The following is a 104,867-nucleotide window of genomic DNA, read 5'->3' as shown; positions in this document are numbered from 1 at the left end:
CACACAGATTACTTGATAAATTGTTAAAGAGCGTTAGCACATCTCGGTAGTTCCAAGTGGCTAGGGCTGCGTATTCTACGCAATCCTTGGTTCGCGTCAAGCAGTTTTTGAAAACTTTTCGATGCGGCACTTTTCAGTGCCTGACCACCCTGTAAGCTAGGTGTTTAACCAGGTTACTTAGTGCTTTACGACTCATCTCTGCGAGCTTCGCCGTGTCAGTGGTTGCGCATTATAGGGAGTTATCTTGGGGGCGCAAGGGCTTTTTAAGCGATCGGCGATCGCTCGACGATCTTTTCGCCGTTATGGTGCTTTTTGTATCACTTTGTGTGGTTTTACACCGATGGGGCAAACGACTCAGTTATATTAATCGTTAATTAAGTTCGTTTTTTCGTCAATATACTAGTGTAATTGCCAATAATTCATTACCATATACGAGCTGTTAACAGTTAATTATCAATTCTTCAGAGAACAAATATATGCAAAAGCCATTTCTTATTGTTTTGATCGTCGCCCTTGTTGGCGCATTGGCAATATCTCAGTTCGCGCCAGACTTCTATTCTGCAATCGCGTTTTTCACTGGTGCTATTATCGCAAGCGTTATTTTTACCCTTCAATCACCTAAGTCAGATACCGATACTGATGAACAGTATAAAGGCCCAACGATGACACTGTATGTTGGCAACTTGCCATATCGTGTCCATGAAGGCGAAGTAAAGGTGTTATTTGGTAAATACGGCCCAGTAAACTCAGTACGTTTAGTTCGCGATCGTAAAACGGGACGCCGTAAAGGTTTTGGATTTATCGAAATGTCAGAAGCGGGTGCTAAGAAAGCCATGGTTAAGTTAAACGAGTTTGATTTTCAGGAGCGTACACTTAAAGTGCGTGAAGCAAAGTCACAAGATGCTGACAAGCCAGAATCTACTCAGGAAGCTAACTAGAACTAGTAAGTACTCTTCTTATACCTATACATGTAAAAAGCATACTTATTATAGTATGAGCAAATAACATTAGTGGTCTTATGTCAGATTCTATGGCCTTAACTGACCAATAGATGAGAAGCCATATTCCACTAGTGTTGTTTTTAATCCTTTAGATATCTCTTGTGTCGTAAAGAAAGCATGGCTTTCTCCTCTTTTTCCTTCTGTAGTATCACCATTGAGTAAGGTTTTAACTCTGGCAGCTATCGCTTTGGCAGAATCTAATAACCGAACCCCTTCACCAAGGTAATGTTGTAACTCCGCTTTTAAGATAGGAAAGTGCGTGCAGCCTAAGACCAATGTATCTATGCCTGATTGCTTTATAGGTGATAATACTTGGGTGAGCAGCGCATGATCGATAGGCTCTTGCGCCATCTTAGCTTCGGCTAAGAGTACCAGTTCTGATGATCCGAAACATGTCACTTCGCAATCAGCGGCAAACTTTTGGATCAACGTGCGTGTATAAGTGCGGTTAACGGTTCCAGGTGTGGCGAGTAATCCGATGCGTTTATTAAGACTCGTGGTAGCAGCAGGTTTAATCGCAGGTACCACCCCCACAACCGGAATAGCCAACCGAGCGCGCAATACTGGTAATATTAAGGTGCTGGCAGTATTGCAAGCCACAACAACAATATCGGCTGTGACTCTACCTACCGCTTGAGTAATAAGCTGCACAGCGCCATCAATTAATACATCCTCTTCTAGCTCGCCATAAGGCAATCTGGCGTTATCGAATAAGTAGTAATAGTTTTCATTAGGCAATGTCTGCTTAATTTCGGTGAGTATAGAAAGCCCACCCACACCTGAATCGAATACTAAAATATTTGCCGACAAACTCAATTCCCCATGGGTAAACTCAAAATGAGATAAACATAGTATTTTCCCATAGCGAGGGATAAATCAAAAGCCAGATATTGGACATCAAGGCTGGGTAGTATACTATTTGCGCCCCAATGATAGTAACGGTGTTTTAAAATGAATTTAGAAGCAATGGATCCTAACCAATACGATAAGCAACTCGATGCTAAACGTGAAAAATTAGCGCAACTTTTTGCTGACTTTGACACCCCATCATTGCAAATATTCGCGTCGACACCCGAACACTATCGCATGCGTGCCGAATTTCGCGTCTGGCATGAGGGTGAAGATCTCTACTACTATATGTTTGACAAGGTACTTAACCAAAAAGTGCGCTGTGAGCAGTTCTTACCCGCCAGCGTGCTGATCAATCAGATGATGCCAGCGTTAATGGCCGAGCTTCGCCCTAACCCAGTATTACGCCATAAGCTATTTCAGGTCGACTTTTTGTCTACCCTAAGCGGTGAAATTTTAGTCTCATTGCTGTACCACAAACAACTTGACCAACAATGGCAAGATGAAGCACAAGCCCTCAAGCAACGTCTAGGTAAGCAATTTAATGTCAATATTATTGGTCGTGCCCGCAAACAAAAGCTGACGCTAGATCGAGATTATGTAATTGAGTCATTACCCGTTAATGGGCAGACTTTGATTTATAAGCAGGTGGAAAATAGCTTTACTCAACCTAACGGACAAGTGTCTATCAAGATGCTGGAGTGGGCTATCGATAGCACCAAAGAGAGCAGTGGCGATCTTTTAGAGCTCTATTGTGGTAACGGTAACTTCTCTATTGCGTTGGCACAGAACTTCAATCGCGTGCTCGCTACCGAATTAGCTAAACCTTCGGTCGACTCTGCGCAATATAATATTGAAGCCAATAATATCGAGAATGTGCAGATCATTCGCATGTCGGCCGAAGACTTCACCGACGCATTAGCCAAGAAACGCAGTTATAGACGTCTCGAAGGGGTAGATTTAGATAGCTATCACTGTAACACCATATTTGTTGACCCACCTCGGGCCGGTCTCGATGACAATACTTTAACCATGGTGCAAGGTTATCAGCGGATCATCTATATTTCATGTAATCCAAATACGCTTATAGATAACCTCAAGGTGCTAAATAGCACCCACAAAATCACCCGCTTTGCACTATTTGATCAGTTCCCATATACAGATCACATGGAGTCTGGCGTGTTATTAGAAAAGCGCTAGACACCAAATTGTTCAGCTCACACTAAAATATTAAGAACTAAGTATTAAGATCCCAAAAGGGCCATTAGGCCCTTTTGCGTATCGAGCCTCGCTAAAATCTTATGCAGAATCAGCGATTTTCCATTTTTTGCTGTAAACACTCCGCCCCTTTCGCCACCATCCGCAACTGGATAACCAACCTGTCGGCTAATATCTTACGATCGACGCGTTTCATATCTAACGCGGCAGCTCCTGCATTAAACACCAAGGTGACCAATGCCTCTGCTTGGGCACGCGCTAATTCGGGCGAACGCCTTGCTGTGGCTTCGGTATAATGCGCCAACTCTGAGATAAAATGTTCAATCTCACGTGCAACTGCGGCACGAAACGGTGCCGATGTGCCAGAACGTTCATGCAATAAAATACGGAACACGTTTGGGTTAGACTCGAGTACCTCCATAAAGGTCTCGACCGAGATACGGATCACGCTACCTCCGGCTTCTGCGCGTTGACGCCCCTTACGCATCATCTGACGCAATGTTAGGCCGCCTTCGTCGACCATGGTCAAACCCAGTTCATTCATATCTTTAAAATGACGATAAAATGAGGTTGGTGCAATATTGGCTTCGCGGGCCACCTCTCGCAAACTCAGGCTAGAAAAACTACGTTCTGCGCTTAACTGATTAAATGCAGCATCAACTAACGCCCGACGCGTTTTTTCTTTCTGCTGTGCCCTGATCCCCATCATGATGAATCCACTAGATAAATAGAATCAGCTAATAATACATTCTTTAACATAAAAACGCAGCCTATCTTGACCTCACCTATCAAGCACGCTAAATTGGCGCACAGATGTACGCTCAATTTAGCTGTTGGATATTATAATGAAAAAACCTCCCCTGATATGGACTAACATACTGCTGTTTGCCATTACCTTTTTAGGTGCTGCTATACTCGTCCCCTGGTACGGTATCACTTACGGTTACGGCATTGCTGAATGGGTGGCCTTTGTCGCCCTTGCCTTTGCAAGCGGATTGTCAATTACCGCCGGTTATCATAGACTTTGGTCTCATAGAACCTATAAATCACACTGGTCAATGCGCCTGCTATTTGCATTAGGCGGCGCACTCGCATTACAAAACAGTGCATTGCATTGGTCATCAGATCATCGCATTCATCACAAGCATGTCGATGATAACGATAAAGATCCCTATTCGGCGAACATGGGTTTCTGGTATAGCCATATTGGGTGGATGTTGCGCGAGTATCAAGCTCAGCGTTACCACGATTATAAAAACGTGCGAGATCTGCAAAATGATAAAATTGTGATGTGGCAGCACAAACACTATTTATCACTGATGCTAATCATGAACATTGGCTTGCCAGCGTTACTGGGTTGGCTCAATGGTGATATATGGGCCATGTTACTCATGGCAGGGTTACTGAGGTTAGTAGTGGTGCATCACTGCACCTTTTTCATCAACTCGCTGGCACATATCTGGGGCAAACAGCCATACACAGATAAGAATACCGCGCGAGACAATGGCATTTTGGCTGTGTTTACCTATGGTGAGGGATACCATAACTTCCACCATATTTTTGAAAACGACTATCGCAATGGCATACATTGGTGGCAATACGATCCCACTAAGTGGCTTATCAATATGATGGCATGGACAGGTTTGGCCACCCAATTGCGAGTCACCCCACAAGAGCGGATCGAGAGGGCTAAATTACAGATGCAGTTAACACGCACCCGCAATAAGGTTGAACATCTGGCTAATGGTGAAGAGATACTCGAGAAACTGCATGATGAATATGAATTGCTTAAAACCCACATTAGCGACTATTACCAAGCGCACAAAGAGTTACTCGACGCCAAACGGCAAAAACTGACCCACAACCAGTTAATGCTCAGAGTCGAACAACTTAAACAAGACCTATTGATGCGCAAACGTAATTGGAAATTACTCACCGCAAATTACGCCTAAATTAGCCGCTCACCCCACCGGACCACTCATCGCAGTGGTCCGTTTTATTTAGATTTCTACTTAAATTCACCTCCCTTAACGTGCATCACGCACATCTGTATCACCACCGATTGAAGTGCAAAATAGATGAGACTATGATGGGCGGCTAACCCATTCATTTAGAGAGAGTTCGAGCTTATGTCAGACACTAAAATCAAACTTACCGAATACAGTCATGGCGCGGGTTGTGGCTGTAAAATCTCACCCAAAGTCTTAGGGACAATTCTGGCATCGCAATTACCTCACTTCGATGACCCTAATATTCTCGTTGGTAACAGCACCCGCGATGATGCCGCCGTCTATAAACTCAATGATGAAACGGGCATTATCAGCACCACAGACTTTTTTATGCCAATCGTGGATGACCCTTTTACCTTCGGTCGCATTGCCGCCACCAACGCGATTAGCGATATTTATGCTATGGGGGGTACACCGATGATGGCTATCGCTATATTGGGCTGGCCAGTGAATACTTTACCCGCAGAGATCGCCCAACAAGTTGTCGATGGTGGGCGCCAAGCGTGCGCGGATGCAGGTATCATGCTGGCAGGTGGCCACAGTATCGATGCGCCAGAACCTATCTTTGGTCTAGCCGTTACAGGGCAAATTCCGTTAACCGAACTCAAACAGAACAATACCGCTAAGGTCGGTGATAAACTGTATCTCACTAAACCACTGGGAATAGGTATTTTGACCACGGCTCAGAAGCAAAAAAAGCTAGCCGATGAGGATAGCAATATCGCTCCAGACGCCATGTGCCAACTCAATAAAATCGGCCCAGCTATCGCAAAAATTGCCGGCGTGAGTGCCATGACAGATGTGACAGGTTTCGGCTTAGCGGGCCACCTCATTGAGATGTGCTTAGGTGCTGATGTGGCAGCTAAGATTGATATCGACGCCCTGCCCTTGTTACCCAAAGCAAAAGACTACCTGCAAATGGGCTGCATTCCCGGTGGTACCCACAGAAACTACGACAGCTATGGCGAACATTTACCCCTGGTCAATGAAGAACAAAAAGCACTATTGTGCGATCCACAAACCAGTGGCGGATTATTGATTGCCGTTTCAGCAAGCCATGAAGCGGCTTTAATTAGCCTACTAAAAGCTAATGATATTGCGCCAATAAGCATTGGTCATTTGGTGACTAAGCCTGCAACGAAGCAACTCGTGGAACTGTGCTAATGCCACCACTTATGGTTTCTAAAAACCAATATGCCCAGCTGTTTATTAACGACCACCCCATAATGGATGTTCGCGCGCCCATCGAGTTCGATAAAGGGGCGTTTCCGGCCAGTACTAACTTGCCATTAATGCAAAATGATGAGCGCAAACAGGTGGGCACATGTTATAAGCAACACGGCCAAGCCGCCGCGATCGCCTTAGGTCACACACTCGTTAATGATGACATCAAACAGCAAAGGATCGATGCATGGCACGAATATTTTGCGCGTCACTCTAATGCTTACCTATATTGTTTCCGCGGTGGACTGCGTTCACAACTGACGCAACAATGGCTTAAGGAGGCTGGGCTATCTGTCCCCTATATCGAAGGTGGGTATAAGGCGATGCGTCAGTTTTTGATAGACACCATAGATCAAGCCCCTAGGGTAAAACCCATGCTGATCCTCAGCGGCATCACCGGCAGTGGTAAAACAGACTTCTTATTACAGCGCCCAGAAGGCGTCGATTTAGAAGGCATTGCCCATCATCGCGGCTCAAGCTTTGGCCGCTACCACGAGCCGCAACCATCACAGATCAACTTCGAAAATAACCTCGCCGTGGCACTGCTAAAACACCAAGCCAGCGATGCCAAATTCTTACTGCTCGAAGATGAGAGCTACCTCATTGGTCGCTCGGCGCTACCACAAGCCTTTTATAAAGGCATGCAAGTAGCAAAATTGGTGGTATTAGAAGAAAGCCAAACTGCCAGATTAAACCGATTGCTCGACGAATATGTCCATAAAATGCACCAAGGTTATCTTGATCGCCTCGGCGAAGAGGCCGGCTTTATCGCTTTTGCCAATTATTTGTCGCAAAGCATCAGTGGCATAAAAAAACGCCTTGGCGGTAAACAACATGATGAACTGCAGGCGATGGTGACTCATGCCTTACATGCACAACAAAATCAGGGCACAACAGCAGCTCATCTCGAGTGGATAAACGTGCTGCTGAGTAAATACTACGATCCTATGTACCAATATCAGATTGATAAAAAAGCCGATCGGGTTATTTTTAAAGGTGATCATCAAGCAGTGCATCAGTGGCTCGCTCAATACACGCCCCAATAACATCACTTAATGACATGACCGCCATTAAGTGTGACTGAATCACTCACCTGAATTCGAGTAAAACGATGGAATAATCCGAGATAGCTTAGCTATTTAAGGTTATTTCATCTCAAAGCTAAACTCCAAAATGCAGATAACTCAGTGTTCAGTTTTAAGCCCGAGTCTTGATTTTATAATGGGTCTGTCATCAAGCGGGTGATGTGCTGTTGCAGTGATGCGGCGCTCACCTGAGGAACCGCCATCGCATCACCGACAATCAGCGACCCCCTTGGCCAAAGCCCCCGCGGTTGGAACGTGTTTGCTTGACTCTTACTCGGCTCTGTTAATCCTTTCATTGCAAGTGGGATAATCTTCACTGAATGTTGCGTCACAACACTTGCGATCAAGGCGTTAAATTGAGCCCGATAACTCTCAGGCATGGTATCACTCGCGGTTAAATAATCGCTTAATAAGCACAATAACTCGCCATTGGCTAACGCCTGCTCAATCATGGTTAATGCTTCATTATTGCTTGCGCCGTTTATCTCACCCATAGCCAAAGGGATCACTCCTGCCGGCTTAACTGAGTTCGCTATGATAGAGGGTGGCATAACAAAGCGCACCAGACGACTCGATACCCCCATCACGCACAAAGCATCGAACTGACTAGTATGGGGACACACCAGTAACACCGCCCCCTGCTTGGGCAGTTTTTCACGCCCTTCAACACTGATGCGGTAACGCACATGACGAAATAAATAACTGACAAGGCGCCAACGAAACTCAGGCGCTTGTCCATAAATATAGGCAGCGACTACCAAATTAAGTACCGCTAGCAAGGTAAATAACTCAGGGATACTCCAGCCTAAGCCCGCCAGTAGTAACATGGCCAATAACGCCGAGCACACCATAAACAGCGCATTAACAATATTATTTGCGGCAATCGCCTGTGCACATTTACCCGGTGCAGCACGCGACTGGATAAAAGCGTACAACGGGACGATAAACAAGCCCCCACTGACCCCGACCATCAACAAGTCAAACATCAGTCGATAATGCGCCGTTGTGGCGATAAAGTCTCCCACACTATAAACCCACAAGGGATCTAACGGTGCAGGTGGAATAGCCCAGACCAAATCGAGGCCAAACAGGGTCAACCCCGCCATGCCTAAAGCCACGACACCTAATTCAACATGACCATAGGATAAGCGTTCACATAAAAAGGAGCCCACCGCGATACCCACCGAAAATAGTGCTAATAGAAGCGACACTACGCTGGTATCAGAGGACAAATGTAACTTAGCAAAATAAGCAAATTGCGTTAGATAAGTTGCGCCGAGAAACCAAAACCAGCTAATGGCGATGATCGCCATCCAGATGCTTGGCGTCTTTCTCACCTGGGTAATGGCGCGCCACGTGCCAGATAAAGGGGCAAAACGGATCTGGGTCACGTCATGCTGTAAAGGTAAAGCCGGAATGGCACAACTGGCCAGATATCCACACAGGGAAAGTACAAAGACAATCAAGGCACTGGCGACAATTCCATGCGTACTCGCCATCAACAGCCCGGCGCTCAATGTGCCACTTAAAATAGCTAAAAATGTGCCTATTTCGACCCAAGCATTGCCCTTAACTAATTCTTCATCGGTCAACACTTGCGGTAGCAGTGAATATTTTACTGGCCCGAAATAGGCCGACTGACAGCCGGTTAAAAATAACAGCAGTAACATCACCATGTAGCTTTGAGACAAAATAGCCATCGCAGCGCACGACATGATAACCACTTCGAGTTGTTTCAGCCTGCGGATAAGCTTCGCCTTGTCCATATTATCGGCGATCATCCCAGCATGAGCAGAAAAAAGAAAGAAGGGGAAAATAAACAGGCCCGCGGCCAAATTGACAAATAAATTAATGCTGATTGGCAACTCATTGATCTGACTATAAGCCACCATCAAGAGTAAAACGTTTTTATAAATATTATCGTTTAATGCGCCTAAACATTGGGTGACAAAATAGGGCAAAAAACGTTTTGTTAACAGCATATGTGCTCCAGCTTGCCTCAAGCTTAGTTAGCCTAACCATCTAGATGACAATGAATAGATGACAATGAAGGTTTCATATAAGTCATTGCCACTCTTTAGCCGTGCTAAATAGATAAGGCTTAGCGCATCAGACACATCACCACCCGCGATGTATCCGGACCAAAATAGTCAGCTTCCGTTTGTAGCTCAACAAACCCCAATGCGAGGTATAAATGGCGCGCTGGATTAGCTGGATCAACAGTGAGCATCACCTGAGTGACTGACGGCGCCAAGTGATTAAGCGCATCGTTTATCAAACGTTTGCCGATACCTCGGCCTTGAGCGAGTGTATCCACGGCGACAGATAATATCCATCCTATATGCGGCTGCTCACTTTGCACCATTAGAATATAGCCAAGAAGATGATTATTTTGATCTATTGCAACACGCAAACCATTTGGCCAACAATCGAAACTCTGACGAAAAAAGAAGTCCGGATAACAATGCGCGCCAAACACACGCTGTTCAAGCCGATAAACGCCGGCCAGCTCGCCCTTTTGCGCCGCACGCAGGGTAATATCAACCGAATTATTCACTGACTAACAACTCATCCCAAGGTAAATGGGTCGAACCGACAACGATAAAATTAGGATTTTCGAGCGATTCACGTTCATTATAACTTAGCGGTTGCAGTTCAAGATCCATGATCTGCCCGCCCGCCTCTTCGACAATAATTTGTGCCGCGCCGGTATCCCACTCGCCAGTAGGGCCAATGCGTACATAACAATCGGCACGCCCTTCTGCGACCAAGCAACTTTTAAGCGCTGCCCCGCCGAGCACCACTAACTCACAATGCTTAGGCTGGTTTAGTAGCTTTAATACCGATTGCGGATCTTGGCGACGACTGACCGCCAAGCGCAATGAGTGCGAATCATCGAGTGTCAATTGACGACTGGCAATACGCTGTTCGCCTTTATTTGAGCGCTTATAAGCCCCTAGTCCTGCGATGGCATAATAAATCACCTCTGTCATGGGCACATAAACAATCCCCATAATAGGGCGATTATGCTCAACTAGCGCAATGATCACCGAAAAGTCGCCACTGCCGGCAATAAACTCTCCGGTACCATCTAACGGATCGACCAACCAATACCTGGGCCAATCGACGCGTTCGGATAACGGGATGTCGGCATCTTCTTCAGATAGCACAGGAATATCGGGAGTCAGCTGAGTCAGCGCTGCAGTGATAATTTGGTGCGCAGCAAGATCGGCAGACGTCACAGGGGTATTATCCGCCTTAATTTCTTTATCAAAGCTACCTTCAAGATAAATATCTTTGATGGCCATGCCCGCTTCAACGGCGATGGCGATCACCTGTTCCACACACTCTTCTGGCTTCATCACAACTCCAACAACCTAGACAGGTAATGCATATATCCGAATTAAATAACTATTTTAGTTTTAAATGCTTCTGAGCTAAAAACAAGGCACTAACACTTCTCGATTCTGAAAAATCTTCCAATGCCAATAGCCCTGACCACTGTGCAAGCGGCCAAGAAACGACCTCTATTGGCTCAGGTTCATCGCCTTCAAGGCGACTTTCATACAGATCTTCTGCAATATAGATCTGCATCTTGCTGACAAAATAGCTGGGCGCCAGACTTAACTCCATCAAATGGGTTAATTTTTTAGCCCCAAAGCCTATCTCCTCTTGCAGTTCACGATTAGCGGCCTGCTCAGGAGTCTCCCCCAGATCAACTAACCCTTTGGGAAAGCCCAGTTCATAGCTGTGGGTTCCTGCAGCGTACTCTCTGCCCAGCAGTAGTTGCTCCCCCAATACAGGAACCACCATTACGGCGCCACGATTACTGCCTTTCATACGCTCATACTGGCGCTCGACCTGATTAGAAAATTTCAGGTGCACTTGCTCAATTTGAAATAACCGACTCTGAGCAACAACTTGTGTATGTAATATCTGTGGCTTTTGGTCCGACATGAATGTCCCTGATAAAATGAGGTTTGCATCACAGTTCAATCTTACTATGATGGGTTTAATCCACAACTCTCACGATAGAATTTTTTTACTGACCTTATGTTTCCTTGGGATAAAATTGATACCGTACTGCTTGATATGGATGGCACGCTACTAGACTTGCACTTCGATAGCCATTTTTGGCTCAAACTAGTGCCGCAAACCTTAAGTCACAACAGAAACATCTCTCTAAATGAAGCCAATGTCTTAGTGGAACAGGCCTACGACCAAGTGGTTGGCACCTTGGATTGGTATTGCCTCGACTACTGGCAGCAACAACTGCAACTGGATATTGTAATGTTGCAACGCACATTGGCCGACAGGATACAGTTACGCCAAGACAGCATGCCATTTCTGCATACATTGGCTAAAAAGCATAAAACCAGAATATTAGTGACCAATGCCCACCCTCATAGCCTAGCACTCAAACTAGAACACACAGAGCTCGCGCAAGGGTTAGACCATATGCTCTCCAGCCATGAAACGGGTTTTGCAAAAGAGCATCCTCAATTTTGGTCCAGCTTATTTAAGCAATATCAATTACAACCCAGTCGGTGTTTATTTATCGATGATAGCGAAGCTATCTTGCATGCCGCCAAACAAGCAGGAGTTGGGTATTTACTTGGCATAAGCAATCCCGATAGCAAAAAGCCCCATAAAATATTTACCCACTTTCCCGCAATCCATGATTACCACCACCTGTTAGATGACCTTATCGCCAGCAAGCCATAATAGCCCTACGCTTAACGATATAAGATAACGGTAACTGCAGGCACATAGTGCAACTGAATCCTATTACCTGCTAACGTTGTTTCGCCGCCCTAACTTGACACAGAAATCATCTCAACAGATAAGAGACAATCGCATCACTCAATAAATTTATTCCGTAAAATCCATCTCATAACATTGATTTAAATAAAAATATCAGGTTTCAATGAAAATAAACCTGCGATTTTGCTTTCAGTTTCAAACAAATTCCACCACATTGCCGACAAAAATATGCTTAATCCTTGCGCTACTTTAAATACTGTATATACTGACAGTTACTGTATGGAAAGACAGGATCTGCAATGAGACCATTAACCCCTAGACAAGCCGAAATATTAGAATTAATTAAACGCAATATTGCCGATACAGGCATGCCGCCTACCCGGGCTGAAATTGCTCGTCGCCTAGGCTTTAAAAGCGCCAATGCGGCCGAAGAGCATTTAAAAGCCTTAGCCAAAAAAGGCTGCATCGAAATAATGCCAGGGACCTCTAGAGGCATAAAGCTAACTCAAGAAGATGACAGCGAAGATCTTGGTTTACCACTGATTGGACAAGTCGCTGCCGGTGAACCCATTTTGGCCCAAGAACATGTTGAGCAACACTATAAAGTTGATCCAGCGATGTTTCGCCCAAGCGCCGATTTTCTCTTAAGAGTCCGCGGCGATAGCATGAAAAATATAGGTATTCTCGAAGGTGATCTGCTCGCGGTACATAAAGTAGAGCAAGCTAGTAATGGCCAGATCGTCGTGGCTAGGGTCGAAGATGATGTCACAGTAAAGCGTTTTGAAAAGAAAGGTAATACTGTATATCTTCACGCCGAGAATGAAGAATATTCACCGATAGTGGTCGACCTATCCAGCCAAAGCCTTAGCATCGAAGGGCTTGCCGTAGGTGTTATCCGTAACGGAGATTGGCAATGAATAATCTAATGGGTAATGCCCCACGACATCCCGGCCTTTGGGTCGATATAAACACGCAACATAAGCCTACTCAGCACAGCACCATCGCGACATTATCGAGTCGCACCCAAGGTAAGCATGAGTTGCAAGCACTTACGCCGCAATTAGCAAGATTAAGCCAACAAGGCCAGTGGGTAGTTCTGATTAGCCCACCAAATATTGGTTATAAGCAGATGCTCGCCGATGCCGGTGTTCGTATGGATAGAATCTTATTAGTGCACACCAAAGATGAAGTAGAAGCACTATGGGCGATGGAAAAAGCGCTTACAAGTGGTACATCCAGTGCGGTGATCAGTTGGACCCAAGCACTCGATGCACGTGATTGTCGCCGCTTACAATTGGTCGCCAAAAGCACTCAGGCTTTAGGCGTTGTGATTGAAGAAGCTAATCGTCACCTACCAGTAACAATCCTAGCAGAGCAAGATCAAGGCTGCCGCCAAACATCATTATTTGGCTCACTGCACTAGCATTACAGCTCAAACTTTCCATACTTAAGCCCCGCGAGGGGCTTTTTTGTCGCTGTTTTTTTTTAACAAAATAAAAAAAAGTGATCTTGATCAATATTTAAACAGCGATTAAGTTAGTAATAGATATCAACGATTATTTGTTATATCCGAACAATTTAGTAGTCGGCTTCATTGGCCTGCGAGTGAACATCTCTAGCAAAGTCCAATTAAGTTGAAATTCGCCTGATATAGTCAGCCGTAAGTGCAAGTGTGGTGACCACCAGCAATAACAACATCAATACCACCAGCGCACTATGAAGTCATCGTTGCTTTTTTGGGAACTGAAAAGTTTGCATGGAGCCGAGACATACTGTGTGACTTTTCTTTGTAGTTGCCTTCGCAATTGACAGAGGAGAAGTCTAGTGAAGCATCTGTGGTATAGCTTGCTGGGGTTATTACTAGCCCCGCCCATATTCGCAGCCGATATGCCCCTTAATATGACACCAGGGGTAACAGAGATCAGTGGCAAAGTTTTTGGCCTCCATATGACCATTCTCTATATCTGTTGCGCCATCGGCATCATAGTGTTTGGAGCAATGATCTACTCCATCATTAACCATCGTCGCTCAAAAGGCGCGGTGGCAGCCAATTTCCATGAAAGCACTAAAGTCGAAATAGCTTGGACTATCGTGCCTTTTGTTATCTTGATTCTGATGGCTATCCCTGCCACGAAAACCCTTATCGCCATGGAAGATCCTAGCGATGCAGATATCACCATCAAGGTAACGGGTTCACAGTGGAAATGGCATTACAGTTACTTTGATCACGATATCGAATACTACAGCTTGCTTGCTACCCCTAGAGCACAAATTGAAGGCAGTGAAACGAAGGGCGAAAACTATCTATTAGAAGTCGACAAACCCCTAGTGCTTCCCATTAATAAAAAAGTGCGTTTCTTGATGACCTCAGATGATGTGATCCATTCTTGGTGGGTGCCGGCCTTTGCGGTAAAAAAAGATGCTAACCCCGGTTTCATCAATGAAGCCTGGACCCGCGTGGATAAACCCGGCACGTACCGCGGCCAATGTGCAGAACTGTGCGGTAAGGATCACGGCTTTATGCCCATAGTGGTTGAAGTGTTGTCTGAAGCCGATTTTGATATCTGGATCGAAGAGCAAAAAAACCAAGCCACAATCGCCGCCGCCGCAACCGAAGCCTCGTTATCGCAAACCTTATCGATGGATGAACTGATGACCCAAGGTGAGCAGATATACATGGCACGCTGCGCCGCCTGCCACCAGCCAAATGGCATGGGACTTCCTGGGGTGTTCCCCGGATTAAAAGCCAGCGCCATTGCCACCGGCCCAGTCACTGCACATATCGATATTGTGGTTAATGGAAAGGCGGGCACTGCAATGCAAGCCTTCGCTGGACAGCTAACACCACAGGAGATAGCGGCTGTGGTGACATATGAGCGTAACGCTTGGGGCAATGATGTCGGTGATACCGTCCAAGCCGCTGACGTTAGTCAACATGGTCAATAGGGAGGCATGATGAATACAACAACCCGCGAAGCCAATATGGATGCCGCTCATATTGAAGAGTCTAACGAACACCACGAAGCTCACCCAACCGGCATAAAACGTTGGCTATTTACCACTAATCATAAAGATATCGGCACCTTATACCTGTGGTTCAGCTTTATTATGTTTCTTACTGGCGGTGCCATGGCCATGGTGATCCGGGCCGAGTTGTTTCAACCGGGTCTGCAATTAGTCGAGCCCAACTTTTTTAATCAAATGACCACTGTACATGGCTTGATCATGGTGTTTGGTGCCGTCATGCCCGCCTTTACAGGGCTTGCAAACTGGCTAATACCCATGATGATTGGCGCACCTGATATGGCGCTACCACGGATGAATAACTGGAGCTTTTGGATTTTACCCTTCGCCTTTACCATATTATTAAGCTCACTCTTTATGGAAGGTGGTGGCCCCAACTTTGGTTGGACATTCTATGCTCCGTTATCCACCACTTATAGCCCTGATAGCACGGCACTGTTTGTATTTTCTATCCATATTATGGGGATCAGCTCCATCATGGGAGCCATCAACGTGGTGGTGACGATTGTGAATATGCGCGCCCCCGGCATGAGTTGGATGAAATTACCGCTATTTGTGTGGACCTGGTTAATCACCGCTTTCTTGTTGATCGCCGTCATGCCTGTACTTGCAGGGGTGGTCACTATGGTGCTGACGGATAAATATTTTGGCACCAGCTTCTTTGATGCAGCAGGTGGCGGCGATCCTGTGATGTTTCAGCATATTTTCTGGTTCTTCGGCCACCCCGAGGTCTACATTATGATCTTACCTTCATTTGGGATCATATCGGCTATTGTGCCCGCCTTTAGTCGCAAACGTCTCTTTGGTTACTCCTCTATGGTTTATGCCACTGCCAGTATTGCGATTTTGTCCTTCTTGGTTTGGGCACACCATATGTTTACCACAGGTATGCCAGTATTTGCTGAACTGTTTTTTATGTATTGTACTATGCTCATCGCGGTACCAACTGGGGTTAAGGTCTTTAATTGGGTCGCCACCATGTGGCGCGGATCACTCAGTTTTGAAACGCCTATGTTGTTTGCCATCGCCTTTATCATACTGTTCACCATAGGCGGATTTTCGGGGTTGATGCTGGCCATTACTCCGGTGGATTTCCAGTATCACGATACCTATTTCGTGGTGGCTCACTTCCATTATGTATTGGTCACAGGGGCCATCTTCTCCATTATGGCGGCCGCCTATTATTGGCTACCTAAATGGACCGGGCATATGTATGACGAGAAGTTGGGTAAACTGCATTTTTGGTGTTCGGTTATCTCAGTTAACGTGTTGTTTTTCCCTATGCACTTTTTAGGACTCGCGGGAATGCCGCGTCGAATTCCTGATTATGCAATTCAATTTGCTGATGTTAACCAAATTGTCTCTATTGGCGGCTTCGCTTTCGGGCTATCGCAGTTTATCTTTCTCGCCTTGGTGATTAAGTGCATCAAGGGCGGTGAAAAAGCACCAGCTAAACCTTGGGATGGTGCCGAGGGGCTGGAATGGACTCTGCCAAGCCCGGCTCCTTATCACTCATTCTCGACTCCACCTGAGGTGAAATAATATGTCCCGGCCCTCGGCAACATCGAACCGCAAGCTGATCATCTGGCTAATGACTGGTGCCATAGGCATGTTTGGCTTTGGATTTGCCTTGGTGCCGTTATACGACGTGCTGTGTGAACAATTGGGGATTAACGGTAAAACACAATCGACAGCGTCGACTTACAAGCCAATGACCATAGATACGTCGCGAGTGATAACCGTCGAATTTATGGCTAACATACAACAGGATATGCCATGGGAATTTACGCCCGAAGTCAAACGTATGCAGGTTCACCCTGGTGAGCTTGTACGCACCAACTTTAACGCTAAGAGCCTAGCGCTCGCGACCACCGTAGGCCAAGCCATTCCCTCGGTTTCACCTGGGCAGGGGGCAGCCTACTTTAATAAAACCGAGTGTTTCTGCTTTAATCAGCAGCTGTTAGCGGCGCAAAGTAGTGCTGCATTACCGCTAATTTTCTATGTCGATCCCGATCTACCAGACACGATATCGACGCTGACACTTTCCTATACTCTCTACAACATTACCGACAAGGGTTATGTCGGCGCTGTTGAGCAAGGAGCGGCAAAATGACCACTAAACACGAACACTATTATGTGCCAGCGCAAAGTGCCTGGCCCATAATAGGCGCCATCGGGCTATTTTTAATCGCCTTTGGAGCAGGCACTTATATACAGCAGCTCAATAGCGAGCAATCGAGCGGCGGTTATATTCTGACTGCCGGGATTGCAGTGATTGTGTATATGATTTTTGGCTGGTTCAGAACCGTGATTGACGAATCGATGGCTGGACTCTATTCGAAACAGATGGACAGATCGTTTCGTCAAGGGATGAGCTGGTTTATTTTTTCGGAGGTGATGTTTTTTGCCGCTTTTTTTGGCGCGCTACTCTATGCCCGTATGATAGCCGTGCCATGGCTAGGCGGAGCCTCCAATAACGCCATGACACACGAAGTGTTGTGGCCTACCTTTGAAGCGATGTGGCCCTTGGTCACCACGCCAGATGGCACCAAAACCCAAGCAATGGGCTGGACGGGCTTACCACTGTACAACACCATCATATTACTCACATCATCGGTCACCTTACACTTTGCCCATGTTAGTCTCGAAAAGGGGAAACGCACCGCCCTCACCCTGTGGTTGGGGCTGACCATCTTACTCGGGTTGGCCTTCTTACTGTTACAGGTTGAAGAATATGCTCATGCTTATCAGGAGATGGGGTTGACCCTCTCCTCTGGCGTTTATGGCAACACCTTTTTCTTGCTCACCGGTTTCCACGGCATGCACGTGACCTTAGGCACCATCTTCTTATTGGTGTTGTTTTGTAGAGTGTTAAAAGGTCACTTCACCCCAGATAAACACTTTGCTTTTCAGGCGGGCAGTTGGTATTGGCATTTTGTCGATGTGGTCTGGCTATGCTTATTTATTTTTGTGTATGTGCTGTAGCTAATAAGGCCTAGGGTTGGGAGTAATTAGCCCCAACCCTAGTGCTAGTAGCAGCAGTAGGATCACCAATAGCGAAAACAATACCCGGCGGCCTAAATATTGGCTCATGGGGATCTTACTTTCCCCTTTCACTAAGATAAACAACGCACGCCCAAGATTAAAAATGATGAAAAAAAGCAGTAATACTAATGCCACTTTAAATAGCAATATTGCACTCATGCAGGCTCCTAAACGTGGGTTGTCATGGACAACGGCCTTGGTTGTTTGTATTACTGTGCTGGTGTTTAGCATCTTGGTCAAGCTCGGGTTTTGGCAACTCAGCCGTGCCGATGAAAAAGCCGCATGGCAGCAGCAATTAACCGCTCGCCAAGCATCGGCGCCGCTGTCATATCCTCAACTGCTGGCTATGACAACAGACACGGCCTTAACCGGTTACCGTTTACAGGTCGACGTCAGCCCAACCGCTTCCCCCATTATTATGCTCGACAACCAAGTCTATAACGGCACTGTGGGGTATTTGGTGCTGCAAGTGATGCAAGTCGCTCCTCATGAAACGGCATTACTGGTTGAGTTAGGTTTTGTCCCTGGCGGCATAGATCGGCGCGCCTTACCTCAAGTGCAGCCAATCACGAGCTCAGTTTCCTTAAGCGGTAGGCTATATCAAAAATCTCTCAACCCGATGAGCGAGCAACTATTTGCTGAGTCTGGTGATCCTATGCGAATTCAAAACCTCAATATTACCGCACTGCAGCAGCAGTTACAGCGCCGCTTGGCCCCTGTGGTCTTGCAGCCCACCTCTAGGCTACCAACTGAACTGGCACACCCTTGGCAGCCCATCCCCTTGAGTGCTCACAAGCATCACGGCTATGCATTACAGTGGTTTGCAATGGCGGCCGCCTTCGCCTTACTCATGGGGTATGTATGGATAAGAAAAATAAAAACAATAAGTTAGCGTAAAAATAAATAACGAAACCAGGTGATATTGAGCAGTTGCTTAACATCACAAGACCTTGTAGGTTAGAACATAAATACAGCGATTATCGATACCGTACCCTGTAATCACTTCCTAGCCGTCTCGGGAAGTTGGCCTTTTTCTGCGCTGAGTCCATGTCAGCCACAAAGTGATCAACAAGAGGAGCTAAGATGAACTCCCCCAAACGTAAAAGCACTAAACCATTATTGATACTGCTACTGGTATTTGTGCTACCTGTGGTGGCGGCTAAGTTGGTGCTCAGCATGAACCTGTATCACGGTGGAGCGACCAACAAGGGCGAACTGCTGATGCCTGATACCACATATAGCCAGCTCGACATGAGTAACCCTCATCCCAAATCATGGCAGATGATCTACTTGTTACCGGCACACTGTGATAGCCCTTGCCTCAACCGTCTGTATATTTTACACCAAAGTCATATTGCCCTAGGGCGTGACCAATTAAGAGTCACCCCCATTATTTTGCTGCAAGAAAATAGCGATCGCTCCGCTCTTGAGGGGTTTGACTTTGCTACCGCCAAGGCCAGTCGTGACGTTAGCGCACTACTGGCGCAGCAACAGCTGATCATTGTCGACCCCCTTGGGGCTATGGTGATGCGTTATCAGCAGGTGGACACTAAAGATCAGCAAGTATTACTGGGTAAGGCCATGGTGGCAGATTTACGCAAGATGCTTAAATTATCGAGGATAGGCTAATGCAGATGACGCCACTGCTAAAACTCACATTAGTATTTACCTTATGTGTCATCTTAATGGGCGCCTATACCCGCTTGTCTGATGCTGGGCTTGGTTGCCCAGACTGGCCCGGTTGCTACGGCATGCTAAAAGTGCCCACACAAAGCCATGAACTAAGCCAAGTGCAGCAAGCCTTCCCCGAGCATACGGTCGATACCCAAAAAGCCTGGCTAGAGATGATACACCGCTATATTGCTGGTGCCCTTGGGCTGCTGGTGCTGTATATCTTGTATATCAGTTTTAAAATTCAAGATGCCCCTAAAAAACTGCCCAGCGTTATCGCACTACTGATCCTATTTCAGGCGGCACTAGGCATGTGGACTGTCACCATGCAGCTGATGCCTATAGTGGTGATGTCACACCTCATTGGCGGCTTTAGCTTACTGTCGCTGTTATGGATCTTGTATTTACGCACCACACCGTTGCGCATTGTAGGGGGAGATCCTCAAGTGAGAAAGCTCGCGCCCTTCGCGCTACTCTGCCTTGTCGTGTTAGTGCTGCAAATCATGCTTGGCGGCTGGACCTCATCTAATTACGCCGCCCTCGCCTGTACTGCGTTACCCATCTGCGAGGGCGACTGGCTCAATAATCTACAACCCCTGCAAGCGTTCAACTTGTTCTACCAAACAGAAGGCAGCTACGAATTTGGGGTGCTCGATTACGCATCACGCATGACCATACATGTCACGCACCGGATGGGCGCGATTATCACCGCCACACTGCTTCTCTGGCTCGCCTATCGGCTATTGATACAGGCACGTTCGGCCATGATTACGCGCAGCGCTTGGGTGCTTATCACCTTGTTGATAATACAAGTGGGGCTGGGAATCGCCAATGTCGTGCTGCATCTGCCGCTCGGCATTGCCGTGGCTCACAACGCGGGGGCAGCTTTATTGCTGCTGACCATGATCTTTATTAATTACACCCTGTGGCGTAAAGCATAAGCGAGGCAGCGATGACAAAACCGATAACCCTCAGCAACCCAGCAGCCAGCCATATTCAATGGCGCGCCTATTTAGAGATGACCAAGCCTAAAGTGGTGGCGTTAATGTTACTTACGGTATTGGTGGGTATGTGCTTAGCCGTGCCAGGGGCTGTCCCTCTGCAACCTTTGGTTGCTGGCCTTGTGGGTATCGGCATGATGGCTGGGGCGGCTGCGGCCTATAATCATCTTATTGATCGCCGTATAGATGGTCTCATGGCGCGCACCTACAATCGCCCACTGCCTAAAGGCCGTATCTCTATCGTTAAAGCGATGATATTTGCTACCACTATGGCCTTGCTGGGCTTTATCCTTTTGTATGCCTTGGTGAATCCACTCACCGCTTGGTTAACATTTGCCAGTCTCGTTGGCTACGCGGTGATCTACACCGCCTACCTAAAGCGCGCTACACCACAAAATATTGTCGTAGGCGGGCTCGCAGGCGCCATGCCACCACTATTAGGTTGGACCGCCATCACCGGCGAATTTCATGCTAATGCCCTGTTATTGGTGATCATCATTTTTGCCTGGACCCCGCCCCACTTTTGGGCATTAGCTATCCACCGTAAAACCGAATATGCCAAGGTGGATGTGCCCATGCTGCCGGTGACTCACGGCGTTGAGTTTACTAAAACCTGTATCTTGCTCTATACCATATTATTGGCGCTTGCCTGCCTTTATCCTGTGCTGGTTGGTATGTGCGGCCCGCTCTACTTAATCGGTTCGACACTGCTTAGCTGTGGCTTTATCTACAAGGCGTGGCAGCTCAAATATCGCGATAAGCCGGAATTAGCAATGCAAGTGTTTCGATTTTCCATTTACCATCTCATGGCCTTATTTTTAATTTTGTTAGTCGACCACTATTTATGGAGTTAACGCCTGTGAAAAAAATTGTGCTGCTGGGCATACTACTGGTGTGTGCAACATTGGGGGCGATAACCGCTTATACACTTAACCAAACAGCGACGCCGCCATTAAGCTTAACCACCAGCTATTTATATCCCACTAAACGGCCTTTATCACAGTTCAACTTAGTTGACCAACATGGGCAAGCATTTACCAACCAACACTTATTACATAAATGGAGCCTGGTGTTTGTCGGCTATACCTCATGCCCCGATGTGTGCCCTACTACGATGGCAAAACTGGCCGCCGCAGTGCAGAGCTTACCGCCTGAGCTGGATTTACAAGTGATCTTTTTATCTGTAGACCCGAGCCGTGATACACCAGATAAGTTATTAGATTATGTGAATTTTTTTAATTCTGATTTTATAGCGGTCACCGCGCCACACGCGCAGCTACTGCCGCTGACTCGCGAGCTTGGATTTGTTTATGCCATGGTTGGCGAGGGGGAGAATTATCAGGTAGATCATAGCGCCTCGATGACACTCATCTCACCACAAGGTGAACGCTACGCGACGGTTAAACCTAAGCTGACACAACTCAGCAGCCTGCCGCAGATCTCAACCCAAAACTTGGTCGCCGATCTGCAGCAACTCACCGCCAATGACACGCTGTAAACAGCAAGCTGCATCGCCCGCATGGATAACGCTTTAAGCTAACGCCCGCTACTCTTTAACCCAAGTACCGTCGTTTTTAGGTCGCACCCAAGCTTGGGAGAACCAATAGTAACGCCCACTTTGCTTACTGGGCGCAGTGCAGTTGTAGCGTGATCGACCTGGCGGCAGGTCGAGTCCTGCGCGCACAACAAACTCATCTTCACTTACCCACAGTGGCTTAGCGGCTCCCTGTCCTTGTATAAAGCACATCAACTGATGAGGGTAGATATCACTCATGTCTAACTTAACCTTCATCTCTGGACGCCAATCACCTAGCGCTAGCTCGGTATTCGCCGGAGACAATGCCAATACCGGCATGTTTAAACTGTACAACTTCACTTTTAAGCTAGACAGATCCGCATAGGCGCCCGCCACCGGGAAGCGAGGCAACGCCGTTAAGCTAGAATAATGGCCTGCGGCCCCCGATTGTTGCCCAAATCCGACAAAGCCTAGCTTGCTAAGCAATGCTTCTATCGCCGCGTTATATTCGCCATAAGGGTAAGCCAACATCTTCAAACTCTGACCCGTTTTCGCCACTATTTGCGCTTCGGTTGCCAACAGATTAGTTTCAATCCGCGTCAACCAATCGGATTCGGTTTCACCGTCGAGACGACGGATCAGATGCTCATGCCCCCAACTGTGGTTCGCCAACTCGACGCCATCAGCGGCTAACTGCTTCAAGGTCATCCAATTCATCACATCGCGATATTGCTGCTCTATTGGCTCGACAGCGATAAAGATGGTGTAAGGAAAACCATATTCTTTTAAAATTGGATGGGCATTATCGGCAATGTTTTGATAGCCATCATCGAAAGTGATCGCCACCGTTTTATCGGCAAAGGCTTTATCGGCTTTGAGTCCATCGACCACCTCTGACAGAGGGATAACGGTAAAGCCATTATCACTCAGGTAGGCCATCTGTTGACGAAACTCTAATGGCGTCACACTGGTGACTCTAGGTGTATCTTCTGACACATGATGATACTGTAAAATCACCACTGCCTGAGCCGAAAAGCTCAAGCAGCATATCAGCGTAACTAAAACGCGCTTTAACATATTAAGTAACCTCTGAGAATCTATGTCCCTAGTTAATTTACTGTTAGATAAACAGAAAAACAGGCATTTGCTTGCACTTGCGTTGCCCATGATTCTGTCAAACATTACCGTGCCCTTACTAGGCTTAGTCGATACGGCCGTGGTGGGACATCTGAGTAACGCTTATTATTTAGGGGGTGTTGCTGTTGGCTCAACCCTTATTACTTTGCTCTTATGGGTATTGGGATTTCTGCGCATGTCGACCACAGGTTTGGTAGCGCAGGCCTTCGGAGCTGGCGACACGCAAGCGCAATATCGACTGTTGTTGCAATCGGCCAGTTTAGCCCTATTACTCGGGACTGCGGCCATCTTATTTCAGTCGCCGATTATGACCTTGGCACTATCACTATCTGATGCCAGCGCCGAGGTACTCTATTACAGCCAGGCTTACTTTCACATACGGATCTGGTCGACTCCCTTTGCGCTGATGAACTTAGCCATGCTGGGGTGGCTCCTCGGAAGGCAGCAACCCAAAGCCGCCATGTGGCAACTGATCGCGGCCAATTGTACCAATATTTTATTGGATCTGTTATTTGTTATCGCATTCGATTGGGGCGTACAGGGTGCGGCATGGGCATCGGTATTTGCCGATATCACGGGCTTTGCGGTAGCGGCGACCATGGTATCCCGAGTGATTGCCAAACAGGGTGGCTTTCACCTACTCACTTTATGTCGCCAATTATCACTTCGCAGCTACCACAAACTTTTGGGACTCAATCGCGATATCTTTATTCGTAGCCTCTGCTTACAACTCACATTCGCCTTTATGACCTTCGAAGGCGCCAGCTTAGGCGATAATACCGTCGCTGCCAATGCGGTACTGCTCAACCTATTATTGCTAATTTCCTATGCCTTAGATGGTATCGCCTACTACGCCGAGGCTGAAGTGGGGCGGGCCTTTGGCGAACACAATCCACAGCGAATGTCAGATTCAGTGACATTAGCCACCCTTTGGTCAACCATCGCTGCCCTGTTATTTGTATTATGCTTTGCCACATTAGGCGGACAATTTATTACCCTCCTCACCAGTATTGATGCGGTGCAGCAAGTGGCGCAAGAGTACCTGATCTGGGTGATATTCATGCCGCTTTTGGCGTTCGGCTCTTACCTGTTTGATGGTGTTTATATTGGCGCAGCCGAAGGTGCCACCATGCGTAATAGCATGATATTGTCGACCTTTGGCGTGTTTTTTCCCACATGGTGGCTACTGCAAGCCAGTGGTAATCATGCCTTATGGGCCGCGATGAGTGTGTTTATGCTTGCTAGAAGTGTCACTCTCGCATGGCATTATCACTACCGTTTAAAAACCAGATTGATGCAGGCCTAATACAAGCCACCACATACGATGCACCATTGGCGACAAAATAAAACGGGATGACCTAAGTCATCCCGTAATAAACGTCATCCTGCAGTAAGCAGAACTCACCCAATCAAGGTTACTGGTATGAATGGTCGCCATGCTGATGTTCTGTCACATCTCGTACACCAGTCAATTCGCCAGGGAACATATCAAGCAGTTGCTTCTCGATACCATCCTTCAGGGTCACATCAACCATAGAACAACCGTTACATCCACCACCAAATTGGAGTACTGCAACGCCTGCGGCATCGATTTCGACCAGCATGATATTACCACCATGGCTGGCCAGCTGTGGATTGATTTCAGATTGAATCACGTACTCGATACGCTCTTTCAATGGCGCATCATTATCGACTTTACGCATCTTGGCATTAGGCGCTTTGAGCGTCAGTTGCGAACCGAGTTGGTCGGTGACGAAATCAATTGAGGCATCTTCCAGAAAAGGAGCGCTCTTTTCATCAACCATGGCATGAAAACCATTAAACTCTAGCTCGATATCATCGGCTTCAACGGCATCGGGTGGGCAATAAGACACGCCGCACTCTGCCGATGGAGTACCAGGGCTGATAACAAATACGCGAATATGAGTTCCTTCAGGCTGATCAGCGAGTAGCTTTACAAAATGTGCCTGAGCTGCATCGGAAATGGTGATCATTAAGACATGCTCCGTCAGGTTAAACCCGAGTGTTTTAGTAAGAATTACCACTATGATACTCCGACTCCTAACAGCTTTGTAGCCCCTATGGCGATTAGACAGTAATTTTTTGTCTAAAAAGTGTCGTATAAAGTGACGACTGGCTATGGTAACGATTTCATCGAGCTGTTAATTTAACCTTTATATACAATAATAAAGACTCTAATGATGCTGCGACTCTGCCTACTGCTGCTGTTTTTTACGCCACTCATTGCTCAAGCAGCATCGATTAATCAAAATGTGACTACCGCCACATCGGCTATAGCAACAACCTCGGCCATCGAATCACCGAGCCAGTTTTTAGGGTATCCACTAGGCAGCTGGCATCTACGACACGACCAAATAAACTTCTACCTCAAACAGTTGGCACGTCAAAGCCCTCGAGTAAGCCTAGAATCGACTGGCAGCAGCCATGAAGCTCGCTCACAACTCACGGCGGTGATTACCTCAGCCGCAAATCAAGCCAATCTTAAACAGATCATGGCTCAACGCGCGCAAGTTAAAAGCGGCCAGCCACAAACGGGCCCCTTGGTCATCTGGTTGGCCTATAGTATTCATGGTGATGAAGCCAGTGGTGCGCATGCCGCATTAACAGTGAGCCATCAACTCAGTAGCAGCCAAGAACCTTGGGTTATCGACTTGCTCGATAACGCTGTGGTACTCATCACCCCAACCCAAAACCCTGACGGTTTAGACCGCTTTTCTACTTGGGCCAATAACTACACAGGTAAAGTAAATAACAGTGATGGCAACCATAATGAACATCAACAAAATTGGCCTAGTGGGCGTTCAAATCATTATTTTGCCGACCTTAATCGTGACTGGCTGTTCTTGCGCCATCCGGAAACGCGCGCACGCATCGCCCTGTTTCATCGCTGGCACCCTCACTATGTTGGCGACTTTCATGAAATGGGCCACAACCAAAGTTACTTCTTTCAACCTGGAGTGCCTAAACGCACTCATCCGCTGACCCCAGAAGAAAACCAACGACTGACCCATCAACTAGCCGCCTACCATGCTAAGGCGCTCGATACACGGCAGCAACCCTATTTTAGCCAACAAATGTTTGATGACTTTTACTATGGTAAAGGTTCAACCTACCCTGATATCAATGGCTCTGTCGGGATGCTGTTTGAGCAGGCCAGTGTACGTGGGCAGCAACAGGAATCTGACAATGGTATGCTGGTTTTTGAGCAGGCAATTGCAAACCAAGTGGCGACGTCGTTTTCCAGTCTTAAAGGGGCGTTAGCACTTAAACAAGAGTTACAGCTGTTTCAAACACGCTTTTATCAACGCAAGGATAAGCATCAGCCTTCGGGGCGCGAAAGCGGCTTATTGATCAGTACGAGTCAAGATCCGGGCCGACGCGATGACTTAGCCCAGGTGTTACAGCAGCATCAGATCCTATTTTTTTACCTGCGAGAAGGTCTGCGCCAAGGACGCCATTATTACGCGCCGCGCGATAGCCTATTTATCCCAATTAATCAGCCTCAAAAAAGCTTACTACTGGCACTATTTGATCAACGTACCGAATTCGACGATGCCACCTTTTATGATGTCTCCAGTTGGAACTTCACCTACGCCTATAATTTACAACTGGCCCGTGATGTCAGCCTAGATGTGGATACACTCAGCAGCCAACGCCCGCTTGACGCGCCACTAAGCATTGCTGCTGACAGCGTAGCCGTGCTCATTGATTGGCGACAACATCATGCGGCGACCGTACTACAGCAGCTCCTTAGTCATGGGGTTAAAGTAAAATTTGCCGCCAAACCATTCAGCATCATGACCTCAGCAGGTGCGAGCGATTTTACCGCTGGCACATTGCAAATCCCCTTAGGTCGTCAAACCATGGCTAGCGCACCATTAAGAGAACTGCTTATTTCGCTCGCCACTCACCATCGTCTCACCATGGCCACAGTTACCAGTAGCCGCGCGTTATCAGGTATCGATTTAGGCAGTCCCGATTTTCACCCTATTGCGCCAATCAAAGCAGTGGTGATCACAGGTTATGGTACCTCGGCGTCAGAAGTGGGTGAGCTAGGGTATTTTATGGATCAACATTTGGCGGCGCCGCTCACTCAAGTGGATGTGTCTCGCTTGCCTAGTCTGCCTCTTAACCGATACACCCATCTGTTTCTTGCCGATGGCAGCTATCAAAATGTCGCTGAAAAGCTCGCCCGTAAACTGGGACAGTTTGTTAATAATGGCGGAGTGATCGTGGCGCAAAAGGGCGCCTTAAGCTGGCTAAGCAAAGGCAACTTATTAAAGAGTGATGTGAGAAATCCACGGGCATTTGAACAGTTATTTGCCACTGACGGCATGCGCTTTGACGAGCAAGCGACACTAAGGGCACGCAAGGCGATTGGCGGAGCCATATTGGCACTGGATCTCGATACCTCTCACCCGATCAATTTCGGCCTACAAGGCAACATTCTGCCGATACTCAAAAATAAGCCACTGGGATTACTCGCCGGTTCAAGCTCTTTTACCACCGCCGCAAGTTATGCTGATGAACCGCTATTGGATGGCTATCTGGCAACAGAATATCAGCGCAGCTTCAGCCAAACCCCTGCCATCCGAGTTGAACGCCATGGTCAGGGAGCCATAGTGGCGCTAACCGATAACCTACTGTTTAGAAATAGCTGGCTCGACGCGCAAAAGGTCTACAGTAACAGCCTCTACTTCATTCCGGCGCTGCACTGAAGCCACCTACTTACTGCTTAACGACAAACGGCACTTACTTGAGTAAGTGCCGTTTGTCGTTAAGTCGTTTAAGCAAAGCGAGCAACATGGCGCGCCATGCTAATGTTTACATGATAAAGCTCAAATAGCCTTTTAAAATCACTACATTGACGATATCGATAAAGAAAGCACCAACAATGGGCACCACCATAAAGGCTTGTGGCGAAGGCCCTGTTCTCGAGACTAATGCCCCCATATTCATCACTGCGGTTGGCGTCGCCCCCATACCAAAACCACAGTGACCACCCGCCATTACTGCGGCATCATAATTACTGCCCATCAGTTTAAAGGTAACAAAGTAGGCAAATAGCGCTAACACTACCGTTTGAATCAGTAAAATAATCAATAGCGGCACCGCGAGGTCAAAAATTTCCCACAGCTTTAAGTTCATCAATGCCATCGCCAAAAACAGCGATAAAGACACGGTACCAATCACATCTACGCTTTCGCTATTAATTTTATAGCCACGCGATAACTCAGTGATATTGGTGATCATCACGCCAAAAAACAATGCATAAACAAAGTCAGGCATTCGTAACCAGTTGAGTTCGAACATACTCACCAACGAGCTAAACCATTTTGCTCCGCCCACACATAGCAGCAAAATAAACAGCACCTCAAGAATACTCTTAGCGGTAACTCGGTCTTCTTCTAACTGATCATAGGTCACTAAATCTGGGTGATCTTTATGATGGTTGCCACCCACACCATAAGAGGATACTAGGCCATGCTTATTGATGAGTCGCTGTGCAACAGGGCCACCAATAATACCGCCCATTACGAGGCCAAACGTGGCTGCCGCCATCGCAAACTCAAGGGTATTGATGCCGTAGTTTTCAGAGAACGTTTGCGCCCAAGCGGCACCCGTACCGTGGCCACCCGACAGAGTTATTGACCCTGCAATCAACCCCATTAGAGGTTCTAGCCCTAACGCGGTAGCCATACCAACCCCCACCGCATTTTGAATCACGATATATAAAGAGGCGATACCTAAAAAGAGAAAAACCTTAGTGCCGCCTTTCATCAATAACTTATAACTTGCCGCTAATCCTACTGTGGCAAAAAACATCATCATCAAGGTGTTCTGCATCGACAGCGTAAACTCTAACGAGATCTGATTAAAATGCAGTATGGCGATAACCGCTGCGATGATTAAACCACCCACAATCGGTTCTGGGATATTATATTTTTTAAATACAGATACATGACGATTAACTGAGTGACCGAGAAAGAGGACTAAAATAGCCACCAAAAAAGACTCGAGCTCTCCAACAGAATAAACAGTATTCATAACACTCCTATTTCGGCAAAACCGTCCGCAACGACCGATACTACAGCGTCTATCGCGGCCTCACCTTGTGCGCTAAACTCATAACAAAATAAGTCCGCGGTTAAAACAATCCCATTTGGTGAGTTAACGATTGATTAAGCATAATCGGTAACCGCCACGCGCTATACAAATACGCCAACAGAGTAACTCTGCAACGCATCCGAGCGATTTCTATAAATGGATGATTATCTCAGTGACTGGAAAATGAAATTGGGTAAATTTATGCGCTTAGTGCTAAGACGCATTTTCGGATGAATGTTCAATCTCAACCGCTAAACGCTCACGTTCAGCCTTCGAAATATACTTAGGCTTCCCCGTGTGGTGCAGCTTAGCATTGGCTTTCTTGGCCTTAGCTTTCAGGGTTTGATTGATTTTTTTCTTTCTATTCATGACGGCGAGTATACCCCAAAAAAGCTCATTTGTGAGCTCGCACCGCTGCGTCAGTACATTTTTGCGCCAAATTTTACCCCATAAAATTATGTGATCTAACTCAAAATCGCAAGTCACCTTCAAGGTTAAGTAATTTAAAATCAGGCAGTAACGAAAAAAACTATCCTGAAAATCACCCACAAAAAAGCACAGCCTTAACTGTGCTTTTGTTTTCATCATCTGCTTATCATTTAGTCACTACCCAGAGTGCATGCAGCATTCCGGGGATAAAAAATAGCAAACATAGGATCACATTGATCAACAGATCTTGGCCAACGCCACTTTTTAAAAATACGGCAACTGGGGGCAATAAGATGGCAATAATCACCAGTAATAATTTATTTGTATCCATTTTAGCCTCTTCCTTTTGTCATCATTTTTGCTTTGGCCAAGCTAACAACTCAGGCTCAGCCCATGTGTGTAACTGACGCTTAATGGCCTCATGGCCAAACCATTCACCCGATGTCGGCGCTACTAAGTAAGAATACATGTTTCCTGACCACTCAAAATGTAAACCATAGGCGTGTAAGTAACCCCGATCCGCGGTCGCGCCACCATAAAGCTCATCCCCTAAAATAGGCACACCGATACTGGCCAACGCTACGCGTAACTGGTGCGTCTTACCACTTAATGGTTTCAGCAAATAGAGCCGCAGACCTTCGTCAACCGACTGCGAAAAAAACTGCGTCACCGCCGGATTTTCAATGCTACGTAGTAATTTATACATGCTACGGCGCGACTTTGCCATATCGCCAACAATACTGCCCTGCTTCTTCTTAGGTTTCCCCTTCGCCAGCGCGAGGTAATATTTCTGAATTTGGTGCGCGGTAAACATCGCCGTAAAACGGGCCGCAGCTTGGCTACTTTTAGCAAACAACAATAGCCCTGAGGTCATGGTGTCGAGCCGATGCACAGAATAGAGCTTAATCGCTAAATCTAGCTCAATCTGCGCCATCACGCCGGCGCTACCATCTTGACTGTGAAAATGCACCTTGGGCGACTTGTCGATCACTAAAAAATCGACTTCATCGGCAATGATTTGATACATATTGACCTATGTAGATTAGGAGAATTCAATGGTGACAATCAACCCAGGTTGATTGTCGCTAAGAGTAATACGCGCATTATGACGCTGCAGAATGGCTTTCACTAGCGATAACCCTAACCCGGTGCCTTTATGGTGACGACTTGGATCAAGCCGTACTAAGCGATCAAACACCTTTTCGGTCGCCTCTGGCGGAATACCTGGGCCATTATCGATAATTTGAACTTGATTGCCACGCTGTACTATCTGCACGCTGGCGCCTTGGCCTGCATACTTAATCGCATTATCGACCAGATTAAATAAAGCTTGGAACAACAGGTATTTATCACCCATCACCGTATAATCGTCAGCGGTCTGCAGCGACAATGTTTGCTCGTTAAGCTCCGCCATTGCATCCGCCATCTCATATAAATCACTACACATGGCTTGTAGACTTAGAGGCTGTAACTCGAGAATTTGCTGCCCTTCTTCGATACGAGTTAACGACAACATAGCATCAAAGGTAGCTAAACAATCGTCCAGCTCTTCAGTTAAAATTGCGCAGGCTTCGCCGAGCTCATCGGCCGACTTATTCGGCAGTTGTTCTATCCCCATGCGCAGATGCGACAAAGGAGTGCGTAAATCGTGCGCGATATTATCGGTAGCCCCTCGCACCGCGTTAAGGTTGTTTTCTAGCGTGTCGAGCACGCCATTAAACTTACCCGCCAGCATGTCGAATTCATCTTGGCGCCAACTCACGGGTAACCGTGTCGAATACTCCCCTTTTTCAATGCGCCGGCTTAAGCGATTGTACTGCACTAAGCGGCGGAGAATCGCCTTAGAAAACAAGTAACCTAGGGCTAAGGTTAATACAATGGTCAACATCAGAGCGGTGATCGCCGCGTTCACAAATCGCTCGATGAGGGTCGCTAGCTGGTCGGTTCGCGTGGCAATTAACACTGGGCCATAACGGGTGATAACTAAGCCACCGGTTAAAATATGCAGCTTGTCTGCGCCACCCGCCAAAATAGGAAACTCTCGGGTTTCAGGCAAAATAGGCATATCGTCAGGCATAAGGCTCAAGGCCCCGACAAGATCGAGCGAGCTACGCCACACCACTAAGGCGGTTTTAGGATCGGCGGTACGGATTTGAGTCGCAAAACTGCGTCTATCGAGCGTCAGCGCCATCTGTTGATAGCGCTGTTTTTCTGCCGCTAAATGCTGATTGGTTTGCAGATCTTGCTCGTTAATCAGCTGGCGATACATACCAAATAGCAAGGTGCCGATGATCAGGGTCACTAAACCTGAAAAGATGATAGTGATCCGCCAGGCACTACTCTGGTAAGGCTTAATGCCCTTGACGTAGGCGATAACCAGCCCCTCGAACGGTTTCGATTAATTCACCAAAACCAAGCTCTTCAAACTTGCGACGCAGCTTAGCAATATGCACATCAATCACATTGGTGCGCGGATCGAAGTGATAGTCCCATACTGCTTCAAACAGTAAGGTACGACTGATCACCTGATTAGGATGTTCCATCAAGTACTTAAGTAGTTGGAATTCTTTTGGTTGCAACAGGATCTCATGGCCAGCTAAGGTCACTTTACGCGTTAGTAGTTCCATCACCAAATTGCCGACGGCTAATTCGGTGTGCGCAGGGGTAGAGTTACCTCGCTGCATCAGTTTTTCTGCACGCACTAACAGCTCAGAAAAGGCAAAGGGCTTAGTCATGTAATCATCGCCGCCGGCTCTAAGCCCCTTAACTCGCTCATCCACGTGGCTAAGGGCCGATAAGATAAGCACTGGGGTTTGATTACCCGTTGCTCGTAGCGCGGCTAATACCTTGAGTCCGTCAAGCTGGGGCAACATACGGTCTAAGATAATCAGATCGTATTGCATACTCGTGGCAAGCAGCAGACCTTGATGGCCATCGCTTGCGGTTTCAATATTGTGCCCCTGTTCGGTAAAGCCTTTCACCACATAATCAATTGTGGTGGCATCATCTTCTACGAGCAATATTTTCATTCAATTAATCCCACTTTAGTAGGGGCAAAGGCCGCTGGTTTTCAATATCAAACGCCAAGCGACGTTTGCCATGTTGATCAATTAATTTGAGCTCAAGGTAACTGATCCCCAAGTCATGATCGAGTTGCGCTTCGACAATATGCGCCGTGCTATCGCCCATGGCTGTTTTAAGCAACTGTGAAAAACCCAGATCCATCTCTTGCATCATGCGCACTGCTTTCAGTTCGTCACGATCGTCGGCCTCTAAGGTTGCCACTTTCTGCCTAATAAGCTTGCCATCTTTAGCCCAAAATTCAAATTCTGTGACGGTATCGGCTTGGGTGTCGATCATACTCACTTCATAGATCAGCTCACCATTAATCACATCGATATCAAATTCTGAAATCACGCCAGGGTAACTTTTTTCCGCTTGCGCAATCAGCTGCTGCGGCGTCAGACTCTGGCTATCTGATAGTAACTCCAGTACTGTCGAGTTCGCGTTGGCAACCCCAGCAACACTGACACTAGATAACAGCACTAAACTGATTAACCAACGAGCCATAACTCCTCCATAAAATGTTTAATATCGGTATCTTAACCCCAGCAACAAGCTGCGGGCTAGTGTTAATCTGCTAGGAGATCGATTGCATCAATTTCAATCTCAACCCCTTGCCATTCATCATCCACCTCACCTTTTAGGGTGACTGTGGTGTTAGTCAACACCTCAATATCACGCCATAAGGCATTGTCGATTTCGACTTCGACCTCACCGCTGTGGTCTTTAAACAGGTATTTTTCCTCCCCTAGGCTCTTTACCAAGTGTCCAGTGAGCGCAACGGGAGTATCGGGCTTAGCCTTAGCCGCTTCTGCTGCCGTCTGCGCCACAGATGAGCTGGCATAGCTATAAGCCACCACGCTAGGTAAAGTCAGTACACAAGCTAATATTAATGAACCCGTCAGTTTTTTAGCCATCTTTTATGCTCCTCTACCGCACCGATCATAATAAGCGCTATTGTAGAGTCACTATGATGGAAAAGAGATGGAAAAGAGATTAATCATTGATCATACAATCTACGGAGTTCATCTAGTCTGCAACGCTGGTTTCTAAGATATGGATAAGCTCTGATTTCAGTGCCACCTCAGTCTCAACCCCAGGGGCTAGGGCCAGCTTTTGCGCCAAATGTAACGGCACCTCGGCATTGAGGCTATGTTTTACCCCCTTGATACTGGCAACGATGCGCATGGTTTCACCCATTGCCAAGGTCGACTCCACTGTGATAATCAACTTGTTAAAGCTCCGACACAGACGCCCCTTAGCAATGGAGTTAAACCGAATGCCTTGATTGGGGATCACCCAGCGCACCGTGGAGCCAATATCTAGGCTGTCAAAATAACTGCTGGCGATGAGGTGCTCACCAAACTTCAACCAAGTGATCTGCCGCGCTTCTTCTTGCGCCACCACCTCAGCATCAAACACATTGCGCAGTCCCATCTGCTTTGCCACCGCTTCATTACGTGGCCGGGTGAGTACGTCTCTGGGAGCGCCTTGTTGTAACAACACGCCTTGGCTGATTAAAATCATGCTATCGGCGAGCAACAGGGCTTCATTGAGATCATGAGTGACCATAATCACCGGAATCGATAACTGCTCTTTAAGCCTCGCTAACTCAAGATACAGGCGCTCGCGGGTTTCACGATCGACCGCAGAAAAAGGCTCATCAAGCAGCAATACCGAAGGCTGACGCGCCAACGCTCGCGCTAAAGCAACCCGTTGACGTTGACCGCCCGACAAATTAGCCGGGAGTCGGTCCGGTAGACCGTGTAAATTGACTCGCTCTAACCAATCTTTGGCCCGCTCAACTCGCTCGGCCTTGGGGATATGATCGAGCGCAGCCACCACATTTTCGAGCGCCGTCATATTGGGAAACAAGCCAAAGTGTTGCGGCACATAGCCTAAATGACGCTGCTGTGGGGTAAGGTAATCGCCCTGCTGGCTATTAAACCACTGACGCTCACCGTAGCGGATCTCACCCGCTTGAGGCTTGGCTAATCCGGCGATCATCCGCAGTAGCGTCGACTTACCGCCTCCCGATGGCCCCACTACCGCCAACACTTCTCCAGCACGGCAGGTAAACTCGGCATCGAGCACTATCTCTTGGGTTTGATTAACCCTGCAATACAGATCAGCGACGTCTTGAGACACTTAAGCCTCCTAAGCGGCGTGACAGACTGGTGGTCAGCGCCAGCGCCGTAACCGCAAACAGCAGTAATACCAACGACATCTGCCCTGCACTGGCAAAATCGAAGGCTTGTACGCTGTCATAAATCGAGATGGCGATGGTCTTAGTTTCACCGGCAATGTTGCCGCCCATCATCAATACCACCCCAAATTCACCCAATACATGCGAAAAACAGAGTACTAAGGCGGTCAGCACACCAGGCCATACGAGGGGCAGCTCAATTTTGGTTAACGCTTTAAACGGACTCATACCACAACACGCTGCAGCGTCACGCACCTCTTCGGGTACTGCCTCAAAGGCACGTTGAATGGGCTGAATAGCAAACGGAATATTGACTAACACCGAGGCGACCACCAGCCCTGAAAAGTGGAATACTAACTGCTGCCCAAGCACATTTTGTAGCAACTGGCCTAACCAAGACTGACTGCCAAGTCCCACCAACAGGTAATAGCCGATAACGGTAGGCGGTAACACCAAAGGCACCATGATCAAGGCTTCGACCCAAGATTTGCCGCGAAATTGATGATAGGCTAACAAGCGCCCCACCCAGATAGCGAAAGGGATCAGAATCAACACAGTGACAGAGCTTAATTTGATCGATAAACCTAACGCCTGCCAATCCATCTATTACGCTCCCGGAGATGTGAGTTCAGGCAAACCAAAACCAAACTCGGTAAATACAGCACGCGACTTTGCCTGCTGCAGGTAATCATAAAAGAGTTTGGCGGTATCGCCCGCTTTCTCAGTCAATACCATGCGTTGATTGAGCGGCGTATGCCAATCACTGGGCAGCGCCACATAATGGCCAACCGCTTGAAATTGGGGCGCCATCGCCAAAGATAACGCCACAATGCCGCCATCGGTGGAGCCACTCAAGGCAAATTGAGCCGCTTGGGAGACATTTTCACCAAATATAAGGTGAGATTGGATGTGCTGCCACATGCCAAGATGCTCAAGGTATTCCCGGGCTCGCTCACCATAGGGCGCATGATCGGGATTGGCAATGGCAAACCGTTGCAGCTGACCTTGTTGCAGCATGGTTTTTAACCCCTCTAGCTGAGGATCTAATGCTAACGCAGAGGTTTTAGGTGCTGCTAAGGCTAAACGCCCAATGGCATATAGCTCGCCATCGCTAGTGGTGACGCCAAGCTTATGCAACTGATAAATATATTTATCATCGGCAGATAAAAACAGTTCAAATGGCGCACCATGGCGGATCTGCGCCACTAAATTACCCGAAGAACCATAAGAGATACGCACCCGCTGCCCCGTATCTTGGGTAAAATTAGCGGCAATTTTATCGAGTGCAAACTTAATGTTAGCCGCTGCCGCAATGGCGGGGGCATCACTTGCCCAGCTTGGCGATGCGCCGACACACATGATGAATATCGCCACTGCGCGAATAAAGCTCTTCACACCTCTCTCCCCAAGGCTAGCAAAACGCCAATTTAGAATACGCCCTAAATCTGGGCTATTTTTGTTGCCACATCTGCGCCGCTTGTTCATCGGCATCTTTGGCTTCGACCCAGTTTTTCCCCTGATCGCCCGCCTCTAGTTTCCAAAATGGCGCCTTGGTCTTTAAAAAGTCGATTAAGAACTCGCAGGCGGCAAACGCGGCTTTGCGGTGCGCACTGGTGACACCAATAAACACTATCTGCTCGCCAAGCGCCATGGTTCCCACACGGTGAATAATGGTCACCTTGTTGAGCGGCCAGCGCTCACGTGCCTGTGCCGTGATTTGTTGCAGTACGGCCTCTGTCATGCCGGGATAATGCTCTAAGGTGAGATCGGTAACGACACTGCCGTCATTGAAATCACGCACTTTACCCACAAACGTCACCACAGCGCCGTCGCTGTTATCATCGGCAATACGGGCATACTCCTGTGGCACGCTAAAATCGTCAGTCTGCACCAGTACCCGATCGAACATCGCTGTCATATTAGCCTCCCGTCACAGGAGGAAAGAAGGCCACTTCATCGCCATCTTCAACTGGGGTATCCCAGCTGCTAATGGTTTGATTGACGGCCACCAATAATTTATCTGACGCCATCACTTTAGCCCATTTGTCATCTTTAGCCGCCAGCTGCGCCCGTAATCCTTCGGCGGTACACGTTGCATCGGATGCCTCAACCTTTATCGAACCTTCACCCAATAGCTCACGAACTTGAGCAAAAAAAAGTACATTTATCATTTATCGATACCTTAAACGCTTGTAGCCGTTATACCTTGAAGTGACCCGATTTGCCGCCACGCTTCTCTAAGAGACGTGTCTGCGAAATCAGCATATCTTTTTGCACCGCTTTACACATATCGTAAATCGTTAACGCCGCCACCGAAGCCGCGGTAAGGGCTTCCATCTCAACGCCTGTCTTGCCCGATAATTTACAAAGGCTAGTAATACGCACACGATTAAATTCGGGCTGTGCCTCCAGCTCAACCTCGACCTTAGTCAGCATCAATGGGTGACACAGGGGAATTAAGTCAGAGGTTTTCTTTGCCGCTTGAATACCGGCAATGCGGGCTGTGGCAAATACGTCACCTTTATGGTGACTGCCACTCATGATCATCTCGAGGGTCGCGGGCGCCATCTCGATAAAGGCTTCGGCGCGGGCTTCGCGCTCGGTAACCGCCTTTTCAGTCACATCGACCATATGGGCGTTACCGTCGGCATTAATATGGGTGAATTGATTACTCATCTGTCGCTACCTTTTTGAGATGCATTACAAAGTTACAAGGCCTATGTGTGGCGTCAAGTTGCTGTTTAATAATCTGATTCCAGCCAGTGCGGCAGGCCCCAGTTGAGCCGGGTAAACAAAAAATTGCCGTCTTATTAGCAAAACCACCTAAGGCACGCGACTGCACCGTCGACGTACCCAGCTCGTTATAAGTGATGTGGCGAAATAACTCACCAAAACCATCAATATCACGGTCAAACAGTGGGCGTACCGCTTCGGGGGTATTGTCGCGTTCGGTAAAGCCAGTGCCTCCTGTGGTGATGATAACTTGTATATCATCGGCCGCTATCCATTGCGATAGCTGCGCCCGGATCTGGTATTTATCATCTTTACACAACTGACGATCCAACAAGCGATGACCGGCATCGACAACCGCGTCGGCTAAAAACTGGCCCGACGTATCGCGGCTCAAATCGCGAGTATCAGACAGGGTTAAGATCGCAATATTTAATGGTATGAATTTCGAAGTAGTACAATGGCCCATAACGCCCCTTCACTCAATAATGGATTCGATAACCAGCCTTACCCAAAGCATCTGACTGGCAGCCGAGTATACCTATGCCCTAACACCATGTTATTGCGTTAGGTCATAGAAGCCAATTAACCGCCAATGGATGCTAAATGTTGGGTAACGCCAGTGATGCCATCATGAAGAAAATGAGTTTGCTTTTTGGTCTGCAGTTGACCATGCAGCCGCTCAATAAGCTCGCTGCGCTGCTCACGTTGTTGTAGCAAGTCTCTAAGGTCGACGCCGTGTTCGGTAAATAGGCATAAGTGCAACTTACCTTTAGCCGATACCCGCAGACGATTACAGTTAGCACAGAAGTTTTTCTCATAAGGCATGATCAAACCAATACGGCCTTTAAAATCGTCATGGCTGAAGTTTTGTGCTGGCCCATCATCGACTGCCGAACGATCTAAATGCCAGCCGTCTTGTATTAGCTGGGTTTTGATGTCGGCACCGGCAAGGTGATGTGCCTGAAAATAGTCACGTCCTAACCCAGTTTCCATCAATTCGATAAACCGCAGGTCGATAGGCGTATTTTTAATCCAGTGCAAAAAGCGCGGTAAATCTTTGTCGTTCAGCCCTTTAAGCAGAACTGCATTAATTTTTACTCGCTCGAAGCCGGCCGATAATGCTGCATCGACGCCACGCATCACCTCATCGAACTTGTTTTCGCCGGTGATCTGATAAAACATGCGCGGGTCTAAGCTGTCGATAGAGACGTTGATGCGTCTTAATCCTGCATCAAACCACTCCTTAGCGTGCTTTTCTAAGCGATAACCATTGGTCGTCGTGGCAATAGTAGAGATATTGTCGTTATCGGCCACAATACGAATAATGTCGCTAAAGTCTTTACGCAGTGTGGGCTCGCCACCCGTAATACGAATTTTTTGCGTACCCACTTCGCCGAAAGCGCCGACTAGATTTTCAATCTCATTAAGATCTAAAAACTTAGGCTTACCATCGGGACGGTAGCCATCAGGAAGGCAGTAAGTGCATTTGAAATTACAAACGTCAGTGACTGACATCCGTAAATAGTGAAATCTTCGACCAAAATTGTCTTGTAGCTGAGACATGATCACCTTTCCAAGTAAGGGGAGGTGAGTCAATTTCTCTTCTCACCCCGGTGGCACTATTGCCACGGCTCACTATCCGTATCATAGACGTAGGACAGAAAGCTCGGAGAACCGTCGTTTACTAATTATAGGCCGAATTGCTTACCAGTTAACACCTTTCACGCCACATTTTTGCTTAGCCCCCAAGTCACCGTTAACATTCTGTGACAGCGCTCACGTAGAGAATCGCTATCAATTAGTCTATCTTGACCGCTTAAACTCTGTGCCATCTAACAAATTTAAGGTAAGGTGTGGCAAAGAATAAAACACCCGTTTCAATCGGGGGATAAGCAACAAAAGAGGTGAAGTGATGGAACGCGAATCGATGGAGTTTGATGTTGTGATTGTTGGGGCCGGGCCTGCAGGCCTTGCTACAGCGTGCCGACTGATGCAGATATCTCAAGACAGTGGCCAAGAACTATCTGTCTGCGTGGTAGAAAAAGGCTCGGAAGTCGGCGCACATATTTTATCTGGCGCCGTATTTGAACCTAAGGTGCTGGGTGAGTTATTTAGCGATTGGAAAACAACTGGCGCCCCCCTTCATACTGCCGTCACTCACGATGAACTCTTTATGTTGGGTTCTGAGTCCGCTTCACGTGCCATGCCCAACGCCTTAATCCCCAAGACGATGCACAATGAGGGTAACTACATCATCAGCGTCGGCAACCTTGCCCGCTGGTTGGCAGAACGTGCCGAAGCACTTGGTGTTGAGATTTTCCCCGGCTTCCCCGCCAGCGAACTGCTGTTTAATGACGACAACAGCGTCAAAGGCATCATCATTGGCGACATGGGCATTGGTGCCGATGGCCAACCTAAAGACAGCTATGAACCGGGTATGGAACTGCATGCCAAATACACCGTCTTTAGTGAAGGTTGCCGTGGTCATTTAGGTAAACAACTGATAGAAAAATACCACCTAGACAATGGCAAGACGCCACAGCACTATGGCCTCGGGTTTAAAGAGATCTGGAAAGTTCCTGCCGAGCAGCACCAGCAAGGTAAAGTGGTCCATACTGGCGGTTGGCCGCTCAATGATGGGGCATCGGGTGGCGGTTTCCTATATCACTTAGAAGATAATCAAGTGGCGGTGGGGTTAATTATCGACCTTAACTATCAAAATCCACATCTCAGTCCCTTTGATGAGTTTCAGCGTTATAAGACCCACCCAGTGATCAGCCAATATCTGCAAAATGGTGAACGTATCAGCTATGGCGCGCGCGCCATCACCAAGGGTGGGCTAAATTCACTGCCCAAAATGAGCTTTCCAGGCGGGCTGATCATCGGCTGTGATGCCGGCACGCTTAACTTTGCCAAGATAAAAGGCACCCACACAGCAATGAAGAGCGGCATGATTGCTGCCGAAACCATCTGTCATGCATTACATGCCGGGGTAGAAGGTGGGAAAGATCTCGACTGTTACCAAGAAAAATTTGAGCAAAGCTGGCTGCAAGAGGAGCTCTACACTTCACGTAATTTTGGCCCTGCAATGCATAAATTTGGCGCTTATCTCGGCGGCGCATTTAACTATATTGACCAAAACTGGTTTGGCGGCAAGTTTCCTATTACGCTGCGCGATGAGCACCCTGATCACGCTCAAATGGCCGAGGTGGGCACCTACAATAAAATTGATTACCCAAAGCCTGACGGTAAGCTCAGCTTCGATAAGCTCTCTTCGGTGTATTTATCAAACACTTATCATGAAGAAGATCAACTCTGTCACCTGCGTTTAACAGACGAAAGTATTCCGCTGCAGGTTAACCTAGTTAAATTTGATGAACCCGCCCAGCGTTACTGCCCAGCCGGGGTGTATGAAATCGTCGAAGAAGCGGGCGAAAAGAAATTTATGATCAATGCCCAAAACTGCATCCATTGTAAAACCTGCGACATTAAAGATCCTAGCCAAAACATCACCTGGGTTACGCCAGAAGGCGGCGGAGGCCCCAACTACCCTAATATGTAACCAGCTCAGTTTTAACTAGAAACACGCCCATATGGGCGTGTTTTTTTTGCTTGCGCTTGTGCTCATATACAACCATAATTGCTCACTATACCGACAAGCGTTACTTAAAGCGCATATTTGACACCATCCTACCCCACAGGCTATCTGAACTTGAACATGCTTAATGGCTCATGTTCTGTCTTAGATTGTCTCACCAAATTGGCTAACCGCTATTTAACAATTGTAGATGTGAGTGACTGCTATGAAGCTTAATATGCTAACCATTAAACAAAAAATCTTACTGACTGTCGCCTTGGCTGTGTTGTTATCGACCGCCCTCGTCGGTGTGCTCAGTCAACGCAGTGCCAAAGATGTGGTCGAGCAGCGCATGCTGACCTCTGAACTGCCTAATACCCTGTTTGCGATCCGCAATAAAATCGAAATGGATATCGCCATCTTAATGGAGGCCGCCGAACAACTCGCCAGTAGCAAAATGTTGAAACAGTGGCTGGTCGCCGGACGTCCTGCTGAAAGCGAAGCAATTGTCATCGAGCAGCTCAAGAGTATGCAGCAGCAGTACCACCTGGCTCAGACCTCTTATGCTGACCGCGAAACCGGAGCCTATTATACCCAAGACGGTTTTTTACGTGTCCTAAGCCCAGAACAAGATGGCTGGTTCTTCGACTATAGAGACAGTCGTCAAGAGCGCATGCTCAATGTGTTTACCGAGGCCAATGGCGAGGTAAAACTGTTTATCAACTACCAGCAACCCAACGACAGAGGTTTAGTGGGGCTGGGGAAATCCCTTGACGATATGGTGCGCCTACTCGGCTCATTCACCATAGAGCAGAGCGGATTTGTCTACCTTGTTGATGCTAAAGGTCAGGTACAGTTGCACCAAGATACCAGCCATATTGGCAGTGCTAATATCGCCTCGCTCTATCCGCAAAGTGATACTCAATCCTTATTGTCAAAAAGTGAATTTAAGCTGATCAGAACCGAATTTGACGGTGAGTCAGTACTCGTTGCCAGCAGTTATTTAGCCTCGATGGATTGGTATGTCATAGCTCAAGTGCCCGAAAGTGAAGTGTTTGCCTTATTAGAAGAGTCCGCCTACCAAATTTTAATCTGGACCGTACTGATCGCCGCCGCCTTCATTGGTTTGGCCGTAGTTGTCGCAGCCTCTGTCAGCCAACCTATCGCCAAAGTCGCTAACATGCTCCAAGATATTGGCCAAGGCGAAGGCGATTTACGCCAACGTCTGCCCGTCGATGGCAATGATGAACTGGCCCAACTAGCGCAAGGCTTTAATAGCTTTATCGAAAAAATTCAACGCTCTATTATCGAAGTTACCGACACCAGCGTACAGCTGAGCCACGCGGCGAAAGAGGTGGCCGAACAAGCCCAGCAAACTTTAGATGACAGCCTGCTGCAGAAAGATCAAACCATGATGGTGGTTGCCGCCATTAATGAAATGGGCGCTACAGTACATGAAATTGCTGGCAATGCGGCACAAGCGGCAGACAGCGCAAAAGAGGCCGATCGAGAGTCTAAATCGGGCCAAGATGTTGTCGGCCATGCACGCGATACCATCAACGCCCTGTCGCAAGATGTTGAACAAGTGGGCGATGTTATCGAATCACTTGCCACTCATACTACGTCTATCGGCAGCATTTTAGATGTGATCCGCGCCGTGTCTGACCAAACCAATTTATTGGCATTAAACGCGGCTATTGAAGCGGCGCGGGCCGGTGAAGCGGGCCGCGGCTTTGCCGTGGTTGCTGAAGAGGTACGTAATCTCGCCTCTCGCACCGCAGTATCGACCGATGAAGTACAAAAAATGATTGATAACTTGCAAGCCGAAGCAGCCCGAGCTGTCGCTGCGATGCAGCAAAGCAAAAGTCGCAGCGAGCAAGGGGTACAGGCCGTTGATAAGGCGCGCCATTCATTAGTCGAGATAAGCCAACAGATTGGTGCCATCAGCGACATGAATATCCAAGTGGCTGCAGCAACTGAAGAGCAATCGACCGTGGTAGAGGACATTAATCGCAATGTCACCGAGATCAGCGAGATCACCCAGCGTACAACCGAAACGTCCAATGCCGTGGCACAAGCCAGCCAATCGCTTAATCAGCTGGCCTTACGTTTAGACGCTTTAGTCGCGGGTTTTAAGGTGTAAAACCTTGGGTTAGAAAACGCACAAGCCCGCATTCAGCGGGCTTTTTTATACGATCTAGATGTAGGTCAACAACAAGTATAACTGCTGATAAAACACCTACGACTTAAAAAAGGAGATCGCCATCGGATAGCGATAGCAGATCCCTTCACTGGCCTTCATCGCCGCAATGATGGTAACCACAATATCGAAAATCGCCAGTATGCCAAACAAGAAAAAGCCGATACCGATAAACATCAATATCATGCAGATCAGCGCATAGACCACGATGCTGATCTTAAAATTTAAACAGTTACGGCCACATTGGTCGACAAACGCAATCTCGTCGCGCTTCATCAGCCACACAATCAGCGGGCCTAATATCGACCCCAACGGAATGAGATAACCTGAGAAGCTGGCAAGGTGCACCGCTACCGCCATATTTTTATCATCTCTAGACAATTCCTCATATTCTGTCACGACTCTCTCCTTGGTAATACATCATTTATTGTAGATATAAATCTTAATTATTAAGCACTTAAATCTGAATGCGTTGCATCTGGGCCAAACAGACGCATCTGCCAAGGCTCAATCTTTTGGCTCGCTAAACGACGCTGTAAATTGACCACCCATGCCTGTGCTAATCCCGGACAATGGGCAAGGCGCTCGTAAGCAGTCGCATCAAATTGATTAGCAAAATAGATCGCCATAGACTCACGTACACTGATATTGCTGCAACGTTCAATCAAGCGGATCCCATCGCTTAAATACAAGGTTCCTGGGGTTAAAATGCGGTAAAACCAACCGCACAAACCGCTGGTTTGCATCGCTAAGGCAAATTCAGGATGACCAAATTGATGATTGAGTTTAAAACAAGGTGAACGCCCCTGAGTCACCTGCACTCTTACCTCACCAATGGCAAAGATATCACCAATATTGACCTGTGTTTCGTCGAGGCCGACCGTACTGATATTTTCGCCCATTGCCGGTGCATCTTTGAAACCAGTCATCATATCCCAGCGCCGGTATTGGCTATAATGTTCGCGCGGAAAGTGATGTAGCACGCGATCTAATCCGCCATGATGCTTAAGATCGGCCTGACTATCCCCCTCGACCGCTAAGGTGCCCACCAGCAACTGCTGGCATGGCTGCTTTGCATCGATCATGCTGTTAACCGCTGCAACTAAGCCCGCCTTATCGCCAGCATACAAGCCTGATATTTTTTCAATCATGCGTTACCCCAAAAGAAGTGAAGCCCCAGCTCGGCTGGTCATGGTGCGATTCATATATGGATTTTATGTTATCAATAGCATTTTTAACTCGAGATAAGTTAACACAAAATGGCTTGATTGCTAGCAGCACCCATAGAGATTTTTATGTCATCAACTGATTGACATCGTAACAAGATCAAAATGTTACAACTTTTAAATCATGCTGTTGCCACAAAACAGTTCGTCAATAGGGATAAATAACAGACAAAAAAAATGCCCTAGGATAAGGGCAAGAGAACAGAAACACGCTACTCAATAGAAGTCATACTTTTTGATCAGCGCTACGCTATGACCATGAAGCCACTATAAGCGGCAATGATGACACTAAGATGACAGTGTTAAATAAATATCGGCGGATTGATTCAAAGTCAAACGAGACGGCCTACAAGCTAAAACCATGTGCCAACCTCAAAGTTTATCGCCCACCGATGCCTCTAAATATTGCTGTAGCTGCGGCCCTGGAATAGAACTGTGAGTCGACACCGCAAATGCCGCCCAGCGCGCGGCCTCCTCCATGGCAACTAACACTGGGTAACCCAGCACTAAGCCATGAATTAATCCAGCAGCATAAGCATCGCCAGCCCCAGTAGTATCAACCACCTCGGCAGGCTGCGCCGCCACCTGCTGCTCACTATCGGCTTGATATACCATTGCCCCCGACTCACCATCGGTCACCACAAAGGCTTGTAAGCTGGCACCCGCTATGGTCAAACCGTATTGCCAAGGCGACAATGCACTTCGCCCTTGCATGTCGGCCTTAGAGGCAATTAACACATGACAAGGCCGAGGGCGATTATCTTTAGCCAGCTGCGCTATCACCCAGCAGTGATTTAATGCAGTCTTAGCCCAACTCACCGCACCTTCGGCCGACGAATTAATATAAAGCGCATCCCAGTTAGACCACTTAGGTGGAGCCGCTAACTCGAACAACGGCCGCTGCGGACGAATAATGGTGCGCTCACCATCGGGAGTCATCACTAAGAGCATTTCAGGAGTATTACCATCATGACGCTGCATCAGCCGGCAGTCGATCCCTAAGGTGCTTACCTGCGCTAATAGCCAATCACCCACTTTATCACGGCCAACTTGGCTCACCAGCGCGACATTGTGACCCGCCCAGACTAGGCCAATACCGGTATTCGCACCGCCACCACCGAGACGTTCACCACCATCTTGATAGTGGAAGCGCCCCCCCATCTTTAGCGGCTTATTGAGCTTTAAGATACGGTCACAATTTAAGTTGGCAACCAGCAAGATATTGGCCATGGGGACTCCGGCAAAATGGACGATGGTGTGATAATACAATGATCACACCCCCTAAAATTAACGCTGCGAACACGCACTAGGCACAAGCTATGAACCATGCGCCTTGCGGCAACTTCTCTTTATACCAAGCGGGCTAAAATAGCTCAACTTTGTCATAATCTAGCTTGGTACTGGACAATGAGAAACTAAGAGAACGTGCTACAGCTGAGGCTCTATTTCGCCAGCAAGCTGCTGTAAAAAAGCCCGCATAACCTCGCTACGTTTGTGCGCTTCTAGGCGACCCCCTGCTGTACACATGGTGTCACTTAAACCCAATAGCTTTTGATAGCAATGATCTAGGGTAAATTGCGTATCATCTGGGAGACGCTGTTGGCAAAATGGATCATCGAGACTATATAAGGTGCGCTGTAAACTGTTGCCAACCTGAATACAGCGAACGATACCTATCGCACCAAGCGCATCTAGCCTGTCGGCATCTTGTACAATTTGCGCCTCTATAGTGTGAGGCGTCACTTTGGCACTAAAGCTGTGGGCGACAATAGCATGGTGAATCGCACTAAAATGCCTTGGCGGATAACTTATCTGAGCTAAAAACTCGATAGCTTTGTCGGCCGCCAAACGTGAGGCTTGGTCACGCTGTGGGTGATCTTTCGCCAGCGACACACAATCATGCAACCAAGCCGCAGGCACGACAACATCGGCGATGGCCGCTTCATCTCGGCACAATTGCTTAGCCGATTTAACCACCCGCAATACATGCTGTAGATCATGCGCCGCATCGCTAGCATGCTGTAATTGAATAAACTGTGAAAATTGCTGCTCAAACTCGCGCAACGCTGGCTCCTAAAGACAAAAAAGGCTGAACCTAGTTCAACCTTTTTTAGTTATCATTTCAAGAGGATTAACCCATTACATGTCGCAGGCCTTAAGCGGCTTACGCAACTGAGCACGGACGTTATCCATGCCAGAGTAGAACTCTTTCATCATTAACAAGCCCATCATCTTGCCGTTATCTGTGACGATCAAGTTATCAGGATCGGTTGGATCATTCTTAATCGCGCCAATGGCCTTCATCGAAGCCATCTCTTTAAACAGCGCCCAATCCAAATTGACCCCGAATGTCTCACGGAAATACTTACGCGATAAGCGCCCAGAGAACATGCCCAATAAGAAACGATACTGCATCACATCTTTCTTGCTGTAGTTCTTCTGCTGCTCAACGCCCATACGTCCGGCGGCGATATCCTCTTGATACTTACGTAACGAGAAGGTATTTACATAGAGGGTATCGTTTAGGAAACTGAACGAACCCGATCCCACCCCCAAATACTCATCATAATCGATAACGTATTCATCAAAACCTTCATCATTAGCCTTACCAAATGCCCATGCCGATAACTGGTTGTATTGGCCATTGAGGCTATTGAGGATTTGACGATATTGACGGGCCATGTCTCCCTGAGGAGCCGCTAGTTTACCTTTAACGCTCTTACGCGTTTGGTGGGTGATCATCAAAGGATAGGTGGTAATTTGACGCGGATCGAGGCGCGAGGCCATATCCAAGTCGTGTTGGATCACCTCATCGGTTTGACCACGAAAACCAAAGATCAAATCGACATTGATAATAGGGAACAACTCTTTGGCTGCCATGATCTTGTCAAAGGTCTCTTGGCCCGAGCCGAACTTATCTAAGCGATCTGTCATCGCTAAGATATCATCATTAAAGCTCTGCACCCCAATCGACATACGATCGACTAAGCCTTTTAACTGTTTAAAGCCAGGACTGTCTAAATGCTGTGGATCAGACTCGCACGACACCTCTTTAATACTAGGAAACAGCGTCTTAGCATGCTCAATCGTACGCGCTAACTCATCCTCTAATACCGTGGTCGTGCCACCACCGATATACATAGATTCAAAGTCATAACCCAATGCTTTTACCATATCCATCTCTTTGCGTAACGAGACAAAATAGGCGCGCGCCTTATCCTCTTTAAATAAAAATCGGTGAAAAGTGCAGTAAGAACACAAGGTATGGCAGAAAGGAATATGCGCATACAACATGTACTTTTTGCCCTCGATAGGCGCAGGCATCATAGACGCTGACTGGGTATCGAGTCGCAAATTTTTATCAACATAGTACTGCATCACTCGTTCCATAGAGCTGAGCATCCAGTTGGGCACAGTAATATTCGCTTGATACGGCTTACTCATATCACCTGACACCGCTTGAACAATTGAAGACATAAACATTCCTAACTGAAACAGACCTTGGATTGCAAAGCCAATGAATAAATAGAGACTTAAAAAGAGATACCCGTTTTTGCGGAACACAAAAGTATCAGTTTCGCTATATATAAAACGTGAACTGGCTATAAGTTACAACACCTAGCACGAGATTAACTGCATAATTGTTAAGCATGTCATACTTTAGCAACAAATGATCTATCACACGACAAGCCATGGTTAAAGCGGTGACGAAAATGAAGCCTTACAACACCGCCTTGCCACTCGCTCCTGGGCTTTGATTAAAATAACGCTTGAATTCGCGGCTAAACTGCGCCGGACTTTCATACCCTACCGCCTGCGCGACCTCTTTCACCTTAAGCTGTTGTAACTGCAATAATTCACGCGCCTTATTGAGGCGAATTTTTTTTAAATACTGGATAGGCGATGAGGCTGTCACCTCTTTAAAACAGCGATGAAACGCCGAAGGACTCATATTCACCAAGCTGGCTAACTGCTCTACCTCAACGCTATCACTATAATGACGATGCAAAAAACTCAGCGCCTTATCGATACGCGACAAACGGGTATGGCTCAGCGCCAAGGCATACAAAGGCGCGGCATTATCTAGCGCCAGCAACCGATAAAGTAGTTCTTGCACTATAGGACGCCCTAATACTTGCGCCTCTAAGGGAGACTGCATCGCCTGTAATAGCCGCTCGATACAGCAGGTCATATCATCGCTGTTAGCGGCAACAAAGTAGCCGGGTTGGCGAGTCTCATTGAGATCGCCTGGCACCTGATGATACTCGTCCATCAGACGAACCAGTTGGGTCAATTGTGGCAAATCAATATCTACAATTAACACTAATACCGGCTCAGCAACCGACGCAAAAGTTTCACACTCTAGCGGCATAGGCACAGTCATCACCAAGGAGTTGTGCGGATCATAATCGAAGACCTGATTGTCCAAATACACCCGCTTCTTACCTTGGCCTACAATTAAGATACCTTGGGAATAGCACATAGGGCCGCGCGAACCATAGGCGGAACTTCGAAACACCTTAATCCCAGCGATCGCGGTGTCGTTAAAGCCCTCCTGCGGTGCTAATGCCATCATCAAACTTGCAATATTTGTCATCATTCGCCTCTATTGTTATTGGCGATGATTTTATCATCAAGATAGGAAAAAGCATCAAATTGACCCAATTAAGATCAATACCCATTAAATTAGATAGGAATAGGCACAAATTGACTAGCAATGGGTATTTATGTTTACACCAAGAAGCCTAACATTACCCCTAGACGTTACAGCTTGATGAAAAGGTATTTAACCATGCTCAATTTTGATTATCGCAATCCGACCCACATTGTTTTTGGTAAAGACAGAATCGCCGAACTGGATAAATTAATCCCAGCTGACGCCCGTGTATTAGTCACTTATGGCGGCGGCAGCGTGAAACGTTTTGGCACCCTAGACAAGGTAATGGCGGCACTCGGGTCGCGCACCGTGTTTGAATTTGGTGGTATTGAAGCCAACCCCAAATTTGAAACGTTAGTCAAGGCGGCTGAATTGGCGCGTAAAGAATCGATCGATTTCCTGCTCGCTGTTGGTGGCGGTTCGGTAATGGATGGCACTAAATTTATTGCTCTGGCGACTAAGTTTGAAGGTGATAGCAGCAGCTTACTGTTCCACGGCTTTAGCCCTGTTCCTGTCGATGCTAAAGATGTGTTACCACTGGCAACCATCGCCACCTTGCCAGCCACAGGCTCAGAGATGAATGCTTTTGGCGTTGTCAGCTATCAAGGTGGTAAGTTTCCAGTTAACCATCCGAGCATCTACCCGACCTTCTCAATGCTGGACCCCACACTCACCTTTAGCTTGCCAAAAATTCAGGTCGCTAATGGCGTGGTTGACGCCTTTGTACACGTGATTGAACAATATGCCACCTACCCGGTAGATGCCCGCGTGCAAGATCGCATGGCCGAAGGCATTATGCGCACCCTGATTGAAATAGGCCCTATCACAGTTGCTGAGCCTGAGAACTATCAAGCACGTGCCAACCTGATGTGGAGCGCCACCTCTGCCCTTAACGGCATGATTGGAGTCGGGGTACCGTTTGACTGGACCACACACATGATTGGCCATGAATTAACGGCACTGTTTAATATCGATCACGCCCAAACATTGGCCGTGATCCTACCGTCAGTATGGCGTATCCGTAAAACCCAAAAGCACGCGAAACTGCTGCAATATGCCGAGCGCGTTTGGGATATCACTGAGGGTGATGACGATAGCCGTATCGAACAGGCCATAGCGAAAACCGAGGCGTTCTTCCAGCAGGTGGGATTAAAAACCCGCCTGCGCGATCATGATGTTAGCCAAGATCAAATCGAGTTAGTTATCGAGGCACTCAAAGCACATGGTATGACTGCACTGTCTGAATCAGGCGATCTTGATTTAGATATCAGTCGCGAAATTTTGCAGATGGCCTGGTAAGCGATTAAAACTACCCTGCACCATCAAAGCGTGGTAACGGGTTAGATAATAAAAACCGCCTTAATGGCGGTTTTTATTTGTCTATCAATCTAAGTGACGCCAGCTAACCGATTACAACTTAAAGTTGGCGACCACTGCACTTAACTGCTCTTTGGTCGCCGCCAGCGATGTGGCGCTGGCTAAAGTAGCATTGGCACTATGATTAAGCTCATCGACCATTTCACGAATGGTACTTAAATTACGGTTAATCTCTTCCGATACTGCACTTTGCTCCTCGGCCGCTGTGGCAATCTGATTACTAAGACCATTAATATCAAATACATGAGCCACAAGCCCATCGAGATTGTCGGTTACCAGTCCGGTATTATCGGCCGCATCTTGGCAGCTGCGCTTAGTTTGATCCATCGCCGCCACCGCCTGCTCCGCCCCACTACGCAGGCGCTCTAACATGGTATTGATCTCAGAAGTACTCGCTTGAGTACGCGCCGCAAGTGCCCGCACTTCATCAGCGACCACAGCAAAACCGCGCCCCTGTTCGCCAGCCCGCGCCGCCTCAATGGCGGCATTTAATGCCAGCAAATTTGTCTGCTCGGCAATTTCTCCAATCACATTAAGCACTGAGGCAATTTGACGAGTATTTTCATTCATTTCGCCAATAGTCGTTGCCGCCTTATCAACTTCACCAACCAAGGCCACAACTCTGCTGGTAGCTTGCTCTACAGCTTGTTTCGATTTATCCGCCTGAGCATTAGCTTGTTGAGTAAATTGCGCCGCCGAGGCCGCATCGCCTGCCACATTTTGTGCGGTGGCGCTCATCTCCGTCATTGCCGTGACGACCTGATCGGTTTCAATCGCATGAGTTTGTAGTGCCTGACTATTACTGGTCGACTGCTCGTTAAGTTGACCAATTTGCTGTGACATATGATCTGATGCTTGAGAAATATCGGTAATCATATGGCGCAAATTATCTATCACACAGTCCAGATCCCCAGCTAATGAACACAGTTCATTATTCCCTTTGATATTGGTTTTATGGGTTAAGTCACCTTGGGCTAACCGCTCGACCACAGATTTAATCTGATTAATAATGGCAACTAGCTTATTACTCATCACTAAGGCCGTGATTAACGATATGGCAATGGTCAGTAAAATGAGGCTAAGAATGGTGATTTCAGCCTGTTTAATTTCATCATCGGCCAGCTTACCTAAGTCATGATTACGCGCGGTAATAGCCGATACCAAACTGCGAATAATATCACTAATTTCAGGGCCTAACGCACGACGCTCACGGGTAAAAACCGGCTCAGTGCCAGTACGCTCAGCCAGTGCTAGCTCTTCATTATATAAGCGAATATAGCGCTCAACCGCTGACAGAAGTTGCTCCTTCTGCTTGTTCGCTTGGCCTAAAAAAGCCATATCATATTTGCTTAACTCGGCAATTAACTGGCGCGTCTTATTTTGGCTATTAATAACCTCTGCGGCATTCTGAGTCGCGGTGGCAAGACGCAATAGAAAAAAGGCTTCACGCACATTGGTGAAACCTTCTGCAAGTTGAGTATTATTCACTAAACGCCGATTTCCATCTTCTAGATCAAGAAAGGTGCTGTAAGAAAATAGCCCAATAACAATAAGTAATAGGCTGGTTATTGCAGTGGGTAGTGCGGTAAGAATACTGGTTTTGATGTGCTGGATCATAATAAACATAAACCTCTAACGTAATAGGTGGGCAATCAAGGCGATAACCAACAAGAAAACCATCACTTAGCAAACTAAGCCAAGGGGAAATGCCCTCTCATTGCTGCACATTTCACTACCCATGAAGTAAGCATAGCCGCTGTTTCACTATCGATAACAAAGCCTTATCCATTAGATTTAGTTATGAGTTGATACATTGTACTGCACTACCCTTACCGTATTAAATATCGACAATATTCCAGCAAACATAAGGCCTGCAGACATCTGACCAGCACATCTCATTGTATAAACGCTTCAAAAACAAGATTTAACTCCAGAAATAAGACCTATTTTTATTCACCTAAACCACCATTAGTCAGCCGCTTAGGGTTAAGTAAGCGTCTAAGTTCATCACGGCTTAGGTCGGTCTGCTCTACGGCCACCTCAAGGATTTCGCGTTGCTGCTCATAGGCTTGTTTAGCTATCTCGGCCGCTTTAAGGTAGCCAATCACAGGTGTTAACGCTGTTACCAGAATGGGGTTACGCCCTAGTGACCCCGCTATATTGGCCTGATTCACGCTAAAGCTGACAATCGCCTTATCGGCCAGCAAATGGCTCGTGTTGCTAAGCAACTCTATGCTATGTAAAAGGTTAACCGCTATTAGTGGTTGCATCACATTGAGTTCAAAATTACCCGACTGGCCACCAATGGTGATGGCCGCATCATTACCAATCACCTGTGCGGCCACCATACAAGCCGCCTCGGGGATCACCGGATTGACTTTTCCCGGCATGATGGACGACCCAGGCTGCAAGGCTAATAAAGCAATCTCACCAAGACCGGCCAGGGGCCCAGAGTTCATCCAACGCAGATCGTTAGCTATCTTCATCATTGCCACCGCGCACGTCTTCAGTTGCCCCGATAGCGCCACCGCAGTGTCGTGGCTGCCCATGCGACTAAAGAGATTATCGGCTGGGCGAAATCCAACGCCGGTGATCCCACCGAGTTTATCGCAGAAGCTACTCGCAAAATCGCGGTGGGTATTGACCCCAGTGCCGACCGCAGTGCCGCCTTGGGCAAGCGCCAATAATGACGGCTGCAGCGCGATGAGCATCTGCTGGCATTGCTCAATTTGACTGGCCCAGCCATCAAGCACTTGACTAAAACGCACCGGCATAGCGTCCATCAAATGAGTACGGCCAGTTTTAACTTGCTCGGTTAAGGTCAGTGCTTTTTGGCTGATAATCTGTTGCAGATGGCTCAGCGCGGGCAATAGTTGCTGCTCAAGCGCCAGCATGGCACTGATATGAATACTGCTAGGGATAATATCGTTACTGCTTTGGCCTAAATTGATCTCGTCGTTGGCACTCACCTCACGACCTAGGCGCTGACTGGCCAAACTAGCAATAACCTCGTTAGCGTTCATATTGCTACTGGTGCCCGACCCGGTTTGAAACCTATCAACGGGAAAATGTTGCATCAATTGGGGATCGTCCAGCAGCTGTTGTACCGCACTGACAATGGCAGTTACCGTCACGCTATCGAGTAATGCTAGCTGGCCATTGGCCTCTGCTGCCGCGCGCTTGGCCAGTAATAAGGCGCGTATAAAGGCCTCGGGCATAGGGTCGCCACTGATGGGGAAGTTAACCAAGGCTCGCGCCGTTTGCGCGCCATATAAAGCATCAAATGGCACCTTAACCTCCCCCATACTGTCTCGCACCGTTTTATATTTCATCGTATCTCTCTTCTCAACTCACGCTATGTTGAGCTTAGATCAAAACCGATGACTTCACTGTCCGCTAGCCAATCAATTAATTGAGAGAGTTTTTCAGTTAATAATATCTGAGGTATTCACTCTGGCGGCGCCGAGGCTATTTAAGCTCAGCCTTGCTCTTGTTTGGTGCAGACCGTCGAGTACCTTTATATCCGTCACGCCATGTGGGGTAGGCACAGTTCAAACAGGCATAAAAAAACACCTCGTTAGTAACCCAACGAGGTGTTTTATCAAATCGATTATAGCGGCTAATGCCTCAGCACTATCACCTAAGACTACAGCCTATTTTTTATACTTAAGCGTACCGTCGGCTTTGATCTCATCGAACCAAAGGTTGTGGTGCTGAGTCGCCCAGTTTTCATCACAGTAACCCGACACCATACACTCCATACCACCTTCAGACATCACGGTCGCCATAAAGATATGTACGATAGAGAACGCGGTGATAATGATGGCGCTAACTGAGTGCAATATCAAAGCTATCAGGCTTAGGGTACGGCTAGGCTCGAACAAGTTCGGGAATAGCAACAACATACCTGATGCCGAGATCACGAGACCAAATATTGCAAATGCCCAGAACCATAACTTCTCACCGGCGTTAGCAAAGCCCGCATCTGGGTGCTTGCCTTTGAATGGACCGAAGTTGATGTAGCCACCCACGACCAACATCCACTTTAAGTCGTACATTTTAGGTAGCTGATTCTTGGCCCATAATACGGTCATCAAGGCCCAACCTATCATGAACGGAATCGCCATGACGTCATGCACTTGCTTAGCGCCGTAGATCAATGCCGCCCAGAAGCCTTCCCCCAAATAAGGTTGGAAGAAGAAACGTCCAGCCAACAGGGTTAATCCGGTGAGGATTAACAGCAAGCAAGGAATGGCGCCCAGCCAGTGAATCGATACATCGAACTTAGACCAGCGGTACACTAACTTACCAGAGAAGCCGCCATGTAACTTGGAGATACCATTCACCTTAATAAACAGTACAAAGATGATGATCATGCCAAACAGCGCTGCCATTAGTGCTGGTGCTAACCAGTCACTACGTAGCTCGAGGACGCGCAAATCATAGGTATTGATAGGTTGATTATGGAATTGACCATGTGAAGTGGTTTCACCGGTAGCGCCCGCTTGTAACTGCGCCCAGATCTGCCCTTCTGTTGCCTGAGGGTTAGCCACCGCAGCGTCTTGGGCAAACGACAATGCACTAAACATTGTCCCCACGACAAGGGCTAACACTAGGCTAATTTGTTTGAACCAGTTGTTCATATTACATCCTTATCGTCCGCACCGGCTCGACAGCACGGTGCGGAATAATAGTGGCATAATGCAAGCAGAGGGTTAACCCCAAATTGCATTTTTGGAACCACGATATGCAACACGCTCGCGGAAGATGTTTGAGATAACCTCAGCATCACCAGCAAGTAACGACTTAGTCGCACACAACTCTGCACACATAGGCAATTTGCCTTCGGCAATACGGTTTGCACCGTACTTCTGACGTTCTGCATCAGAATGGTTCTCTTCAGGACCACCGGCACAGAAAGTACATTTGTCCATTTTACCGCGGCTACCAAATGCCCCCTGTTTAGGGAACTGAGGTGCGCCAAATGGGCAAGCGTATAGGCAGTAACCACAACCGATACAGGTATCTTTGTTGTGTAGCGTTAGGCCATCTTCAGTCTTGTAGAAACAGTTTGTAGGACAAACTGCTTGGCAAGGCGCATCGGTACAATGCATACATGCCACAGAGATAGACGCTTCGCCTCGAACACCATCATTGATGGTGACGACGCGGCGACGCTGGATACCCCACTCGAGAGCAGAGTCGTTTTCGTTTTTACATGCAGTGACACAGCCGTTACATTCAATGCAGCGCTTGGTATCACATAAAAATTTCATTGTAGCCATATTGGCAATTCTCCCGGTACTTAGGCTTTAGTGATCTGACAAAGCGAAGCTTTCGTCTCTTGCATCTGCGTCACAGGGTCATAACCGTAAGTTAATGCCGTGTTCGCTGACTCACCAATCACATAAGGCACTGTACCTTCTGGATAGTTGTTCTCGAGGCTTTCGCCATGCATCACACCCGCAAAGTGGTAAGGCATCCAAGTCACACCAGGTTTAACCCGTGGGGTTACCATGGCCTGAATCTTAATGCGGCCGCCTTCAGCCCCCTCTAGCCATACTGTGTCACCGTTACGAATACCGCGATCGGCAGCATCGCTTGGGTTAATTTCAACAAACATCTCTTGTTGAAGCTCTGCGAGCCATGGGTTAGAGCGTGACTCTTCACCACCACCTTCGTACTCAACTAGACGACCCGAGGTCAACCCTAGTGGGTACTTGGCTGAACTGTCTTTCTCTTGGATTGACTTGTACAGCGTAGGTAGACGGTGCACTTGCATATCGTCATAAGTTGGGTACTTAGACACAAGATCACGACGTGGCGTATACAGTGGCTCACGATGAACCGGTACTTGATCAGGGAAGGTCCATACAATACAACGCGCTTTAGCATTACCAAACGGAATACAACCGTGTTTCATTGCCACACGCTGGATACCGCCAGAAAGGTCGGTCTTCCAATTTTTACCCTCGGCAGAGGTTTTCTCTTCTGCAGTAAGGTCGTCCCACCAGCCAAGTTGCTTGAGCATATCTGCGCTGAACTCTGGATAACCGTCTTGGATCTCAGCACCTTTAGAGAAGCTGCCTTCGGCCAATAGGTTCTTACCTTGGTATTCAACACCGTAGCGCGCACGGAAGTTACCGCCGCCCTCAAGCACATGTTTGTGTGTGTTATATAGGATTTGAGTACCAGGGTGTTTCTGCTCTGGCGTCCCCCAACATGGCCAAGGTAGACCATAAGTTTCACCTTTCGCTGGACCACCTTCTGCTTCAAGCGTCTTGTTGCTGAAGCTTCCCCAGTTTTGAGTATGTAACTTCAAACGCTCTGGGCTTTGGCCAGACATACCAATGGTCCACATACCGCGGTTAATTTCACGTGTAACGTCTTCAATCACTAGCATGTCGTTAGCATCTTTAGCGATGCGCTTGGTGTACTCTTTGTCGAAACCAAGCTTTTGCGATAGACGATACATAATCTCAAGGTCGGTCTTAGACTCGAATAATGGCTCGATGACCTTTTCACGCCACTGCTGGCTACGACCCGAGTTAGACACTGAACCTTCAGTTTCAAACTGAGTGGCAGCAGGTAACAGATAAACACCATTCTTACGACGGTGCATAACACCCGCCATCGTTGGGAATGGATCGACGACAACCACAGTATCCATCTTATCGAGTGCATCACGTACTTCGCTTTGACGAGTCTCGGTGTTAACCGATTGTCCCCAGAAGAACGCCATACGAACACGATCTTTCTGCGCCAGCTTCTCAGGCGTTTCTAATACGCCATCGTGCCAACGAGAACAAGGAATACCTGGTGTATTCATTGGGATACGACCAAGATATTCATTTTGGTCGAAACGACCTTTAACCCACTCGTAATCCAGTTCCCATACATTTGACCAATGCTTCCAAGAACCAGTCTTAAGACCGTAGTAACCCGGTAGCGTATCGAATAACAGACCTAAGTCAGTCGCACCCTGTACGTTATCGTGACCACGGAAAATGTTAGTACCACCACCAGACACACCCATGTTGCCTAAGGCCAGCTGCAGGATACAGTAAGCACGGGTATTGGCGTTACCGACGTGGTGTTGAGTTCCACCCATACACCAGATGACAGTGCCAGGACGGTTTTCGGCCATTAATTTAGCCGCTTGGTAAACCTCTTCTTCACTGACACCCGTGATGTGAGTCACTTCTTTCGGTGGGAATTTCTTTATCTCTTCACGGATGGTATCCATTTCGAATACACGCTGCTCGATAAAGGTTTTATCTTCCCAACCGTTTTCGAAGATATGCCAAAGCATACCGTAGATAAATGGGATATCGGTACCGGGGCGAAGCGCACAATGTAAGTCAGAATGCGCTGCCGTACGAGAGAAGCGTGGGTCGACAACGATAATTTTAGCGTTGTTTTTCTCTTTAGCGATAAGGATATGCTGCATAGCCACTGGATGTGCTTCAGCGGGGTTAGCACCAATAAAAAAGATCGCGTTAGCGTTCTGAATATCGTTAAACGAGTTAGTTTGCGCACCGTAGCCCCAAGTGTTAGCAACACCCGCTACCGTGGTAGAGTGACAAATACGCGCCGAATGGTCGACATTGTTGGTGCCCCACATCGCCGCGAATTTACGGTACATGTAGCAGCCTTCGTTAGAAAATTTAGCACTACCCATAAAGTAAAGTGAGTCAGGACCCGACTCTTTACGGATATCCAACATCTTATCACCAAGCTCATTAAAGGCCTGATCCCAAGATAATTTTTTCCACTTACCATCAACCAACTTCATTGGGTACTTAAGACGCTTCTCACCGTGACCATGTTCACGCAATGCAGCACCTTTAGCACAGTGCCCCCCGGCGTTAAATGGATGGTCGAATGCTGGCTCTTGCCCTGTCCAAACGCCATTTTGTACTTCAGCATAAAGACCACAACCTACCGCACAGGCACTACATACTGTACGCTTGATTTCGATCGGTGCATCATGCGGAATATCTTTGGCTTCGGCGCGACGCATCATGCCGGTACCAAGAAGAGATGCTGCTGCGATACCGCCGGTAGTGATACCTGCGTGCTTCATAAATTGACGACGACTGATCCCTAGAGTTGGCTTAGCAACGGTAGGCGCCTCATTTGATTTGCGAGTTAACTTCATCGCTTAAATTCTCCTAATTAGCTACGCAAGCTGTTGTAGTAGCTGCGGATATGCGCAGTTTCATGGTAGCTATCGGTGTGTTTTACACTGGGCTTAGTTTCCGCTGCATGGGCAACACTGATACCGCTTGCGGCAATGGCCACCCCGGCCGTACCACCAATGGAGAGTGCTTTCAGCAGTGATCTTCGATTAAGATCGGGCTGTTGCTTTTTCATTTTTGCTCCTAGTATTAGGACGATTCAAATAGTTGGGATGCTTCATTCCAATCAAGCGATAAAACACACGTTAAACAAATGTTGCGCCTAGGTGCTTATTTGGTAAATCTTGTATATTTATTTAAAACATCCGATTAATTGCCCCTGCAATATAGGTGGATTTGATACTGAAAATATTGATCTAAACGGGGTAAGAATCGTGCAAAAATAGAGTAAATAGCTAAAGTGTTAAGCCAATCATATATATTTAAATATTCGTATTAGATGTTCACCACCAAGCAATGATTCACCCATACACACATGTAAACACAATGTTATTCAACATATTAGCTAATTGCTTAAAGCTGCAGATATCGGGTACTTATCGTTCGCATGAATGACACATTAACAAGTTTATTTTTTATACAAAAAACAAAGAGAACTCACTGCCTCAATACATCATCCCTAATACAAGTATCAGGTATTAATATTCATTAGTTTGCACCTAACGATCGCTAAATTAAGCCGCAATGATACGACCCATAATTAAGCGATGATTTAAAATTTTCAGACGGTGAAGAGAAATTTTTTAATAGGAATATTTAGCGAAAGGCTATGCTATTCATTCATGGCAAGAGTGAATTGATATTACAGTGATGAGAATATTTGACCTAAACTCAAACCATAAAAAAACACCCCGCAGGTTACCCTACGAGGTGTTTTATTTAAGTTAAGTTTACGTAATAAACTTACTCTTTATACTGCAAAGTGCCGTTTTCTTTGATCTCATCAAACCAAAGATTATGGTGCTGAATCGCCCAGTTCTCATCACAGTAACCTGACTTCATCGACTCCATACCGCCTTCGCTCAATACCGTCGCCATCCATATATGTATTATGGTGAAAGCGATCAAGATAATGGCACTGATGCCATGAATAAGCAGAGCCGCCATTGACGCTTCACGTGGCAGATCTAAGCCAGGTAAAACCAACATGATACCGGATACACTGATAAATAAACCAAAGAAGGTCAGTGTCCAAAACCACATTTTCTCACCAGCGTTAGCAAAACCACTGTCAGGGTGCTTACCTTTAAATGGACCAAAGTTGATGTAGCCACCAACCACTAAGAACCATTTAAGGTCATACATCTTAAATGTCTGCATTGGCATCCATTTCACGACGCATAGCGCCCAAGCGATGATGAATACAGGCCCCGCATAATCATGGATAGTCTTGCTACCGTAGATTAATGCAGCCCACACATCGGCGCCGACATAAGGTTGCAAGGCATACTTACCCAGCATGATATTTAAACCAGTAAAGATCAGTGTAAGGCAAGGTATCGCCATCGCCCAGTGCAGCCACAAGTCGGCTTTTGTCCAGCGCAATACCATTTTGCCGGAAAAGCCATGGCTTAATTTAGATGCACCATTTACCAAGTAAAACAGTAAAAATGCACCAAAAACACCGACAACCGCGATGGCCATAATCGGCGTAAGGTATTTATTTCTTACCTCTTTACCATCATTACCGGCAACGTTAATCAGCACTCCAGTTTCTACGCCTTTAGCTGTGGTATAACCCGAATCACCGGATTTTACCGCTCGCCATAGGTCCGCATCACTGGTTTTTGCATTAGCCTGTTGCTGACTCGATTGCTGATCAGTCGCGTGAGCAGGCATAGAGAGCATCGTCGCCCCCACACCCAATCCCGTGATGAGCACTAACAGAGCAAACAGACTACGCAGTGATTTGTTTAACAGTTTGTTTAACATTGTCACTCCTTTCTTAAGGGATAGCGCTGATGCGCTAACCCTTGCTCTGCTTAGTTGAACTCAGCTGTTTGAGGGTTGTAACCCCAAATCACATTAGGATTACCTCGCGCAGCCATGCGCTCACGGTAAATGTTCGATACCATTTCAGCATCACCTGCGAGCAGTGCTTTAGTCGAACAAAGCTCCGCACACATAGGCAACTTACCTTCAGCGATACGGTTAGCACCGTACTTCTGACGCTCGGCTTCAGAGAAGGTCTCTTCTGGGCCACCGGCACAGAAAGTACACTTATCCATCTTGCCGCGGCTACCAAAAGCGCCCTGCTTAGGGAACTGTGGCGCGCCGAAAGGACAGGCATAGAAACAGTAACCACAACCGATACAGGTATCTTTGTTATGCAATACAATGCCGTCTTCGGTGCGATAGAAACAATCAGCAGGGCAAACTGCCATACAAGGGGCGTCGGTACAGTGCATACATGCCACTGAGATCGATGCTTCGCCTGGCTGACCATCGTTAATCGTCACGACGCGGCGACGTTGAATTCCCCACTCGAGTGCGGAATCGTTTTCGTTCTTACATGCTGTGACGCAACCGTTACACTCGATGCAGCGTTTGGTGTCACATAGAAATTTCATGACTGCCATAATGGCTATCTCCTCATCAAGTTCAGTTAGGCTTTAGTGATCTGACACAAGCTAGACTTAGTCTCTTGCATCTGGGTCACAACGTCATAGCCGTAGGTCAATATCGTATTGGCCGATTCGCCAATAACGTAAGGGATTGTTCCCTCTGGGTAATTCTTCTCTAAGCTTTCACCTTCAAAGATACCTGCGAAATGATATGGCATGAAACATTCACCATTAATCACCCGGGGAGTCACCATTGCCTGAACTTTAATTTTGGCGCCTTCTGGACTGTGAACCCATACTTCGTCACCATCACGAAGACCACGATCCGCCGCATCACCTGGGCTAATTTCGATGAACATCTCTTGTTGCAGTTCAGCTAGCCATGGATTTGAACGGGTCTCTTCACCACCACCTTCATACTCAACCAAGCGGCCAGAGGTTAATGCCAATGGGAAGTCTTTGGCAAAATCTTGATCCTGAATGGATTTATACAGAGTAGGTAGTCGCGCAACCATACGGTCATCATAAGTAGGATACTTAGCAACCAAGTCACGACGAGGGGTATACAGTGGTTCACGATGTACTGGGATATCATCAGGGAAGTTCCACACGATACAACGCGCTTTAGCGTTACCGTAAGGGATACAACCATGTTTAATCGCCACTCGTTGAATACCACCTGAGATATCTGTCTTCCAGTTTTTACCTTCTGCGGCCACTTTCTCTTCGGCGGTGAGATCATCCCACCAGCCAAGTTGCTTAAGCATCTTGTCGGTAAATTCTGGATAACCATCTTTGATTTCAGAGCCTTTAGAGAAAGAACCTTCAGCCAAGATGTTGTTACCTTCGTGTTCAACCCCGTAACGGGCACGGAAGTTACCGCCACCGTCTTTCACTTCACGATCGGTGCGGTACAAGATTTGCGTGCCAGGGTGTTTCATCTCTGGCGTACCCCAACATGGCCAAGGCAGACCATAGGTTTCACCCTTAGCTGGGCCACCTGGAGCTTCAAGCGATTTAATATCGAAGGTGCCCCAGTTTTCTTGGTGCATCTTCAAACGCTCAGGGCTTTGACCTGTGTAACCGATAGTCCACATACCTTTGTTATATTCGCGAACGATATCTTCAATCAGCGGCTCATCGCCATTGACTTGGATATGCTTACACAACTCTTGCTCTATGCCCCACTTCTTCGCCAGCTTGTACATGATCACGTGATCTGGCTTAGACTCAAATAGCGGCTCAATAACCTGTGAGCGCCATTGTAGCGAGCGGTTAGAGGCTGACACTGAACCATAGGTCTCAAACTGCGTCGAGGCTGGCAGCAAATAGACACCGTCTTTACGGGTATGCATCACACCAGCCATGGTTGGGAATGGATCCACTACCACGACCGTGTCCATCTTGTTCAATGCTTCACGCACTTCACGACCACGAGTTTCGGTATTAACAGACTGACCCCAGAAGAATGACATACGAATATTATCTTTCTGTGCGATCTTAGTCTTATCTTCGAGTACGCCATCATGCCAACGTGAACACGGAATACCTGTCGATGTCATTGGATCTTGCCCAAGATGTTGCTCTTGGTCAAAACGACTCTTCACCCAATCATAATCCAAGTCCCAAACATTGCACCAGTGCTTCCAGGCGCCAGTCTTCAGACCATAGTAACCGGGTAAATTATCGAACAGCAGACCAAAGTCCGTTGCACCCTGTACGTTATCGTGACCACGGAAGATGTTAGTACCACCGCCAGACACACCCATATTACCTAGGGCTAGCTGCAGGATACAGTAGGCACGGGTATTGGCATTACCAATGTGATGCTGAGTGCCCCCCATACACCAAACGACGGTGCCAGGCTTAGTGGTAGCCAACAGCTTAGCAACACGATACATCTGTGCTTCAGGTACACCGGCCACGCTTTCCACTTCAGCAGGTGTCCACTTAGCGGCCGCTTCGCGAATACGTTCCATACCGTAAACACGTTGGTCGATAAAGCTTTGATCTTCCCACTTGTTTTCAAAAATATGCCACAACAGACCATAGATATATGGGATATCTGTGCCAGGGCGAATATGCACGTACTCGTCAGACTTAGCTGCTGTACGGGTGAAACGAGGGTCAACCACGACGATTTTAGCGCCGCGCTCTTTACCTTCTAAGATGTGTTGCATTGCTACAGGATGGGCTTCGGTGGGGTTAGACCCAATGAACATCATCACTTTAGCGTTACGGATATCGTTGAAAGAGTTGGTTTGCGCACCATAGCCCCAAGTGTTAGCAACACCGGCTACAGTGGTAGAGTGACAAATACGCGCTGAGTGGTCGATATTATTGGTGCCCCACATCGCGGCGAATTTACGGTATAAATACGCTTGCTCGTTAGAGAACTTAGCACTACCCATGAAGAATATTGAGTCGGGACCCGATTCTTTACGAATATCCAATGCCTTTTGACCAACTTCCTCGATCGCTTGCTCCCAAGAAAGGCGCTTCCACTTGCCGCCTTCGAGCTTCATTGGGTACTTTAGACGCTTCTCACCGTGACCATGTTCACGCAGCGATGCCCCTTTAGCACAATGGCCACCAGCGTTAAATGGATGGTCGAATGCAGGCTCTTGCCCTGTCCACACCCCGTTTTGCACTTCAGCGTAAATCCCACAACCCACTGAACAGTGAGAACAGATGGTACGTTTTACTTCTGTAGGTGCATCGTGAGGCACTTCTTTCGCTTCTGCTTTGCGCATCATACCTGCGCCCAGCATTGAAGCCGCAGCAATACCACCAGTAGCAAGACCTGCTGTCTGGAGGAATTGGCGACGGTTTAGACCTAGAGCCGGCTTTTTACTAGCATCAACTTGGTCTGTTTTGCGTGTTAATCGCATCACACACTCTCCTAATGTTATTGAATTATTGCGTCGTTACGCGTCGGTTCACTACCTAAGTAGCGATTTATTTAGAACGTAACGAGGCGTAATAACTACGAATATGATCTGTCTCATGATAGCCATCACCGCTTGCAGACTCTTTAGTCTCTACAGGCGTAGCCGCTACAGCTTGACCGCTAATGGTAGCGACTGCACCGGCTGCACTACCTACAGCCAAGGCTTTTAGCAGTTGACGACGACCCATATCGGAAGCTTGCTTCTTCATAGTGTCTCCTTTGTTAACTTAAGATGAGTCGCATTGCCGATCTAAATGAACGCTGGCGCAGCGACTCGATTGTTATTGAGGGCTTTCCCCTCAGATATCACTCTGCCTGCAGCTGATGACGCAGGCATAATAAGTCAGCCAGCTTATGAAACGAGTTCATTGCTGGTGGGTTGGATCTTTTCCGCATCGCTGCCTGGGCAGTTCACCGGAATGTTTAAGCTCAATTGCTCGAACTCATTGGCTTCAATGGCAAAGAAAGATTTAGCCAGCTGTGCCACTGTGGCATAAAACGCCGCACTGGGCGCGCGAGCTAAATGATCACAAAAGCGGTCGATCCAGCTACCGATATGGCGTTGATAGAAAGCCAATTGACGATAACCCGGCGCCTCTAAAATTAAGGTTCCCATCACTTCACACAAGGCAGCGACGTGATCTTCAGGCTCTTTCACCTCATCGGTACGCTCAAATCCGAGTTGCACCAAATCTTGGCGCAGTAACGCCAAAGGCTTATCCATCAAAGAGCCCGTCATAAACCAACTACCGTAAGGCAAGATTTCACCACTGCCCACCCCCAAGAAAATATTAAAATATTCCTCTTCGAGCTGTTCTGTAGTGAACTGACCCGCAGCCAGTTTTACGGCTAACCAAGCCTTAGTGATATCGCTATCATCTTCGCTGGCATCGATTTCAAGACGGGCAAGAAACTGCAATAGTTCGGCACTTGGCTGGCAACGTAATAGTGCGGCTAACAGCTGATAAATATCGGCTCTTAGCTGATCGTTTTCTGATACTTCTCTTACTAATTCGGTCATAGCTACACTCTTATCGCAGTTGCTTTTCAGGATCTTGAAGAATATCTTCAAACATATCTTTTACCCGGCAGTCACCACACATCTTCAAGCGTTCTGTGTTGGCACTAAAGGCGCTATGGCCCCCGACTACATCCAGCATCCGTTGCACCATGGATTGGGTGGCGAAAGGGGTACCGCAACGAATACACTCGAACGGCGCTTCCTCTTTCAGTGTTTGGCGCTGCTGACGAGCAGTCGCATCAAAATTCATTTGGGCGGTCAGGCTAATCACATTCTCGGGACAGGCTGACTCACATAACCCACACTGCACACAATCTTGCTCAACAAAGTGCAGCGCCGGCAAATCACCGCCATCGGTTAACGCTTGGGTCGGACAGGTCGACACACACGACAGGCATAGGGTACAGCTATCGGTATTGACGCTGACTTTACCGAACGGAATATTGCCTTTACTTAATGTGGTGTCGATAGAAGCCGCTTGGCTATTGAGATGATCGATTGCCGCATATAAGGTGGCGCGCTTAGTGGTTGGGCTAAATTCACCAGGGACAATTACAGGCCAACTGGCACTAGTCTCAACCAAAGAGGCTAATTCAGATAACTGATGCTGATTGACCACGCTCACTCGCTGCGGCTGACCCATCTCATCAAATATCTCATTGGCTAACTGTTGTTCGCCATTTAGCATCTGTGTCAAGGTGGGTGCTGTGGCATCGGTATTAAGCACTATCACCTGGCGTGCGCCCCAAGCCAGTGATGACATCCAGTGATCCATGCTAGCAACGGTGATCTCTTCTAGCTCTACCGGAATGACGGCGCCGGGTAGATCGTCGTTAATTAAGCTGGCGCCATTGGCGGCGTCATGGAACAAAATAACGGGTGCAACTTGTGCCTGCTCACGAAAACGCGTGACTAACTTATGCAGGTAAGAATGCAGCGCCTGTGGCGTGGGCAAATCATAGCTAATCGCACCAGTCGGGCACGCGTTGGTACAACTGCCTGCGCCGTGACAGAGATAAGGATCGATTTCAATCTTCTTATCTACACTGGCAATAGCATCTGCGGGGCAAAAGTTAAGGCAACGATTACAGCCATCGATACCATTACGGTTGTGAGCACAAATGTCGCTGTTGACTTTGACATAGCGAGGCTTATCGAACTCACCAATTAAATTAGGCAACTGGGATATAGCATCGGCCAACTTGGCCTCATCTTGACCGACATAGAAGTAGCCAGGCGGCAACATCTCTAAATTAATACAGGGCGAGTGACTGAGATCGAGAATCAGGTCGAAATGGGCCTTACGAATCGCCACTAAACTCAGGTCGGCTGTACCAGTCTCATGTTCAACCTTAACTTGAAACTGCCCCAAGAAACCTTTTATTTCAATAAGCTTATTGTAATAGCTTTCAACATCTTCCGCCGCGGCCATCACTTTTTCAAGATGCTCTTCATCTTGGCTAGTAATGGATTCATTGGCGAGGATCGCGCGCTGACCCATGTTAGACAATTTGTCCGCCGCTAGGCGAGCCAAATCTTCTGGGCCGATGATAAGCACATTGCCCTCAGTGGTGTAGCTGACTGTCGGCGGGATCAAGTTTTGCAGTATTTGCGTCTGTCCCAATACTTGCTGACGGACCTGTTTGAGGTCAGTCAGGTTTTCGTTACCGTTTAAATGCATGCTCACATTGCGTTCCTGAACAGTTTTGGCTGCTGCCGTCTACGAGGTGGCTATATGTGCTCTAATTGGCGTGCGCTTTATTGGCGCCAGCTTCACCTCATTATCAACGAGAAATTAACCCGTTGTTTTATATGCCTCATCAGCAGCAATTCACGTACCAAAATTATGGATTTAAAAACACTCTAAACTAACCTCAAGCAACGGGTGGTTTAGGTGCACCTTGTGATTCTGGTTCATTTTGGGACAAATCGGCTAACTCTTCGTCCAAAATGTCCGCTGGGCTTACGCCGGGTAAATTCGCATCCTGCGGGGTATTCGAAGCTATCATCTCTTTTGCTTCGAGTGACTCGTTAGATGGTTCTTGTTGCTCATCATCTTGAGTAAGGTGACGGAAGACTTTCTTAGCAAGCTCAGCCGATACTTCCGGCGACAGTTTAGGCTGATTGGTATAATCGAGAGCGTATTCGAGCAGACCATCTATCTCACTGTAATGTGGTTGCTTCCACAAGGCGCGTAACGCGGCGGCCTTTGCATTGGGATCAACATTATCGGCCATAAAACTGGCAAAGCTACCACCAACCTCAATCGACTCAGGATCTGGCAGGTCTGCTGCCATTAAGATTTTATTTTCATCACTTGACTCAACAGGTGATGTCTCGCTTGCTGGCTCAATAGTCGCTGTCGCTTGCTCAGAGGACAGCTGAGCCATTTGCTCGGCTTCCTCTTCTTGCTGCACTTGCTGACGACGAAGGCTCCATCGCGCTAACAATCCGCTCGGTTTATCGCTCATTATGAAACCTGTCCTCGGTTATGGTTACTACTTGGCCCCTCATTATTACGACGATCCACGTGTTTACGTCGATGGGCACAAATTTCTACCTCGCCATGGCGGGTGATATACGCTTCAATCCAACACGCGACTGCATCGGGCATCAGCATGCTCAATACTGGTGTATCCCCCTCAAGGCAACCTGCTGCGACATTTTGATCGGCCGAAATATGGGTCGGCACCCAAGTGCCATCTTCTAGCTCATCGCATACAATAAATAACATGGCATTATCCATATCTAAATTGATACGGTAACTGCCACGTTCATCCTTGTGCAGTTCTAACCCCACCAATTTAGCTCCCTCTGGCGACGGTTGCGTGGCAGGAACGACCTGATCTAATTCCCAAGATTCAGCTATCCAGCGCCCAACTTGTTTCTCGACCTTTTTCAGCGAAACATACATGGGCCATTGACTTTCGGTACGTTGCATTCCAACTCCGTTGATTAGAGAGCTTGAGCCTAATTTGGCAAGCCAAGCTATGGGTTGCGGTATATGATTAACAAGCAATATACATGCCAGCGCAATTGGTAATATAGTTTGAGCTAGATCATCAATTCCCTTTCAAGGGTAGGACAATTTGTCCTAAATGACATTTTAAGCGGGACATAAAAGGGCGTTTGAGCCGTAAGCATTTAACTCGATCACGCATTACAACATAAAATATTAGTATCGGAATGATTATTGCTATGCTGCTGGCAGCCTATTGCGACAAGATGATCTTTATGACTAAGAATAAACAGCTAACTTTCTTAAAAACCCAGGCCGATGTGCCGCTAACCATTGCCGTAAAAGCGACCAATGAGCAAGGCGAGATCCTTGATAAATTTATTGCGTGTGAACGCCCATTGACGGTTTACCTTAACTGGCGTCCCATTGTGACATTGATGACACTGGGTGCTCGCCCTGAAACTTTGGCACTGGGATATCTTAAAAACCAAGGGTTTATTTCTGATGTCACGCAACTCGAATCGGTCATTGTCGATTGGGATGTCAGCTCTGCCGCGGTGCTAACGCAAGAGACCACAGAGCATCTTGATGAAAAGCTCGCAGAAAAAACCGTCACCACAGGCTGTGGTCAAGGTACTGTTTATGGTGGTTTTATGGATGGTTTGGACGATATTAAGCTACCGATCCCCCAGTTAAAGCAGAGCATGCTGTACAGCCTGTTAAACAATATCGGCGCTTACAATGAAACCTATAAAAATGCCGGTGCAGTGCATGGTTGCGGACTTTGTCAGGGTGATCAAATCAGCGGTTTTGTCGAAGATGTAGGCCGCCATAATGCGGTCGATACTTTGGCTGGCGAAATGTGGCTCAAACAAGAGTTAGGCGGCGACAAGCTGTTTTATACCACAGGGAGGCTCACCTCAGAAATGGTGATAAAAGTAGCCAAGATGGGCATACCGGTATTGCTGTCTCGCAGTGGGGCAACCCAGATGGGGCTTGAGCTAGCGCAAAAGCTAGGCATCACTATGATCGCCCGCGCCAAAGGACGCCATTTTCTAGTTTATAATGGCGCCGAGAACATTGAGTTTGATGCTACGCCACCTAAACGCAATATCAGCTAACTATATAGATAGATTTAAAGGAATATTGATGACCGAGCCGAGTGAACTCATCTACATGAGTGCCAAACAGGTGGCTGAATACTTAGACCTCAATGAAAAAAAGGTCTACGCCATGGCAAACGATAGGATATTGCCTGCAACCAAAGTCACAGGCAAATGGCTATTTCCCAAAATACTCATCGATCGCTGGGTAATGGACTCGTGTCACAGCGGTATGCTGTCAGATAGAATGCACATTACTGGCAGTGATGACCCACTACTATCTATGCTAGTGGCACGTTTAATGTCGCGTATCGGTAAGAGTGACTTAGTCAGCTATAGCGCTACTGGCTCACGCATGGGGCTAGATCTGCTATCACGAGGCTATGCCGATGTATGCACCCTGCACTGGGGCAATGTCGAAGAGCGCAATATTCGCCACCCCGCACTGCTCAAGGGCTACCCCAACCACCAACAATGGGTCATGGTACACGGTTATACCCGCCAGCAAGGATTAATGATGCGTGCCGAAATGCACCATAGATGCCAAGAAGAAGACAAAGTTGTTAGCCTGCCCTGGCGCTGGGTTGGCCGCCAAGCGGGAGCCGGTAGCCAACAACATTTAGAGCACTGGCTTATGAAACAAGGGGCAAGTATTAAACAGCTTAATACTGCCGTCACCGCCTATAGCGAGCGGGAATTGGCTGGATTTATTGCCCGTAACGAGGCCGATATTGGCTTTGGTTGCCAATCGGTTGCGATGGAAAGTGGTTTGAGCTTTGTGCCTCTTGTTACCGAATCATTTGATTTTGTTATGCCACAAGGCATCTACTTTCGTCGCCAACTGCAAGCCTTATTCGATATGCTTAGCAGCACCCAGACCCGACAACTTGCAGCGCAATTAGGCGGATATGATCTAAGCCAATGCGGGCAAATGCTCTGGACCGCCTCTTAAGTAACAACTGGCCATTAACTAATAAAACCCGACGAAAAAAATAAATACAGTCAAAAAAGTGAGATAGGTAACCTAAGGGTTATCTATCTTTCGCTGAAGGGGTATTTACCTACAAACCTAAGCTTCAGCGAATTCATAACCCAATTGGGTGACTCATGTTTTCCATTGCCTACAACTAGAGTTGAATAAACACGAGGTTTATCAAGCCGAACTTGATTAAAAGTCCACTTCACAGCACCATCTAAATTCCTATCTGCTTTACTTTAGCAAATGATCTAACTGTTCACGACCAACGTACTGTCTGCAAATGATGAGGAAATATCATGACCATTACCAACGCCAAAATTAGCCATGCCAAAATCAAAATAACCAATCTTAGGTTACGCACCTTTATCGGTTTTAACCCCGATGAGCGTGAGAAACAGCAAGATGTGGTGATCAATATTGAGATTCACTACCCAGCTGCGCTTTCAGCCCAGACAGATGATGTCAGTGACGCACTCAACTATAAGGTGATCACCAAAAAAGTGATCCAGCACGTTGAGGAAGGTCGCTTTTTATTACTGGAAAAATTAGTGTCCGACATACTCACCATTAGTTGTGAGCATCCCTGGGTGCGTTACTGCCAAGTGACAGTAGACAAACCCCACGCCCTGCGATTTGCCGACTCAGTCTCGTTATCGCTAGAAAGCCACTTAGATGACAGATAGTCATCATTAACCGTTTTACCGCGGAGTATTAGTTATGAATCCAGCTGCACAGCTAGTGAGACAAGCGTTAATCGCCCAAGGCTTAGAAACGCCATTGCGTGATAACCCCCTGTCTTCGCAACAGAAGTATGAGCGAATTAAAGGATTAATGACCGAAGTGGTCGACACTTTAGGGCTAGACCTCAATGATGACAGCCTGTGCGAAACCCCTCATCGTATTGCCAAAATGTACGTTAATGAGATCTTTGCCGGCATCGATTACGACAACTTCCCCGCGATTGCTCAAATTGACAATAAAATGGGTGTCGATGAGATGGTCAAAGTCAGCGACATCAGCCTAACCAGCACCTGTGAACATCACTTTATTACCATAGATGGCACGGCCAAAGTGGCTTACATCCCTAAGTCATCGATCATAGGTTTGTCGAAAATTAATCGTATCGTACGCTTTTTTGCTCAACGGCCTCAGGTGCAAGAGCGGCTGACTCAACAGATATTAGTGGCACTGCAAACCCTACTCAATACCGACGATGTAGCGGTATCGATTTCAGCGACTCACTATTGCGTCAAATCACGCGGCATTATGGACAGCCAATCCTCGACACAAACCACCGCATTAGGTGGCTGCTTTAAGTCGAATCATCATACTAGAGCCGAATTTCTTGGCTAACTTACCGACAGGGATCTTATGCAACCCACCATTGTAATCACAGGCGTAGGCAAGCGCATTGGTTTGTACTTAGCACAGGCCTTTATTGACAAAGGCTATCAGGTTATCGGGACGTTTCGACGCCATTACCCCAGCATCGACGCTTTAAGCGAGGTGGGTGCTGACCTGTATTGCTGTGACTTTACCCAAGCTGAAGAGGTGCAAACTTTCATTGATGCCATCACGGCTAAGTATCCGCAGCTTGACGCCATTGTTCACAACGCCTCTCTGTGGTTACCCGATGACAGCCCGATGGCGCCAGAGCAAATAATGACCACCATGATGCAGGTACATGTGACGGCACCTTATCAGATCAATCTAGGGTTAACCCCGCTGCTGACCCAAGGTGACCACCTAAGCGACATCATTCACCTCACCGATTATGTCGCCCAAAAAGGCAGCAAGAAACATATCGCCTATGCGGCCAGTAAGGCTGCATTAGAAAATATGACATTATCGTTTGCGACTAAGCTAGCCCCACACGTAAAGGTCAATAGTATTGCGCCTGCGCTGATCTGTTTTAATGCACATGATGACGAGCAATATAAACAGCAGGCATTAGCTAAATCGCTACTGCAACGTGAAGCAGGTGAAATCGAGGTGCTCAAGGCGATTGAATATCTTATGGCAAGCCACTACATTACCGGACGTTCATTGGCGCTCGATGGTGGCAGGCATTTAAAATAATTAGCCATAAAAATCATAGAGATTTTAAGTAATAAAGATTTCAAATAACAGCGATGTGAGATCATGGAGAGTTAAAAGAATAAGCGCCGAAAAAACCTAATATTTCAACACAAAACAGCTAGCCCACCATCTGGGCTAGCGTATCAGCTAACTGCGCTTATGCACCACAGGTGCTACAGTTTTGCTGCTTAGTAAGTTTCATCTCGCGAAACTCCATGGTCATCGCATCGATCATTAAGATACGGCCAACCAATGGTTTCCCCATGTGAGCAATCACCTTAATCGCCTCTACCGCTTGCAGACAACCAATCATGCCGACAACTGGAGCCAAGATGCCTGACTCGACGCAAGTCAATTGCTGGTCGCCAAACAGCTGACTAAAGCAATGATAACAAGGCGTATCCCCTTGGTAATCAAATACTGTAACAGTGCCTTCCATACGAATCGCGGCGGCCGAAACCAGTGGTACCTTATGGGTAAAGCAACGGCTATTTAACTGCTCACGCACCGTCATATTGTCAGTGCAGTCCATCACGATATCGTGCTGCATGACTAAGGCATCAAGCTCTGAGTCATCGAGCACGGCATTGATAGTGGTAATCGCCACATGAGGATTAAGCTGACTCAAGGTTTCTTGCGCCGAGGCCACCTTAGGTTGGCCGATATTATCCGCTTGATGCAGCACTTGGCGCTGCAGATTAGACAGCTCAACTGTGTCAAAGTCCACTAAGGTCAATTGCCCTACCCCCGCCACGGTAAGATATTGGCTTGCGGCGCAACCTAAGCCGCCAAGCCCAATGACTAATACCTTGGCTTGTTTCAGCTTCTCTTGCCCCTCAAAGTCCATCGCCTTAATGGAGATTTGGCGACTGTAACGTAAGATCTCGCTGTCCGACAGAATGTCGTGATTATCGAGTGTCGATGTCATCTCAGCTTACCTACTTAACAGAGCACAGAATTAAAGGGTTCAACCGTCACTAAGCTACCCGCAGGCGTGTCACCCTGCTCTCGCGCTAAAATCACAAAGCAGTTAGCCAAGCTCATCGAAGTCAACATACCCGAGCCTTGCCCACCTGTGATGCTCACCTCGGCTTGGCCTTGTTCGTTGTGGCTCAAAACACCGCGCTGATACTCAACCCGACCAGCAAACTTACGCAGATCGCTGCTCAATTTCGCCTGCAGTAATAACGGCTTAGCACGTGGCAAGCCTTGCATCTTATTGATCAGCGGCCACACCAATTTATAGTAGGTCACCATAGATGACACAGGGTTGCCTGGCAGACCACAGAATATCGCCTTACCCAGTCGCCCAAAAGCAAATGGCTTACCCGGTTTCATGGCGAGCTTCCAGAAGGTAATTTCACCCTCTTCTTCTAAAATTTGTTTGGTGTAATCGGCGTCGCCTACAGAGACGCCACCCGAGGTGAGTAGCATATCCGCTTGGGCAGCTCCGGTACGAAATGCCTCACGAATCGCCTCAGGATCATCTGCAATCACCCCCAAATCGACCCACTCTACGTTGGATCGACTCAATAAACCTTGAATGCTGTAACGGTTAGAATCATAAATCTGCCCCGGCGCCAACTCGCTGCCAACCGGGCGCAGTTCGTCACCCGTTGAGAAAAAGGCCACTTTAACCCGACGCACAACGCGAACTTGGCTCGCTCCTATCGTGGCGAGTACGCCCATTTCGGCGGCGCCAATCTGGGTACCAGCCCGTAAAACTTTATCGCCAGTATTAAGCTCTTCGCCGCGATAACGCACATTTTCACCAACCGCATCAGGCGCTTCAATGGTAATACTATCACCGTTGGCACTCGCCTTTTCTTGCATCTGTACGGTATCGTAACCCGCTGGCAATGGTGCGCCAGTCATAATGCGCACGCAAGTGTTGGGTTTGACCTCGCCGTCAAACGGGTGCCCAGCAAAAGAGTGGCCGATCAGCGTCAGGGTGTCGTTGTTGCTCAAATCTTGCAATCGAAAAGCATAGCCATCCATTGCCGAGTTGTTAAAAGGAGGCAAATCAATACTCGATGCCAGATCTTCAGCTAATACTCGGCCTAAGGCATGGGGAAGCTGCACCATTTCAGAGTCACTTAGGGGCATGACTTGATCGAGTAGTTTAATAATCGCTTCGTCTGGGTGCATAAGGCTAGGCTGAGAACATGGATCAAATTTCATGGGCATCGGTTACCTTAAAGATAAATGTTTAAGCAAAGATTGATGCCCATTATGCCACGCTGATGAGAGAAGGCCATGATCTCCACGGCAGTTTTTGTCATAGTACGAGCAAATCAATCCTCAGCAAGCTAACAGAGCTATCTACGCAATTTACGACTAGACATAGTGCAAGATAAGGCTGCCACCCACCGCCAATCGCAAGGCTTATGCCTATAACGCACCCCTGATGAATGACTAAACCGAGAGTCCGTTAATCCAACAAATATTTGATAGGCTCAACACTGACGCAATGATAACTATTTGTATTTGAAACATTAAGTTAAGTAAATTTAGTTGCATTTAACCGCCTGCTTTTACACAATAGCCCAGCTTAATCCAATGAACATAACAAGGATCTACTATGCTGGCACAAACGATGATTGATCAGTTGAACGCACAAATTAATGTGGAGTTCTTCTCCTCAAATCTCTACCTACAAATGAGCGCTTGGTGCGAAGACAAGGGCTTTGAGGGTGCCGCTAAATTTATGCGTGCCCATGCTGACGAAGAGATGCAGCACATGCACCGCCTATTTACCTATGTTAGCGAAACGGGCGGCATGCCACTGATTGGCGCCATTGAAGCGCCGCAGGCTGAGTTTGAATCATTACTGGTCCTTTTTGAACACACCTACGCCCATGAGCAGATGATAACCAGTAAAATCAACGCACTTGCTCATGCTGCATTCACTAATCAAGACTATTCTACTTTTAACTTCCTGCAGTGGTATGTCTCTGAGCAACATGAAGAAGAGAAGTTGTTTAAATCAATCGTCGATAAGATTCGCCTGATTGGCGAAGATGGTAAGGCATTATTTTTTGTCGATAAGGATTTGGCGCAAATGGCCATTGAAGAGTCGGCGAGCGTGATGACCTCGGGTCAATAAACCGCTAACGGATCGCCTGTGTCTATTTGAAATAGACCTTATGAGTGGTCGATATTGGTGGTAAATGATAAACAAAGAGCCGTATATCGGCTCTTTGTTTGTTTATTAAGCCTATTAACTCGCTTGAGCCAGTAACGACTTACGGTAAATCACGATATCTTCTATGGTCAACACTGGCATTTGATGCAGCTCACCAAATGCGATGATTTCAGGCAATCTCGCCATGGTGCCATCAGGATTGGTCACCTCACATAACACGCCCGCAGGTTTCAGCCCCGCCAGCAACATCAGATCTATGGTGCCTTCGGTATGCCCTCTGCGAGTCAAGACGCCACCGGGTTGAGCACGTAGCGGGTACACATGACCAGGGCGAGCCAGATCACAGGCACTTGCCCCATCGGCGATCGCCGCTTTAATGGTGGTGACCCGATCGGCAGCCGAAACACCGGTTGTCACCCCAACTTTGGCTTCAATGCTCACGGTAAACGCGGTGCCATACTGGCTTGAGTTATCAGTTACCATGGGCGGTAACTGCAATTGTTTAACCCGTTCATCTGGCAGGCATAAGCAGACTATGCCACTGCATTCCCGAATAAGCAGCGCCATCTGTTGATTGGTTAAGTGCTCGGCTGCATAAATAAGATCGCCTTCATTTTCGCGATCTTCATCGTCGACCACCAACACGCCTTGGCCAGCGCGTAAGGCTGTCAACGCGGCTTCAACACGGGTATTGGCATCGCCAAAGGCTGAGAGTAAAGACTGATTCATGGTTAAATCCTTAGTAATACTAATAAAATGGTTTTGTGCCAGAATCAGGGCATATAGAAAATAACACCGATAAGCCTGCGCTTATGGTGGTGTTAAATAAGAGCCAGGGTCACGTTAGCGAACTAAGCCCAAGCTTAGAGCGCGACATACGCTGTTTGTGGTTCTTATATTCTCTTTCATCCGGACTCAGTGCGCTTACGCGCTCATTACCGTCGGCTCTGGAATACTTTTAACATGCAATCTCTACACGCAATAAGGGCACCAGATCTGCTGACCCTAACCTTGGGATAGATTAGGCGCTCGCGGGCTTAAGTTGCATATACAACTATCACCGCCGGTGGGGAGTTACACCCCGCCCTGAGAATTATTAATGTCACCTACTCACTGAATATCGGCTCAACAGGCTCTTGTTAAGCGGCGCAGCGTCACTGTTAAACGGACTCGCTAACGGGCTCACACTGGGTCTGCATAACAGCAGTAAAACCGTAAATATTGCTGGAGGGGCTAATCTTAATCACTTAGGATCAGCACATTAGGCGTAAATAGGGTGCGCCAATTTGAAACAAATAACAAGCTAGAAGGTGACAAGCCTGAATTAAATCACCTAAGCTCAAGCTTTACAGGCAAACTCGCACTGGTTTACCACGTTATCGATAATAAAGGTCGTCTTTAATGCATTCAATTTCTCCACCGCTCGCCGCCAAAAAGCCACACTCATTGATACATCATGGTGTAGAGAGGATCGATAACTATTATTGGTTAAGAGACGATACGCGTCAGTCACCAGAGGTGATAGCGCATCTCAATGCCGAAAACAACTACCATCAACAATGCTTTAAGCCCTTCGCGCCTTTACAGGCACGTTTATTCGATGAGCTGGTCGGCAGGCTAGATAAAGACGAGTCGAGTGTTCCTTACTACTGGCACTCCCATTGGTATTGGAGTCGTTACCATAAAGAGGGGGAATACCCTATCTTACTGCGTAAACCACAGCTTAATAGTGATGCCGAAGAGGTGCTGTTAGATGTTAACCAACGCGCCCACGGCCATGAGTTTTATGGTCTGGGCAGCTTCGCCATTAGCCCTGACGAACAGTTATTGGCCTTTAGTGAAGACAAACTGAGCCGGCGCATCTACACCATACACATTAAGCACCTCGAACAAGGCGAACTGCTGGAAGAGACACTCGAAGGCACTGACGGTAGCATAGTGTGGGCTAACGATAATCTGCACCTGTTTTACATCGCCAAAGATCCACAAACCCTGCTGGGCTACCAAGTATTTCGTCATCGGTTAGGGCAGCCACAATCGGCCGATACACTCGTGTATGAAGAGCAAGATGACAGCTTCTACCTCAGCTTAGGTAAAAGTTTAGATGAAACTCGTATCGAGCTATACCATGAAAGCACGATCACCAGCGAGGTCTCGGTGCTCGATGCCGATCAAGCACTTGATCACTTCACAGCGCTACTTCCCAGAGAAACGGGCCATGAGTATTCGGTGGCAAAACGGGGTGGCGACTATTTTATTTTAACCAATTGGCAGGCGGTTAACTTTCGCCTGATGCAAGTGGCCGAAGCGGATTTTGCCAATAAGCATGTTTGGCAGGAGGTGATTGCTGCCGATGACCAATGCCGCATAGAGGAGTTCTTGGTACTGCAAGATTACCTTATTGTGCAGCAGCGCCGTCAGGGACTAAGCCAGATCACCGTCTATCCGGATCAGCTACCTAGCTATCAAATCGACTTCGATGATCCCGCTTATGTGGTGGGTTTTGATGTTAATCCTCGCCAAGATAGCCACCAGCTTAGGCTCTATTATGCTAGCCCAACCACCCCAGAATCGATTTACCAATACGATTTGACCCAAGCTTCACCCAAGCGGTTACTCAAAAGGGAAAACGTATTAGGTGGCTTTAATAGCGAGCATTATCAGGCTGAACGCCTCTTTATCGATGCCAGAGATGGCGCGAGCATTCCCGTTACCTTGGTGTACAACAAAAGCTTATTTAAACGAGATGGCAGCAACCCACTGTACCAATATGGTTATGGCGCATACGGTTACACCATAGATGCGGATTTTGACAGCGCCATATTAAGCCTACTCGACCGAGGCGTGGTTTACGCCATTGCCCATGTGCGCGGTGGCGAAATGCTCGGCCGACCTTGGTATGACGCAGGCCGGCTATTTAACAAGCAAAATAGCTTTAACGATTTTGTCGATGTCACCCAAGCATTGATCCAGCAACAATATGCCGACCCTCATAAAGTGGTTGCGACGGGGGGCAGCGCAGGGGGCCTGTTGATGGGCGCCGTGATTAACCAAGCACCCGAGCTCTACTTCGCTGTGGCCGCCCACGTGCCGTTTGTCGATATTGTGACGACCATGCTGGACGAGTCGATTCCACTCACCACCAATGAGTATGACGAATGGGGCAACCCTAACGATAAAGCCGCCTTCGACTATATGCTCACTTACTCCCCCTATGACCAAATAACGCGTCAAGCCTACCCTCACCTTTTGGTTACCACTGGCCTGCATGACTCTCAGGTGCAATATTTTGAACCCGCTAAATGGGTAGCGAAATTAAGAGAATATAAGACCGACGACAACTTATTACTGTTCCATATCGATATGGAAGCTGGACACGGTGGGAAAAGTGGCCGCTATCACCGCTATCAAGACACGGCTGAAGAGTATGCTTTCTTATTGGGGTTGTTGGGCGCAGAGTCTATATTAACCAACAGCACAAGCTGTCGTTAACCACACTCAGAAAAACAAGAGCTATCGATGACGACGGGTAAACCTTGGTTTTTATATATCGTTGAGTGCCATAAAGGCCAACTCTATACCGGCGTAACAACCGATATCGCACGCCGCTTTAAAGAACATCAAGGCGGCGGCCCTAAAGCCGCTAAGTTTCTGCGCGGTAAGGGGCCGCTGCAATTGGTTTATCATGAGCAGTTAAGTTGTCACTCGACTGCACTGAAACGTGAAATAGCAGTTAAGAAGCTAACAAAAAAGCAGAAACTGACATTAATACAAAATGAGGCCAAAACGCATATCGTTAGCTAGTTTTAGCTTTATATCAGTGATATTTAGTGATTATCCCCATTGAAACATCCATCGGTAATCGATCTAAAGACCAACAGAGGTTTATTAAAAATCATGTGGCTTTACTTAAACATAACAAAGTTCTATTGTGGGAAATAATTGCTGATTTGAGACGACTATGGGCACCACCACATATGCAAAGGCTGATGGCTTGCCTAAACAATACAAGCAGCATCAACGCAGCTTTCTCGGCTTAATGTTAGTGCTAAGCTGTGCTTTTTTAATCACGCTTCTTCCCGATGTAAACCTTACCCTGTTTAGACTACTCAATGGAATAGCGGCAGAGTTACCCAATTGGCCCCTATTGCTCATCACCGACTTAGGCAATGGTGTGACGCTTGGAGTGATCACCTTATGCTTCTTGATCAAACGCCCTGAGATAATATTACGGGTGATCATTGCCAGCGTGTTGTCATTACTGCTCGTACCGCTATTAAAACAATATTTTGATATGCCGCGCCCCGCTGCAGTGTTAGAAACACTTAATATTATTGGTGAAACCCGCATGAGCCATAGTTTTCCCTCGGGCCATACTGCTAGCGCCTTCCTGTTTGCTGGTACCCTATGGTTTGCTTACCAAAGCCACACCATTAAAGTCTTTGCGATCACGTTTGGCGCTATCGTTGGCATATCGAGGATCATTGTTGGCGCACACTGGCCACAAGATATTATGCTTGGCGCGATCGTCGGATTACTCTGCGCTTATACCGCTGCGTATTGTCCACCAACCCAGTTGCAGCGGGTCAATAACGCATTAATGCTGATGTTTTTATGGTTAGTGTTGGTGATCTGCGAGCTAGAAAAAAGCTTTGATAAGGATATTATCTGGCAAGTGTTATTACTAAGATGGGGACTGCTGTTTACCGCCGCAACTCTCTTTTTACGCCAATACAATATTAAACAGCTGTTGATACAGCGCTTTGCCTCAAAAACACAATAGACTTATATCAACGGCCTTAACCCTAAGTCGCTATTCAATATCGCCCGCGGCTAGGTATGGATGGGCGATGGCTAGTGCTATCAGGAACTTACAGCCCCCCTTCCTCTTCAGCCTAGCTGAACAGGGTGATAGCGTTTCGCCTTCGCGCCGGGAAGCCATTAATCCATGGTGACGGGCCCCTGAATATTGTCAAAACTCAGATCGCCCGAACCAGATTCAATAATGTGTAATCCTTTGCTATTGTCGACGCTAATACCACCAGAACCATCATCAATAGTGACTAAACCAGCCACATGATTAATGACTATCGAGCCAGAACCATCATGCACAGACACATCGCCATTCACCCGTTGGATCTCGATACTACCAGAGCCATCCGTTAAGCTGATATCCCCGTCAATATTTTGCAATACAATACTGCCTGAGCCATCATCGATAGTTAATGTTTTAGCACCATCGATAGTGATACTGCCAGAACCATCGGTAATGATCATTTCGGCATTCACGCCACGAACCTCAATATTACCCGAGCCATCATCCAGCATGAGTTTCAAATTGGTAGGCACTTTAACCACTAGATCAATATAAGGAGAGTTGCCACTCGTGAATGAGACCCTACTGAAGGAGTCAAAATTGGCGATCAGTTTGGCGTGTTCACCTTCCTGCACTAAGCTAAGCTCTGGCTCGGCGCCATCATAACCATAAATGTCCGCCTCGATACGCACTTCCCGGAGCCCATCAACTCCTTCAATAGTCAGTGCTCCAGCCCCAGTTTCGGCTACGAGCTGTTGCAACTGTGTGGCATCAAGTATTAACTGCTGCTGGCGGTGATAATCAAACGAGGTCATACCCGCACCGTTAACGTTAATGATGCAGCCAGCTAACGAAGCACTCAGTGCGGCACATAAAACCAAGGGGCGTAAATTCATAACTCATATCCTTATTAATTAATGTTTGCTCAAACGCTTACCTCAAATAAAGCAGACTCCATGCCAATTATTTATCTTATTGTTTTAAATGATTTAAGTTGATTTTTGCTCAAAAATTTTAATGATATTCACTAAAAATCTGCTTAAATCACAATTCGTTAGTAAAAAGGCTCATTTAATCGATCGGCAATGACCCATCCCAGATCCGTACCTCTTGAGGAGCATTTACCCATGTTACCCTCAACCATACGCAATAAAAAACGCAGCCTAAGCTGCGTTGGTACAGATGATAACACCGGCCATTACTCGTCTCGCCAAACCGGATAAACCTGATATTGCCCATCATAATAAGGGCTTCGAACATAAAACCAGCGTAACCTTGCCTGGGCATCAGCGGCAAAAGCAGGGTCTTGCAACGCTTGGGTAAATTCTGCCTGCAAGCTGGGGTCGGCCTCAAGCATTTGCGCCGCCAGTGGCTCTACGGCGTAATGCTCTATGTATTCGGTGCGGGTAAATATTGGATTGAAAAAGCCCCATTGTAATAATGAATCAGGCGACTGAGGCTCTAACAGCAATATCGCCAAATCCCCCAGAGGCTGCCGCGTATCAATCTTGACGGTGCCCGCTGGCAGTGTGGTTTGTACCCCATGTGCGCTCAATTGCGCGCTTACTCGCTGGCGCCCTTCATAATCTTTACTGCCAAATTGCGGCGCAGTTAATTGATATTGAGTCAACTTAAGTGTCTTAGGCTCTGTTAGCGTTGTCATACGGATCCCATGAATTGCGAGACGCTCAATCACATCAAGCCACTGAGGTGCAACATAATAAGCTGAGGGGCGATTAATCTTTATGTCAGCCAGAGTATTACCTATCACGGGTAAATTTTCGTAAAGTTTAGGCTCGCCAGTCCAGCGAACAACCTTTTCACCACTGATGGGGCTGATTTCGGTGCGGTAATCAATCCCTTTGAAATCCCATCCTTGCTGCTGTTGCTGGGCGCCCCAAGTTAAGGTGATGCGGTCGCTATAGCGATACCTGTCTTGCTTAATGGCCATGCGCAGTGAAGTGGCTTGCTTGCCCACCAATTCGAGGGTGGCCGCTAACATGACATAAGTACCAAGCACTCGTTGCTTAAACGGCTTTAAACTATGATTTTCAATTAAAATCGTCGGTAGATGCCGAGCATCACCATAACCATTTGAGTAACGTGGACTGGCATTCCATAATGACATTCCCTTACTCACATCACTATTGTCGATAGCAAACACCAAGGGACCCGGAATATGCCCTTCGCGCATTAACGCCTGCTCCACATAAGGTCGATATTGGGTATCTAGCCAACGAAAACTCGACGGGCTCAGCCCTTGAGCTAAGTTATAGCCAAAGGTGACATCATATTGATAGTCTATGCCATCGGTAACGTGCACATCGATATACAGGTCGGGCTGCCATCGATTTATCGCACCCAGCATATGCTGCATCTCTACCGCGTCGGCCTTGGCATAATCACGATTCAAATTAAGGTTGTTAGCCGTAGTACGCCAGCCCATCTCTATCGGGCCACGCTGATTAACGCGATTATATTGACCACTGCGCTCATGGGCATCGACACTAAAAATCGGTACAAATAGTAAATTAGCCCCATCGAGTAGCGCCGCTTTATCACCCAATACCATGTCTCGTAGTAACATCATGCCGGCATCTTTACCGTCAATTTCTCCGGCGTGGATCCCTGCCTGCACTAACACAGTGGGTTTATCCGTCGCAGCCAAGGCCTCAGGGGTATCAGCCCCCTCTGTCGATGCTATCAGCATCCAAATATCACGCCCCTGAGGGCTCTTCCCTAGCGACACCTTGTGCAACAGGTCACTACTTGCCACCAGCTTATCTAACCAAACAAACGTCTCATCATAACTTGGGCTAACCTTAAAGCCGCCCACTTCAAATGGGGTTGCCCATGGCGCTTCGCCATCGAGTAGCAACGATTCACTCGCCCCGTGCCACACAATGCTTGGCGGTAAGATGGCATCGTTAACGTAGGTAGTAGCAATCTGCGGGGTTGCAGCGGGTTGCTCAGCCCATACAGGCAAGCCAAGCGTTAAAGGGAGTAACAGGAAAAGTATCGATAATTGAGGGCGCATAGATATTGACCTTACGGCTTATTTTTAGACAGACATATTTAACGAAATATCCTTTAAATGCAACATTCTAGCGCCAATAAAAAGCCCAGCAAGAGCTGGGCTTTTTGATACTGTTAGCGTCAACTATGATTCTTTATCAGCCGTCTTGGCGATAGCGGCATCACTACCACCATTGCGCTCTCGTTTACTGAAGATACGTTCAACTATCACGAAGAAGATCGGAATAAAGAAGATCCCCAAGAAGGTTGAACTCATCATGCCACCGAGCACACCGGTACCGATAGCGTTCTGGCTACCAGACCCGACACCAGTACTAATTGCTAATGGTACAACCCCCAAACCAAACGCCAGAGAGGTCATGAGGATCGGTCGTAAACGAACCCGCACCGCATGTAAGGTCGCTTCGACGAGACCTGCACCTTTCTCATAGAACTCTTTAGCAAACTCTACAATCAAGATAGCGTTCTTCGTCGCTAGACCCACAGTGGTTAACAGACCGACTTGGAAGAATACGTCGTTGGGCAGACCCCGACCATTCATCGCCAATAGCGCACCAATGATCCCAAGCGGCACCACTAAGATAACCGCAAATGGCACAGACCAACTCTCGTACAGCGCAGCCAATACTAAGAACACGACTATAATAGAGAGTGCGTATAGTGCTGGCGCCTGATTACCCGATAAACGCTCTTCATAAGACAGGCCATTCCATTCGACACCAAATCCTGGTGGTAATTTAGCAACCATGGCTTCGATATCATCCATCGCCGCACCTGTACTATACCCTGGTGCAGTGCCTCCCTGAATGTTCATTGACGGCAAACCGTTAAAGCGTTCTAGACGCGGTGAACCAAATTCCCATGAGCCGGTAGCAAAGGCTGAGAAAGGCACCATCTCACCTTCAGCATTGCGTACATACCAGGTATCGAGGTCTTCCGGCTGCATACGGTACTGAGCATCGCCTTGCACGTACACTTTCTTCACACGACCACGGTCAATAAAGTCGTTGACGTAACTGCCACCCCAAGCCGTGCCTAGCACACTGTTTACCGCATCGATGTCGACACTCAAGGCGCGAAGCTTGGCGTGATCCACATGGATTTGATACATAGGCGCATCTTCCTGACCATTAGGACGCACACCGACCAAGTTAGGGTTTTGCGCAGCTAGCCCAAGCAACATATTACGGGCCTCAACCAACTTATCGTGGCCTTGACCATTTCTGTCTTGTAGATAGAAATCGAAACCGTTAGCGGTACCCAGTTCAATCACGGCAGGCGGTACAAAGGCAAACACAAAGGCTTCTTTCATTTGCGAGAACATCGCCATGGAACGCCCAGCAATTGACTGAACATCTTGACCCGGCTCACCACGAACAGACCAATCTTTTAAACCGACAAACGCCAGACCCATGTTTTGACCACTACCGGCAAAACTAAAACCAGAGACACTAAACACTGAGTTAACACTGTCGCCCTCTTGGTTAAGGTAGAAGTCGGTGATTTTTTCCATCACCTTCTTGGTGCTTTCTTGAGTCGAGTTTACTGGCAAAATAGCTTGCGTGAACAAGATACCTTGGTCTTCATCCGGTAAGAAAGCGGTAGGCATGCGCATGAAAATCCAGCCTACGGCCACGGTCAATGCCAAGTAGACCAGCATGACACGTCCGGTACGCTTAATCATAGAAGCCACACTGGCCTCATAGCGCGATGTCATAGCATCGAACTTACGGTTAAACCAACCGAAGAAACCGGTTTTGACGTGCCCTTCGCCTTTCGCGATAGGCTTTAACATGGTCGCACACAGTGCCGGCGTCAGGATAATCGCCACCATCACAGACAAGGCCATGGCAGAGACAATCGTGACCGAAAACTGACGATAGATAACCCCTGTCGAGCCCGACATAAAGGCCATGGGTACGAATACCGCAGACAAGGTAAGACCGATACCCACTAGAGCGCCGGTGATCTGATCCATCGACTTACGCGTCGCTTCGAGCGGGCTCAGGCCCTCCTCTTGCATCACACGCTCAACGTTCTCCACCACCACAATCGCATCGTCCACCAGCAAACCAATGGCCAATACCATGGCGAACATGGTCAGAGTATTAATCGAAAATCCGGTCGCCGATAAAATGGCAAACGTACCTAACAATACAACGGGAACCGCAATAGTTGGGATTAACGTCGCGCGGAAGTTTTGCAAGAACAAGTACATGATCACGAAGACCAAGACGACGGCTTCTAGTAAGGTATGTACCACTCCCTCAATCGACTTCTCAACAAAAGGCGTTGTATCATAAGGATAAACAACCTCTAACCCTTGTGGGAAGAACACCTTTAATTCATCAATTTTTTCACGCACACGCTCAGCAGTCGCTAACGCATTAGCGCCAGTAGCTAGCTTAACTGCCAGACCCGACGCCGGCTTACCGTTATAAAACGATTCAACCGCATAACTTTCTGCGCCAAGCTCAACACGTGCCACATCTTCTAAGAAGACCTTAGCACCCGAACTGTCTGCTTTGATGATGATTTTCTTAAACTCATCGGCAGTTTGTAGACGACTCTGAGCCGAAACCGTAGCATTTAACTCTTGGCCCGCAAGCGCAGGAGCGCCACCTAATTGGCCAGCCGAAACTTGCGCATTCTGCTCACGAATCGACGCCATAATATCTTGGCTGGTCAGGTTGTATTGGGTCAGCTTTAACGGATCGAGCCATATACGCATCGCATATTGTGCACCGAATAACTGAATTTCCCCCACACCAGCAACACGGCTAATAGGGTCTTGGATATTTGAGCCAACATAGTCGGCAATATCCGTTTTACCCAATGAACCATCAGATGAAACGAAACCCAATACCATTAAAAAGCCAGAGCTGGACTTGTTAACTTTAACCCCTTGTGCCTGCACCTCTTGTGGTAACAAGGGCATCGCAAGTTGCAGTTTGTTTTGCACCTGCACCTGAGCGATATCAGGATCGGCCTCGGCATTAAAGGTTAAGGTGATTTGTGCGTTACCAAAGCTATCACTCGTTGAGGCGATATAACGTAGATTATCAATCCCCGTCATTCGCTGCTCAATCACCTGGGTAACGGTATCTTCCATGGTCTTTGCCGAAGCACCAGGATAAACAGCATTAATCACTACGGTTGGTGGCGCAATACTGGGATATTGTGACACAGGGAGCTTCATAATAGAGAGCACCCCGGCCATCATAACGATAATGGCGATCACCCAAGCAAAGATAGGGCGATCGATAAAGAAACGAGCCATAACTTTACCCTACTTTTGTGATTGCTGATCTGATTGCATTGCGTCAATCGGTTTTCCGGTCACTGGTGCACCGGGACGAATTTTCTGTAAACCTTCAACAATCAATTGGTCGCCAACCTTAAGGCCATCGACGATACGCCATTGATGATTGATAACTTCTGCCGTAGTGACAACCCGCGCTTCCACTTTACTTTCTGCGCCTATTACCATCGCAATGGCTTGGCCTTTAGAGTTACGCGTGATCGCTTTTTGCGGAACTAAAATCGCATGTGGGTCTGTTCCCGTATTTAACACGGCGCGAACATACATACCTGGCAGTAACACTCCATCTGGATTTGGGAACTCGGCACGTAATGTCACTGAGCCGGTATTCTCATCGACACTGACCTCTGAAAACTGCAACGTGCCGGTATGCGAATACGGCGTGCCATCTTCCAAAATCAAGTTAACGTCTGCGTTATCGGCCGCCTGTAATGAACCTTGCTTCAACTTAGCCTTTAGACGCAATAGTTGCGCACTCGATTGAGCAATATCCACATTGATAGGGTCAAGCTGCTGAATTGTCGCCAGTGTTTGGCTTTGATTTGCCGTCACCAACGCACCCGCGGTTACGCTCGACTTACCGATACGGCCAGAGATAGGAGCCTGAACTTGAGTGTACTCAAGATTAATTTGTGCGGTGTTAATTGCCGCTTTCGCGACAGTAACATTAGCTAAAGCTTCCTTGTATGCCGCTTCTGCTTCATCAAATTCTTGCTGACTAATCGCATTGGTTTTCACCAGTTCTTGATAGCGGGCCGCTTTGGCTTTCGCCGAGGCTAAACCTGCATTCGCACGCGCCAAATCAGCTTCAGCACTCACTAATGCCGCTTTGTATGTAGCTGAGTCTATTTGATAAAGAGACTGCCCTTTGACAACATCAGCCCCCTCTATAAAGCTGCGTTCGGTAATAATACCGGAAACTTGCGGACGGACTTCAGCTTCAAGAAATGCTTTACTGCGACCAGGTAATTCAACCTGGATCGCTTGAGGCTGTGCCACAACCTGCATGACGCCAACTTCGAGGCTTTTAGCTGCAGCGGCTGATTGACTCGGTGCCTCTTGCTTTTCACAACCCGTTATCCATAACGCCACACTTAAAACAGAGGCAATTTTCACTATTTGCCGCATGATAACTCCTAATCAAGGCCACAACAAAAAATGCCCTACATGTAGCAGAACATACTACAGAGCAATCTTTTGGAAGCATTATTTACATTGGAACCATTTATCTCACACCTAGCCTAGGTCAACAAGAACAATAACCTACTCATTTTGTAAGTTAATGCAAATTATTATAAGTAAGTATCGAACATTGTTAACAAGGGGTTAACATTGAGCGTTACTCCCCCTCAAAAACACAAGTATGTAATAAAAGTGTGACGTAGCGCGATACAAATCACGCTTGCAACAGTAAATTTAGCATTAAGCGAACAGAACTGTTCACAATTGTTCATATTTTTTTGTCATTAGTTCATTCGGGGTATAAAAGTCATTCATAAGTTCACTTTATAGTCATCAACACAACAACACTCACCATTAGCGAGATGATTATGAACACGGTTACAAAGCTAAAATACTCAGCCCTCATTGGCAGCTTACTACTATCAGTGGTCTCCATTGCACAAGCACAAGAAGATAATGAATTATTTGGTGGCAAACTCACGACTAAGCTTACTTTCGCATCTGACTATGTGTTTCGTGGTGAATCCGAAACCATGGACGGTGATGTTCCTGTTGTACAAGGTACATTAGGCTGGGGAAACGATAACGGCTGGTACGCCGGAGTCTTCGCCTCAAATATCAAGTTTGCCGATCCTAATTTAGAAATTGTTACCGCACCCTACATGGGTAAATATGGCGAGTTTGGTGATAGCGGTATCACCTATGACGTCATGCTATTTTCTTACCTCTATCCAGGTGCCTCATATTCGAACTACACCGAATTATGGTTAAAAGTGGGTAAACAGTTCGGCCGCACCAATGTGCAGCTAGAGGTCACTCCAACACTGGATGATTGGTTTGGGGTAGATGGCTGGCAAGGAGTTAACTACGCTATACACCCTAGCTATGCATTCGATAATGGCTTTAAGGTATCAGGCAGCCTTGGTTACCAAGAGCTTGATGGCGAGGGTGCTGAAGGTTGGGGACATTGGAACCTTGGTATCACCAAAGCCTATGCGGGCTTAGACTTCGATCTACGTTACCATGGCAGCACAATGGATGCCGACCATAAAGTCTACGGCACACAAACTGAAATATTCGATGACCGGGTTGTTATTGGGATCAGTAAGAGCTTTTAACACCATCTGATTTTTCATCCCTTTGTTTTATCTCTGCACTTTTGCCAGCCTAAAATAGGCTGGCTTTTTTAAACAAGAATGACGACAACTGAGCACTGATGCCGCGAGCGCCAATGCGCCCTATGTTGTAATCCGTTCAATCAAAAACAGCTCAACATTTAAGACCAACAAAAGGCTTCAACATATAAATCATTCATGTTGGTTTAGATCCGATTATCACCCACACTACAAGCGACGATTCGGCTAATTTCAGCCAGTGGTAAACCAGACTCCTGTTGCCAAGTGTTAAACACTTTTTGCACCTGCGCCAAACCACTCTTGGTGCTAAACCCAAAATCGATCAACTTATGCGTCTGAAAATAGCCTTTAATATCATCAGATAATAAAAAGGTATCTTTGCCTATCGCGCGTAAAAAGTAGGCACCTGTATTGCCGCCAAGACGATTACCTCGACGCTTAAGTTCGCTCCATAGACCTGTAATATCATCACTTGGCCAGTCGGCGATAAATTGGGCAAAACTGCCATACTCGAGTTTAATATCGTGCACCATTAATGCATTATCATAAATGGCCATGGTTTTCTTTAAATGCCTAATTAGATTCTCATCGCTGGCCCGCTGTTGCAGTTGCTCAGGAGAGAGCATTAACACCTTATGCGGCTCAAAATCAAAAAATGCCTGCTCGTAAGCTGACCATTTATTATCGACAATCCGCCAAACAAAACCACACTGAAACACCTTTTTACAGATCTCAGACAATAGCTCAGCATCGCTGTAATGCTTAATTGCATCATTAGACACCACAACGGGCATCAAGCTCTTTAATGCCGCCTCGCCACCTTTACGTTGGCATGCCCGCGTATACATTTGCTCAAAAGATTCCAAAACAATATCTCTCTACGTTGACCCTTATCCTATTAGGACAAATACGAACATTGCCCATCGATTCTGCCACACAATACCCTCCTGAGGAGGAAATCGATCAATTTCGATGACAATCATCATGATTAACGAGCTAGTATTTTTGATTTATTTAACTGTTCAAACAACCACTAACCTATCTATAAGCTAATGTTATTATTAAAATTAAACAATCAAGGACAGGTTAAGCCTATAGATGCATCCCAACTCTATCGCATGTTGGTATTTGCCAGCGTTGTGGAACAAGGCTCTCTCACGGCTGCAGCAACACAACTTGGGATCAGCCGCTCCATGGTGAGTCAACATCTTAAACGACTCGAAAGCCGTTGCCAGCAGACATTGCTCCGGCGCACCACTTACAGGTTATCGCTCACTCAAACGGGACAAGAATTCTATTATTACTGCGCTGAATTACTGTTATTGGCAAAACAGGCTTATGCGTCATTGCTGAGCACTGCAATACGCCAAAGGGCGTTGGTGCCACGACTCACCGACTACAACACAATACCGTTTACGCCATACATGGTTATCACCACACCATACCACCTAAGGTCAGGTTAATATTGACGTTTTTACAGCGAAGGTTTCAGCGCTAAGCAAGGCATAGGCAGTGCTCACAGCACAGATTACACAACGCGACTTTAAACACCTAGAAAGTGCCAACATTGACTCACTCGAATCCAAAAGCCGCTATCAACTCAAGTGAAAAATTCAACCTTATAGCGAAAAGCAGACTAAAGTTATAGTATCAATTGGCGGCGCATGGAGATGGGTTAAGATGGAACTGCTTTATCATCCCCTCTCTAGATATTCACAAAAAGTACTGCTGGCATTTTATGAAAAACAGGTCAACTTCTATCCTAGAATCATCGAACTCAGCGATCCTTATTCTCGCAACCGCTTCACACAACAATATCCCTCGGGTAAATTACCGTTACTCAAAACACGCTCAGCCAAATTGCTGCCCGAATCCACTATTATCATCGAATATATCGATCATCAATTCGCAACTGGCACCCAGCTAATTCCGACCGATTTTGAACACGCATTACAGGTTAGACTATGCGATCGCATCATTGATAACGATGTAAGTAATAAGCTGTATACGCTCGAAAGAATGCAAATTCGAGTCGAGCAAGCCCCCTTAAAGATCAAACAACTTGAAAATGAAATTCATGCTAGCTTTCAAAGCTTAAATGAACAACTAAGCCATTATCACTGGCTATGTGGCGATGCATTTACCATGGCTGATTGTGCTTTAATCCCGTGTATCATGGGCGCCAGAAAGCGCTTTAAGCTATATCAATTCGATCAGCTCGTGCGTTATCTCCATCAAGCAGAAACGCGTGGTTCATGGATACAAGTTCAACAAGAGATTGAGCTGGCGAAAACGACAGCCCTGATAGGCTTTCGCCCTATTCCCTAGTATTAACCGCCCATTAATTGAAGGTGAAATTATAAATTACGTTCTTTTTTTAGCTGCAAAAAAGCCTTCCACTTTACCACCTCAGGAGGCAGCTCTGGCGCAGGACCGTCGAAACCAGCCTCTTTGACCATAGTTGCAATAGGTACCTGTTTGCGATCACACACAAAGACGCCGCGCACGTGAACGATGCAGCGCAGGGTATTTTCACTAACAAACCGCTGCTCTACATAAAAATATTTTTCATCCCAACCAACGACCTTACTTTGCACTTCAAACTTTCTCAGCGGCTTAATGTCACGAATATAAGTAAATTCAGCCGCATTGACGATGGGCATCCATTTGAGCTTAAGAAAACGATTCAGTAACCCCATTTCTGCCAACATGTAAGTTCTGGCCAGATCCATAAAAGCAGGATAACGGGAGTTGGTAAGGTGAAAGTTGATATCACAATCTAAAGGTAACGCACGGTAATCAATCTTACTGGTGCCTAGAAAATCGATACTGCGACAATGGCGCACACGCCATAACATCAACCAAATCAAGCGAAAATACAGATTCATTACAATAATGTCCTTTAAAATGAAGCCGAAAGGCTAGCAGAGGTCATACCAGATAACAAGCAAGATATCGGCCTGCACTTAAGTCGTAATAGCACGCTAAATCACTGCGCCTTTAGAGACGTGTCGGGCACAAAAAAAGAGCCGTGATGGCTCTTTTAAACTCACTGTGATGCACTTTATTTAGCAAGACTAATAAGATGCTCACCATATACCTTTACATCGTCCCAATCCGTGTAATCGATAACGGCTTTAGGGTCGGTTGGCCCATGAGTGATCTTCATGATCAGTTGGATCATCAATCTGTCATACCAACGCCAAGAGGGGTAATCGACCTTACCTGCAATGACTTTGACATCTTTAGGTTTCCAAGGTGACAACTCAATGAATTTTTGCAGATACTTATTGTTTTCAGGCACACGTTTCTCGGGATTACGCGCGACAACGTTAACACTAAAAAAGCTATTAGGTATTGAGGCTAGTTGCTGCTGATATTGAGTTGCAAAGGCAAATACCGATTTATCATAGCTGCCGTAAAGCACACATGCGCCTAAGGCAACACTATCATACTTATCCCAATCAATCGTCTCGACATGCCCTATCTGCACCACATCGCATTGATGACCTTGCTGACGAATATGTGCTGCAATTGCTTGGGTAATTTTGGCAGTATGTCCGCCACGAGAATAATAAATAAGTAAAACTGAAGTCATATCACACCCATAATCAAAAACAGTTAAATCGCATTGTTACAGCTTACTGCCATCAAAACATATTAATGGATCACAAATTAGTTAAGGTTTTTGTGAAATATGCCACCTAATCATTAAAAAATTCGCGATAAGATACACCTGCTAAGATACTGATTAAACATGTAGACCCATCAATTGAGTTCGGACCGTAGACTGAGTATCATTGCCTTAACCTAGCCATTCAATTAGAGTCATCTAATCAAGTAGAGTATAAGAGACTAACTGTATGCAAAAAGATATCGATGTAGATACCATGGTCACCAATGCTCAGAGTGCTGCCAAATGGCTCAAGGCTATCGCTAATCCCTACCGCCTGATGATCTTATGTCAGTTGCTTGATAATGAACTTAGCGTCACGCAACTCAATGAAACCGTACCACTAAGCCAATCGGCGTTATCTCAGCATCTTGCGGTGCTGCGCGCAGAAGATCTGGTGGCGACACGCAAGAGTTCACAAATTGTTTATTACACCCTTAAAAATGAGCAAGTTACCGAGGTTATCTCGATTCTCTATAAGCGCTACTGTGCCTAAAAGTGTGTAGCGCTACTCGCTGTGTTATCGCTCACTAAAAGCTTTACCAAAGGCTTTGACCTTGTCCCAATTGGTAAATTCGAAAGTACCCGACGTATCGGTTGGCCCTTTAGTGATCCACATGATGAATCGAATCATAAATTTGTCAAAAAAACGATATTTAGGGTAGTCAATTTTACCGGCAAAAACACCAAGTTGCTGTGGCTGCCACAACGACAACTGTAAGAACTTTTTCATATAAGGGTTGGTTTCCGGAGTGTTTTTTTCCGGTTTTCTGGCCACCACATTGACGGTAAAAAAAGCATTTTTCTTGCTATTTAACACGGCGCGATGACGGTTAACATACTGCAACAGTTCAGGCCTATGCTTGCCATAACGAATGCTCGCACCAATCAATACTTTATCGAAATAAGACAGGTTAACTGCCTGTGCCTCCTCTAATGAAACCATTGTTACCATCTGAGTTTCTGCCTGACAGATCTCTTGGATTTGGTCACAAATCGCCTTCGTTTGTCCATCTACTGTCGAATAAATAATTAATGTACGGCTCATCAATTCTTCCAAAAAGTAGGTGTAAATAACACCAATAAAGTAAACACTTCTAAACGACCAAATAGCATCGCAACCACGAGCACCCACTTGGCTCCATCGCCGATACTGGCATAATTACTCGCCACCTCACCTAACCCAGGACCTAAGTTATTTAAGCAAGCCGCGGTAGCACTAAAGGCTGTAATGTTATCCAGCCCCAATGCCATCAGTATCAACATACAAACGACAAAAACAAGCGCATAGGCAGAAAAGAATCCCCATACGGCATCGATCACTCGATCTGGTAACGCCTTGCCATTAATCCGAATCGAAAACATTCCCCTTGGGTGTACTAAGCGCTTTAATTCACGTGAGCCCTGCAGCAAGAGTAAGATGACTCGCATCACTTTAATACCGCCGGCGGTAGACCCACCACATCCACCAATAAAACTAGAAAATATCAGGAGCATTGGCAAAAATAGCGGCCACATGTGAAAGCTTTCGGTACCAAAACCTGCAGTAGTAGAGATGGATACCGCTTGAAACAGGGCAAAATCGAAGGTTTCTTCGGGATTATCGTAGATACCCGAATGATATAAGGTCGCAAAACAGATCAGGGTAAGCGTGAGCTGAACAACCAATAACGCCTTAAATTCGGCGTCACGAAAATAGACTTTTAAATTAATACCGCGGCGAGTAAATGCCGCAAAATGCAGACTAAAATTAAGTGCGGCAATCAATAAAAACACCACACATACCATGTTAATAGTCGTACTATCGAAGTAGCCCATACTGGCGTCATGGGTAGAAAAACCGCCAATTGCAATGGTCGAAAATGAATGACATATCGCATCAAACAGATCCATGCCAGCAAGCCAATAGGCGAATGCACACGCGATGGTTAATGCTAGATAGATATACCATAAAGCTTTTGCCGATTCGGCAATTCTCGGGGTCATCTTACTGTCTTTAACAGGTCCGGGAATTTCGGCGCGATAAAGCTGCATTCCCCCAACACCTAGTACGGGTAAGATGGCGACAGCCAACACAATAATCCCCATGCCGCCCAACCATTGCAGCAGGTGGCGATAGAATAAGATAGCCTTAGGTAGGTCATCTAGCCCCACTAAAACCGTTGCACCGGTAGTCGTTAAGCCCGAAAAAGATTCAAAAAAGCTGTCTGCAAGAGATAAGTCTGGTTGGCTAGAGAAAATAAAGGGGACAGCACCAATCGACCCTAGTACCCCCCAAAACAACACCACCAGCAAAAAACCTTCGCGGGTACGTAGGTCTTTTTTATGGTGACGATTAGGATACCAAAGCAAAAAGCCGAGCAATAAACTCAGAAAAAAAGCCTGAATAAACGCAGCACCACCGCCATCTTTGTAAATCACGGCGACGAGAGCTGGGGGAAGTAACGATAACGAAAACAACCCCATCAACAGTCCGGTAATTCTTATAATTGTTCTATATTGCATCTGGGCTTTCTATTAGTCCTTTAGCGGTATCATGCACAATCGACCATTTTCGCACACATTTATCATGCTGTTATATAAAATTTATTACCCCAATACGTAACAAAACTAAGGCAATGATCAAAAAAACTGTGGTTTATTACAGAAGCTGAGTTTATAGCTTAATACACCAATATGAATCCTTGCTTGAATCATACTACTCCCCCTCAAACTGCACCTTCAATTGGCCCTGACTGATGGTCGCTAGCTCCTGTGCAAACGTCTGCTGATGCCCCTTGGGTATCTCAAAATGTACCAACACCTTATCTGAAAATATTTTGTCGGTGATCAGCCCTTCACCACGCATTAAAAAGTGCTCTACATCTTTAAGCTGGTGATACTCACACACCAACTGACCGGGATAACGGATTAATTTAAGTTCGGTCTCCAGCTGCGCGAGCCCTTGCTTAATGCCCGCACTATAGGCTCTCATCAACCCACCGACGCCGAGCTTAGTACCACCAAAATAGCGCACCACTATGGCACCAATCTCACCAATATTAGCCCCTTGCAGGGTGGCTAACATCGGTCGTCCAGCACTCCCAGCAGGCTCACCATCATCGCTTGAGCCCATCGTTACTGTATTACAGGGCTCGGCGGCGATAAAAGCATAACAATAATGATTGGCTCCGGGATACTCCGCCTTGATGTTAGTAAGTACACACTTCAACACTTGCTCAGATGAGCAATGAAACAGTACGGAGATAAAACGGCTGTGTTTTATCTCCTGTTCTATCACTAGGCGCTGAGCCGGAATAAGGTAACTTTCACTCAACAATCATCAATCCTTAACCATTAAGCCCTAAGTTACGGGTCATATTTTCAGTATGATCATGGTGCACAATCACATTATCTTCGATACGGATGCCACCAAATGGACGTAACATAGCCACCGTATCCCAATTAATCTGTTGCCGACGAGCATCCTGCTTTAAGGCGTCAAGCAAGGTATCGATAATGTACAACCCAGGCTCTATGGTTAGCACTTGATTGGCTGCTAATGTACGCGTGCAGCGTAAAAATGGGTGCGCCTCTGGCGCAGCGATATGAGTACCGCGCTCATCATGCAAGAAGCCTCCCATATCATGTACCTGCAATCCCAGCATGTGGCCTAGCCCGTGAGGGAAAAAGACACTGGTAATCCCTTGCTCTACCAAGCCTTGCTTATCACCAGTGGCTAAATTGAAATCCAGTAGAATTTGCGCCAATTTATGATGAGTGTCGATATGCAGATCAACATATTTTACGCCGGGTCGCATCATATCGATAATCGCTAGTTGCAGTTGTTCCATCGCCACGATCAGCTCGCCAAAACGATTTTTTTCAAAAGCGTAGGTCCGAGTAATGTCGGCGGCATAACCATGAAAGTTGGCACCGGCATCAATCAAAAAAGATAAACGCTGAGCAGGCACCTGATGCTCTAGTGCGGTGTAATGTAATATCGAAGCATTTTGGTTAAGTGCCACAATATTGCCATAGGGCATCTCATTTTCACTCTGATCAACCGCATTGAGGTAAGCTTGTTGGATTTGAAACTCGCTGCCACCACCGTAAAATGCACTCTTAGCAGCCTCATGGCCTTTCACTGCAATTTCATTGGCTTTGCGCATGCAGGCTAGTTCATATTGTGTTTTTGTTGCACGGTGATAATGCAAATAACTCATTACGGCATCGGGATTACGCGATGTAAACCCTAATACTTCGGCAACCTCCAAATGTTCGCCAATATAGGCCCAGTTACCTATATCATTAGGCAAAAAATCGGCTATTTTGTCGGCCTTAGTGAGCAGCTTAACTTCAATTTCATTGGTCCAAAATGCATCTGGAAGGTCGGCCACTTTATGCCAAAAATCCACTGGACGATAAAAAATCAGCTGTGGCTTATCCTTACCATTAACCAATAACCAACAATGGGGATTATCGATAACGGGTAACCACGCCTTAAAATGTGGATTAACCTTAAACGGGTAATCCATATCGTCTAAAAACTGACGATGAGGTTGACCTGAATGGATCACCAACCCAGACAGTTTCTCTCTCGCCACAATTTCAGCAACGCGATGATTTAACTCAAGGATATGGTCAGGGTAAAGGGTAGCTAAATTTTCCATGTCTATGTTCCTATTATTATTTTATGGCATACGTCTGAATGCTTAACACCCAGGCGTCAGTGACGGCGACAATATTGGCGTCAGTCTAACATAAAGCGCAAAATTCAGCCTAACCGAAGAAAATTAAACAACCGTTTAAATTGGGTGTTGAAATTTTCTCGATTTAGACGCACACTGAGCAGCAACTGGTCAAATGATGGCCTGCTGTAAGATAGAGATTTTACCTACGCTATACAAAATCAATAGTAGGTAGTGCTCTTTAAAGCAATAAGGAAGCAAGCAATGATCTACCAAAGTCCTACGATTCAGGTTGAACAACTTGAAGACAATATCGCTCGGCTCTGTTTTAACGCCGCAGGCTCAGTAAACAAATTTGACAGAGAAACCTTAACGTCTCTCGATGCCGCATTAGATGCAATTAAGCAACAGCCAAACCTTAAAGGCTTAATGCTGGTGTCTGGAAAGGATGCCTTTATTGTCGGCGCAGATATCACCGAATTTTTAGGCCTCTTCGCACAAGATGATGCTGTACTGCTCAATTGGTTAGAAGAAGCTAACAAGGTCTTTAATAAACTTGAAGATTTGCCCTTCCCAACCATCTCAGCAATCAAAGGCTTTGCATTAGGCGGTGGCTGTGAAACCATTTTAGCAACCGATTTGCGCGTGGCAGATACCACGGCTCGCATTGGTCTGCCCGAAACCAAACTGGGTATTATTCCAGGCTTTGGCGGCACAGTACGTCTACCTCGCGTTATTGGCGCGGACAACGCGCTTGAATGGATCACCACAGGTAAAGATCAACGCCCAGAAGCGGCATTAAAAGTGGGCGCTATTGATGCTGTTGTTGCACCAGAAGCACTAGAAACCGCAGCGATTCAAATGCTTAACGATGCCATTGCCGAGAAGATTGATTGGCAATCACGTCGTAACCATAAATTATCGCCACTCACGCTACCTAAGCTTGAAGCAATGATGTCATTTGCCACAGCTAAAGGCATGGTCTTTCAGGTTGCGGGCAAACATTACCCAGCCCCAATGGCAGCGGTTGATGTAATAGAGCAAGCCGCAGGTGCTAAGCGAGATGAAGCGCTACAAATCGAACATCAGGCATTTCTTAAACTGGCTAAAACCGAAGTTGCTCAAGCACTTATCGGTATATTCCTTAATGATCAACTCGTTAAAGGAAAGGCGAAGAAAGCTTCCAAGCAAGCTAAACCCGTAAACAGTGCCGCCGTGTTGGGCGCAGGTATTATGGGCGGTGGTATTGCCTATCAAAGTGCCAGCAAAGGCACGCCAATCGTCATGAAAGATATCGCTCAGCCAGCACTTGAACTTGGTTTAGGCGAAGCATCTAAACTACTGACAGCGCAAATCAAACGTGGACGCTCGACTCCAGAAAAAATGGCTGCAGTACTGAATAACATCACAGCGACCTTAGATTACAGTGCGGTAAAACAAGCCGATATTGTTGTTGAAGCCGTTGTTGAGCATCCAAAAGTGAAAGCCACGGTATTGGCTGAAGTCGAAGAGCATGTCAGTGAAGATGCGATCATCGCCTCGAACACATCAACTATCTCAATCAATCTATTGGCTAAGAGCCTAAAGAAACCTGAGCGTTTCTGCGGTATGCATTTCTTTAACCCAGTACACAAGATGCCTTTGGTTGAAGTTATCCGTGGTGAAAATAGTTCAGAAGAAACCATTGCATCGGTTGTGGCTTATGCGGCCAAAATGGGGAAGACCCCTATTGTAGTTAACGACTGCCCAGGCTTCTTCGTTAACCGCGTGCTATTTCCTTATTTTGCCGGCTTTAGCGGCCTACTTGCCGATGGCGCCGATTTTGCGGCTATCGACAAGGTAATGGAAAAGCAGTTTGGGTGGCCAATGGGCCCTGCTTATCTGCTCGACGTCGTCGGTCTAGATACCGGCCACCACGCACAAGCAGTGATGGCTGAAGGTTTCCCCGACAGAATGGGCAAAACCGGTAAAGATGCGATTGATGTGATGTTTGAAGCGCAACGTTTTGGACAGAAAAATGCCAAAGGTTTCTATCAATACTCTGTCGATCGCCGTGGTAAGCCAAAGAAAGATATCGATCCTGTGAGTTATGAACTCCTAGGTAATACCTTTGGTGAACTCAAAGAGTTCACCAAAGATGAGATCATCGCTCGCACTATGATTCCAATGATTATCGAAACAGTACGCTGTCTCGAAGAAGGCATCATTGCCACTCCAGCTGAAGCTGACATGGGGCTAGTTTACGGTCTCGGTTTCCCTCCATTTAGAGGCGGTGTGTTCCGTTACATCGACACCATGGGCGTAGCTAATTTTGTTGCATTAGCCGACAAATATGCTCACCTAGGCGGTCTGTACCAAGTAACAGACAAGATGCGTGAACTTGCTGCCAACAACGGTAGCTACTACCAAGCCTAATCAGCCGGAAGGAATAGAATAATGAAACAAGCAGTTATAGTAGATTGCATCCGTACTCCTATGGGCCGCTCTAAGGCTGGAGTATTTAGAAACGTTCGTGCTGAGACCTTGTCAGCCGAACTAATGAAAGCGTTACTGGTTCGTAACCCACAACTTGACCCAAATACCATTGAAGATGTGATTTGGGGCTGTGTTCAGCAAACCTTAGAGCAAGGCTTCAACATCGCACGCAATGCCGCCCTACTTGCGGGTATTCCTAAGCAAGCCGGCGCTGTCACCGTCAACCGTCTTTGTGGTTCATCAATGGAAGCCATGCATCAAGCTGCTCGCGCTATCATGACGGGTATGGGCGACACCTTTATCGTCGGTGGTGTTGAACACATGGGTCACGTGCCGATGAATCACGGTGTCGATTTCCACCCAGGCCTAGCCAATAACGTGGCTAAAGCCTCGGGCATGATGGGGCTAACCGCTGAGATGCTTGGTAAAATGCACGGTATTACTCGCCAGCAACAGGATGAGTTTGCCGTACGTTCACATCAACGTGCCTATGCAGCCACCGTTGAAGGACGCTTTGCTAGCGAAATCCATGCGATCGAAGGTCACGATACTAGCGGTGCTCTTGTAAAGGTGTTTCACGATGAAGTCATTCGCCCAGAAACCACGCTTGAATCACTCGCAGGTCTTCGCCCTGTATTTGATCCTGTTAATGGCACAGTAACGGCTGGGACTTCTTCGGCACTGTCTGACGGCGCTTCGGCGATGCTAGTGATGGAAGAAGAGAAAGCGAAAGCGCTTGGTCTACCTATCCGCGCTCGCATTCGCTCTATGGCGGTTGCTGGCTGTGATGCAGCAATCATGGGGTACGGCCCGGTTCCTGCTACACAAAAAGCACTTGCCCGTGCAGGCCTCACCATTAATGACCTTGATGTGATTGAGCTAAACGAAGCCTTCGCAGCACAATCACTGCCTTGTGTTAAAGATCTTGGCTTGATGGATGTGGTCGATGAAAAGATTAACCTTAACGGTGGTGCGATTGCACTGGGTCACCCATTAGGCTGTTCGGGTACACGTATCTCTACAACCTTAATCAATCTAATGGAAAGTAAAGATGCTAACTTAGGCTTAGCCACCATGTGTATTGGTTTGGGTCAAGGTATCGCAACGGTATTTGAACGCGTTTAACGCCAACCACCCATCACCGTTATATAAAATCGAGTAGCTAATGCTACTCGATTTTTTTTGGCTGTTTCACGTGAAACAGGCTGGAGAAAAGTTCGCCATTATGAGGACAATAGCCGATCAGTATCAACTGATATTCATCCATTGCCTGATAGGCCATACGCTATCCCATTGATTGCTCATTGGTATCACGCAGAATATGGACATCTTACAAGCAGCCAAAATAGACTGAATAATCCCCTCATCTCGGTATCTCCGTCGTGATAGGTTACTTACCATGTGGGTTGCACTCGATGATGGCACCCTAATAAGCGTGATACAATTGAGACAGAAAGTAAAAATGTCGGCCTTCATCACAGCCAAGGTTGGCAAACGATAGCTAAAATTCCTTATCATGCATTGACACTATCTGTCATGTACCAACACCTATAAAGAAAGAGCAATGACACCAGCAACCAAAGCCTTAGATAAAGCCAACATCAGCTACAGCCTTCACGAATACCAACATGAAAGCAACGCTAAAGCCTTTGGCTTAGAGGCAGCAGAAAAACTGAACCTCCCCTTAGAGCAGGTCTTTAAAACCTTAGTCGCCCAACTGGACTCAGGTCAATTGGTGGTCGCTATCATCCCTGTCGATGAAAAGCTCAATATGAAACGGCTGGCTAAAGTCGCTGCAGCCAAAAAAGCCGCCATGGCACCGGCGGATGTTGTTCAGCGAGCTACAGGATATATATTGGGAGGGGTCAGCCCTATCGGCCAAAAAAAACGTCTCATCACTTTTATTGATCAAAGTGCAGTAAAACTCGAACGCTGCTACGTCAGTGGTGGACGTCGCGGCTTAGATATTGGCATCCAACCACAAGATCTTATTCATGCGACAAATGGTAAATTTGCCTGGTTAACCGATAGTGGTTCACTCGCGTAAGCCATATTAAAGGTTGTTTCACGTGAAACAACCTCCTTGAGTTCACAAAACCGTACCCACATATTGGCTTAGTCACGCCGCTAGAGTAATATTAGCTGCTTCTGTTTAAAGTGAGTTTTTCATCTTCTAAGGTTGAATATATGAGCAATCCATTTTCAGACGCCCAACACCAACTCGATGCCATGGGACTTCGCTGCCCAGAACCCGTCATGATGGTCAGAAAATCAGTTAGAAATATGAATGATGGCGAGACCTTGTTGGTCATTGCAGATGATCCGGCAACCACCCGGGATATCCCCAGCTTTTGTGAATTTATGGATCACACATTAATCGCCAGTAACACCGAAGCGGTACCGTACCAATATCTGATAAAGAAAGGCCTATAGCCCATAAGAGTTTACCCTTTTAGTAACACTTGCCAGCGGAGTCGAGCACAGTTTACACTGAGTGATAGTCATCAAAAGGATAGGATAAATGGCAAGTTTACAAGGCATTAGCTATAAAGTGGTCAAGCGCGGCCCAATGTTAGAAACCTCAACCGCATTGGTCACTACCAGCAGCGGCGTTGCCCAAGATATTTTTGGTAAACCAGGTAACAGACAGGTCACAGTGCTCTCATTCGAACAATGGGAGCAGGCCTGCGAATCGCTTAACACTCAACTACCATGGACAACACGTAGGGCTAACTTATTGGTCGAAGGTGTCCGCTTTGGGCCGCAAGATGTCGGTAAAATTATGCATGTTGGAGATCTGCAGCTTCTAGTTACAGGTGAAACCGACCCCTGTAGAAAGATGCAAGCAGCCTTCCCAGGCTTAGAGAAAGCATTAACTCCAGATTGGCGTGGTGGTATCACCTGTAAAGTGCTCAATGACGCTACCATAGATATTGGTAATAGAGTGTATTTTAGTGAGCAGCTACAATTACTTTAACCGACGCCACACCTTTATTACCTCTGATCTAGCCACTGACACAAGTGGCTTGCATTCACCCTAGACTCTATTTCGCCATCTAAATACCATTCATTTTCTGTCACATAAATTAGGTGTTACTGTTAACCAATTTATGCGATAACTCGTATTGAACTACATCGATAAAACTGACAGTACAGTGATATGAGTGTCGCCAGCACATAATTTTTTGCAGCTATACACATTTCACCATCAATAAGTAAAAAATAGCGATACTCGGCACAACGTATGCCTACGGAAACAATAACAATTAAACGGATATAATAATGCAAAAACAACAAATTAAGCCCTTATGTGCAGCAATAGCACTCACTCTAAGCCCCCAAGTATTTGCACAAGAAACCACTCAAGACTCCACCAATTGGCAAGTTAATGTGCCAGCAAATGCCCCGCTTCAACAAATCAAAATAGACGTATCTGAAGGGACTTGGATGAATGTCAGTGTTAGCCCAGATGGTCAAACCATAGTGTTTGATCTATTGGGCGATATCTACCAAATCCCAATCGAAGGTGGCGAAGCAAAAGCTCTCGCTAAAGGCATCGCATGGCAGATGCAGCCCGTTTATAGCCCTGATGGTAAATCCATTGCGTTTACCTCAGATGAAGATGGCGGCGACAACATATGGATAATGGATGCCGATGGCAACAACCCTCGCCCAGTGACAAAAGAGACCTTCCGTTTACTCAACAGCCCAGCTTGGAGCCCTGATTCACAATACTTGATCGCGCGCAAACATTTCACCGGCAGTCGTAGCTTAGGAGCTGGCGAAGTTTGGCTTTATCATGTGGCCGGCGGTGATGGTGTCAAACTAACGGAGCGCCCTAACGAACAGAAAGATCTGGGCGAACCCGCCTATTCACCAGATGGCCGCTACGTTTACTTTAGCCAAGATGCGACACCAGGAAAAACCTTCCACTACTCAAAAGACTCGGTCAAGGGTATCTATAAGATTAAGCGCTACGATACTCAAACGGGTGGTATTGAGGTGCTTATCGAAGGCACAGGTGGTGCAATTCGTCCAACCCCAAGCCCAGATGGAAGCAAACTCGCCTTCATTAAACGTGATGGCTTCCAATCATCACTTTATCTACTGGATTTGAAGTCTGGTAAAAAAACCAAACTATACGACAAACTCGACCGTGACATGCAAGAAACCTGGGCTATTCACGGTGTATATCCAACAATAAGCTGGACCGCCGATAATGAAGAACTTGTGTTCTGGGCGGGTGGTAAAATTAACCGCCTAAAGGTAGCAGATAAGCAAGTCAAGCAAATCCCCTTCTCGGTTAAGACAGAGCTTGCTATACAACCGTCAGTACGCTTTAAGCAGGACATAGACAAAGATATCTTCGACGTAAAAATGCTCCGCATGGCGCAGGTGTCTCCAGACGGCAAAAA

The 104,867-nt window shown here is 47.0% G+C and carries 99 protein-coding genes, 1 pseudogene and 2 riboswitches (1 of these 102 only partly in view); of the genes and pseudogenes, 41 read left to right on the top strand and 59 right to left on the bottom strand.

Translation table 11 applies throughout. The features are described from left to right. Nucleotides 1-476: 476 nt before the first annotated feature. Nucleotides 477-938, top strand: coding sequence for an RNA recognition motif domain-containing protein (locus DVO77_RS13590; protein WP_110458690.1), 462 nt, complete (start codon nt 477-479; stop codon nt 936-938). 90 nt (nt 939-1,028) lie between these two features. On the opposite strand, the gene murI is transcribed toward DVO77_RS13590, so the two are convergent. Further along, complete coding sequence (gene murI, locus DVO77_RS13585) at nt 1,029-1,811, bottom strand: glutamate racemase (RefSeq protein ID WP_110458691.1); 783 nt, start codon at nt 1,809-1,811, stop codon at nt 1,029-1,031. A 141-nt stretch (nt 1,812-1,952) separates the two neighbouring features. Here murI and trmA point away from each other — a divergent pair, with 141 nt between their 5' ends. Further along, nucleotides 1,953-3,050 (top strand): tRNA (uridine(54)-C5)-methyltransferase TrmA, encoded by a 1,098-nt coding sequence (gene trmA / locus DVO77_RS13580; protein WP_110458692.1) that lies wholly within the window; start codon nt 1,953-1,955, stop codon nt 3,048-3,050. Between the two features lie 109 nt (nt 3,051-3,159). Here the strand turns inward: trmA and fabR are convergent, their stop codons facing one another. Beyond that, complete coding sequence (gene fabR, locus DVO77_RS13575) at nt 3,160-3,774, bottom strand: HTH-type transcriptional repressor FabR (protein WP_110458831.1); 615 nt, start codon at nt 3,772-3,774, stop codon at nt 3,160-3,162. A gap of 139 nt (nt 3,775-3,913) precedes the next feature. Here fabR and DVO77_RS13570 point away from each other — a divergent pair, with 139 nt between their 5' ends. The 3 genes from DVO77_RS13570 to mnmH all read left to right on the top strand — a co-directional run bounded on the left by DVO77_RS13570 (nt 3,914) and on the right by mnmH (nt 7,347). Beyond that, the gene (locus DVO77_RS13570) at nt 3,914-5,020 is read left to right on the top strand and encodes a fatty acid desaturase (protein ID WP_119978701.1); all 1,107 of its coding nucleotides are present in this window, start codon (nt 3,914-3,916) and stop codon (nt 5,018-5,020) included. 177 nt (nt 5,021-5,197) lie between these two features. Continuing rightward, the gene (gene selD, locus DVO77_RS13565; protein ID WP_119978700.1) at nt 5,198-6,241 is read left to right on the top strand and encodes a selenide, water dikinase SelD; all 1,044 of its coding nucleotides are present in this window, start codon (nt 5,198-5,200) and stop codon (nt 6,239-6,241) included. Continuing rightward, the gene (gene mnmH, locus DVO77_RS13560) at nt 6,241-7,347 is read left to right on the top strand and encodes a tRNA 2-selenouridine(34) synthase MnmH (RefSeq protein WP_119978699.1); all 1,107 of its coding nucleotides are present in this window, start codon (nt 6,241-6,243) and stop codon (nt 7,345-7,347) included. Before selD ends, mnmH begins: the two co-directional genes overlap by 1 nt. Nucleotides 7,348-7,517: 170 nt before the next feature. Here mnmH and DVO77_RS13555 read toward each other — a convergent pair whose 3' ends face one another. The 4 genes from DVO77_RS13555 to nudE form a co-directional block, all read right to left on the bottom strand. Continuing rightward, a complete protein-coding gene (locus DVO77_RS13555; protein WP_119978698.1) occupies nt 7,518-9,368 on the bottom strand; it encodes an MFS transporter in 1,851 nt (616 codons plus the stop codon). Between the two features lie 119 nt (nt 9,369-9,487). Then, nucleotides 9,488-9,943, bottom strand: a complete 456-nt coding sequence (locus tag DVO77_RS13550; RefSeq protein ID WP_110458697.1) for a GNAT family N-acetyltransferase — start codon at nt 9,941-9,943, stop codon at nt 9,488-9,490. Next, nucleotides 9,936-10,748, bottom strand: coding sequence for a 3'(2'),5'-bisphosphate nucleotidase CysQ (cysQ, locus tag DVO77_RS13545; protein ID WP_110458698.1), 813 nt, complete (start codon nt 10,746-10,748; stop codon nt 9,936-9,938). Before cysQ ends, DVO77_RS13550 begins: the two co-directional genes overlap by 8 nt. A 49-nt stretch (nt 10,749-10,797) precedes the next feature. Further along, nucleotides 10,798-11,343, bottom strand: coding sequence for an ADP compounds hydrolase NudE (gene nudE, locus DVO77_RS13540; protein ID WP_110458699.1), 546 nt, complete (start codon nt 11,341-11,343; stop codon nt 10,798-10,800). Between the two features lie 96 nt (nt 11,344-11,439). Here nudE and yrfG point away from each other — a divergent pair, with 96 nt between their 5' ends. The 7 genes and pseudogenes from yrfG to DVO77_RS13505 all read left to right on the top strand — a co-directional run bounded on the left by yrfG (nt 11,440) and on the right by DVO77_RS13505 (nt 18,159). Continuing rightward, nucleotides 11,440-12,111 carry a GMP/IMP nucleotidase gene (gene yrfG / locus DVO77_RS13535; RefSeq protein WP_119978697.1) on the top strand — a complete coding sequence of 224 codons (672 nt, stop codon included), beginning with the start codon at nt 11,440-11,442 and terminating at the stop codon, nt 12,109-12,111. 338 nt (nt 12,112-12,449) lie between these two features. Continuing rightward, on the top strand, nt 12,450-13,067 hold the full coding sequence (gene lexA, locus DVO77_RS13530; RefSeq protein WP_110458701.1) for a transcriptional repressor LexA: 618 nt from the start codon (nt 12,450-12,452) through the stop codon (nt 13,065-13,067). Beyond that, nucleotides 13,064-13,573: a cell division inhibitor SulA gene (locus tag DVO77_RS13525; RefSeq protein WP_119978696.1), complete on the top strand. Its 510-nt coding sequence runs from the start codon at nt 13,064-13,066 to the stop codon at nt 13,571-13,573. The genes lexA and DVO77_RS13525 overlap by 4 nt, the downstream gene beginning before the upstream one ends. Before the next feature lie 401 nt (nt 13,574-13,974). After that, nucleotides 13,975-15,087: pseudogene (gene coxB, locus DVO77_RS13520) on the top strand (cytochrome c oxidase subunit II); the annotation flags it as partial. 18 nt (nt 15,088-15,105) lie between these two features. After that, on the top strand, nt 15,106-16,716 hold the full coding sequence (gene ctaD / locus DVO77_RS13515; RefSeq protein ID WP_119978694.1) for a cytochrome c oxidase subunit I: 1,611 nt from the start codon (nt 15,106-15,108) through the stop codon (nt 16,714-16,716). A 1-nt stretch (nt 16,717) separates the two neighbouring features. Continuing rightward, the gene (locus DVO77_RS13510) at nt 16,718-17,287 is read left to right on the top strand and encodes a cytochrome c oxidase assembly protein (RefSeq protein ID WP_119978693.1); all 570 of its coding nucleotides are present in this window, start codon (nt 16,718-16,720) and stop codon (nt 17,285-17,287) included. After that, nucleotides 17,284-18,159 (top strand): cytochrome c oxidase subunit 3, encoded by an 876-nt coding sequence (locus DVO77_RS13505; protein ID WP_119978692.1) that lies wholly within the window; start codon nt 17,284-17,286, stop codon nt 18,157-18,159. The genes DVO77_RS13510 and DVO77_RS13505 overlap by 4 nt, the downstream gene beginning before the upstream one ends. Here DVO77_RS13505 and DVO77_RS13500 read toward each other — a convergent pair whose 3' ends face one another. Further along, nucleotides 18,160-18,378: a DUF2909 family protein gene (locus DVO77_RS13500; RefSeq protein ID WP_110458707.1), complete on the bottom strand. Its 219-nt coding sequence runs from the start codon at nt 18,376-18,378 to the stop codon at nt 18,160-18,162. It lies immediately after the preceding gene. On the opposite strand from DVO77_RS13500, the gene DVO77_RS13495 reads away from it, so the two are divergent. From DVO77_RS13495 to DVO77_RS13475, 5 genes are all read left to right on the top strand, one after another. Then, the gene (locus DVO77_RS13495; protein WP_119978691.1) at nt 18,377-19,111 is read left to right on the top strand and encodes an SURF1 family protein; all 735 of its coding nucleotides are present in this window, start codon (nt 18,377-18,379) and stop codon (nt 19,109-19,111) included. The two genes, DVO77_RS13500 and DVO77_RS13495, sit on opposite strands and share 2 nt — an antisense overlap. 191 nt (nt 19,112-19,302) lie before the next feature. Further along, a complete protein-coding gene (locus DVO77_RS13490) occupies nt 19,303-19,848 on the top strand; it encodes a hypothetical protein (RefSeq protein ID WP_110458709.1) in 546 nt (181 codons plus the stop codon). After that, nucleotides 19,848-20,831 (top strand): COX15/CtaA family protein, encoded by a 984-nt coding sequence (locus tag DVO77_RS13485; RefSeq protein WP_119978690.1) that lies wholly within the window; start codon nt 19,848-19,850, stop codon nt 20,829-20,831. Before DVO77_RS13490 ends, DVO77_RS13485 begins: the two co-directional genes overlap by 1 nt. A gap of 11 nt (nt 20,832-20,842) precedes the next feature. Beyond that, entirely contained in the window at nt 20,843-21,745 is a 903-nt protein-coding gene (cyoE, locus tag DVO77_RS13480) for a heme o synthase (RefSeq protein ID WP_110458711.1), read from the top strand. Continuing rightward, complete coding sequence (locus DVO77_RS13475; RefSeq protein WP_119978689.1) at nt 21,736-22,389, top strand: SCO family protein; 654 nt, start codon at nt 21,736-21,738, stop codon at nt 22,387-22,389. Before cyoE ends, DVO77_RS13475 begins: the two co-directional genes overlap by 10 nt. A gap of 48 nt (nt 22,390-22,437) precedes the next feature. Here the strand turns inward: DVO77_RS13475 and DVO77_RS13470 are convergent, their stop codons facing one another. Continuing rightward, nucleotides 22,438-23,484, bottom strand: coding sequence for a polysaccharide deacetylase family protein (locus DVO77_RS13470; protein WP_110458713.1), 1,047 nt, complete (start codon nt 23,482-23,484; stop codon nt 22,438-22,440). Nucleotides 23,485-23,506: 22 nt separating this feature from the next. Here DVO77_RS13470 and DVO77_RS13465 point away from each other — a divergent pair, with 22 nt between their 5' ends. Next, nucleotides 23,507-24,850: an MATE family efflux transporter gene (locus DVO77_RS13465; protein WP_119978688.1), complete on the top strand. Its 1,344-nt coding sequence runs from the start codon at nt 23,507-23,509 to the stop codon at nt 24,848-24,850. A gap of 109 nt (nt 24,851-24,959) precedes the next feature. On the opposite strand, the gene nfuA is transcribed toward DVO77_RS13465, so the two are convergent. Next, on the bottom strand, nt 24,960-25,538 hold the full coding sequence (nfuA, locus tag DVO77_RS13460) for a Fe-S biogenesis protein NfuA (RefSeq protein WP_110458715.1): 579 nt from the start codon (nt 25,536-25,538) through the stop codon (nt 24,960-24,962). A 204-nt stretch (nt 25,539-25,742) separates the two neighbouring features. On the opposite strand from nfuA, the gene DVO77_RS13455 reads away from it, so the two are divergent. Further along, on the top strand, nt 25,743-28,283 hold the full coding sequence (locus DVO77_RS13455) for a M14 family zinc carboxypeptidase (protein WP_249038178.1): 2,541 nt from the start codon (nt 25,743-25,745) through the stop codon (nt 28,281-28,283). A 106-nt stretch (nt 28,284-28,389) separates the two neighbouring features. Here DVO77_RS13455 and gltS read toward each other — a convergent pair whose 3' ends face one another. The 16 genes from gltS to moaA form a co-directional block, all read right to left on the bottom strand. Next, the gene (gene gltS, locus DVO77_RS13450; RefSeq protein WP_110458717.1) at nt 28,390-29,613 is read right to left on the bottom strand and encodes a sodium/glutamate symporter; all 1,224 of its coding nucleotides are present in this window, start codon (nt 29,611-29,613) and stop codon (nt 28,390-28,392) included. A 273-nt stretch (nt 29,614-29,886) separates the two neighbouring features. Next, entirely contained in the window at nt 29,887-30,261 is a 375-nt protein-coding gene (locus DVO77_RS19310) for a DUF2986 domain-containing protein (RefSeq protein ID WP_249038177.1), read from the bottom strand. A gap of 7 nt (nt 30,262-30,268) precedes the next feature. Then, complete coding sequence (locus DVO77_RS13440) at nt 30,269-30,433, bottom strand: YqaE/Pmp3 family membrane protein (RefSeq protein ID WP_110458718.1); 165 nt, start codon at nt 30,431-30,433, stop codon at nt 30,269-30,271. Nucleotides 30,434-30,454: 21 nt separating this feature from the next. After that, complete coding sequence (locus tag DVO77_RS13435; RefSeq protein ID WP_110458719.1) at nt 30,455-31,129, bottom strand: TIGR01621 family pseudouridine synthase; 675 nt, start codon at nt 31,127-31,129, stop codon at nt 30,455-30,457. Between the two features lie 15 nt (nt 31,130-31,144). Beyond that, nucleotides 31,145-32,404: a sensor histidine kinase gene (locus DVO77_RS13430; RefSeq protein ID WP_110458720.1), complete on the bottom strand. Its 1,260-nt coding sequence runs from the start codon at nt 32,402-32,404 to the stop codon at nt 31,145-31,147. Between the two features lie 49 nt (nt 32,405-32,453). Beyond that, nucleotides 32,454-33,131, bottom strand: coding sequence for a response regulator transcription factor (locus tag DVO77_RS13425; RefSeq protein WP_119978686.1), 678 nt, complete (start codon nt 33,129-33,131; stop codon nt 32,454-32,456). A gap of 4 nt (nt 33,132-33,135) precedes the next feature. Continuing rightward, nucleotides 33,136-33,672, bottom strand: coding sequence for a PepSY domain-containing protein (locus tag DVO77_RS13420; RefSeq protein ID WP_119978685.1), 537 nt, complete (start codon nt 33,670-33,672; stop codon nt 33,136-33,138). A 62-nt stretch (nt 33,673-33,734) separates the two neighbouring features. After that, nucleotides 33,735-34,082, bottom strand: coding sequence for a NirD/YgiW/YdeI family stress tolerance protein (locus tag DVO77_RS13415; protein WP_110458723.1), 348 nt, complete (start codon nt 34,080-34,082; stop codon nt 33,735-33,737). Between the two features lie 112 nt (nt 34,083-34,194). Beyond that, nucleotides 34,195-35,313 carry an ABC transporter ATP-binding protein gene (locus DVO77_RS13410; protein ID WP_119978684.1) on the bottom strand — a complete coding sequence of 373 codons (1,119 nt, stop codon included), beginning with the start codon at nt 35,311-35,313 and terminating at the stop codon, nt 34,195-34,197. After that, the gene (modB, locus tag DVO77_RS13405; protein ID WP_119978683.1) at nt 35,294-35,974 is read right to left on the bottom strand and encodes a molybdate ABC transporter permease subunit; all 681 of its coding nucleotides are present in this window, start codon (nt 35,972-35,974) and stop codon (nt 35,294-35,296) included. Before modB ends, DVO77_RS13410 begins: the two co-directional genes overlap by 20 nt. A 3-nt stretch (nt 35,975-35,977) precedes the next feature. Continuing rightward, nucleotides 35,978-36,730 (bottom strand): molybdate ABC transporter substrate-binding protein, encoded by a 753-nt coding sequence (gene modA / locus DVO77_RS13400; protein ID WP_119978711.1) that lies wholly within the window; start codon nt 36,728-36,730, stop codon nt 35,978-35,980. Between the two features lie 91 nt (nt 36,731-36,821). Further along, nucleotides 36,822-37,289: a molybdopterin synthase catalytic subunit MoaE gene (gene moaE / locus DVO77_RS13395; protein ID WP_162924193.1), complete on the bottom strand. Its 468-nt coding sequence runs from the start codon at nt 37,287-37,289 to the stop codon at nt 36,822-36,824. A gap of 1 nt (nt 37,290) precedes the next feature. Beyond that, nucleotides 37,291-37,542, bottom strand: a complete 252-nt coding sequence (gene moaD / locus DVO77_RS13390; protein WP_110458726.1) for a molybdopterin synthase sulfur carrier subunit — start codon at nt 37,540-37,542, stop codon at nt 37,291-37,293. Between the two features lie 28 nt (nt 37,543-37,570). Next, nucleotides 37,571-38,047 carry a cyclic pyranopterin monophosphate synthase MoaC gene (moaC, locus tag DVO77_RS13385; RefSeq protein WP_110458727.1) on the bottom strand — a complete coding sequence of 159 codons (477 nt, stop codon included), beginning with the start codon at nt 38,045-38,047 and terminating at the stop codon, nt 37,571-37,573. Beyond that, complete coding sequence (moaB, locus tag DVO77_RS13380; RefSeq protein ID WP_110458728.1) at nt 38,040-38,570, bottom strand: molybdenum cofactor biosynthesis protein B; 531 nt, start codon at nt 38,568-38,570, stop codon at nt 38,040-38,042. The genes moaC and moaB overlap by 8 nt, the downstream gene beginning before the upstream one ends. A 116-nt stretch (nt 38,571-38,686) precedes the next feature. Beyond that, on the bottom strand, nt 38,687-39,667 hold the full coding sequence (gene moaA / locus DVO77_RS13375; RefSeq protein ID WP_110458729.1) for a GTP 3',8-cyclase MoaA: 981 nt from the start codon (nt 39,665-39,667) through the stop codon (nt 38,687-38,689). After that, nucleotides 39,655-39,788: riboswitch (molybdenum cofactor riboswitch) on the bottom strand. (Overlaps the previous gene by 13 nt.) A 228-nt stretch (nt 39,789-40,016) precedes the next feature. Between moaA and DVO77_RS13370 the strand changes: the two genes are divergently transcribed. Together DVO77_RS13370 and DVO77_RS13365 are read left to right on the top strand one after the other, a co-directional pair. Beyond that, on the top strand, nt 40,017-41,666 hold the full coding sequence (locus DVO77_RS13370) for an electron transfer flavoprotein-ubiquinone oxidoreductase (protein ID WP_119978682.1): 1,650 nt from the start codon (nt 40,017-40,019) through the stop codon (nt 41,664-41,666). A 241-nt stretch (nt 41,667-41,907) separates the two neighbouring features. Continuing rightward, nucleotides 41,908-43,824 carry a methyl-accepting chemotaxis protein gene (locus DVO77_RS13365; RefSeq protein ID WP_119978681.1) on the top strand — a complete coding sequence of 639 codons (1,917 nt, stop codon included), beginning with the start codon at nt 41,908-41,910 and terminating at the stop codon, nt 43,822-43,824. 96 nt (nt 43,825-43,920) lie between these two features. On the opposite strand, the gene DVO77_RS13360 is transcribed toward DVO77_RS13365, so the two are convergent. The 6 genes from DVO77_RS13360 to DVO77_RS13335 all read right to left on the bottom strand — a co-directional run bounded on the left by DVO77_RS13360 (nt 43,921) and on the right by DVO77_RS13335 (nt 49,707). Beyond that, the gene (locus tag DVO77_RS13360) at nt 43,921-44,241 is read right to left on the bottom strand and encodes a DUF4870 domain-containing protein (RefSeq protein ID WP_119978709.1); all 321 of its coding nucleotides are present in this window, start codon (nt 44,239-44,241) and stop codon (nt 43,921-43,923) included. An 89-nt stretch (nt 44,242-44,330) separates the two neighbouring features. After that, on the bottom strand, nt 44,331-45,032 hold the full coding sequence (locus DVO77_RS13355; protein WP_119978680.1) for an MOSC domain-containing protein: 702 nt from the start codon (nt 45,030-45,032) through the stop codon (nt 44,331-44,333). A gap of 447 nt (nt 45,033-45,479) precedes the next feature. After that, nucleotides 45,480-46,337 (bottom strand): PfkB family carbohydrate kinase, encoded by an 858-nt coding sequence (locus tag DVO77_RS13350; RefSeq protein WP_110458733.1) that lies wholly within the window; start codon nt 46,335-46,337, stop codon nt 45,480-45,482. Nucleotides 46,338-46,535: 198 nt separating this feature from the next. Further along, nucleotides 46,536-47,171: an HD domain-containing protein gene (locus DVO77_RS13345; protein WP_119978679.1), complete on the bottom strand. Its 636-nt coding sequence runs from the start codon at nt 47,169-47,171 to the stop codon at nt 46,536-46,538. A gap of 75 nt (nt 47,172-47,246) precedes the next feature. Then, a complete protein-coding gene (locus DVO77_RS13340) occupies nt 47,247-48,584 on the bottom strand; it encodes a coproporphyrinogen III oxidase family protein (RefSeq protein ID WP_110458735.1) in 1,338 nt (445 codons plus the stop codon). 244 nt (nt 48,585-48,828) lie between these two features. Then, complete coding sequence (locus DVO77_RS13335; protein ID WP_249038176.1) at nt 48,829-49,707, bottom strand: AraC family transcriptional regulator; 879 nt, start codon at nt 49,705-49,707, stop codon at nt 48,829-48,831. A gap of 192 nt (nt 49,708-49,899) precedes the next feature. Between DVO77_RS13335 and DVO77_RS13330 the strand changes: the two genes are divergently transcribed. Beyond that, nucleotides 49,900-51,063 carry an iron-containing alcohol dehydrogenase gene (locus tag DVO77_RS13330; protein WP_119978708.1) on the top strand — a complete coding sequence of 388 codons (1,164 nt, stop codon included), beginning with the start codon at nt 49,900-49,902 and terminating at the stop codon, nt 51,061-51,063. Nucleotides 51,064-51,174: 111 nt separating this feature from the next. On the opposite strand, the gene DVO77_RS13325 is transcribed toward DVO77_RS13330, so the two are convergent. The 14 genes from DVO77_RS13325 to DVO77_RS13260 form a co-directional block, all read right to left on the bottom strand. After that, nucleotides 51,175-52,758 carry a methyl-accepting chemotaxis protein gene (locus tag DVO77_RS13325; protein WP_119978707.1) on the bottom strand — a complete coding sequence of 528 codons (1,584 nt, stop codon included), beginning with the start codon at nt 52,756-52,758 and terminating at the stop codon, nt 51,175-51,177. A 332-nt stretch (nt 52,759-53,090) separates the two neighbouring features. Beyond that, on the bottom strand, nt 53,091-54,473 hold the full coding sequence (locus tag DVO77_RS13320; RefSeq protein WP_119978677.1) for a class II fumarate hydratase: 1,383 nt from the start codon (nt 54,471-54,473) through the stop codon (nt 53,091-53,093). A gap of 321 nt (nt 54,474-54,794) precedes the next feature. Then, complete coding sequence (locus tag DVO77_RS13315; RefSeq protein WP_110458738.1) at nt 54,795-55,784, bottom strand: formate dehydrogenase subunit gamma; 990 nt, start codon at nt 55,782-55,784, stop codon at nt 54,795-54,797. A 72-nt stretch (nt 55,785-55,856) separates the two neighbouring features. Continuing rightward, nucleotides 55,857-56,426 (bottom strand): formate dehydrogenase FDH3 subunit beta, encoded by a 570-nt coding sequence (gene fdh3B, locus DVO77_RS13310; protein ID WP_110458739.1) that lies wholly within the window; start codon nt 56,424-56,426, stop codon nt 55,857-55,859. Nucleotides 56,427-56,446: 20 nt separating this feature from the next. Beyond that, nucleotides 56,447-59,302, bottom strand: a complete 2,856-nt coding sequence (locus DVO77_RS13305; RefSeq protein ID WP_119978676.1) for a molybdopterin-dependent oxidoreductase — start codon at nt 59,300-59,302, stop codon at nt 56,447-56,449. A 17-nt stretch (nt 59,303-59,319) separates the two neighbouring features. Further along, a complete protein-coding gene (locus tag DVO77_RS13300; protein WP_119978675.1) occupies nt 59,320-59,517 on the bottom strand; it encodes a twin-arginine translocation signal domain-containing protein in 198 nt (65 codons plus the stop codon). Between the two features lie 728 nt (nt 59,518-60,245). Continuing rightward, nucleotides 60,246-61,274: a formate dehydrogenase subunit gamma gene (locus tag DVO77_RS13295; RefSeq protein WP_110458742.1), complete on the bottom strand. Its 1,029-nt coding sequence runs from the start codon at nt 61,272-61,274 to the stop codon at nt 60,246-60,248. A 50-nt stretch (nt 61,275-61,324) separates the two neighbouring features. Further along, a complete protein-coding gene (fdh3B, locus tag DVO77_RS13290; RefSeq protein WP_110458743.1) occupies nt 61,325-61,921 on the bottom strand; it encodes a formate dehydrogenase FDH3 subunit beta in 597 nt (198 codons plus the stop codon). A gap of 26 nt (nt 61,922-61,947) precedes the next feature. Beyond that, complete coding sequence (locus DVO77_RS13285) at nt 61,948-64,797, bottom strand: formate dehydrogenase subunit alpha (protein ID WP_119978674.1); 2,850 nt, start codon at nt 64,795-64,797, stop codon at nt 61,948-61,950. Nucleotides 64,798-64,864: 67 nt separating this feature from the next. Continuing rightward, a complete protein-coding gene (locus DVO77_RS13280; RefSeq protein WP_119978673.1) occupies nt 64,865-65,065 on the bottom strand; it encodes a twin-arginine translocation signal domain-containing protein in 201 nt (66 codons plus the stop codon). Nucleotides 65,066-65,208: 143 nt separating this feature from the next. Continuing rightward, the gene (locus tag DVO77_RS13275; RefSeq protein ID WP_119978672.1) at nt 65,209-65,877 is read right to left on the bottom strand and encodes a TorD/DmsD family molecular chaperone; all 669 of its coding nucleotides are present in this window, start codon (nt 65,875-65,877) and stop codon (nt 65,209-65,211) included. Between the two features lie 10 nt (nt 65,878-65,887). After that, on the bottom strand, nt 65,888-67,558 hold the full coding sequence (locus tag DVO77_RS13270) for a 4Fe-4S binding protein (protein ID WP_110458747.1): 1,671 nt from the start codon (nt 67,556-67,558) through the stop codon (nt 65,888-65,890). A gap of 193 nt (nt 67,559-67,751) precedes the next feature. Next, the gene (locus DVO77_RS13265) at nt 67,752-68,348 is read right to left on the bottom strand and encodes a DUF3306 domain-containing protein (RefSeq protein WP_110458748.1); all 597 of its coding nucleotides are present in this window, start codon (nt 68,346-68,348) and stop codon (nt 67,752-67,754) included. Beyond that, nucleotides 68,348-68,818 (bottom strand): DUF3305 domain-containing protein, encoded by a 471-nt coding sequence (locus DVO77_RS13260; protein WP_110458749.1) that lies wholly within the window; start codon nt 68,816-68,818, stop codon nt 68,348-68,350. The genes DVO77_RS13265 and DVO77_RS13260 overlap by 1 nt, the downstream gene beginning before the upstream one ends. A gap of 293 nt (nt 68,819-69,111) precedes the next feature. Between DVO77_RS13260 and DVO77_RS13255 the strand changes: the two genes are divergently transcribed. The 5 genes from DVO77_RS13255 (at nt 69,112) to folM (ending at nt 72,997) form a co-directional block, all read left to right on the top strand. Further along, entirely contained in the window at nt 69,112-69,957 is an 846-nt protein-coding gene (locus tag DVO77_RS13255) for a formate dehydrogenase accessory sulfurtransferase FdhD (RefSeq protein WP_119978706.1), read from the top strand. A gap of 28 nt (nt 69,958-69,985) precedes the next feature. Further along, nucleotides 69,986-70,891: a substrate-binding domain-containing protein gene (locus DVO77_RS13250; RefSeq protein ID WP_110458750.1), complete on the top strand. Its 906-nt coding sequence runs from the start codon at nt 69,986-69,988 to the stop codon at nt 70,889-70,891. Nucleotides 70,892-71,235: 344 nt separating this feature from the next. After that, nucleotides 71,236-71,601: a dihydroneopterin triphosphate 2'-epimerase gene (folX, locus tag DVO77_RS13245; protein WP_110458839.1), complete on the top strand. Its 366-nt coding sequence runs from the start codon at nt 71,236-71,238 to the stop codon at nt 71,599-71,601. 34 nt (nt 71,602-71,635) lie between these two features. Continuing rightward, entirely contained in the window at nt 71,636-72,271 is a 636-nt protein-coding gene (gene folE / locus DVO77_RS13240; protein ID WP_119978671.1) for a GTP cyclohydrolase I FolE, read from the top strand. 18 nt (nt 72,272-72,289) lie between these two features. After that, the gene (gene folM / locus DVO77_RS13235) at nt 72,290-72,997 is read left to right on the top strand and encodes a dihydromonapterin reductase (protein WP_119978670.1); all 708 of its coding nucleotides are present in this window, start codon (nt 72,290-72,292) and stop codon (nt 72,995-72,997) included. Between the two features lie 157 nt (nt 72,998-73,154). Here folM and moeB read toward each other — a convergent pair whose 3' ends face one another. Both moeB and moeA read right to left on the bottom strand, forming a co-directional pair. Then, on the bottom strand, nt 73,155-73,925 hold the full coding sequence (gene moeB / locus DVO77_RS13230; RefSeq protein ID WP_119978669.1) for a molybdopterin-synthase adenylyltransferase MoeB: 771 nt from the start codon (nt 73,923-73,925) through the stop codon (nt 73,155-73,157). A 14-nt stretch (nt 73,926-73,939) separates the two neighbouring features. Further along, nucleotides 73,940-75,184: a molybdopterin molybdotransferase MoeA gene (gene moeA, locus DVO77_RS13225; RefSeq protein ID WP_119978668.1), complete on the bottom strand. Its 1,245-nt coding sequence runs from the start codon at nt 75,182-75,184 to the stop codon at nt 73,940-73,942. A 394-nt stretch (nt 75,185-75,578) separates the two neighbouring features. Between moeA and ftnA the strand changes: the two genes are divergently transcribed. Continuing rightward, the gene (ftnA, locus tag DVO77_RS13220) at nt 75,579-76,103 is read left to right on the top strand and encodes a non-heme ferritin (protein WP_110458758.1); all 525 of its coding nucleotides are present in this window, start codon (nt 75,579-75,581) and stop codon (nt 76,101-76,103) included. 114 nt (nt 76,104-76,217) lie between these two features. On the opposite strand, the gene ribB is transcribed toward ftnA, so the two are convergent. Further along, entirely contained in the window at nt 76,218-76,871 is a 654-nt protein-coding gene (gene ribB / locus DVO77_RS13215; RefSeq protein ID WP_119978667.1) for a 3,4-dihydroxy-2-butanone-4-phosphate synthase, read from the bottom strand. Nucleotides 76,872-77,035: 164 nt separating this feature from the next. Continuing rightward, nucleotides 77,036-77,240, bottom strand: a riboswitch (FMN riboswitch). 303 nt (nt 77,241-77,543) lie between these two features. Between ribB and DVO77_RS13210 the strand changes: the two genes are divergently transcribed. From DVO77_RS13210 to DVO77_RS13200, 3 genes are all read left to right on the top strand, one after another. Further along, nucleotides 77,544-79,634 carry a S9 family peptidase gene (locus tag DVO77_RS13210; RefSeq protein WP_119978666.1) on the top strand — a complete coding sequence of 697 codons (2,091 nt, stop codon included), beginning with the start codon at nt 77,544-77,546 and terminating at the stop codon, nt 79,632-79,634. A gap of 27 nt (nt 79,635-79,661) precedes the next feature. Further along, entirely contained in the window at nt 79,662-79,946 is a 285-nt protein-coding gene (locus DVO77_RS13205; protein WP_110458761.1) for a GIY-YIG nuclease family protein, read from the top strand. 157 nt (nt 79,947-80,103) lie between these two features. Beyond that, nucleotides 80,104-80,925, top strand: a complete 822-nt coding sequence (locus tag DVO77_RS13200; RefSeq protein WP_119978665.1) for a phosphatase PAP2 family protein — start codon at nt 80,104-80,106, stop codon at nt 80,923-80,925. Between the two features lie 158 nt (nt 80,926-81,083). Here DVO77_RS13200 and DVO77_RS13195 read toward each other — a convergent pair whose 3' ends face one another. From DVO77_RS13195 to DVO77_RS13180, 4 genes are all read right to left on the bottom strand, one after another. Beyond that, on the bottom strand, nt 81,084-81,854 hold the full coding sequence (locus DVO77_RS13195) for a DUF4097 family beta strand repeat-containing protein (RefSeq protein ID WP_119978664.1): 771 nt from the start codon (nt 81,852-81,854) through the stop codon (nt 81,084-81,086). 302 nt (nt 81,855-82,156) lie between these two features. Further along, a complete protein-coding gene (locus DVO77_RS13190) occupies nt 82,157-83,995 on the bottom strand; it encodes a M14 family metallopeptidase (RefSeq protein ID WP_119978663.1) in 1,839 nt (612 codons plus the stop codon). A 123-nt stretch (nt 83,996-84,118) separates the two neighbouring features. Next, nucleotides 84,119-87,274 carry an efflux RND transporter permease subunit gene (locus tag DVO77_RS13185; RefSeq protein ID WP_119978662.1) on the bottom strand — a complete coding sequence of 1,052 codons (3,156 nt, stop codon included), beginning with the start codon at nt 87,272-87,274 and terminating at the stop codon, nt 84,119-84,121. Nucleotides 87,275-87,283: 9 nt separating this feature from the next. Continuing rightward, a complete protein-coding gene (locus tag DVO77_RS13180) occupies nt 87,284-88,444 on the bottom strand; it encodes an efflux RND transporter periplasmic adaptor subunit (RefSeq protein ID WP_119978661.1) in 1,161 nt (386 codons plus the stop codon). A gap of 422 nt (nt 88,445-88,866) precedes the next feature. Here DVO77_RS13180 and DVO77_RS13175 point away from each other — a divergent pair, with 422 nt between their 5' ends. Beyond that, on the top strand, nt 88,867-89,616 hold the full coding sequence (locus tag DVO77_RS13175; protein ID WP_110458767.1) for a TorF family putative porin: 750 nt from the start codon (nt 88,867-88,869) through the stop codon (nt 89,614-89,616). A 203-nt stretch (nt 89,617-89,819) separates the two neighbouring features. Here DVO77_RS13175 and DVO77_RS13170 read toward each other — a convergent pair whose 3' ends face one another. Beyond that, nucleotides 89,820-90,482 carry a DNA-3-methyladenine glycosylase I gene (locus DVO77_RS13170; protein ID WP_119978660.1) on the bottom strand — a complete coding sequence of 221 codons (663 nt, stop codon included), beginning with the start codon at nt 90,480-90,482 and terminating at the stop codon, nt 89,820-89,822. 204 nt (nt 90,483-90,686) lie between these two features. Here DVO77_RS13170 and DVO77_RS13165 point away from each other — a divergent pair, with 204 nt between their 5' ends. Together DVO77_RS13165 and DVO77_RS13160 are read left to right on the top strand one after the other, a co-directional pair. After that, complete coding sequence (locus DVO77_RS13165) at nt 90,687-91,097, top strand: LysR family transcriptional regulator (RefSeq protein ID WP_249038175.1); 411 nt, start codon at nt 90,687-90,689, stop codon at nt 91,095-91,097. A 217-nt stretch (nt 91,098-91,314) separates the two neighbouring features. After that, nucleotides 91,315-91,962 carry a glutathione S-transferase family protein gene (locus tag DVO77_RS13160; RefSeq protein WP_119978659.1) on the top strand — a complete coding sequence of 216 codons (648 nt, stop codon included), beginning with the start codon at nt 91,315-91,317 and terminating at the stop codon, nt 91,960-91,962. A gap of 29 nt (nt 91,963-91,991) precedes the next feature. On the opposite strand, the gene DVO77_RS13155 is transcribed toward DVO77_RS13160, so the two are convergent. Further along, on the bottom strand, nt 91,992-92,522 hold the full coding sequence (locus tag DVO77_RS13155) for a thioesterase family protein (RefSeq protein WP_110458769.1): 531 nt from the start codon (nt 92,520-92,522) through the stop codon (nt 91,992-91,994). Nucleotides 92,523-92,698: 176 nt separating this feature from the next. After that, on the bottom strand, nt 92,699-93,232 hold the full coding sequence (gene hemG / locus DVO77_RS13150) for a menaquinone-dependent protoporphyrinogen IX dehydrogenase (protein WP_119978658.1): 534 nt from the start codon (nt 93,230-93,232) through the stop codon (nt 92,699-92,701). Between the two features lie 265 nt (nt 93,233-93,497). On the opposite strand from hemG (DVO77_RS13150), the gene DVO77_RS13145 reads away from it, so the two are divergent. Beyond that, a complete protein-coding gene (locus tag DVO77_RS13145; protein ID WP_028763438.1) occupies nt 93,498-93,803 on the top strand; it encodes an ArsR/SmtB family transcription factor in 306 nt (101 codons plus the stop codon). A 24-nt stretch (nt 93,804-93,827) separates the two neighbouring features. Here the strand turns inward: DVO77_RS13145 and hemG (DVO77_RS13140) are convergent, their stop codons facing one another. The 4 genes from hemG (DVO77_RS13140) to pepQ form a co-directional block, all read right to left on the bottom strand. Next, on the bottom strand, nt 93,828-94,355 hold the full coding sequence (gene hemG / locus DVO77_RS13140; protein WP_119978657.1) for a menaquinone-dependent protoporphyrinogen IX dehydrogenase: 528 nt from the start codon (nt 94,353-94,355) through the stop codon (nt 93,828-93,830). Next, complete coding sequence (locus tag DVO77_RS13135; protein ID WP_110458772.1) at nt 94,355-95,812, bottom strand: TrkH family potassium uptake protein; 1,458 nt, start codon at nt 95,810-95,812, stop codon at nt 94,355-94,357. Before DVO77_RS13135 ends, hemG (DVO77_RS13140) begins: the two co-directional genes overlap by 1 nt. A 193-nt stretch (nt 95,813-96,005) precedes the next feature. Then, the gene (locus DVO77_RS13130) at nt 96,006-96,623 is read right to left on the bottom strand and encodes a YigZ family protein (RefSeq protein WP_119978704.1); all 618 of its coding nucleotides are present in this window, start codon (nt 96,621-96,623) and stop codon (nt 96,006-96,008) included. A 13-nt stretch (nt 96,624-96,636) separates the two neighbouring features. Continuing rightward, a complete protein-coding gene (gene pepQ / locus DVO77_RS13125) occupies nt 96,637-97,959 on the bottom strand; it encodes a Xaa-Pro dipeptidase (protein ID WP_110458773.1) in 1,323 nt (440 codons plus the stop codon). Between the two features lie 282 nt (nt 97,960-98,241). Here pepQ and fadB point away from each other — a divergent pair, with 282 nt between their 5' ends. The 6 genes from fadB to DVO77_RS13095 form a co-directional block, all read left to right on the top strand. Further along, on the top strand, nt 98,242-100,392 hold the full coding sequence (gene fadB, locus DVO77_RS13120; protein WP_119978656.1) for a fatty acid oxidation complex subunit alpha FadB: 2,151 nt from the start codon (nt 98,242-98,244) through the stop codon (nt 100,390-100,392). Between the two features lie 21 nt (nt 100,393-100,413). Further along, entirely contained in the window at nt 100,414-101,577 is a 1,164-nt protein-coding gene (fadA, locus tag DVO77_RS13115; RefSeq protein WP_119978655.1) for an acetyl-CoA C-acyltransferase FadA, read from the top strand. 439 nt (nt 101,578-102,016) lie between these two features. Beyond that, on the top strand, nt 102,017-102,499 hold the full coding sequence (ybaK, locus tag DVO77_RS13110) for a Cys-tRNA(Pro) deacylase (RefSeq protein WP_119978654.1): 483 nt from the start codon (nt 102,017-102,019) through the stop codon (nt 102,497-102,499). 140 nt (nt 102,500-102,639) lie between these two features. Then, the gene (tusA, locus tag DVO77_RS13105) at nt 102,640-102,885 is read left to right on the top strand and encodes a sulfurtransferase TusA (protein WP_110458777.1); all 246 of its coding nucleotides are present in this window, start codon (nt 102,640-102,642) and stop codon (nt 102,883-102,885) included. 88 nt (nt 102,886-102,973) lie between these two features. Next, on the top strand, nt 102,974-103,429 hold the full coding sequence (locus tag DVO77_RS13100; protein ID WP_110458778.1) for an MOSC domain-containing protein: 456 nt from the start codon (nt 102,974-102,976) through the stop codon (nt 103,427-103,429). A gap of 305 nt (nt 103,430-103,734) precedes the next feature. Next, nucleotides 103,735-104,867, top strand: the beginning of a protein-coding gene (locus DVO77_RS13095) for an amidohydrolase family protein (RefSeq protein ID WP_119978653.1). Its footprint extends 2,065 nt past the window's final position; 1,133 of the gene's 3,198 nt are visible here — the first part of the coding sequence; it begins with the start codon at nt 103,735-103,737; the stop codon falls past the right edge of the window.

Origin of the sequence: Shewanella algidipiscicola (assembly GCF_003605125.1) — a bacterium.
Taxonomy (GTDB): domain Bacteria; phylum Pseudomonadota; class Gammaproteobacteria; order Enterobacterales; family Shewanellaceae; genus Shewanella; species Shewanella algidipiscicola.
Note: the sequence above shows the minus strand (reverse complement) of the source record. Positions and strands in the feature narration are given on the sequence as shown.

What these genes read in the sequence shown, in the direction of transcription:
- DVO77_RS13590 (WP_110458690.1), top strand. Translation starts at nt 477, where the DNA reads ATGCAAAAGCCATTTCTTATTGTTTTGATCGTCGCCCTTGTTGGCGCA.
- trmA (WP_110458692.1), top strand. Translation starts at nt 1,953, where the DNA reads ATGAATTTAGAAGCAATGGATCCTAACCAATACGATAAGCAACTCGAT.
- fabR (WP_110458831.1), bottom strand. Translation starts at nt 3,774, where the DNA reads ATGGGGATCAGGGCACAGCAGAAAGAAAAAACGCGTCGGGCGTTAGTT.
- DVO77_RS13570 (WP_119978701.1), top strand. Translation starts at nt 3,914, where the DNA reads ATGAAAAAACCTCCCCTGATATGGACTAACATACTGCTGTTTGCCATT.
- selD (WP_119978700.1), top strand. Translation starts at nt 5,198, where the DNA reads ATGTCAGACACTAAAATCAAACTTACCGAATACAGTCATGGCGCGGGT.
- mnmH (WP_119978699.1), top strand. Translation starts at nt 6,241, where the DNA reads ATGCCACCACTTATGGTTTCTAAAAACCAATATGCCCAGCTGTTTATT.
- DVO77_RS13555 (WP_119978698.1), bottom strand. Translation starts at nt 9,368, where the DNA reads ATGCTGTTAACAAAACGTTTTTTGCCCTATTTTGTCACCCAATGTTTA.
- cysQ (WP_110458698.1), bottom strand. Translation starts at nt 10,748, where the DNA reads ATGAAGCCAGAAGAGTGTGTGGAACAGGTGATCGCCATCGCCGTTGAA.
- nudE (WP_110458699.1), bottom strand. Translation starts at nt 11,343, where the DNA reads ATGTCGGACCAAAAGCCACAGATATTACATACACAAGTTGTTGCTCAG.
- yrfG (WP_119978697.1), top strand. Translation starts at nt 11,440, where the DNA reads ATGTTTCCTTGGGATAAAATTGATACCGTACTGCTTGATATGGATGGC.
- lexA (WP_110458701.1), top strand. Translation starts at nt 12,450, where the DNA reads ATGAGACCATTAACCCCTAGACAAGCCGAAATATTAGAATTAATTAAA.
- DVO77_RS13525 (WP_119978696.1), top strand. Translation starts at nt 13,064, where the DNA reads ATGAATAATCTAATGGGTAATGCCCCACGACATCCCGGCCTTTGGGTC.
- ctaD (WP_119978694.1), top strand. Translation starts at nt 15,106, where the DNA reads ATGAATACAACAACCCGCGAAGCCAATATGGATGCCGCTCATATTGAA.
- DVO77_RS13510 (WP_119978693.1), top strand. Translation starts at nt 16,718, where the DNA reads ATGTCCCGGCCCTCGGCAACATCGAACCGCAAGCTGATCATCTGGCTA.
- DVO77_RS13505 (WP_119978692.1), top strand. Translation starts at nt 17,284, where the DNA reads ATGACCACTAAACACGAACACTATTATGTGCCAGCGCAAAGTGCCTGG.
- DVO77_RS13495 (WP_119978691.1), top strand. Translation starts at nt 18,377, where the DNA reads ATGCAGGCTCCTAAACGTGGGTTGTCATGGACAACGGCCTTGGTTGTT.
- DVO77_RS13500 (WP_110458707.1), bottom strand. Translation starts at nt 18,378, where the DNA reads ATGAGTGCAATATTGCTATTTAAAGTGGCATTAGTATTACTGCTTTTT.
- DVO77_RS13490 (WP_110458709.1), top strand. Translation starts at nt 19,303, where the DNA reads ATGAACTCCCCCAAACGTAAAAGCACTAAACCATTATTGATACTGCTA.
- DVO77_RS13485 (WP_119978690.1), top strand. Translation starts at nt 19,848, where the DNA reads ATGCAGATGACGCCACTGCTAAAACTCACATTAGTATTTACCTTATGT.
- cyoE (WP_110458711.1), top strand. Translation starts at nt 20,843, where the DNA reads ATGACAAAACCGATAACCCTCAGCAACCCAGCAGCCAGCCATATTCAA.
- DVO77_RS13475 (WP_119978689.1), top strand. Translation starts at nt 21,736, where the DNA reads ATGGAGTTAACGCCTGTGAAAAAAATTGTGCTGCTGGGCATACTACTG.
- DVO77_RS13470 (WP_110458713.1), bottom strand. Translation starts at nt 23,484, where the DNA reads ATGTTAAAGCGCGTTTTAGTTACGCTGATATGCTGCTTGAGCTTTTCG.
- DVO77_RS13465 (WP_119978688.1), top strand. Translation starts at nt 23,507, where the DNA reads ATGTCCCTAGTTAATTTACTGTTAGATAAACAGAAAAACAGGCATTTG.
- nfuA (WP_110458715.1), bottom strand. Translation starts at nt 25,538, where the DNA reads ATGATCACCATTTCCGATGCAGCTCAGGCACATTTTGTAAAGCTACTC.
- DVO77_RS13455 (WP_249038178.1), top strand. Translation starts at nt 25,743, where the DNA reads ATGATGCTGCGACTCTGCCTACTGCTGCTGTTTTTTACGCCACTCATT.
- gltS (WP_110458717.1), bottom strand. Translation starts at nt 29,613, where the DNA reads ATGAATACTGTTTATTCTGTTGGAGAGCTCGAGTCTTTTTTGGTGGCT.
- DVO77_RS19310 (WP_249038177.1), bottom strand. Translation starts at nt 30,261, where the DNA reads ATGATGAAAACAAAAGCACAGTTAAGGCTGTGCTTTTTTGTGGGTGAT.
- DVO77_RS13440 (WP_110458718.1), bottom strand. Translation starts at nt 30,433, where the DNA reads ATGGATACAAATAAATTATTACTGGTGATTATTGCCATCTTATTGCCC.
- DVO77_RS13435 (WP_110458719.1), bottom strand. Translation starts at nt 31,129, where the DNA reads ATGTATCAAATCATTGCCGATGAAGTCGATTTTTTAGTGATCGACAAG.
- DVO77_RS13425 (WP_119978686.1), bottom strand. Translation starts at nt 33,131, where the DNA reads ATGAAAATATTGCTCGTAGAAGATGATGCCACCACAATTGATTATGTG.
- DVO77_RS13420 (WP_119978685.1), bottom strand. Translation starts at nt 33,672, where the DNA reads ATGGCTCGTTGGTTAATCAGTTTAGTGCTGTTATCTAGTGTCAGTGTT.
- DVO77_RS13415 (WP_110458723.1), bottom strand. Translation starts at nt 34,082, where the DNA reads ATGGCTAAAAAACTGACGGGTTCATTAATATTAGCTTGTGTACTGACT.
- modB (WP_119978683.1), bottom strand. Translation starts at nt 35,974, where the DNA reads ATGGATTGGCAGGCGTTAGGTTTATCGATCAAATTAAGCTCTGTCACT.
- modA (WP_119978711.1), bottom strand. Translation starts at nt 36,730, where the DNA reads ATGTGTGTCGGCGCATCGCCAAGCTGGGCAAGTGATGCCCCCGCCATT.
- moaE (WP_162924193.1), bottom strand. Translation starts at nt 37,289, where the DNA reads ATGACAGCGATGTTCGATCGGGTACTGGTGCAGACTGACGATTTTAGC.
- moaD (WP_110458726.1), bottom strand. Translation starts at nt 37,542, where the DNA reads ATGATAAATGTACTTTTTTTTGCTCAAGTTCGTGAGCTATTGGGTGAA.
- moaC (WP_110458727.1), bottom strand. Translation starts at nt 38,047, where the DNA reads ATGAGTAATCAATTCACCCATATTAATGCCGACGGTAACGCCCATATG.
- moaB (WP_110458728.1), bottom strand. Translation starts at nt 38,570, where the DNA reads ATGGGCCATTGTACTACTTCGAAATTCATACCATTAAATATTGCGATC.
- moaA (WP_110458729.1), bottom strand. Translation starts at nt 39,667, where the DNA reads ATGTCTCAGCTACAAGACAATTTTGGTCGAAGATTTCACTATTTACGG.
- DVO77_RS13370 (WP_119978682.1), top strand. Translation starts at nt 40,017, where the DNA reads ATGGAACGCGAATCGATGGAGTTTGATGTTGTGATTGTTGGGGCCGGG.
- DVO77_RS13365 (WP_119978681.1), top strand. Translation starts at nt 41,908, where the DNA reads ATGAAGCTTAATATGCTAACCATTAAACAAAAAATCTTACTGACTGTC.
- DVO77_RS13360 (WP_119978709.1), bottom strand. Translation starts at nt 44,241, where the DNA reads ATGGCGGTAGCGGTGCACCTTGCCAGCTTCTCAGGTTATCTCATTCCG.
- DVO77_RS13355 (WP_119978680.1), bottom strand. Translation starts at nt 45,032, where the DNA reads ATGATTGAAAAAATATCAGGCTTGTATGCTGGCGATAAGGCGGGCTTA.
- DVO77_RS13350 (WP_110458733.1), bottom strand. Translation starts at nt 46,337, where the DNA reads ATGGCCAATATCTTGCTGGTTGCCAACTTAAATTGTGACCGTATCTTA.
- DVO77_RS13340 (WP_110458735.1), bottom strand. Translation starts at nt 48,584, where the DNA reads ATGTCTTCAATTGTTCAAGCGGTGTCAGGTGATATGAGTAAGCCGTAT.
- DVO77_RS13335 (WP_249038176.1), bottom strand. Translation starts at nt 49,707, where the DNA reads ATGATGACAAATATTGCAAGTTTGATGATGGCATTAGCACCGCAGGAG.
- DVO77_RS13330 (WP_119978708.1), top strand. Translation starts at nt 49,900, where the DNA reads ATGCTCAATTTTGATTATCGCAATCCGACCCACATTGTTTTTGGTAAA.
- DVO77_RS13325 (WP_119978707.1), bottom strand. Translation starts at nt 52,758, where the DNA reads ATGATCCAGCACATCAAAACCAGTATTCTTACCGCACTACCCACTGCA.
- DVO77_RS13320 (WP_119978677.1), bottom strand. Translation starts at nt 54,473, where the DNA reads ATGAAATATAAAACGGTGCGAGACAGTATGGGGGAGGTTAAGGTGCCA.
- DVO77_RS13315 (WP_110458738.1), bottom strand. Translation starts at nt 55,784, where the DNA reads ATGAACAACTGGTTCAAACAAATTAGCCTAGTGTTAGCCCTTGTCGTG.
- fdh3B (WP_110458739.1), bottom strand. Translation starts at nt 56,426, where the DNA reads ATGGCTACAATGAAATTTTTATGTGATACCAAGCGCTGCATTGAATGT.
- DVO77_RS13305 (WP_119978676.1), bottom strand. Translation starts at nt 59,302, where the DNA reads ATGAAGTTAACTCGCAAATCAAATGAGGCGCCTACCGTTGCTAAGCCA.
- DVO77_RS13300 (WP_119978675.1), bottom strand. Translation starts at nt 59,517, where the DNA reads ATGAAAAAGCAACAGCCCGATCTTAATCGAAGATCACTGCTGAAAGCA.
- DVO77_RS13295 (WP_110458742.1), bottom strand. Translation starts at nt 61,274, where the DNA reads ATGTTAAACAAACTGTTAAACAAATCACTGCGTAGTCTGTTTGCTCTG.
- fdh3B (WP_110458743.1), bottom strand. Translation starts at nt 61,921, where the DNA reads ATGGCAGTCATGAAATTTCTATGTGACACCAAACGCTGCATCGAGTGT.
- DVO77_RS13285 (WP_119978674.1), bottom strand. Translation starts at nt 64,797, where the DNA reads ATGCGATTAACACGCAAAACAGACCAAGTTGATGCTAGTAAAAAGCCG.
- DVO77_RS13280 (WP_119978673.1), bottom strand. Translation starts at nt 65,065, where the DNA reads ATGAAGAAGCAAGCTTCCGATATGGGTCGTCGTCAACTGCTAAAAGCC.
- DVO77_RS13275 (WP_119978672.1), bottom strand. Translation starts at nt 65,877, where the DNA reads ATGACCGAATTAGTAAGAGAAGTATCAGAAAACGATCAGCTAAGAGCC.
- DVO77_RS13270 (WP_110458747.1), bottom strand. Translation starts at nt 67,558, where the DNA reads ATGCATTTAAACGGTAACGAAAACCTGACTGACCTCAAACAGGTCCGT.
- DVO77_RS13265 (WP_110458748.1), bottom strand. Translation starts at nt 68,348, where the DNA reads ATGAGCGATAAACCGAGCGGATTGTTAGCGCGATGGAGCCTTCGTCGT.
- DVO77_RS13260 (WP_110458749.1), bottom strand. Translation starts at nt 68,818, where the DNA reads ATGCAACGTACCGAAAGTCAATGGCCCATGTATGTTTCGCTGAAAAAG.
- DVO77_RS13255 (WP_119978706.1), top strand. Translation starts at nt 69,112, where the DNA reads ATGACTAAGAATAAACAGCTAACTTTCTTAAAAACCCAGGCCGATGTG.
- DVO77_RS13250 (WP_110458750.1), top strand. Translation starts at nt 69,986, where the DNA reads ATGACCGAGCCGAGTGAACTCATCTACATGAGTGCCAAACAGGTGGCT.
- folE (WP_119978671.1), top strand. Translation starts at nt 71,636, where the DNA reads ATGAATCCAGCTGCACAGCTAGTGAGACAAGCGTTAATCGCCCAAGGC.
- folM (WP_119978670.1), top strand. Translation starts at nt 72,290, where the DNA reads ATGCAACCCACCATTGTAATCACAGGCGTAGGCAAGCGCATTGGTTTG.
- moeB (WP_119978669.1), bottom strand. Translation starts at nt 73,925, where the DNA reads ATGACATCGACACTCGATAATCACGACATTCTGTCGGACAGCGAGATC.
- moeA (WP_119978668.1), bottom strand. Translation starts at nt 75,184, where the DNA reads ATGCCCATGAAATTTGATCCATGTTCTCAGCCTAGCCTTATGCACCCA.
- ftnA (WP_110458758.1), top strand. Translation starts at nt 75,579, where the DNA reads ATGCTGGCACAAACGATGATTGATCAGTTGAACGCACAAATTAATGTG.
- ribB (WP_119978667.1), bottom strand. Translation starts at nt 76,871, where the DNA reads ATGAATCAGTCTTTACTCTCAGCCTTTGGCGATGCCAATACCCGTGTT.
- DVO77_RS13210 (WP_119978666.1), top strand. Translation starts at nt 77,544, where the DNA reads ATGCATTCAATTTCTCCACCGCTCGCCGCCAAAAAGCCACACTCATTG.
- DVO77_RS13205 (WP_110458761.1), top strand. Translation starts at nt 79,662, where the DNA reads ATGACGACGGGTAAACCTTGGTTTTTATATATCGTTGAGTGCCATAAA.
- DVO77_RS13200 (WP_119978665.1), top strand. Translation starts at nt 80,104, where the DNA reads ATGGGCACCACCACATATGCAAAGGCTGATGGCTTGCCTAAACAATAC.
- DVO77_RS13195 (WP_119978664.1), bottom strand. Translation starts at nt 81,854, where the DNA reads ATGAATTTACGCCCCTTGGTTTTATGTGCCGCACTGAGTGCTTCGTTA.
- DVO77_RS13190 (WP_119978663.1), bottom strand. Translation starts at nt 83,995, where the DNA reads ATGCGCCCTCAATTATCGATACTTTTCCTGTTACTCCCTTTAACGCTT.
- DVO77_RS13185 (WP_119978662.1), bottom strand. Translation starts at nt 87,274, where the DNA reads ATGGCTCGTTTCTTTATCGATCGCCCTATCTTTGCTTGGGTGATCGCC.
- DVO77_RS13180 (WP_119978661.1), bottom strand. Translation starts at nt 88,444, where the DNA reads ATGCGGCAAATAGTGAAAATTGCCTCTGTTTTAAGTGTGGCGTTATGG.
- DVO77_RS13175 (WP_110458767.1), top strand. Translation starts at nt 88,867, where the DNA reads ATGAACACGGTTACAAAGCTAAAATACTCAGCCCTCATTGGCAGCTTA.
- DVO77_RS13170 (WP_119978660.1), bottom strand. Translation starts at nt 90,482, where the DNA reads ATGTATACGCGGGCATGCCAACGTAAAGGTGGCGAGGCGGCATTAAAG.
- DVO77_RS13165 (WP_249038175.1), top strand. Translation starts at nt 90,687, where the DNA reads ATGTTATTATTAAAATTAAACAATCAAGGACAGGTTAAGCCTATAGAT.
- DVO77_RS13160 (WP_119978659.1), top strand. Translation starts at nt 91,315, where the DNA reads ATGGAACTGCTTTATCATCCCCTCTCTAGATATTCACAAAAAGTACTG.
- DVO77_RS13155 (WP_110458769.1), bottom strand. Translation starts at nt 92,522, where the DNA reads ATGAATCTGTATTTTCGCTTGATTTGGTTGATGTTATGGCGTGTGCGC.
- hemG (WP_119978658.1), bottom strand. Translation starts at nt 93,232, where the DNA reads ATGACTTCAGTTTTACTTATTTATTATTCTCGTGGCGGACATACTGCC.
- DVO77_RS13145 (WP_028763438.1), top strand. Translation starts at nt 93,498, where the DNA reads ATGCAAAAAGATATCGATGTAGATACCATGGTCACCAATGCTCAGAGT.
- hemG (WP_119978657.1), bottom strand. Translation starts at nt 94,355, where the DNA reads ATGAGCCGTACATTAATTATTTATTCGACAGTAGATGGACAAACGAAG.
- DVO77_RS13135 (WP_110458772.1), bottom strand. Translation starts at nt 95,812, where the DNA reads ATGCAATATAGAACAATTATAAGAATTACCGGACTGTTGATGGGGTTG.
- pepQ (WP_110458773.1), bottom strand. Translation starts at nt 97,959, where the DNA reads ATGGAAAATTTAGCTACCCTTTACCCTGACCATATCCTTGAGTTAAAT.
- fadB (WP_119978656.1), top strand. Translation starts at nt 98,242, where the DNA reads ATGATCTACCAAAGTCCTACGATTCAGGTTGAACAACTTGAAGACAAT.
- fadA (WP_119978655.1), top strand. Translation starts at nt 100,414, where the DNA reads ATGAAACAAGCAGTTATAGTAGATTGCATCCGTACTCCTATGGGCCGC.
- ybaK (WP_119978654.1), top strand. Translation starts at nt 102,017, where the DNA reads ATGACACCAGCAACCAAAGCCTTAGATAAAGCCAACATCAGCTACAGC.
- tusA (WP_110458777.1), top strand. Translation starts at nt 102,640, where the DNA reads ATGAGCAATCCATTTTCAGACGCCCAACACCAACTCGATGCCATGGGA.
- DVO77_RS13100 (WP_110458778.1), top strand. Translation starts at nt 102,974, where the DNA reads ATGGCAAGTTTACAAGGCATTAGCTATAAAGTGGTCAAGCGCGGCCCA.